Raw genomic sequence first — 115,343 nt, forward strand, 5'->3', positions numbered from 1 at the left:
CTCAAGATGAGATTTCCCATTTCTTTAAGAAAGTAAGATCCCTGAGAGATGATCAGGTAGATAGGTCAGAAGTGGAAGGCCAGTGATGGTTGGAGCGGACTGATACTAATCGATCGAGGACTTAACCAAAAAGAAAAAAGCACGTAAACTCGTAGCGTTTTGATTTCTTCGATCCAGTTTTGAGTGAGCAACACTTACTCAATTGAATAGTGTGGTGGCGATAGCAAGAAGGATACACCTGTAACCATGCCGAACACAGAAGTTAAGCTTCTTAGCGCCGATTGTAGTGAAGGGTTTCCCTTTGTGAGAGTAGGACGTCGCCACGCATTTCAATTTTTCCGGCATAGCTCAGTTGGTAGTAGCGCATGACTGTTAATCATGATGTCGTAGGTTCGAGTCCTACTGCCGGAGTTGCTTGATAGCATCTGCTATCTTTTTTTTTGCATAAAATGAGAAAATAAAGACGTTGCCTTTGGTGGGGCAGCGTCTTTTTTATTTAGATGAGATCAGAACGAAAAGGAAGAAGTGTTGCCTGTACTGCTGTTTTTTTCTATACTATGAGAAAAGGAGACGATAGCGTGAGAAAAAAAGTACTTTTTGATTTAGATGGAACGATCATTGATTCGAGTGAAGGAATCTATGGATCGATTCAATATGCGATGGAAAAGATGGGAAAAGAGCAATTAGCGCAAGACATACTACGGAGCTTTGTGGGACCGCCTTTGATTGAATCCTTCCGTGGCTTGGGCTTCGATGAAGCAGCTGCCCAGCAAGCCGTTGCCTTCTACCGGGAAAATTATCGTCAAGCGGGGATGTTTCAAGTCCAACCATATCCGTTGATCGAAGAAACATTGCAGGAGCTGGCGCAGGAGCACGATTTGTATATCGCTACGTCGAAACCAGAAGTTTTTGCAAAAGAGATCCTGACCCATCTCAAGTATGATGGTTATTTCAAAGGAATCTATGGGGCGGATCTTGAGAATAAACGTGGCGAAAAAGCGGCGGTTATCCGCTACGCTTTAACTGAGATCGAAAAGGAGCAAAAAGCGCAGCAAACCATCATGATCGGCGACCGTGAGCATGATATTTTAGGTGCAAAAGAAAACCAGTTACCGGCAATCGGCGTTTTATATGGTTTTGGGTCAAAAGAAGAATTGCTTGATGCTGGTGCGATCGCTTTAGCCGCTGAAACACAAGAACTCTTAGCGTTGATTCCAGATTCATTATAGAGAAAAAGAGCTAACAAGCACCTTACAAGGCGTTTGTCAGCTCTTTTGTTACGCATTCGTTTGTTTCAACTGTGGAGAGGCTTCCAATAAAAGATTGGTATCCAAATAGCCGCTTTCGTTTTTCAAAATCAAGGTTCCTGAAGTTGGGTGAACATCTAGAATCAGATGACCAGTCAAGAACATTTGATCATAGGTTGATGTAAAGAAAGTAAACTGATTGCTTGAGACTAACTCATTGTATGGGTCTAGCGGTTCATCGATCGGTGTGATCAAAAAACGTTCGCCGATCATACAGCATCCAGCTGCTGAAGAAAATTGGTTCGATCCGTCATTACTCGTCAGAATATATAAGTCGTGTCCCTCTGGAAAGCGAGCAGCGGCACTAGGGGTAATATGTAAGTCCATTTTGCATGATCTCCTTTTTGAAACGAGTGAGCAACAAGCTGTTTCGTTTCGATAATTGTTGATAAGCCAAGTGTATCACTCCTCTTAGGGATGTGACAGCAACTTGCTTTTCAACCAACCAAGCTTAAAGTTTTAGCAAGAAAAAGGCGATAATACCGATTATCAGCAAGAAAAGCCCTAAATACAAGAGCACAGTGACTGCAGCATGGAAAAAAGAGCGCATTTCTTTCACCTCGAATCATTGTTCTCCTTATTTTACTGCATAATTGCGGAACCAAGTAAGGACCTTCACAAATCTTAAAGGAAGTTTTAGGTCTCTTAAGAGTAGACATCGTCCTTTTTTGTAACGCTTCCATTTTTTGTGGTAAAATAAAGAAAAGGAGGCGATTTGGATGTTACGTAATTCTCAGAATGTACTTGTTGCCTTAGATGGGTCGGATCAGTCAGAAAAAGCGTTCCAAGAAGCACTCGCGATTTGTCGTAGGAACAAAGCCAAATTGTATGTCCTCTCTGTTATTAACAATGCTGAGTTATCCACAAGTGCCTATGCTTTTGCGAAAATTTTTGATCAAGAAAAATTACGTGTGGAAACGGATATGTTGAAAAAAATCTATGATGCCAATCAACATGGGGTGGAAGATGTTGAGGTGATCGTTGAAGTCGGCGATCCAAAACGTTTTATCATTCATGCAGCGACTGAATTGTATCCAATTGATTTGATCGTTATCGGTGCAACTGGCAAAGGTACATTGACCCGAGCTGTCGTAGGCTCAACCACCGATTATGTCGTCAATCATTCGAAATGTACGGTGTTGGTCGTGAAGTAAAAATTTAAATCATACGGAAAAAATATGTTATTTTTTAAGTTAGCACCAGGCATCTCCTTTCAAAAAAATTCAGTTTAGTTGAAAAATCTGCTCTCTTAGCTTTAGGAGAGCGGGTTTTTTGTTGTAAAAAAGAAGTGCCTAAAATTGAGCTGTGAGTAACGATTGAAAACCCATTTTAATCTTTTTAACAAATAATAACTATGTAAATTGAACAATATTGACCATTATAAGAGAAAGCTTGTTACACTTTTCATAAGCAAAGGCTTTAGGAAAAGTATTGAAGAGAGGGGCTGATAATTTACTGAGTTTCCACGATTCAGCTGGTTGCAAGTGTTCTATCATTGGAAAGGAGAATGAAATGAAACGTGTTGCAGAAAACTATTTGGTTGTTTTTTCGATTCTTTTGCTGATTATATGGTTAGGCTTGATTCAAGTGAAGGAATATTCGCAAGAAGTAGTCCTGTCGATCATTTACTTTATTAATCTATATACGCTCTTGTTTAAATTTAAAGATGCAGCGAGGATGGTGAAAGCCGTTGTATCTGTCCTACTATTGGGTTTTACGATCTTATTTCTTTTGTATATCGCAGGGAATTAGGGGCAATACGAATGATTAAGTTAAGAAAATATCGCTATATTTGGGGAATTAGATGCACAAAAAAAGACAACGTCCGACAAACGCTGTCCTACCAAAGCCACTTGACGGGCTTGAACCGTCGACCTCATCCTTACCATGGATGCGCTCTACCAACTGAGCTAAAGCGGCGTGTTATTTAACACAAGATATAGAATACCGTAAAGGCGCTACTTTGTCAATGAGATTTTCGGATATTTCTTGAGAAAAACACTTTGCGGGAAGGGAAGTTTCTAAAAGGGGATTTTCTTGAAAAAAAGGAACAAAAAATTGATTTTTGCTCTTGCTAAATTATCTGACTATTTGGTATAGTACAGATAGATTCTTCCGGCATAGCTCAGTTGGTAGTAGCGCATGACTGTTAATCATGATGTCGTAGGTTCGAGTCCTACTGCCGGAGTATCAAAAACGACCTTCGTTTCGGAAGGTCGTTTTTTTTGATTGTGGATAGCCTGGAGATAATGGGTTCCCTAGTTTTTTCTCCAGAACTCTCACTTCGCTGAGGAAATCTTCTGTACTAGTTCCTCATATAAGTCCGTCGTTTCGGCGGCTTTTTTATTTGTGTAAAAAACGGTTGGGCCATCTTTGGTGGTGACTTTTAAAATAGGTGTCGAGTTTATGTCCACGAACATTCTGGCTGGTTCACCGGCAACGGTAAACTTACCGATTTGGTAACTGGCGGTTCCTACACCCATGGTACGAACACGAGGCGATGGCAAAGCTTCGATCAATTCCACCGTTTCTATATCTGCCAAAGAGACCGTTGTTTTCCCGGTCATTGGTGCATCAAAGGTGACTTCTTGTCCTTGCACTTCGCCGGTGATCGCATCAGGAGCGAAATCTAAGCGGTACATTGGAATGATGGTACCGACCATTAACACAACTAAGAAGACAGCGGTGATGCCTGCGACGATTTGTCCGCTGCGTTTGCCTAGATTGATGCCGATATTCATCCCAACACGGTCAGGAACGAACAGTCGCGCATCATTAGGATTGATGTAAAAACCATATCGCCAGTAAGCATCTTCACCATAATAGCGCGGTTGTGCTGCTGGTTCTAAGAGTTGATCTTGTTTTTTACGCAGATCTAGCAACAAGAAGAAGGTAAAGACGATCAAGAAAACCACCAAAACAACAAAGAGCAGTAAGAGGATAGTACTTAACGCTCCAGTAGCGGACATGGACGCTAGCGGAACAGTCAACAAGAGCAGTGTAATGGTACAAGTGACAGCGATCAATAAGGACCAATAGCGCTTTGTTAAATCATTGATGTGCTGGTCGATAGCTGAATCACCGCTGATCCCGCGAACGGGTAAGCGGCTGATGATCACCCAGAGATAGATGAAGAGCGCAAAAATTGCTAAAGAGACACCGCCCATCAAGTATCCTGTAGAAAGATCAGGCAAGTGCCATGCTTGGTACAAACTGATCATTAACAAAATCCCCGCTGGAACGAGGCTATACCACGGCAGCATCCGCTTATTTTTGGCTTGAACGAGTTTGGTGTCGATCCGAATCGGATCGATGGGTAGTTCCCATCCATTGGCAAGGATCAATTGCCGCATTTTTCCGATGTAATGCACTTGTACCAAGTAAGCTGTCCCCAACAAAGCGGCCATATAAAGCCAGAATAGGGTAAGGATGATGGAGTCAGATAAATTGAACAAAAAAAGGAGACTTGCTACACTAAATGTACCAACGATTTGTAAGATACGCTTGCGAAATTCTGTGATCAAGCTTTGGACGCTAGGATCATCCAGATGCTCAGGGGCAAGGGTATTTTCGAGTAAAACATTTTTGTGGGGTTTACTGATCAAGCGTAAACCAAAGGCGGTCGTCCCACAGAGGACGAGGGCAATAATGAAAAAAAGATAAGTCATTTGCATTCATTCCTTTCAGGAAATCGGTCCAGCAGTTGTTGAACATCCGTTAAAAGCGCTTGCTTGCTTTTGCCGTGTAAGAGAGCGGTTGCTAGCTGTAGCTGCAAGTTTTGGCGATACTCCGCTTCTTGTCCGGAAGTAAACGGTGGTGGCGCGGCAACGGCGGTTCCTTTGCGGCGATCTGTGACTAACAAGCCTTCTTCTTTGAGGGAATTGTAGGCTTTTGAGATCGTCATGGTATTGATGCCGATCTCTTCGGCTAGTTGACGGACGGATGGCAGCAATTCGCCAGCGGCCAAATCGCCTTTTGCGATACCGACAATGATCTGCTCCCGCAACTGCTGGTAGATGGGTTGGTTGCTTTGGGTTTGAATATCAAATATCATCGAAAACAGCTCCTTTGTATTATATATATTAATACAAACTATACAAAATAGCAACTGGTAATCAAATGAACAAGAATCGTTAGAAAAAAGTAAATAGCTTGTTACAGTTCTGTTTCATGGATCAGGTATCCTTTGACAGATACAACTTAGAGGAGGAACTTTTTATGAGCCAATCGCAAAGAACGGCTTACTTTGATAATGCAAAATTTTTACTGATGATCTTGGTCGTCTTCAGTCACTTACTACAGCCTTTTATCGGCGATCAGAAGTTTTATCATGACCTATATTATTTTATCTTCACTTTCCATATGCCAGCTTTTGTTTTTCTGGCTGGGTACTTTGCCAAACCGTTGACGAAGGGACACAAGCTTCGTGAGCTGATGAAAAAGTTCTTGCTGCCTTATGTCTTTTTTCAGGTGTTTTACACCGTCTATTACTGGTTGATCGGTCTACGGGATTCGTTACAAATCCAACTGTTGAATCCGCAATGGGCACTTTGGTTTTTGCTTAGCATGTTCTTTTGGCAGCTCTCGCTGTTAGTCTTTCAAAAAATGTCTAAAAAGCAGGCGATCTTGCTGAGTATCGGCTTGAGTATCTTCGCTGGCTACGTGCCGTTTTTAAATCAAGTGTTGACCTTGCAGCGGACCTTTGTCTTTTTGCCGTTTTTCATCATCGGGTTTTATTTTCCCAAAAATGAGATGCGCTTTTTATTGAAACCAAAGATTCGAACCATCAGTTTGCTTTTCTTACCGATCATCTATACCTTTATCGCGTTTTTTCATGGGATGAACAAGTACATGGTTTTTGGTTCCAAGCCTTATGACGATTACTTGAGCTATCCGTTGTTCGGCGGTCCCTTGCGTGCGGTCTTTTTCGTGATCGGGCTGATGGGGATCATCGGCTTTATGAGCCTCGTGCCTAGAGAGCACTTGTTTTTTACGAAGTGGGGCAAAAACACTCTGCTGGTCTATCTTTTACAGGGGATCTTCATCAAGGGCTTGCGGGCATTAGCGATCACCGACTTGAATCTATCGGTATTAGGCTTTGTGACGTTGGTGTTAGCCAGTGTTTTACTGACGATCTTGCTAGCCAGTCGCCCGATCCGCTTCCTGTATGCACGATTTGAACGAGGACTATCCTTTGTTTTACTTGGCTTTTTGCTTTTGATGCTCACCCTTTAAATCCTTGATACGAGCAACCGCTCTTAGAAAGATGATCCTTTCATTTTTCTAGGAGCGGTTGTTATTTGAGAGGCAGAGGCGTAAAATGGAAGGAACGGAAAGTGAAAGGATGAAGAAATATGTCAGAAATTTCAAAAAAGACCACCGCTGCCTTTGCGCAAGCGTATCAAGACAACGATAAACAAACGGCACTGCAACGGAGTGTGGTGAAAAATGGGATCACCGCTTCTGCAGAAAACGTGTCAGCAAAAGTCAACAATGTGCCGGTTTTCTCAGTCGATGTGACAACAGGGAAAGTCTCAAACCAAAAACAATCAGGTCGCTGCTGGATGTTTGCCGCATTGAATACATTCCGTCATAAGATGCTGAATGATTTCAATTTAAAAGAATTTGAATTGTCGCAAAACCATACCTTTTTTTGGGACAAATACGAAAAAGCCAACTATTTCTATGAAAATATTTTAGCAACTGCCAACGAGCCTTTGACAAGTCGCAAAGTTGCTTTCTTGTTGCAAACCCCACAACAAGATGGTGGACAATGGGACATGATCGTTTCGATTTTCCAAAAATATGGTGTCGTGCCAAAAACAGTCATGCCAGAAAGCAGCAACTCTTCTAATTCTCGTGATCTAAACAATTACTTAAACAAAAAACTGCGTAAAGATGCGGTTGCTTTGCGTCAGCTAGTAGCCGAAGGCAAAACAGCTGAAGACATCCAAACAGCCAAAGAAGCGATGTTGGAAGACATTTATCGTTTCTTAGCGACTTCTTTAGGCACACCGCCAGAAACCTTTGATTTTGAATACCGTGATGAAGACAAAAATTATCACATTGATCGCAACTTAACACCACAAAGCTTTTATGAAAAATATGTTGGTGTTGACCTTGACGATTATGTCAGCATCATCAACGCACCAACTGCCGACAAACCTTACAATCAATCGTATACCGTAGAAATGCTAGGCAACGTGGTTGGCGGCAAAGAAGTCAAATACTTGAACGTCGATATGCCGACCTTCAAAAAATTAGCGATCGCTCAATTGGAACAAGGGGAGTCCGTGTGGTTCGGTTGTGATGTCGGTCAATCTTCTACCAGAGATACTGGGATCATGGCATTAGATGCGTATGATATCAACGACCTATTTGACATTGACTTTACGATGACCAAAGCAGAACGCTTAGATTTTGGCGAAAGCTTAATGACCCATGCGATGGTCTTGACTGGCGTTGACTTGATCGACGGCGAATCAACCAAATGGAAAGTCGAAAACAGCTGGGGTGAAAAAGTCGGAACGAATGGCTTCTTCGTTATGAGCGATGCGTGGATGGATGAATACACCTATCAAATCGTGGTTCGCAAAGAGTTCCTGACAGCAGAACAATTGGCTGCCTTTGAAGCAGAACCAACAGTCTTAGCACCTTGGGACCCAATGGGGGCTTTGGCGTAAGACAGCAATTTTTAATGATTGCCTGAATATTTTCTGAAATTTTTCAAAAAGACGAAATGAAAAAATAACGAACCAGTTGCCGCAATCTAACTGTTAGGAAAGCAGAAATCCTAGCAGCAGGGGGGTGTGGCAACGGTTCTTTTTTTATTTTCTGACAAAAAAGCGGTACCATCGCAGAAAACTGGAAACTTATTTATTGTAAGATGAAGCAAACTTCTTTAAAATGGAATAGTCACTAATGATGCCACACGTCTCATTAGAGTGAACTGTTGAAGAATGGTCACTGGGAACCTTTACTTCCTCTGACAGACTTTGTCATGTTTATTGAACAAAAGGAGGATTCAAATGACAAATCTGTTAACTATTATTGTTGTTCTATTTTTTGCTGCCCTTATTTATGGGTTCTACTTATTGCAAAAGCGTCACCTGAAGTTTTCAACGCGGGTCTTTGCGGCGTTGTTCGTCGGGATCGTTTTTGGTGGTGTGCTGCAGCTGATTTTTGGGACAGGCTCTGACGTTGTCACGCAAGCTCTTGACTGGATCACGATGGTCGGTAGTGGCTATGTGGCCCTCTTGCAAATGCTGATCATGCCCTTGATCTTCGTTTCGATCGTTGGTGCTTTCACCAAGATGAAAGAAAGCGAAAAAATCAAGAAGATCAGTTTTACGGTTCTTGCAACTTTGCTAGGGACAACGGCGATCGCTGCCCTGATCGGAATTGTGATGGTCATGGTCTTTGGTCTTGACGGTGCCAGCTTTACCGAAGGGGCAACGGAAACAGCGCGGATCGCAGAATTAGCGGAACGTTCGACACAAGTCCAAGACCTATCGATCCCACAACAAATCGTTTCCTTCATTCCAAGCAATGTCTTCGCCGACTTTGCGGGTACTCGTTCGACAAGTACGATCGGGGTCGTGATTTTCTCAGCCTTTGTTGGGATCGCCTTTCTTGGTGTCAAACGTAAATCACCGAAAGAAGCGGAAACTTTTGCGAATTTGATGGACAGCTTATATAAAATCGTGATGCGTATCGTCACGTTAGTTTTGCGCCTGACACCTTATGGCGTTTTGGCATTGATGACAAACGTATTAGCTTCAAGTGATTTTGAAGCCATCTTGAACTTAGGCAAATTTATCATCGCCTCTTATGCGGCTTTGATTTTGGTCTTACTCGTTCATTCATTATTGCTGATCGCTGTTCGGGTCAATCCAGTGACGTATTTCAAAAAGGCCTTTCCAGTCTTGAGCTTTGCCTTTACTTCTCGTTCGAGTGCGGGTGCCTTGCCATTGAACATTGAAACCCAAACCAAAGCGTTAGGTGTTGATGAAGCCACGGCTAACTTTGCAGGCAGCTTTGGTTTATCGATTGGTCAAAACGGCTGTGCGGGTGTTTATCCAGCGATGTTGGCAACGATCGTTGCACCAACGGTTGGGATCAATGTCTTTGATTGGCAGTTTATCCTGCTGCTAGTTGCAGTTGTTACAATCAGCTCATTCGGTGTTGCCGGTGTCGGCGGTGGCGCAACCTTTGCTTCATTGATTGTCTTAGGCTCAATGAACTTGCCGATCGCCATCGTAGGCTTAGTTATTTCTGTTGAACCATTGATCGATATGGCACGGACACTCGTTAATGTCAGCGACAGTATGGTTGCCGGAATGGTGACCAGCAGCCGTATCAACGAACTGGATCGTTCGATCTTAGATGATTCTGCCGCCGTGATCGAAGCCGAATAGAAACGTTTTGTAACAAGCGAAAGCAAAGAAAGACTGCGTGTGGTCTTTCTTTTTTTTTGTCCGTTAAAGCTCAGCTCATAGAAAAATCTAGGTTTCAGTGCCCTTAATAGCGAAGTTTCTGCTATACTTTTAACTAGAACATCGCGGGAGGGATAAGCAATGACACAATTGATTCAACTAGAACGAGCAGCAAACGTCAGAGAACTTGGCGGCTATCAAACGACAAACGGCACGACGATCAAACGAAAAAAATTGATCCGCAGTGCGGCGATCAATGAATTGACTGCTTCAGATCAAGCATTACTGGCAAACTATGGGGTTAATCAGGTCATTGATTTTCGCTCCATCGCTGAAGCCAATGCACAGCCTGATCGACCGATCGCCACAGCAAAGCAGCTTTTTTTACCTATTTTCAAAGAAGACGAAACGATGGTTTCCTTGTCGCCAGAAAGCTTGAAGCAGCGCTTGGAAGATGGGGAAGATGCCGAAGAGCAGATGAAAAAAGTCTACCGTCACTTTGTTGAAAGCGACTATGCCCGCCAACAATATCGGCAGTTCTTTGATCATGTGATCGCCAATGCGGAAGGCGAAGGTGCAACCTTGTTCCACTGTACCGCCGGCAAAGATCGCACAGGCTTTGGCGCCTTTTTATTGCTGCATGTGTTGGCGGTGGCACCAACGACGATCAAAGAAGATTATTTAGCGACCAATCGCTATTTAGCCCCAATGCTAAAAGAAAAATTTGCCCCAATGACCCAGCATTTACCGCAAGAGTTGTTAACGGCGATCACAGTTTTGATGAGTGCCAAAGAGAGTTTTCTTGATGAAAGCTTGGCTGCGATCGATCAGCATTTCGGTTCGGTCGATCAGTATCTCCTGCAGGGACTAGGGGTGACGAAAGAAGAGCAAGCGTATTTGAATGCCCAACTGACTGAGTAAAGAAAGGGAGATCCGTATGGAGGAAGCATTGTTCGCAGCAATCGGGATGACCGGCTCGCTGACGCCCATCAGTGGTGGGGATGTCAATCAAACGTATCGTTTCACTACAGGAGAAAATCGCTATTTTTTAAAGACCCATCCTCATGTTTCATCGATGTTCTTTCAAGCAGAAATCAACGGCTTAGCTGAATTAGCTCCTTTCGTGCGGGTGCCAAAAATCGAACGTCTCGGTCAGACCGAAGAGGGGGCGTTTTTATTGATGGAATGGATCGATGGTGGGGAAGGACAGCAGCGACGCTTAGGCCAAAGCTTGGCTCGGCTTCATCAGCAGACGCAGGAGTCTTTTGGGTTTTACGAAGACAATTACATCGGCTTTTTGCCGCAAGTCAATCCGAAAACCACCGATTGGCTTGATTTTTATACAGTCTGCCGTTTGGATGTGCAAGTCGAATTGGCGAAGCTGGGTAATCGCTGGCATGCCAAACGGGAAGCCGCTTATCTGCGTTTGAAAGAATTTTTGCATGAGAATTGGCATGATCGCAGCGTCACACCTGCTTTGTTACACGGTGATTTTTGGCGGGGGAATGTGCTGTTCGATCAGCAAGGAGAACCAGTGTTTCTTGATCCAGCAGTCGCTTATGGGGATCGAGAAATGGATATTGCGATGTCCCAGCTCTTCGGTGGTTTTCGTCAGGAATTTTTGGAAGGCTATCAAGAAGTCTATCCATTAGATGAGGATTGGCAAGAGCGACTGCCAGTGTATCAATTGTATTATTTATTGGTCCATTTGAATCAATTTGGCGAAAGCTATGGACCCAATGTCGATGAACTATTGAGTCGTTTTTAGGAGGCAATTAGAACTATGGCAGCAAAGTATCAAACCACCCATGAAGTGGCGTATTATGAATGTGATGTCAACCAAACGATGACGTTTCCAGCCATGCTAGGCATCGCCATCAAGACATCAGAAGAACAAAGTGCGGCGTTAAACCGCGGACCGGAAGTCATCGCTAGTTATGGCTTGACCTGGATCATTACCAGCTATCACATAACGGTGACTCGTTTGCCGCGCGTAGGGGAGCAGATTCAAGTGGCGACCCAGGCGAGAGAATACAATAAGTTTTTCTGTTACCGTTACTTTTGGTTATTGGCAGAAGACGGAACGGAACTGGTCAAAATCGAGGCGGTTTTTGCGTTGATGGACCCGGAGACGCGCAAAGTCAGCAGTGTACCAGATGAGATCGTGGCGCCTTTTGGCAGTGAAAAAATCAAGCGAATCAAACGCTATCCGAAGATCACCCCTATCACACAAGGACAATTTTTGCCGTATCGGGTGCGTTTCTACGATATCGATAGCAATCAGCATGTCAACAATGCCATGTATTTCAATTGGCTGATGGACGTCTTAGGCTATGAGTTTTTAACAAAACATGAAGTGACACAAGTGACGATCCGCTTTGATCGGGAAGTGGCTTACGGCCATTTGATCGAAAGCCATTTTCAAATCAATGAGAAGACAGTCGATGAAGCCGGCGAGGCTGTGCCGCTGCAAACGATCCACGAGATCAAGATTGGTGAGGATACTTACTGCGAAGCCATCTTTACTTGGCGAGAAAAATAAAACAACCCTTTTGCCTCCATTAGCGGAATGGCAAAAGGGTTTTTGTTTGGTTAATTCTCCATGAAATCAGGCAGTTCATCCATGGTCAACCCACGGTTTTTTGCTATCAGCAATTTGATGCGGGCTTTTTGGCTATTGATGCTATTGCAGAAAATCACCCCAAGAGCTTGCAATTCGATCCCGCCGCCTAAGTAGTCATAGACCGGCTCGGCAACGCCGTTGAAGCAACGAGAAACTAAGACGACTGGAATGTTTCTAGCGATCAGTTTTTTCAAAGGTTCTATGGTTTGCGGCGGCAGATTGCCAGCGCCTAAAGCTTCGATCACTAGTCCATCGATCAGCGAGTCGGCTAAAGCATCGAACAATTCCCCAGTCATCCCCGCATAGGCTTTGACGATCGGAAACAGACCGTCGACACGATCAACATCCAAATGGCGGTTATTTAACAGCTCTTGCATAAACAAGATACGGTGCTTTGTGACTAAGCCGATCGGACCTAATGTCGGGGTGCGGAACGTCGCAATATTGGTGGTGTGGGTCTTCGTAACATAACGTGCGGAATGGATCTCATCGTTCATGACGACTAAGACGCCTTTTCCTAAGGCATCAGGTGATTTCGCCACCCGAATGGCACTTTCAAAGTTATACAGCCCGTCACTGCCGATTTCATTACTTGAGCGCATGGCGCCAGTCACCACGATCGGTAACTGACCGCCGATCGTGGTATCTAAAAAGAAGGCTGTTTCTTCCAGCGTATCGGTTCCGTGAGTGATCACGACCCCATCGACACCGCTTAAATGCGCCAGCTGGATACGTTCTTTCAGCTGCAGCATTTCTTTTGGCGTCATATGAGGACTGGGAATATTAAAAATATCTTCGACGATCAATTCAACATCGTCGTCAATGTGGATCGGTGCATCCATCAGTGGATTGCTGACATCAGGGCTGACGCCGCCAGTCAGGGTGTCTTCTTTCATGGCGATGGTGCCGCCAGTGTGCAACACGAGAATTCGTTTCATTTTTTCATCACCTGCAATGATTTATTTACTCTTAACTCAAAACTATTGTATACTATTAAAATAAGAAAACAAGGAGCGATGGGAAAAAATGATTCGAATTGGTTGTACCACATTTAGTGAACATGGCAGTCTCGTGCAAAGAAAAAACTCGAAATTATTTGAGTATGCCCGTTATTTTCCGTTAGTTGAGCTGGATACCACCTATCATTTTTTGCCAAAAGAAAAAGATGTGCGCAACTGGTTGACCCAGATTCCCGAAAATTTTCGCTTTGTGTTGAAAGTCCATCAAAGTGTGACCACCCAAGGGGATTTGCCAGATCAGTTGACCATGACTGAAGCGCTGCAGCTTTACAAAGAAGCGATCGCGCCAATGATAGAAGCGGGCAAACTATTTTGCCTACTAGCCCAGTTTCCCAACAGCTTTAAATGTACGAAAGAAAATGTCGCCTATTTAGACCAAGTGCGAGATTGGTTTGCGGGCTACCCCGTGGCGATCGAGCTGAGAGACAGCAGCTGGTATCAGCCAAAACTGTATCCGGGCATGATCGATTATATGAAGCGAAAACAGTTTTCCTTAGTAGTCGTTGATCAGCCAAAAAAGCTATCGACCACGATTCCCCTTGATCCAACCGTGACCAATCCCGAGTTTGTCTTGTGCCGTTTTCACGGACGCAACGACAGCGGCTGGACAGCGACAGGACCAGACGCCAAAAATCTGCGGACCTTGTATCGCTATGACCAAGCCGAACTAACGGAGTTAAAACAAGCGGTCCAAGCCATCGAAGCCAATGCCAAAGAAGTCGCAGTGGTCTTCAATAATAATGCCGGTCGTGATGCCGCTGACAATGCCCGCGCATTGATCGATGCGCTGCAGATCGATTACGAAGCATTAAATCCTAATCAGCTGAAATTATTTTGAGGAGTCATATGATAAAAGCAATCTTTTTTGATATTGATGGCACACTGATCGCCAGCAACGGCAAGGCGCTTGCCAGTACCCGTGAAGCCATCAAACAAGCTCAAGCCAATGGCGTCCTCTGCGGCATTGCCACCGGACGTGGTCCGGTTGATTTAGAGAAGGTGATCGATTACTTGTCGTTAGACATGTTTATCACCTATAACGGCCAATATGTCTACACGAAGGAAAACTTGATTTATGCCAAACCATTTCCAAAACAAACATTGGAAGCGATCGTAGACTACGCCGATGAAAATTACCGTCAAGTCATGTTTGGCGGAGAAACCCAAGTGGCTGGTAGCTTGACGATCCGTTTAAGCCAATCACCCGTCATGCAGCGCTACTTGCGCTATGTGCCCAAAAAATTTCCCGTCGGTTTTTTAAAGAAAGTTTTGCAGCGCTTCAGTCCCAATCGCAACGCCAAACGTTATGAATCATTGGACATTTTACGAGAGCCCATCTATCAGTGCATTATGCTGAGCCCTGAATCAGAGCGCGAAAAATTACGGTCCAAGCTGCCGCAATGTGATTTTAAGCGATCCAATGCCTATTCTGTTGACATCGTGCCGAAAAACGGTTCAAAAATCAAAGGCATCAAAGAGTTTTTGGCCTATGAAGGGATCGCGATGGAAGAAGCGATGGCCTTTGGGGATCATTTTAATGATGTGGAAATGTTAGAAGGCGTGGGGATCGGGGTGGCGATGGGCAATGCCCAGCCTATCACTAAAGCCAGTGCTGACTTTGTGACGGACACCAACGATCATGACGGCATCAAGAAAGCCTTGATCCATTTTGGCATCATTGCCGAGGATGCTAAAGCCAAGGAATGAAAAAAATAAGCAAGTAGCCAATCCATGAAGCAACGTAGGAGACAGCGTAGAAACATGAAACAGAACCATTAAAAAAAGCAGAAAGAAGCGAGTAAAATGAGTCCATTTGAAATGACGGAAGAGTTTCATAAAACCTTTGATCCAACACGACCGCCATATCCACAAGCTTTTTCAGCGGAAAAAGCCCAGTTTCGTGCTGGTTTTAAAATTGAAGAATTAGTTGAGTTCCTTTATGCTGCCAGCAACAATGACGAAGAGACCTTCCAATCAGGTCTGGAGCATTTGCATCAAGCGATCGATCAAGCCCAAGCCAAGCTGGCTGCCAAAAAACAGCCTGTCAGTGATTCTCTAGTAGAACAAGTCGATGCGCTCTGTGATCTGCTGTATTTTACCTATGGCTCTTTTTCACTGTTAGGGGTCGATCCAGCGCCGATCTTGGCTATCGTTCATGAAGCCAACATGGGGAAACTTTTCCCAGATGGGCAGCCCCATTATGATCCTGAGACCCACAAAGTCATGAAGCCGAGCGATTGGGAAGAACGGTATGCTCCTGAACCGCGAATCAAGGCAGAAATCAAACGCCAATTGGCGCAAAAACAAGCGCAAGCCCAAGAATCGTCAGAATAAAACAGAAACGTGCCAGTTGCCCGTTCCGATTGCTTATCAGCAAAAGGAGTGGTGCAACTGGCACGTTTGGTTTAATCAAAGAAAGTGTAGTAAAGGGTTCTGACAGCGGCTTTTTCTTGTTCTTTGTGGATGCCGAACATGATGCTGACCTCAGAGGACCCTTGGTTGATCATCTCTAAGTTGATATTTTTCCGCGCAAGGGCAGCGGTACTGTCGGCAGTGATTCCGACTCGTTGACGCATTCCTTCACCAACAACGACGACCATGGAGAGATCGTGGGTCATTCGCAGTTCATCGGGATCGATCTCGTAGGCGATCTTGCGCAGCAGTTCTTCTTCCAATACTGGATTCAACTGGTTGGAGCGCATAATGATCGAGATATCATCGATTCCTGAAGGCATGTGTTCATAATTTAAATCAAATTCCCGGAAAATCTCTAAGACCCGTAACGTGAACCCAACTTCGCGGTTCATCAAGTATTTGCGGATATAGATCATACAAAAGCCTTCGTCACTGGCAACGCCGATCACCGGCTGATCCAAGTTGTCTCTTTGGTTGGTGATCAAGGTACCGGGATGACTTGGATTATTGGTGTTTTTGATCACCACGGGAATTTTTGCATGGTATGAAGGCATCAACGCCTCATCGTGCAACACAGTAAAGCCGGCATAAGACAGCTCCCGCATTTCTCGGTAAGTCACTTCTTTGATGGACTCTGGATGATGAACGTAGCCTGGATGAGCAGAAAAAATCCCATCGACATCGGTAAAGTTTTCGTACAATTCTACTTGCAGACCAGCCGCCACGATGGCACCAGAAATATCTGATCCCCCTCGAGAGAAGGTACAAATCTCGCCGGCTTCTGTGTAACCAAAGAAGCCAGGAATCACTAAGATTTCAGAACTATCGCGCCATTGTGCGATCTTGGCGTACGACTTGTTCAAGATACGGGCGTTTTGGGGTTCATCCGTCACTAGCAACCCAAGTTCTTGCGGATTCATGTAGCGAGCAGCTAACCCACGACTTTGTAAAATCCCTGCGATCAATTTGGCATTGTTGTCTTCGCCGCTTGCCAAGACCGTATCATAGAGATGCGGATTGTCTTGGGTAGGCAGCGTTTGAAAAGCCGCCAATGATTGCCAGATGCGATCTAAATGGACTTGTTCGATATTAAAAGGGGCGGCGATCGCGGTATAGCGGGCATAGATTTCTTCGATTAAATCAGTAATTTCTTCTTGAGCACACAGACGGGTACAGACTGCTAGTAACAGATCGGTGACTTTCTGATCGTCACTGGAACGCTTACCAGGCGCTGAAACAACGACAAACCGTCTTTTAGGATCACTTTCAATTATCGCAACAACTTTTTCGACTTGTTCGGCTGAGGCAAGGGAACTGCCTCCGAATTTCGCTACTTTCATTTGACATTACTCCTGTTCAAGCTTTTTACTAGAGTACAGTTTCAATAGGGAGAAATCAAGCGGTTTCTTGAAAAAAATCGGAAAAATCAGAAAAAAAGTCACTTGTTGATGTAAATTTCACGACTTGTTTTCATTATCGATGGAAAAGCCGTGAATGATTTTATTCAATGCGAAAAAAGTCGATCTTTTTTGCCTCAATCTAATGCTTGATTTTTTTCTTTATGCTATAATCTAGCGTAGATGCTTTTTTATAAAGGGACTGTCTGTCCTTTTTATGCTCAATGAACTTATCAATCAATCTGCTGATCAGCAGGTTTTAGACGAAACATGTATATTTGAAAATTGGAGGAACCACAAAATGGGAACTAATATCATCTTTGGAATTGTCATTGCCATCATTATCATCGCAGCGGTCTTGTATGCAATTGGCTTTTTCATGCGGAAGAAAAACCAAGAAAAGCTAAATGACTTGGAAAAACGCAAAGAAAATCTGTTTGACTTACCGGTGATCGAAGAAGTCGATGAAGTAAAAAGAATGCACTTGGTTGGTCAAAGTCAAAATACCTTCCGTGAGTGGAACCAACAATGGACAGATATCTCCACAAAATCTTTTGCTGAACTTGAGAGTCAAATCTTTGAAGTGGAAGAACTAAACGAACGCATCCGCTTTTTCAAAGCAAAAGGGGCGATCGTCCAAGCCGAAGCGACCATGGATGAGATGGAACGTCAAGTAGAAGAGATTCGCGCCGGCTTGAAAGAATTACGAGAAAGTGAAGAACGAAATTCACTAGAAGTCCAAAAAGCGTTGGACGTTTACGAAGACTTGAAGAAGAAGCTACGGGATCAAGGGGAAGAATTCGGTCCTGCTTACAATGAGCTGCAAAAACAAATCAAAAACATTGAAATTGAGTTCACCCAATTTGTTACCTTAAATACTTCAGGCGATCCTGTGGAAGCACGGGAAGTGTTAGACCAAGCGGAAAAACACACCTATGAAGTGGAAGACTTAATGAAACGGATCCCAGCGGCCTACGAAGAATTAAACCGCACCTTCCCAGATCAGTTGAAAGAAATCCAAGATGGCTACAAAAAATTATTAGAACAAAAATATGTGTTCCCAGAAGCAAACTTCCAAGAAGAAATCAACCGTGTGAAAAAACGAGTTGAAAACTCCATGAACGATCTAGCGAAAACAGAAGTCGCTTCCGTTGAAGTGGCAAGTCGTGATACTGCAAGTGATATCGATGCCTTGTATACGGTGATGGAACGTGAGATCAACGCCAAGAAATATGTCATGAAAAATCGCCAAATCATTGAAGACTATATTGACCACGCAACGAAGAACAACCGTCAATTGTTGATCGAGTTGGATCATACGGCACAAAGCTACACATTGAATCATAATGAATTAGGTCGCGTCCGTGGTTTCCAAACGGAAGTCGACGAATTGGCTCGTCGCAACAACGAGTACCTACCACAATTAGAAAAGCACGAAATTCCTTATTCAGAAGTGCAAAGCTTCTACAAAGATGCCTACAAGATTTTGGATGATGTGGAAAGCCAGCAAGTCGAAATCGATGATTCCCTTGCGGAATTACGTCGTGGCGAAAAAGTTGCGCAAGAAAAAGTGGAAAGCTTCGAATTCCGTCTACGCAACTTGAAGCGGTTTGTTGAGAAGCAACGCTTACCTGGTTTGCCAGGCGAGTATTTAGAATTCTTCTTCGTGGCAACAGATCGGGTGGAAGAATTAGGCAAAGAATTGAACAAGATTCGCATCAACATGCAAGAAATCAATAAATTGGTTTCTGTCTGTGAAGAAGATCTTGATCTTTTAGATGAACAAACGAAAGACTTAGTGGATGCTGCGGCATTGACTGAGCAAATGATGCAATATGCCAACCGCTATCGTCATTCTCATCCAGATATCAAGGCAGCGATCGACAAATCACTTTACTTGTTCAGTAAAGAATATCGCTATCAAGATGCGCTAGATGAAATCGGCACAGCGTTGGAACGAGTAGAACCAGGTGCCTTCAAACGGATCGAAAACTTCTACTTCAATAACCGCGACTTAGTATAATACGAAAGCCAGCAGTGAAAAACTGACTGGCTTTTTTCATGGAAAGAATGGCTCGTTGCATGAGTACCGCTTACGAAGGGAGGAAAAGTTTCCTTTAAATAAGGGCAAAGCCAGCGAGTCACCTTGAAACTCAGCCCAAGAGCAGTTATAATGGGAAAGAATTTTTTTAGAGAAAGGGTCCTATCATTGATCTATTTTGACAACAGTGCAACAACCGCTATTTATCCACAAGCTTTAAATACATATGTCCAAGTCAGTCAGCGAATCATCGGCAATCCCTCAAGCCTGCATGATTTAGGAAATCAAGCCAATCGCCTGCTGCAGCAATCACGTCAGCAGATCGCCGATCTGTTAAACGTTTCTTCCAAAGAGATCGCATTTACCAGTGGGGGAACTGAAGGAGACAACTGGGTCATCAAAGGGACTGCTATAGCGAAAAAAGCCTATGGAAATCACCTGATTATTTCCAGTATTGAACACCCTGCCGTCAGTGAAACAGCGGCTCAATTGGCCGAGTTAGGGTTTGAAGTCAGTGTTGTGCCTGTCGATGCCCAAGGCTTTGTCAACGTGTCAGAATTAGCAAAGTTAATTCGCAAAGAAACGATTTTGGTTTCGGTGATGGCGGTCAATAATGAGGTAGGATCGATCCAACCGATCCATGAGATTGCAACCGTGTTAGCGGACTACCCAACGATCCATTTCCATGTAGATGCCGTCCAAGCCATCACAAAGGTCCCGCAAGAGCAATGGTTCAATGAGCGAGTCGATTTTGCCGTGTTCTCTGCACATAAATTTCACGGACCTCGTGGCGCCGGCTTTATCTATTGGAAACAAGGCCGTAAGTTGGCGCCATTGATGACTGGCGGTGGGCAAGAGCAAAATCAACGCAGCGGTACCGAAAATGTACCAGCAATCGTTGCTATGGCAAAAGCCCTACGTTTAGCGACCGAGCAAAAGGCTGAAAAGCCGAACCATGTTCAATTATTAAAAGGCTATTTGCAAGAAGCACTGGCTGGGTACGAGAAAGTCACGCTTTTTTCTGGCACTGAAGGGTTTGCGCCACATATACTTTGTTTTTCATTAAAAGGGATCAGAGGAGAAGTCTTAGTCCATGCCTTTGAAGAAAAGCAGATCTATCTTTCGACGACAAGTGCTTGTTCCTCCCGTAAAAAGATGGCCAGTAGTACGCTTCATGCGATGCACGTTCCGGAACAGTTAGCGACATCGGCTGTTCGTATCAGTTTAGATGAGAGTAATACGATGGCTGAAGTCGAACAGTTTCTGATCGTCTTCCACCAGTTGTACCAAAAATTTTCGAAAATCAATTAAGCACGACAGACCACTATAAAATCAATCCAAATCAAAGGAGTTTTCTCGTGAATTATTCAGAAATCATGGTTCGTTATGGCGAACTGTCAACAAAGGGCAAAAATCGTCGTAGTTTTATTATGCAATTAGCTTCAAACGTCAAACGTACCTTAGCAGATTATCCCCATGTCAAAGTTCATGCCGAGCGAGATCGCATGCACTTGCTATTGAACGGTGAAAACAGCCAAGAGATCATTCCTAAGCTGCAAAAAGTCTTTGGGATTCAAAACTTTTCCCCCAGCATTCGGGTCGAAAAAGATATCGAAGTATTAAAGAAAGCCGTTCAAGACGTCATGGCAGAGATCTATACGGGTGTTGAGACCTTCAAAATCACAGCCAAGCGCAGTGATCATTCGTTTGTGCAAGATAGCAACCAGTTGAATTTGACCTTAGGTAATGCGGTGATCGACCGTTTTCCTGATATCAAAGTCCAAATGAAAAAACCAGACATCAATTTGCGGGTAGAAATACGGATCGATGGCGCTTATTTGTCCTATGAAACGATCCAAGGAGCCGCTGGGCTGCCAGTGGGCACCAGTGGAAAGGGAATGTTGATGCTTTCTGGCGGTATTGATTCGCCAGTCGCAGGCTACTTTGCCATGAAACGCGGCGTTGAGATCGAAGCGGTCCATTTTGCAAGTCCTCCTTATACGAGTGAACAAGCATTACAAAAAGCCAAAGATTTAACGAAGAAGCTTGCGCCTTATGTAGGAAGCATTCAATTTATCGAAGTTCCGTTTACGGAAATCCAAGAAGAAATCAAAAACCGCGTACCGCAAGGTTATTGGATGACCATCACTCGTCGGATGATGCTGCGTTTGACAGATGCGATTCGTGAGGCTCGTCACGGTTTGATCATCTTAAATGGTGAATCATTAGGACAAGTCGCTTCACAAACTTTGCATAGCATGGTCGCCATCAATGAAGTAACCAATACGCCGATCGTGCGCCCAGTGGCAACGATGGACAAATTGGAGATCATTGAAGTTGCCGAAGCCATTGATACCTTTGAATTGTCGGTTCAGCCCTTTGAGGATTGCTGCACAATCTTTGCGCCTCCTCAACCAAAGACGCGCCCAAGACTGGATAAAGTACATCAATATGAAGAGCGTCTCGATATCGAAGGGATGATGGAACGGGCGATGGCTGGGTTGAAACTGGAAGTAATCACGGCAAATCAAGAAAAAGCAGCAACTGAATTCGCTGAATTCTTATAATAATCTCTCTTTTTTAAACTACGACCACAACTGTTATGGAACATTTGTGGTCGTTTTTCATCGTGTGAGAGAGTTTGTGAATATTTTCTTGCTATTGAAAATGGAACATGCTACACTCAATATGTGAATCATTTAACAAGGGGGGTGGACAGGATGGAAGCATTAAGAGATAAAAAACTTCCGAAAGCAACGGCAAAACGTTTGCCAGCTTATTTACGACACTTAAAATTACTGGATGCCTCAGGTATTCAGCGAATCAAATCAAAAGAGTTTGCAGAAATCACGCAAGTTCCTTCAGCCACGATCCGCCGGGATTTTTCTCATCTAGGAGAATTGGGTAGAAGTGGCTATGGCTATGATGTTCCTTATTTGATTGAGGTTTTGAGCTATATTTTAGAAACCAATGAGGAGAAAAAAATCGCCTTGATTGGTTATGGAAATTTAGGAAAAGCGTTAGCTAACAACAATTTTCGCAGAAATGAAAATCTTTCCGTCATCGCGGTTTTTGACAATGATCCAGAAATGATTGGCCAGACCATTAGTGGACGTTATGTCTATGGAATGGACCAATTGGCGGAAGTCGTAGCGGAAAAAGGGATCACCGTAGCGATTTCGACTGTTCCTAGCCGCTATTCACAAATGGCGATCGATGCGATCGTGGATGCTGGGATCACAGCAATCCTGAATTTTGCCCCTGATCCCGTCATCGTGCCAAAAGATGTCAATATCCAATACATTGATTTGACGACAGAATTGCAAACCTTGATCTTTTTTGATACGACCTACTCGCAAAAATCGAAAGTCTGAGCAAATCCTTTTCGTTTTTTGACAATCTTTCTTATACTGGGAGAAAATGCTATAGGAGAGATGTTATGCAAGTTACACGCAAAGAAACGGTTTATGAGATGCCCGGCAACCAACCAAAAGTAGGGGATAAAGCAGCTGATTTTCGCTTGAAAAGTTTAGAGGACAAGGAATACACACTGACTGATTTTTTAGGAAAACCAACGATCATCAGCGTTGTTCCCGATATCGTGACACGCGTTTGTGCGTTGCAGACCAAGCGTTTCAACCAAGAGGCAAGTCAATTGGATGATATAAATTTTGTAACGATCTCTAACAATACAAAAGAAGAACAAGCACAATGGTGCGGCCAAGAAGGCGTCGACATGATCATGCTTCATGATCCGGCGAATACCTTCGGTGAGGCCTATCAAATCATGATCCCAGACTTCGGTCATTTTGCCCGAGCAATTTTCGTTTTGGACCGTGAAGGCGTGATTCAACACGTTGAGATCGTTCCTGAAATCTCCCACGAACCGGATTATCAAGCAGCCATTGATGCGGCAAAAGCAAACCTCTGATTGACTTTCAAAAAAGTTCATTGTAGAATGTAGCAAGATGAAACAAGAATCTATGATAGCAAGACAATGTTCAAGAGGAGTATCAGTGACCCTGGCGGTCAGAGAGAAGTCGGTCGGTGCAAGACTTCCCCAGACACTGAAAAGGTAGCTTGAAGGTCTTTGATCCGAACCACGGTTTGTTTCTTGCAGACAAAGCCGCACAGTAAGATCAAGCGCGTCGTGAACGTTACCTCACGTCAAAGTGGCAGAGCAATCTGCAATTTAGGTGGTACCGCGTATCAGCGCCCTAATGCTTCGGCATTAGGGCGCTTTTTGCTGTGAATCACTGCGACTGGCCCACAAGTGGGACAGAGCAGATGATGAACAGTACTAGGCGACCAAAGGGAGCGTAGTAACCATACTAGGAATCACTATGACTGGCCCACAAAGTGGGACAGAGCAGATGATGAACAGTACTAGGCGACCAAAGGGAGCGTAGTAACCGTACTAGGAATCACAACGACTGGCTTGCGGAGCAAGACAGAATAGATGATGAACAGTACTAGGCGACCGTAGGGAGCGTAGTAACCATACTAGGAATCACAATGAGTGGCCCACAAAGAGGGACAGAATAGATGATGAACAGTACTAGGCGACCAAAGGGAGCGTAGTAACCATACTAGGAATCACTGCGATTGGCTTGCGAAGCAAGACAGAATAGATGATGAACAGTACAAGAAGTCATCAAAATTGGTTCACGAAGCGAGTCAGATCGGTTGCCCAAAGCCCTAAGACACAATAGAGGATCACGGAAGTGTGCCTTGACCTCTGTAAGCAATTTTTTTACCAACAATAAACTGCTGATAATTACCACCGCACTCATCCTGAACGATTCAAACATTGTCACGCTTTACTTGGCAACTGGCACCAAAAAAACCACACCAACCATTACGCTTAAAAAACGTAACTTTAGGAGGACCAACTATGACAGAAACTGAGAATCTATCCACCAAGTACAATCCCCAAGAAGTAGAAGCGGGGCGTTACCAAGATTGGTTAGAACATGACCGTTTTAAACCAAGCGGCAACAAAGAAGCAAAACCGTATTCTATCGTGATTCCACCACCAAACGTAACAGGAAAATTGCACTTAGGTCATGCCTGGGATACCACGTTACAAGACATCATCATTCGTCAAAAACGGATGCAAGGGTATGATACCTTATGGTTACCAGGAATGGACCATGCAGGGATCGCTACCCAAGCCAAAGTAGAAGAAAAGCTGCGGGAACAAGGAATTTCTCGCTATGACCTTGGTCGGGAAAAATTTGTTGAACAAGTATGGGATTGGAAAGAAGAATATGCCGGTCACATTCGGGAACAATGGGCGAAACTAGGCTTATCTCTAGACTATAGCCGTGAACGCTTTACGTTAGATGATGGATTATCCGAAGCGGTTCGTAAAGTTTTCGTGACGCTCTATGAAAAAGGCTTGATCTATCGTGGCGAGTACATTATCAACTGGGATCCGCAAGCCCGCACGGCATTATCTGATATTGAAGTGATCCACAAAGACATCGAAGGTGCTTTTTACCACATGTCTTACGAATTAGCAGATGGCAGCGGTGTGGTGGAGATCGCAACGACTCGTCCAGAAACAATGTTGGGGGATACAGCAGTCGCGGTTCATCCAGAAGATGAACGCTATCAAGCATTGATCGGTAAAAAAGTGATTTTGCCTTTGGTCAATAAAGAGATCCCAATCATTGCTGACGAGTACGTGGACCAAGAATTTGGAACAGGGGTCGTAAAAATCACTCCTGCCCATGACCCGAATGACTTTGAGGTCGGTAACCGCCATGACCTACCAAGGGTCAATGTTATGAACGATGATGGAACAATGAATGACTTAGCAGGTACCTATGCAGGAATGGATCGTTTTGCTGCTCGCAAGCAAATCGTGAAAGACTTAGAGGCGTTAGGTCGTCTGATCAAGATCGAAAAAATGGTCCATAGCGTAGGTCACTCAGAACGGACAGGCGTAGTAGTCGAACCTCGTTTATCAACACAATGGTTCGTAAAAATGGAACCATTAGCAAAACAAGCCATCGACAACCAAGATACCGACGAAGCGGTGGACTTTTATCCGCCACGTTTCAACCAGACATTCTTACGTTGGATGGAAAATGTCCATGACTGGGTGATCTCTCGTCAGTTGTGGTGGGGCCATCAAATCCCAGCTTGGTACCACAAAGAAACGGGAGAAATGTATGTAGGTCTTGAAGCGCCAGCAGATGCCGAAAATTGGCAGCAAGATCCAGACGTATTGGATACCTGGTTTAGTTCTGCTTTATGGCCGTTTTCAACAATGGGATGGCCAGATGAAAACAATGAAGATTTCCAACGCTACTTCCCAACGAATACATTAGTAACTGGTTACGACATCATTTTCTTCTGGGTAAGTCGTATGATTTTCCAAAGCTTGGAATTTACTGGCAAACGACCATTTGAAAATGTCTTGATCCACGGATTGATCCGTGATGAACAAGGTCGCAAAATGAGTAAGTCTCTTGGAAACGGGATCGATCCGATGGAAGTCATTGAACAATACGGTGCTGATGCATTGCGTTGGTTCTTATCAAATGGCTCTGCACCGGGGCAAGACGTGCGTTTTAGCTATGAAAAAATGGATGCCGCTTGGAACTTCATCAATAAAATTTGGAATGCTTCCCGTTTTGTCTTGATGAATGTCAGTGAAATGACTGCAGAAGACATTGATTTTTCTGGTGAAAAATCAGTGGCGGATCGTTGGATCTTGACGCGCTTGAATGAAACGATTGAAAAAGTCACTGATCTTTTTGAACGCTTCGAATTTGGGGAAGCGGGTCGTCAATTATACAACTTTATCTGGGATGACTTCTGTGACTGGTACATTGAAATGTCGAAAGAAACCTTATACGGTGACAATGAAGCAGCGAAACAAGTCAATAAGAGCATCTTAGTCCATGTTCTTGATCAAATTTTACGCTTGTTGCACCCAATCATGCCATTTGTTACCGAAGAAATCTGGAGCAAACTGCCGCATACAGGGGAATCATTAGTTGTTGCTGAGTATCCACAAGTGGCACCAGAATGGACCGATGAAAAAGCGGCGCAAGGGATGGAAGTGTTGAAAGAATTGATTCGTTCGGTTCGAAATATCCGAGCAGAAGTAAATACACCACTTTCGAAACCAATTACTTTGCTGATCCAAGCAAATGAGCCTGAGATCGAAGAATTCTTGATTGCTAACAAAAACTATATCGAACGCTTCTGTAATCCAGAAGAACTAGAAATCTCTAACAGCTTGCAAGCTCCTGAATTGGCGATGTCAGCCATCCTGTCAGGTGCGACGATCTACTTGCCACTAGCTGGGTTGATCAACATTGAAGAAGAAATCGCGCGTTTGGAGAAAGAACTAGCGAAGTTCACTCAAGAAGTTCAACGGGTACAAGGCAAACTGGCGAACGAACGCTTCGTTGCCAATGCGCCTGAGGAAGTCGTGGCACAAGAACGCAGCAAAGAAGCCGATTATCTTGAAAAACAAAAAGCCGTTCAAGAACGGATCGAACAATTACGCACAATCCAATAGGATGAGCACATCACGCGCAAACAAGCATCTCTCGAAGATGCTTGTTTTTGCTTAATCAATAGAAACAGGGCGAATAACTTTCTCGTTTAAAGGAAAGAAAATGGGAAAGCCGTTCATTTTTTGTTAAAATAGGAGCGAGGTGAGCGAGATGACAAGCGAAGAAGCAACAGCGTGGATCCATTCGCGTTTGACATTTGGGCAAAGACCCGGATTGATGCGTGTCGAAGCATTATTAAAACGGATGGGGAATCCTGAAAAAAAGGTGACCATGATCCATATCGCCGGAACGAATGGCAAGGGATCGACCGTCAGTTATTTGCGCAGTCTTTTAGAAGAAGCTGGGCAGCAAGTGGGGACCTTTACTTCCCCACACATTGAAGCGTTCAATGAACGAATCGAAATCAACGGACAATTTATATCAGATGAGGACTTGGTCGCTTGGGTGGAAAAAATCCAGCCGCTGGTTGCTGAAATCGATCGTGATGAAACCTTGACTGGCATCACTCAGTTCGAGATCATTACCGCTATGGCATTAGGCTATTTTGAAGAAAAAAAGGTCGATGTTGCGATTATTGAAGTTGGCTTAGGGGGACTCTTAGATAGTACCAACGTTATTTCTCCTATTTTGACCGCGATCACGACGATCGGCATGGATCACATGGATGTCTTAGGGGATACTATTGAAGCAATCGCTGCCCATAAGGCAGGGATCATTAAGCCACAAACACCCCTTGTTACTGGCAATATCGTTGAAAGTGCGCTTTCGGTGATCGATTTGAAAGCTGCAGAAGCACAGGCACCCGCTTATCATGCAGGGCAAGAGTACCGTGTGACCTATCGTCATCCCGATGAAGAATGGGGCGAATTGTTTGATTTTGAAAATGAGCATGGCAAAATCAAAGGCTTGAAAACGCCGATGTTAGGCCGCCATCAACCAGAAAATGCCGGTGTTGCGATCCAATTGTACAGCCTGTATTGCGACCTGCGACAACTACCGTTTTCAGCCAAAGAGATTCGCAATGGCTTGCGAAAAGCCTATTGGCCCGCCCGAATGGAACGAATCAGTAGTGAGCCACTAGTGATTATCGATGGTGCCCATAACGTACACGCCATGGCTCGTTTAGTAGATACAATGAAAGAAGAGTTCAGCGACTATCGCATCCATGTGCTGTTCTCAGCCTTAGAAACTAAAAACGTCAATGAGATGCTTCAGCAATTGCTGGCGATTCCCCAAGCCGAGATTTATTTAACGACCTTTGATTTTCCCAAAGCATTGCATTTAGCAGACGGCTATCAGGAACTCGATGAAAAACGAATCTCGACGGTTTCTTTATGGCAGTTTGGTTTGGCAGAGTTATTAGAAAAAATGACCAATGAAGATTTGCTACTGGTGACAGGATCCTTGTATTTTGTTTCAGAAGTTCGTGAATTGTTGTTGGCAATAGGAGGAAAAAATGGCTAAGTTACGTGGTGTGATTTTCGATATGGACGGCTTGATTTTTGACACGGAGCTGCTCTACTACCAAGCAACTCAAATCGTGGCGGATCAAATGGGTATTCCCTATACAAAAGAGTTGTATCTAGCTTATGTGGGGGTCTCGGATGAAGAAGTTTGGGCCGCCTATCATGAACGGTTCGATGAGGCCTTTGGTCATCAGATGATTGAAGAATTTATTCAAGCGGCTTTTCAGCAAACGCTGGAAATGTTCCAACGGGGCGAGGCTGAATTGAAGCCAGGTATCCACGAGTTATTGCATTATCTTGATGAGAAAAAGATTCCCCGAGTGTTGGCGTCTAGCAACCAGCGCAAAGTGATCGATACCTTGCTGGAAGCAGCAGGCTTAACGGCGGAATTTCCTGAGATCGTCTGCTTTGATGATGTCACACGGGCAAAACCAGATCCTGAGATTTTTGAAAAAGCCCGCGCATTATTGGCGGTACCAAAAGAAGAATTGGTGATCCTCGAAGATTCGGCCAATGGTATCCATGCTGCTCATGGGGCAGGGATCTCAGTCATTATGATTCCCGATTTGATCGCGCCGACGACCATCATTGAAGAAAAAGTTTTGAAAGTCTTACCATCACTAGAGGATGTCCCAGATTTTCTAGAAACGGCTTTTTCTTTCTAATGGCGATTTTTTAAAAGCATCGGAATCAAATAGTTCCTCCTTTGCGTATTTCTTATTAGACCGACGCAAAGGAGTTTTTTTATGATCAATGAAACAGTAATTCCCCAAAGCTCGTTTCCACGAGAGCGCTTAGTGCAATATGGGGTTGATGCCCTTTCGAACCAAGAACTGTTGGCCATTTTGTTGCGAACTGGCTCACGGCCCCTAAATGTCCTGGAATTGGCGGCTAGTGTCTTGAATCGTTTTGAAGAATTGTATGAATTAAAAGAAGCGACAATCGATGAATTACAAGAAATTCGCGGCGTCGGACAAATCAAAGCCATTGAGATCAAAGCGATGGTTGAATTAGGCGTGCGGATCCAGCGGTCTGTTCAACCGAAGTACGGCAAGATCAACTCCAGTATGGCGATCGCTCATCAGCTGATCCAAGAATTAAAAGACTTTCGTCAGGAGCACTTGCTAGGAATTTATTTGAATACCAAAAATGAGATCATTCAAAAAAAGACGATCTTCATCGGATCGTTGAATCAGTCGATCGCTCACCCACGGGAGATTTTTCATTGGGCGGTACGTTATAGCGCCGCACGTGTGATCGTCGTTCACAACCACCCAAGTGGAAGTCCTCAAGCCTCGGAGGCAGATCTACTGTTTACACGCCGCTTGATCAAATGTGGGGACTTGATGGGGATCGAACTACTAGATCATTTGATTATTGGCGACAATGCCTATGTTAGTTTGCGAGAAGAAGGCCTCTGGCAACAAGAAAATTGCTGACACAACGGCTAATTTGCGAACATTATTAAAAATAAAGGTGAATTGTCTAATCGTCTGTCTTGCAAAAAAATACGGGCAAGTGTAAAATATTATTGTAATTTTGTTTGCTGAATAGATGTTGAAACGCACGTTAGGCCTCTATCGCACAAAGGCAATGTTACACATAATTAAGTGCTTATGCACGAGGAGGTTTTTTTATAATGGAACAAGGTACAGTAAAATGGTTCAATGCTGAAAAAGGGTTTGGTTTTATCTCTCGCGAAGACGGTACAGACGTATTTGTACATTTTTCAGCGATCCAAGGTGAAGGATTCAAAACTTTAGAAGAAGGTCAAGCAGTTACTTTCGACGTGGAAGATTCTGATCGTGGACCTCAAGCAGTTAACGTAAACAAAGCGTAAGCTTTCAAACAAACTGCCAGTAAGAACACTTTGAAATCAAAAACCCAAAAGACCATCGATTAGATGGTCTTTTTTTTGCTTTTTGCATGGGGAAGGAAAAAGGGGAGTTCCCAGTAACCTGAGAACTCCCCTTGCATGTGAGACTATAAATCATCCGGCGTCATGATCATTGAAAGGATCATTGGATGACGTTCGGTTTTTTCAAATAGGAATGGCTGTAAAGCCGATGACATCGCTTCTCTTAATTTGTGCTCTGTTGGGTCTGGTTGGTTCAAGACTTCCCGCAACGCACGGAAGAGAATTTGTTGGGCTTCGTTGATCATCTCGCCGGATTCTCGCATGTAAACAAACCCACGCGAAAGGATATCTGGTCCAGCAAGGACTTCTTTCTTCGCCACATCGACTGTCGCTACTGCTAAGACGAGGCCTTCTTCTGAAAGAATGCGACGATCTCGTAAGACAACATTTCCGATATCACCGATACCGCTGCCGTCGACATAAACATCATTGGCATTGAAATGACCAGCCAAGCGAGCGGTATCCGCCGTTAAGGCCAACATGTCGCCATTTTCCATAATGAAACAATTCTCTTTTGGTACACCGACATCTTGTGCCAATTGGGTGTGGATGTTCAGCATCCGAAATTCCCCGTGGACAGGCATAAAGAATTTTGGTTTCATTAGACGCAACATCAGTTTTTGTTCTTCTTGGCCACCATGACCAGAAGTATGGATGTTGTTCAATTTTCCATGGATCACGTTTGCGCCAGCTTCCAACAGCAAGTTGATCAGCTGATTGACACTCGTGGTATTTCCTGGGATCGGTGAGCTTGAAAAAATCACGGTATCATCTGGATGAATTTGGATTTGACGGTGGGTCCCATTGGCAATCCGACTCAAAGCAGCCATTGGCTCTCCTTGTGAACCCGTACAAAGGATCATGGTTTCGTTTGCAGGCAAACGATTGATCTCATGAGATTCCACAAAGGTTCCATCCGGCACCTTGATATAGCCAAGGCGCTGTCCGTTGACGATCGCATTTTCCATACTGCGTCCAAAAACGGCGATTTTACGTCCAGTCGCAACCGCCGCATCTGCAGCTTGTTGGAGACGGAAAATGTTGGAGGCAAAGCTGGCAAAAATGATCCGACCATCGATTTTTTCAAAAATCTTTTGGATCGAGCTGCCGATCGTTTTTTCTGATTTGGTAAAGGTTGGAATTTCTGCATTGGTACTATCGGAAAGGAGGCAAAGGACACCTTCTTCACCAATTTTTGCCATTTTGTGCAAGTTTGCTGGTTCGCCCACAGGCGTAAAGTCAAACTTGAAATCGCCTGTTGCGACGATATTGCCAGAAGGCGTTTTGACAACGACACCTAAAGCATCAGGGATACTGTGGGTCGTTCGGAAGAAGCTGATGGACGTTTTACGGAAACGAATCACCGTATCTTCATTGATTTCGTGTAATTCTGCGTCTCGCAATAAGCCATGCTCATCTAATTTGTTGGTGATCAAAGCAAGTGCCAATGGTCCCGCATAGATCGGGATATTGGCTTCCCGCAACAAGTAAGGGATTCCGCCAATATGGTCTTCGTGACCATGAGTGACGATCAAGCCTTTGACTTTCGGTAAATTTTGAACGATGTAGCTATAATCGGAAATGACATAGTCGATCCCAAGCAGTTCATCTTCGGGGAATTTGATTCCCGCGTCTATTAAGATGATCTCATCTTGGAACTGAACCCCATAACAGTTTTTTCCGATTTCGCCAAGTCCACCGACGCCGAATACGCCAGTCTCATTATTTTTCAGCGAAACTTTCATCTTAAAACTCCGCTAATTTGAAATCAGCGTTTTCTTTTTCGTAAGCTAAATGTTTTTCATCTAGTTCTTGAACGAACTCGATGTTGTATGGGGTATTTTGTTCAACCAGACGGCGTGCGATCACTGCATCGTCTGCTTCAATGTACAAAGAGTGGGTTTGTTCTCTCTTTGGGTTGCGGTCTTTTGTTTCTTGGTAATAAATTTTGTAAATCATATCTTTTCTCCTTTATCTGCTTTTCGCAGTAGTCTATTTGGTTGATGAATTCGCTGCATCACAAAATCGAGGTCCGAATAAAGTGACCTGAAAAGAAGGCTTCGAGAGCCGCTGCATGCTTTTTTCAGACAATCGTTGTGAGAAAAAAGAGAAAGCCTCGTCTTTGCTTTCCAAATGTCGTCATAAAAAATTCACCGGGTTTGTAAGTCGTTCCACTACAAGTATCCCTAGTTTATCACAGAAAAACGAATAAGTATAGAAACACGTCATTTTGAAAAGGCTTACTGAAAGAAAATGAAAGGACTATCGCTGAAGTTTGCTTTTTTTCGTTGAAAGTGCATTACAATAAGAATATTCCTATGCTATAGTAGAAGTAATGAAGTAAAAAAGGAGGGGATTTTTTGAAATTAATGTGGCACTACACGATGAGAAACAAGAAACTGCTGGTTTTTAATTTCATCTGTGTTTTTGGTTTTATTTTGATTGAATTAGGTTTGCCGACGTTATTGGCAAGAATGATCGACAAAGGGATCGCCGCTGGTGATCGCGACTACATATGGAAAATGGGTGCGGCGATGATCGCGATCACCATTGTGGGGATCACGATGAACATTTTGTTAGGCTATTTCACGTCACGTATCACCACTAACATTGTGGCCGATATTCGTGACGATCTTTTTGAAAAAGTCCAAGGCTATTCACATACCGAATATGAAAAAATCGGGGTTTCATCATTGATCACCCGTGTGACCAATGATGCGTATCAAATCATGCTGTTTATGCAAAGCATCTTACGGACAGGTTTGATGACACCCATGATGTTTGTGGTCAGCTTGTACATGGTCATGCGGACAAGTACACAACTAGGGTTGTATGTTTTGGGGGCATTGCCGATATTGCTGATGGCCGTCATCGCCATTGCCAAAATCTCGGAACCATTATCCACCAAACAACAAGCCAATCTAGATAAAATCAATGGCATCTTGCGGGAAAATCTCTCTGGTTTACGAGTGATCCGTGCCTTCGTCAATGAAAAATTTGAAGAAAAACGCTTTGGCAAAGTCAACCAAGCCTATGCTTCTAGTTCTCGCAGCTTATTTCGCTTGATGGCAACGGCACAACCAGGCTTTTTCTTCTTATTCAATATCGTGATGATTTTGATTATTTGGACGGGAAGTATTCAAATCGATCAAGGGCAACTGCAGGTCGGTGACTTGATTGCATTTATCGAATACATCTTCCATGCGCTGTTTTCTTTCATGCTGTTTGCGACTGTCTTTACGATGTATCCACGAGCGGCGGTTTCTGCTCGTCGAATCCAAGAAGCGTTAGATGCGACTTCTGAAATCAAAGAGCCAGAACAGCCAGTGACAGAAACTAAGACGAAAGGCTTCTTGGAATTCAAAAATGTTACCTTTGCTTATCCAGGACATGCTCAAAGTCCAGTGATCCGTAATGTTAGCTTTACCGCTTCACCAGGGGAAACCGTGGCGTTTATCGGTAGTACCGGGAGCGGGAAATCAACCTTGATCCAATTGATCCCACGTTTTTACGACGTCAGTGAAGGCCAAGTCTTGGTGGATGGTGTTGACGTTCGGGATTACAGCTTAACGACGTTGCGCAACAAGATCGGGTTTATCCCTCAAAAAGCGTTGCTATTTACAGGGACGATCGCAGAAAACCTACGCTATGGGAAAGAAGATGCCACGCAAGCAGAGCTGGAACGAGCAGCCGAGATTGCGCAAGCGGCAGATTTCATTTCTCGCACACCAGATGGCTTTGATGCTCACTTGGCAGAAGGCGGAACCAACTTCTCTGGCGGACAAAAACAACGCCTAGCGATTGCCCGTGCGGTGATCCGCCAACCAGAGATCTATATTTTTGATGATAGTTTTTCTGCATTGGATTACCAAACGGATGCAAAATTGCGGGCACGCTTGAAAAAAGAAACCACAGAATCGACCGTTTTGATCGTTGCTCAACGAGTAGGAACGATCATGAATGCCGATAAGATCGTCGTCTTGAACGAAGGCGATGTGGTTGGCATCGGCACCCACAAAGAACTGCTGCAAACTTGTCCAGTATACTACGACATTGCGGCGTCACAATTATCAGAGGAGGAGTTGGCACAATGAAAGCAATCTCTTCTTTAAAACGGTTAGGTGCTTACATCAAACCGTACAAAGTACAATTTATCCTAGTCTTGCTGTTTACTGTTGCCACCGTCGGCTTCAATGCGGCAATGCCATATGTTTCTGGATTGCCGACGACAGAGATCAGCCGCAACATCGCCGCTGGCGAAGGCGTTAATTTTGATTACGTGATCCTTTGCTTGATCTGGATCGCAGTCGTTGGTGTCGGTTACTGTTTCTCACAATTGATGTCAGGGCTGCTGATCACCAACGTTGTCCAATCTGCGATGCGAGATTTGCGGCAAGATATTGAAGAAAAAATCAATCGTTTGCCCGTTTCTTACTTCGACCGCAACCAACAAGGGAATATCTTGTCACGGGTGACCAATGACGTGGATGCCGTCAGCGGTGCGATGCAGCAAGCCTTGATCGGGATCGTCAATGCCTTCTTAGGAATCGTTATGGCGGTTTCCATGATGTTTTACATCAATACCTACATGGCGTTGGTTTCATTGATCATGATCCCAGCCTCCTTATTGATTTCTCGCACGATCGTCAAAAAGTCGCAAAAAGACTTCCAAGGCATGCAAAATGCGTTAGGGGATCTGAACGGCTATGTACAAGAAAACATGACTGGATTCAGTGTGTTGAAAGTGTATGGACGGGAAAAGCAAACACTTGAAGGGTTTAAAAACGTTAACCACCAGTTGCGCTATTACGGCTTTCGTTCTGCCTTTGTGTCAGGCTTGATGATGCCGCTGGTGCAAATGACCGCTTACTTTACCTATATCGCAATGGCAGTCATGGGGAGCTTTTACGTGATCAGCGGCGTGATCGTTGTTGGTCAGCTGCAAGCGTTCATTCAATACATTTGGCAAGTCAGTCAGCCAATGGGGAATATTACCCAGCTGTCTTCCGTCTTGCAAAGTGCCTCAGCAGCAGCAAAACGGGTCTTTGAAATCTTAGATGAGGAAGAAGAGCCAGTCAATCAAACGGATATCCAATTGCCAGAACAAATCAGAGGCGACGTGACCTTTGAACATGTCGGCTTTGCCTATGATCCGAAAAAACCGTTGATCAAAGACTTGAACTTTGAAGTCAAAGCTGGACAAACCGTGGCGATCGTGGGACCAACAGGTGCTGGGAAAACCACCTTGATCAATTTGTTGATGCGTTTTTATGATGTCAATGAAGGGGCCATCAAGATCGACGGCATCGACACGAAGAAGATGGAACGTCACGAGGTTCGGTCACTGTTTGGGATGGTTTTACAAGATGCATGGTTGTATGAAGGCACGATTGGCGACAACATTCGTTTTGGGAAATTAGATGCCACCGATTATGAAGTCGTTGATGCAGCGAAAACCGCCAATGTTGATCACTTCATTCGCACGATGCCAGACGGCTACGAAATGATCATCAATTCTGAAGGGGACAATGTCTCCTTGGGGCAAAAACAATTGTTGACCATCGCTCGGGCAGTCATCTCTGATCCGAAGATTTTGATTCTCGATGAAGCCACCAGTTCGGTGGATACCCGCTTAGAAGCGCTGATTCAAAAAGCAATGGATAAAGTGATGGAAGGTCGTACCAGCTTTGTGATCGCCCATCGTTTGTCAACGATTCGTGAAGCAGATCTGATCTTAGTGATGGATCAAGGGTCGATCATTGAAAAAGGCAATCACGAGACCTTGTTGGCAGCTGGCGGCTTTTATAGCCAACTGTACCAAAGTCAATTTTCAGAAGAAGCCGAGTAAACCCAAAAGAGCGTCCAGTCTGACTGGCGCTCTTTTTGCATTGTCGCAAGGGTGGTGCTATAGTGAAAAAAGAAAGCGCAGATCCGTTTATGGATTGGAAGGAGAAGTTGATGGACAAAGAACAATCAGGGAATGAAACCCACAAAACAGTTTCGCCAGCCTCGTTGCAAGGAACACCTTGTTTTGTGGCAAAAAATGCGACGATCGTAGGAAACGTGACTCTAGGAAAAGAGAGTACGGTCTGGTTTCAAGCAGTGATTCGAGGCGATGCCAATCGCATCGAAATCGGCGCGCGTACCAATATTCAAGATGGAACGATCATTCACGTTGATCACGATGCCCCGACGATCGTGGAAGACGATGTGACTGTTGGGCATCAGTGTATGCTTCATGGCTGCACCATCAAAAAAGGGGCGCTGATCGGCATGAGCTCGATTGTTTTGAATCATGCAGTGATCGGTGAAAATAGTTTGTTAGGTGCTGGTTCGTTAGTAACGGAAGGAACCGTCATTCCGCCCAATGTGTTGGCGTTTGGTCGTCCTGCACGAGTGATCCGCCCGTTGACAGAAGAAGAAATCGCCAAAAATCAGGCAAACATCACGCATTACGTGGAAAATGGGTATGCTTACCAACAAGGCCAATATGGCGAAGTTTGACGCCGAATCCAAAGACGCAAAAAGGTGTACGAATTGCTTCGTACACCTTTTTTTATGCAAGCTTATTTCAATTTGTTTGATTCCATGATCTCGTCGATCAAGCCGTAATCTTTGGCTTCTTGTGCGGTCATGAAGTTGTCGCGATCGGTGTCGCGTTCAATCACTTCGATTGGTTGACCAGTACGTTCTGACAAGATTTTGTTCAGACGTTCGCGGGTTGCCAAAATGTGGCGGGCAGCAATTTCGATTTCAGTTGCTTGACCTTGTGCGCCACCTAATGGTTGGTGAATCATGATTTCGGCATTTGGTAACGCAAAGCGTTTGCCTTTTTCACCAGCGGTCAATAAGAATGAACCCATAGAAGCAGCCATCCCCATAACGATGGTTTGAACATCGGCTTTGATAAAGTTCATGGTATCAAAGATCGCTAGACCAGCAGTAACGCTTCCGCCAGGCGAGTTGATGTACAAGTAGATGTCTTTTTCAGAATCTTGCGCGTCCAAGAATAAAAGCTGAGCAATGATCGAGTTTGCTAAGTCATCGGTTACTTGACCACTCAACATAATGATCCGGTCTTTTAATAGACGAGAATAGATGTCATACGCTCTTTCACCGCGAGATGATTGTTCAATGACTGTAGGAATTAAATTCATAGTGATAGTCCTCCTAAAAATCGTTATAGATATAGTTTAGCATAAAGTTTTCGCAATATCTAAGAGATAGTATACCGATTAGGTCAAGAAAGGTCAAATAAAAAGTTCGTTATCTTTTTTGCGAAACTTTCAAATATGATACAATATGAAAAAAGGAATGAGGAAGGATCGAAGAATGGCAGTAGCAATAGCAGGTTTGATCGGCGTCTTAGTGGGCGCATTGTTAGTAACCATCATTTTTAATTTACGCATTCGGTATGAGGAGCAAAAAGAAAAACAACGCCGTTTGTTGGAGCATAAAGTCAAAGAAATCGAAACGTTGGTTTTATTGAATCAAAAAATCAGTGAGATTCTACAAAAAAGGGTCATGCTGATGGATGAGTATGTCAGCTTTGATGCCTTTGACGACTGTTATATCACCATCGATGATTTTGCCTATTTACAATCTTTTGCGGCGCAAAACAGTTTTTATCTACCGAATTTTTTCTTGGAAGAATTTTTCAAAAAAATCGGGACACGTCGGGTGATTTTATCCCCAGAGGAAACTGTTAAAATCGGTGGGTATACCTATAAAGGCGGTCGGATCATTATGGAAAATTTCCTTGATCAATTAGTCGAAATGGTCAATGAGCGTAAAACCCAAATGAAAAACATGACGAGCGAACCGTTGACCTATTTTTCAAAAACGATTTGATCCTACTGGTCAGCCGTTTTCCTTGGTTAAGGCAACCAAACCAGAGTATCGACGGTTGCGCTTTTTTAACTGATCACACACACTCTTACTGCGATCATAGTAAGGGTGTTTTTCTTTGACCGAAACAAAGCGTTATTATTCATTAAGAGGATCGAAACAAACAGAGGCTTTTTGGTTCTAGGAGATTCCATGGTAAAATAAAGAGTGAGAATGGAGTGAAAGAATGATGGTACAAATCGTTGCCCACCGCGGGAGTAGCGGCAACCGACCTGAAAACACGCTACCAGCATTTGCGGAAGCGGTGCGGGCCAAAGCTGATATCATTGAGTTAGATGTACATCTATCAAAAGATGGCGGCTTGATCGTCATGCATGATGAAACGGTTGATCGAACGACCAACGGCAAAGGTCGGATCTGTGACCTGACGGTTGCTGAACTAAAAGAACTCAATGCTGGCAGCTGGTTTTCTGAGGAATTCCAAGCCGCCAAAGTCCCCACGCTAAAAGAAGTGTTGGATTTGCTTGCAGCGAAGAATTATCGTGGCATTTTGACGATCGAATTAAAAACCGATCATTATGAATATGAAGGAATCGAAGCCAAAGTATCCGACTTATTGAATAGCCAAGAATGGCCCTTTACTCATTGGTATTGTTCCTTCAATATCGAGACCTTGGATCGGATCCATGCGATCGAACCGGATGCGACCCTTGATTTTATTATGGGACGCGGGGAAGACAAACCACCGTTGGCGCTCAGCCGACCGTATATCGAAGGAATTCATCCTGCCTATCGCTGGGTCCAAGAGACAGCAACGGTCTTAACTGATTTTCCGATCGCGATCCGTCCGTGGACTGTCAACGAAGAAGCGGCGATTCGCACCTGCTTGGCTCTGGGGTTGACGGGGATCATCACCGATTTTCCAGAAAAAGCTCGGGCAATTGTGCAACAGGTCCGTGAGGAAACAAAAGGATGAAAAAAGTCTTAGTAATCGTGGGACCGACCGCAGTCGGCAAAACCGCCTTGAGTATCCAGTTAGCCCAAAAATACCATGGGGAGATCATCAGCGGGGATTCCATGCAAATTTACCGTCAGTTAGATATCGGTACCGCCAAAGTGACGAAGGAAGAAATGGCAGGGGTTCCTCATCATTTGATCGATATTCGTGCAATGACGGAAGCATACTCTGCCGCTGATTTCCAGCAAATGGGGCGTGAAGCCATCGAGACGATCCAGCAGCAAGGAAAGCTGCCGATCGTTGTAGGGGGAACAGGGTTATACATCCAAGCGCTTTTGTATGACTTTCGTTTAGGGGCAGAAGAAGGCGATCCAACGATTCGTCAGCGTTACGAACAAGAAGCAGCAGCCATCGGCAAAGAAGCTTTATGGCAAAAGCTGCAGGCGGTCGATCCCTTGGCAGCAGCGAAGATCCACTACAACAATGAGCGGAAAGTGATTCGTGCGTTGGAGGTTTTTGAAACGACTGGCGAAAGTATCGCTGCACCAAAAGAGACACCACAAGCTTTGTACGATTTCTTCATGATCGGGTTAACCACTGAGCGAGAAGTGTTATACCAGCGAATCAATCAGCGAGTGGACTTGATGATGGATCAAGGCTTGATCGAAGAAGCAAAAGCTGTTTTGCAGTATCCAGAAACGCAAGCCGCCAAAGGAATCGGCTACAAGGAATTTTTGCCCTATTTTCAAGGGCAGGCCACATTGGAGGAGACCGTTGAGCAAATCAAGCAAAACTCACGCCGCTACGCCAAGCGGCAGCTGACGTGGTTCAATAACCGAGCACAGCCCCGATGGATTGATTTAGTGAGGCAACCTGAAGAACAACGTACCCTTGAAACAGAAATCGACCAATGGTTGGAGGAGAAAAGATGAGCCAAGAACGTGTGATTCTTGTCGGAGTAGAAACGGAGAAAAACTATCTTCATTTTGATTCGTCAATGAAAGAATTGAAAAGCTTAACAAAAACCGCCAATGGTGAAGTTGTTTTTTCACTGGTGCAAAAACGGCAGCAAGTCGATCGACAAACCGTGATCGGCAAGGGGAAAGTTGCGGAATTGCAGCAGTTGGCAGAAGCACATGAAGCAGATCTAGTGATTTTCAATCATGAACTGACACCAAGGCAAAGCCAGTTGATCGGTGATGCGCTAGAAGTGCCAGTGATTGATCGCGTCCAGCTGATCCTCGATATTTTTGCGATGCGTGCCCGTTCCAAAGAAGGAAAGCTGCAAGTAGAATTGGCGCAGCTGGATTATTTGCTTCCACGCTTGATAGGGCAAGGAAAGAACATGTCTCGGCTAGGGGGCGGAATCGGAACGAGAGGGCCAGGGGAAACCAAGCTGGAGACCGATCGTCGCCACATCCGCAACCGCATCACCATCATCAAACGGGAATTGAAGGAAGTGGCAGCCCATCGAGACCGAACACGCCAAAAGCGCAAAGACAGCCAAGTCTTTCAAATGGGCTTGATTGGTTATACCAATGCTGGAAAATCAACTATTTTAAACATTTTGACCAGTGCGGATACGTATGAGCAAGACCAGTTGTTTGCGACACTCGACCCTTTGACGAAACGCTGGCGGATGCCAGAAGGATTCGAAGTCACCATTACCGATACGGTTGGTTTTATCCAAGAATTGCCGACCCAATTGATCGATGCGTTTCATTCCACACTGGAGGAAAGTCAAAACATGGACTTCTTGCTGCATGTCGTCGATGCCAGTTCCGAAGAACGGGTCCAGCAAGAGGAGACGGTCTTAAAATTAATGGAGGAACTTTCTTTGACCCAATTACCGATGTTGACGGTCTACAATAAGGCGGATCGCATCGACGCTGATCAGTTTGTCCCAACGCTCTTTCCCAATGTCTTGATCTCAGCAAAAAGTACCAAAGGCAAAGAACGCTTGACTCAGGCGATCAAAATGGAATTGATGCAGATCATGCAGCCTTATCATCTGGTGCTGCAAGCCGATGAAGGCAATGCGCTGAATCGTTTAAAACGGGAGTCGCTAGTGTTGAGCAATACCTTCGATGAAGCAACACAGACCTATCATATCAAAGGATTTGCGCTGGAGGATACCTATCCACTACGCAGAATGGTGCAAGAACAGGAATAAACAGAAAACGGTGCAGCTGATGCACCGTTTTTTTTGTGGTGACAAAATTATGGAAGTATAAGTGGTTTGACTTCCTTCAAGTGCAAAACCCGAACATTTTTGGCTAAGGCACCATTTCTTCCAGAAAAAGGACTGCTTGAACATGCGATCAAATCAAGGGTCCAATGAAAAAATCAAAAAAATTTGCATTCATGTCACTTTTTCTAACATGAGGGGTTGACACGCAAAAAAAGAATTGGTATAGTTTCCATAAAGTTACGCAGCATCATTGAAACGGAGGGGAGCCAAGTTATGCGGGAAAAAGAATTGCGGCGCTCAATGTCAGTCTTTCCTATCGGAACAGTCATGAAATTGACCGATCTCACCGCCCGTCAAATTCGTTATTACGAAGAACAAGAATTGATCCACCCGGAACGCAGCGATGGCAATCGACGCATGTATTCGCTGAATGATATTGATACCTTGCTAGAGATCAAAGACTATCTTTCCGATGGACTGAACATGGCTGGGATCAAACGAGTTTATGAAATGAAAGTTGCCAAAGAAAAAGAAGCGAAGAACAAACCGCCGCTGACCGATGAAGATGTTCGTCGAATTTTTTATGATGAACTCTTGGCTCAAGGTGGATTGAATCAACAACAGCCATACCAGCAAAAAGGTCCACGAATGTAGAACATTAGTAGATCGTTGCTGTGATATAAAAAGAATTGGGAAAAAGGAAGGGATACTATGCCAAAATTTGAAAGAACTGCCGAAGACATCAAACAAATCGTAAAAGATGAGAACGTGCGCTTTTTACGCTTGATGTTTACTGATATTTTAGGAACGAACAAGAACGTTGAAGTACCTGTAAGTCAATTAGATAAAGTACTGGAAAACAAAATGATGTTTGACGGTTCTTCTATTGAAGGATTTGTCCGTATTGAAGAAAGTGACATGTATCTATATCCTGATTTGTCGACCTGGATGATCTTCCCTTGGGAAAGTGAACATGGCAAAGTGGCTCGTTTGATCTGTGATATCTACAATCCAGATGGCACCCCATTTGCAGGCGACCCTCGCGGCAACTTAAAACGGGCATTAGCGGACATGCAATCCCTTGGCTTTACTTCTTTCAATCTTGGACCAGAACCAGAATTTTTCCTATTCAAATTAGATGAAGCAGGCGAAATTACAACTGAATTAAACGACAAAGGCGGCTACTTCGATTTTGCCCCAACCGATCTAGGGGAAAACTGCCGTCGCGATATCGTATTAGAATTAGAAAGCCTTGGCTTTGAAGTTGAAGCGTCTCACCATGAGGTGGCACCAGGGCAACACGAGATCGACTTTAAATATGCGGACGCAGTGGAAGCATGTGACAACATCCAAACCTTCAAACTTGTCGTGAAAACTATTGCTCGTAAACACGGCTTGCATGCAACCTTCATGCCAAAACCATTATTCGGCATCAACGGTTCAGGCATGCACTGCAACATGTCCTTGTTCAAAGGCGATGAAAATGTCTTCTTTGATGAAGAAGGACCAATGCAATTAAGCCAAACAGCGTATCACTTCTTAGGCGGTTTGATTGAACACGCCCGTGCTTACACAGCTGTCTGCAATCCAACTGTCAACTCTTACAAACGCTTAGTGCCAGGTTACGAAGCGCCTGTATACGTGGCGTGGTCAGGACGCAACCGTTCACCACTGATCCGGGTACCAGAATCAAGAGGCTTGTCAACGCGTTTGGAATTGCGTTCGGTTGACCCATCAGCCAACCCATACTTAGCCATGGCTGTTTTACTGCAAGCTGGACTTGATGGCGTTAGACGTGAGTTGACACCACCACCAGCTGTCGACCGTAACATCTACATCATGAACGAAACAGAACGTGCAGAAGCACAAATCGAAGATCTGCCATCAACGATCCACAATGCCATCAAAGCATTGCGTAAAGACCAAGTGATGATCGATGCTTTAGGCAAACACATCTATGCCAACTTTGTCGAAGCAAAACGATTAGAATGGGCAGCCTTCCGCCAAACAGTCTCCGAGTGGGAAAGAGAACAATACTTGGAACTCTATTAAAATCGAAGAAAGCCGCTAGAGATAAACAATCTAGCGGTTTTTTTATGATGAACTCAGCTTTTATCGTAATGATTCTCGGTTTATTTATTTCCGATAGTCAATAGCTACTTGATCAAAGCTTGAGCAGAAAAAAACTTGCGAAGCTGGAGCGGTTCTGTCTATAAGAAGCGTAAATCTTGCCTGACCATTGAGAAAAAATAAAAAATACCAGTCGGGCGAGGACTGGTAAGAGGAAGAAAAATAGTTTTGGTATAACGTTAGCATAGCCGGTCAAAATAAAATGAACCTTAAAAAGTAGAAAGTTTCTTGTAAGAAGTCTTTATTCGTCAAAGGTTTCCAGCTCAGACAGTATTTTTGCTGGAACTTCTGATTGAGGGACTTCATTGGGACCCGAGATGACACGGGTTTTACTGATCTCTGCTTTGACTAAGGTATTTGGCGCGAATGGCTTCACATTTTCACCAGAAAGATCATAGGTCATGAGTTCTTTCTCGCCGTTTTTCTTAACAAACTCAAACGTGTACTTATACGTAAAGGAGCCATCGATTTTTTCACCGGAATCGCTGTACGTTTGGGTCTTTTCTGGGACTTTGTTGGGCGTGATGGCATAAGCCGTTATCCCTTGATAAGTTGTTGTATAGTACGTATAGCCAAAGTAGCCACCTACTGCTAAAATCAAAACGCCAAGCGTCAAAAGTAGTTTTTTCATGTGCATCGATCCTTTCAATTACTGGGTTTACTATAGCATGATGGAGCCAAAATCATTCATCGAAATGGATAACAATATTGTAAGTTTACTGATTATCAACAAAAAGCTTGTAACTTTCTGTTTAACAATTGTGATAATGAAAAATATTTCTGAAACCTTCCTGCAATATTGTAATGTTATTCTCTTACTTGTGCCCGATAGCGGGACAAATAATCAAAAGAGAGGTTTTTTCATTTGAAAAAATTTGCATTTACAGTTGTTGCAGGATTTGGTTTATTCGTTGGAGGAACAGTTGTTTCAGCAGCAGAACAAACCCATGTTGTCGAACCAGGAGACACCCTATCTGGGATCGCTGCTACTTATCAAACAACGGTCGAAGATCTTTTAGCTTTGAATGATTCGATCGAAAATCCAAATATGATTTTTGATGGCGAAACATTGTTGGTTTCTAACGATGGCCAATCAGTAGAAAACAAAGAAACAAGTACGAAAGAAAGCACAGAAAAAAGTGAATCTACAGCGACTGCTAACGTGAGTCAAACCCGTTCAAGCATTCCTGGTGCTGGTTCTGGTGTCTTGAATCCAGTGGACGGTATCAACTACTTCAATGGTGTGAGAGAATCGTACTACTCACAAAAAGTCTTGCCAGGAGGCGGATTGAACATCCCTGGTCGCCATGTAGCATCAGACGGAACCATCCGTGATGCCGATGGATACATCGTTGTTGCCAGCGACAATCAACCGAAAGGTTCGACTGGTCAATCATCCTTAGGTGCCTACAAAGTCTATGACACAGGTGTTGGTCATAGCGGTATTGATGTTTATACGAATTGGTAAGCAAGTAAAACTTGATCGAAAAAACTACTATACTATAACTGAAGCGAGCATTTAGTTTTGAACAGCTCGTCGCAGACGCTAAAAAAGCTGCGCCCATCAACTTTTAGGGCACAGCTTTTTTTATTTACTCCTTTGTTGTATCAGTTACTGTAGAAAAGAAAGCGCGGATATGGCTCGCAAGCAAAGCTGGACATTCAGCAGCTGCGAAATGCCCACCAGTGTTAAGCTCTTCCCAGCGAAGGATCTTCGGGAAAAGTCTTTCTACGTACTCTTTTGGCGGACGTTCATGAGCTTGGGAAGTTAGTAAAACACCTAAAGGTACAAATGAACGGTCGAATTGGTTAGGCCACTGTGTATATTGGCCTTCATAGTAGAAGCGATTTGAAGAATTGATCGTTTCGGTGAACCAGTAAATAGACACATTGGTTAAGAGTGTGTCCAAGTCAAAGTGATAGTGGGTGTCTTCCTCATTCTGCATTGACCATAAATGCCATTTTTCAATAATGAAGGCAGCTAAACCTACAGGTGAATCATTGAGTCCATAAGCATACGTTTGTGGTTTTGTACCTAAACTATGAGCATAGCCACCTTCTTTTGCATACCAACGTTTACAAAGTGCCAAATATTCTGTTTCTGCTGTGCTCATAGGCGTTTCATCTGTTATAAGAGGACTAGGGTTTCCCGGTGAGGTGGTATGGTAGCCAATCACATTGTCTGGGTGATCCAAACATAGGAGACCGGCGATACTTGCTCCTAAATCATAACCATGAATTCCGAATTGATCATAGCCCAACCTCTTCATAAGTTTTAACAAAATCTGCCCAGCCTTGCGATCTTCAAAATGTCCCTCTTTTGGGATGTCAGAAAATCCATGTCCAGGAATCGAAGGAATGATGACATCAAAAGAAGCTTCTGGTGAACCACCAAAGGATTCTGGATCAGTTAGGAAGGGAATCAAATCCAAAAGCTCATAAATAGAACTCGGCCAACCATGGGGGATCAACAATGGTGTTGGATTGGGACCATGCCCACGTTCATGAATAAAATGAATCGTCATTCCATCAATCGTAGTTGTGAAATTGGCAAAAGCATTTATTCTCTTTTCTGCATTACGCCAATCAGATTCGTCTTGCCAATAAGAAATAATCGTTTTCATATCATCTAAAGGAATACCATAATTCCAGCCAGCATTGGCGGGTTCATCGGGATACCTTGTTAGCGCCAGGCGTTTTTTTAAGTCACTCAATGCTTTTTCTGAAATCTGTACTTCAAAAGGGCTAATTTCCATGGGACCTCCTAATAAAAATGTACTTGTTAAGAATTAGGATACATGAACGTATGTTCTTTTTACAGTTTTTCGCTTGTTGAGTCAAAATTGAACCTGATTTTTAGGATGAAGAAGACAGATTCGGCTATCAAAATAGTAAAAATCGTCATCTGGTCTAGACTAATTATTGTAATCAAACACAACCTGTGGTATTATTGGACTATACCAAATAGAAACGGAGCGCTGATCATGGAAATTATTCGCGTTAAAGATGCTGCTCAAGGCGGAAAGAAAGCTTTTGAATTGATACAAGAAGGTATGGCAAATGGCGCCAAGGTGCTAGGTTTAGCAACAGGAAGCACGCCAGAGACCCTTTATGCAGAAATGACTGCCAGTGAAGTTGATTTTTCAGAAATGACTTCAGTCAACTTAGATGAATACGTAGGACTAGGCGGCGAAGACGAACAAAGCTATCGCTACTTCATGAATGCTCATTTATTCAATAAAAAACCATTCAAAGAAACCTTCGTACCAAACGGCAAAGCGGAAGACTTAGAAGCAGAATGCCAACGCTACGATAGCGTGATTGCGGATCACCCAGTTGATATCCAAATCTTGGGTATCGGTCAAAACGGACATATCGGCTTCAACGAACCTGGTGCATCCTTTGAAGGAACGACCTCAGTCGTTGACTTGACTGAATCAACCATCAATGCCAACAAACGCTACTTTGATAAAGTCGAAGACGTCCCAACGACGGCGATTTCCATGGGGATCGGTTCAATTATGCAAAGCAAAAAAATCATTTTGATGGCATTTGGCGAAGTCAAAGCGGATGCAATCCAAAAAATGATCGAAGGACCCGTAACCAACGAATTACCAGCTTCTGTTTTACAAAAGCATGATGACGTGATCGTGATCATCGATGAGGCTGCTGCCAGCAACCTGTAAAACAAAATCAGCCCTTTTCAGAAATAAGTCAGAAGGAAAACGCGCCATCCTTGCAGCTTCCCCCTGCGCTTGTGCAGTAATGCCAGCGCAGCTGCGAGCGATGGTTCGGACCTATCTTGCTTATTTCTGAGGAGGCTTTTTTTATTTGGCCGCTCTAGCGATGTTTTTTCCTTTTTTCCATCAGAGATGCTATAGTTAAAAGAGAGAATACGAAGAAAAGAGGGATGCAAATGGTTGATATGCATTTATCCATTCCTGAAGTAGCACTGAGGTTGCTGTTGGCGATGGTCATGGGTGGCGCGATTGGGTACGAGCGGCAGTACAAAAGCAGACCAGCTGGTCTTAGAACCCATATCTTGGTTTGCATGGGGGCTTGTGTCATTGCTTTGATCCAAGTGGAGATCGCCACAGGTGCCATGCGAGATGCGCTGGATCATCCAGATTTAGCAGGCGTGATTCGTTCGGACGAAGCACGATTGATTGCGCAAGTCGTCAGCGGGGTCGGTTTTCTAGGCGCCGGAACGATCATTGTGACGAAGCGCTCGGTGACGGGGTTGACGACGGCTGCTTCCTTATGGGCGATCGCCGGTTTAGGAATTGCCATCGGGATGGGCTTTTACACCATCGCATTAAGTAGTTTTATCGGGATCTTCTTTGCATTGACGATCGTTAAGCGGATCGTCCGCGTACCAACAGCAAAGAAATTAGAAATCCAATACATCCACCGCACCGAGACCAAAGAGTTTTTGACGGAGTACTTCCAAGAGAAAAATATCGTGATCGAAGATGTCAATTTTGATGTCAAATTCATGGAAGACTATCGCATTTATACCAACATTTATACGATTGATCTCCCGCGAGGACTAGGCTTTTCTGAAGTGATCGAAGAATTGTCTGTCTACAAAAATGTCACGAAGATCCGCTTGGTGGATATTGCTTAAAAGCAACAAAAAAGCGAGATTGAAACGTAACGCAAACAGTATCGTTTGCTTCGTTTCAATCTCGTTTTTTGTTGTGTTTTAGAAACGTGGATCGATCCAGTTTTTTGCCATAGCTCGACTAGCATCCCAGGAATCCCAGCCATACCAAGCAGGCTCATTGATCGTATCGATGGATAACTTATAGGTCCAGTACATATGTCCGGCTCCTTGGTTCCAAGCTGTGATTGAAGCACGCCACAAAGTTTGATAAACTTCTTCTAATTCGCTTTTTGTCAAACTACGGTTGCTACTGAATTCCTCTTGTGTGGGATTGATACCGCCTTTGGTATCTGTACCAACAGCATAGGAGTTGAACAAGGACCATTCTCCAACAAAAACCTCGACATATTGTGCAACCGTGGCGATCTCTTGGGCTAAGCCATCAATGAAAGACACGTATGCTTCCAAGGATTGCTCTGTGCCGGCCATTTCTGCCATCATAACGTATTGGTGCGTATCTAGCATGACATTGTGAAAATCGTTTTGGGTGAAAAACTCTTTCCAAGCATGCAATTGGAAGCCATCATGAAAGACGATCACTTTGTCATCGCTTAAATAGTTACGCATTCTTCGATAGGCATCTTGATAAAAAGTTCTCAAAAAGTCTAAAGAGATCGGTGCACTACCTTTTGCTAACGCAAGATCACGAGGTGGGAAACGATCCATGGGATTCATGCTGTGCCACACTTCACCATCTGTGATCGGTTCGTTTAATACTTCAATGCCCCACAATGCTTCGTGATCCGCATATCTTTGCGCCAAACGTTCCAAGACGGTCAATTCGAACGCCACTTCTTCGGGCATTTGTGCCCATCTGACCACACCCGAGAGACCACCATTGTCAAAACCATTTTGGCTGAAGGGTGCGGTATGCAGATCGATCAAGATTTTTAGGTCATAAGCCTTTGCCCAAGCGAAGGCTTTATCCAAATAGTCGATACAGCCAATAAAGGGGGTACGATCACCAAAAATAAAATAAGGGACAGGTATTCGAACGGTATTGAAGCCAGCTGCTGAAATGCGCAAGAAGTCAGCTTCAGTGATGAATGTTTCACGATGAATCAACAGCCGTGCTTGGTATTCAGCTTCAGGTAGATCATAGGCTAAATAATACTCGTCATCGGCAGGTGTTCCTTGAAAGAGACTAGGTGCCATCCATTTTTCTAATACAAGCCAACCGCCTAGGTTGACGCCTCTAAGTTTTTGTTCCATCTTATAGTTCCTCCTTACTAATAGGTGTGGTTGTTTTATTGAAAGCGAGAAATAGAAAAATCAGAGCAATGATTGCCATGATTCCGGCAGCGATTCTGACTTGCATGACCGCCGTTGTCATGCCAAACAGTTGACTGATAAAGTTTATGACATAGGGGGAGGAAAAAGCACCAAGATTACAAGCGACCATTGCCAAAGAAACAACTAAGTTATTGGCTTCTGGATCTACATCGCTAAGAATGACACTGTATACATAAGGAACTACAAGATTGGCAAGATAAACCACTAATAGACCAATGAAAAAGACGGTCATCGTAGGTGCTAAAGTTATCGTGAAAAAACCAACCATTGCGAAACTGATGACGACAACTGGTGTAAAGCGCTTTAATAATTTGGTGATTTGACCAAAAGCTAATGCGACCAAGCTGCTAAAAATACCGGCGATTGCTAGTGCGGTGGAAAGAAATCCTTGATTCGTCAGCGCCAATTCTTGAATCAGTAGTGCGGAAGAAGTAATGACGACCATCAAACTAATGAAGAATAAAAAGAGAGTCAAAATACCTAAAGTTACGCTTAATGGCAGCTTTCTTCTTTTTGTATCGATGGTTGATGACTGCGTTGTTTCAACTGGATTTTCATTGACGTTACGATAACCGAAAAGAAAAAGAAACAGAATCGGTAAGATGACTAAGTACACTAAGAATGAAGCTTGCCACGAGATCGTTAACAGTAAGCCCGCAGCAAACGTTGCTAGGCTATTTCCTAAAGTCATCACGGCTGATTGAATACCTAATAAGTTTTTTTGCTCGGCACCTGTAAAGTTGTCGCCGATCAAGGAGACGGTCATTGAGTTAAAGAGTCCCAGACCTGCGCCAAACAAAATACGGGCAAATAAAATCAAGCCAAAATTCATTGTAAATGCCGGTAAGATGCCACCGACTAAAGCGATCATCAAGCCTAAACAGACCGTTCGCTTTTTGCCAAGTGCTTTGATAAACCATGAACTTAGCAGAATGAAAATCAAGATTGCCATTGATGGCAGTGTCAAAATAGATTGGACTTGTGCGGTGGTTCGGTCAGAAAAATCGTTCATAATAAAAGGTACGGCTGCTGCTACTGCACCAGCAGCTTGTACGACCAATGAAAGACTCAAAATTCCGATTTTTAACGGCAACCGACTTTTGATTGACATTGAATTTTCTGAAATCATACATATTCCCCTTAATGTAGTGCAAAGCAAGTGTGCTGAGAATACCCACTCATCTTGCTATTTTGCAACTAACTGTTTTTATTCCTGCAAACGATTTCTTGGTATTAATCATAAAGAATGCAGACAGGACTTGAAATATCAAAAAAAAGGGGAAATTTACCATTTTTCATTTATTATGCGAAAAAAAAGCTTTTTTTCGCATCCTCAGAGGAAGAAGTAGGAGTCGCTTTTCTCGAATCATTATTTGTCGATTACTTATTTTGCTGTTTCTAACTGGAGCTTACGGTATTTATTCGGCGATATATTTGCCCATTTTTTGAATTGTCTCGTAAAGTGGGCGGCATTTTGATAGCCAATGATCTCTGCGATTTCGGCGATGGTCAATTTGGGTTGATGGAGATAGAATTTTGCCTGGTTGAAACGTAATTGATCTAAGTACTGTTTTGGACTACTAGCATAAACTTTTTTGAAAACCGTCAGCATCGTACTATTACTAATGTTCAATGAATTGGCTGTATAACTCATGGAAAGCAAGGCTTTGTTTTCTTCCGTTGGGCTTTGTGTGTACGTACGAAAATTTTGTTGAATCGCTTCAGCGATCGCTTTTGCTAAAACAAGGGAAGTGTTATCTGTATGCGCTAACTGATTTTTTTCATCTTCGACATAGTCTAGTAAGGCACGCATCAGTTCTAACAGTAAGATCTCAATGGCGATTTTTTCTTTCATTCCAAAGTATCCGCTTGCCAAAAACGCAATGTATTGCTGAAGGATCGCAACGATCGCTTGGTAGGCGGGATTCGTCTTTTTTAGTAGTAAAGGACAATACATCAACAACTGTTGCTGAATCTCAGGATCATCCAGATCGAAATGCATACAAAAATACTCTAAACCTTCTGCTACGAGACAAGTATTTTCATGAGCGGTACCAGGCGGTATCAGGATCACATCATTTGCCACAAAATCAAACTGCCTGCCTTCAAAAATTGTTCGCTGCTCTCCATCAATGATCATCATGATCTCAAAAGCAAAGTGGGTCTCTTGTGGTGCACACCATCCTTGGGAAACACGTTGCTTGTGTCCACCAAAGGTTTTTAAATTGATGTCGATATCGGGTAATTTGACCAGCTGTTCTAGCCATTTAGGTGTTGGGTTCATTCGGTACGACCTCCTTAAAAATGAAAAATGGTAAGTATTGGCTTTTTTTTGATATTCATTCTACCCTAAAAGTTTCGTAAGATAAATGTAGCAATCGAATAAAACGGTTTCAATTTATCGCATTCGCCTGCAAACGATGATAAAAAAACTGTTGTTTGGTTGCAAAACGAATAAAAAGTTAAGAATAGGAAGGAAGCTTATGACAATCATCAAAAATCCAGTTATTCCTGGAATGGCGCCTGATCCCTCTATCATTTGTGTGGATGAGCGTTATTATATCGCAACTTCAACCTTCCATTGGACACCTGCGATTCAACTTTTCGAATCAAAGGATCTTGCGAATTGGCAACTTGTTGGTTATGCCTTGAACAATGAAGAAGTGAATTTACGTGGAACCAATACACCAGCTGGTATCTGGGCACCACATTTATCTTATGATCCACAAACAAAACGATTTTGGCTGGCGTATTCACATATGGTCAACATGGCAGGACGTGAATTTAATGCTGATTCCTATGCCATTTGGGCGACTGACATCCGAGGACCATGGTCAGAACCGATTTATTTTACCTCAATTGGCTTTGATCCAGCGCTATTTCATGACGAGGATGGGCGGCATTATTTAACGATTTTGGAATGGGAAACAAGAGAAGGCTATCAAGCGCCGGGACATATTGTTCTTGCGGAGATCGACTTGCCTTCAGGTAAATTACTGTCCCCTTGGCATCGCGTAACACAAGGGTTCACCACCAGAGGGTGTGCGGAAGCACCCCAAATATACAAGCATGAAGGGGCATACTTTTTATTGCTGGCATCTGGAGGCACGGGCTATGCTCATGGTGTGGAAGTCGGTCGCGCAGAGACTATTTTTGGTCCTTATGAAGCGCATCCTTCTGGCGAACCAATCCTTACTTCTTCTCCAAGGCATCTGTTTTCTTTGGGCGACCCTGATGCTGGGCATTTTGAAATGGTCAATCCTCATTCAGTGATGCAAAAAGCAGGACATGGTTCGCTCGTCCATACCCATACTGATGAATGGTTCATGGCTCATTTAATGGCAAGACCCTTAGAGGGGGAGCTGTTGAATCCTCTTGGAAGAGAAGCTTCTATTCAAAGGATGCACTGGACCGAAGACAATTGGTTGGAAATGGAAGATGGAAGCAATTTGGCAAAAATGACTTTTAAAGGATTAGCTGGTGTTCCAATTGACAATGAACCAAACACTGATTTATTTGATTCATTTCAAGAGGCGCAGTATCTGTTAGAATTTATGACACCGTATCGCCAACAGCATCAGTCATGGGTCAGTACGCAAAAGCGGCAGGGGTACTTACGGATCTATGGGGGCAATTCCTTGTTTTCACAGATGAATCCTGCCATCATGGCAACACGAGCAACCTCTTTCACCTATGAGGTGGAGACCTTGTTGGAGTTTCAACCGAACCATTATTCACAAACAGCAGGACTTGGGCTTTATTATGATTCAAACAATTGGTTATATGCTCATGTTACCTATTCAGAAGAAAAGCGATGTCCTTATTTGACTCTCTTACAGGCAAAATTAGGACAAAGGATCGAATATGTAAATACTCGCGTCGTCGTTCCCGAAGGAAATATTCACCTGAAAATTAGATACGAGCATGGGATCGCAAACGTCTACTATCGATTAGAGGAACAAGAGACTTGGCAAGTTTTGCTCCAAGATCTGTCAGTGGCGTACTTATCTGATGAAGGAGTCAATGGAATGCCAGGAGAAATAGGCGGCTTCACAGGATTATTTAATTTCATTGGTGCCGTGGATGCACACCAACATCAATCCTATGCTGATTTTGCTTATTATAAAGTGACGAATCATTCGTCTGCATCTTAATCAGGCTCCTTATGGAGTGAGCACCCGTATCATACTTTCACTAAACAAATAAAAACCTTCAAGAGAAACACAAACGTGTAACTCTCGAAGGTTTTTTGTATGAAGGAATTGTCATCGCAGTGGATTGCCTGATTACTTGAAAAAAGAGCCAGTTAGCAAGACTGATACAAAAACGATCACTATTGAAGTCAGCAAATTGACCCCTTCATTCGTTACGAAGGAAAGACCGCCGACTTGCTTGGTCGCAACGTCGTGGTGGACTTTTTTTTCGGTGTATTGGTGACAGACAGGGCATTGATAGCGCACCTGAATCGCTGCGCCCAGTAAGCTGTCCAAAAGACTACCGCAAAAGCCTAAAGCAGTCAAAGTCAACCAGAGATCAAGGGAGAACGGCTTGCCGTTCAACCATAAGGCTGCTACGAATAAACCAGTGATGGCGAGACTCCCTGCTAGGGAAGCGGCAGTTCCCAACCAACTGACACCGCCGGAAAGTCCCGGTGGTAATTTTTTTCCCGTTAGTAAGTGACGCGGTGGACTTGGACTCAGCACGCCGATTTCTGAGCCCCAAGTGTCAGCCGTACAGCTAGCGATTCCCGCCACAAATCCCCAAAGGAATAGCGGTTCTTTCGTCCAAAAGGCAAGCAGTAGAGCAAAGATGCTTGGTGCGATGTTCGCAAAGACTTGTTTTGCATCACGGCGAGCACCTTTGGCAAGCACAGCTAACTCTGGCTGACGGCGCATTTTCTTTAAAAGACCAATGATGCCAGAGCTGGCAAAGAAAAAGCCAATCAAAAAGATGCTGTACCACGGACCAAAGCCAATGACCAGTGTGCCGCAAAGAATCGCAGCCAGTGCGCCAGAAATAGTCAGCCACTGAAAGACGAATGCTGCCGCTGCAACGAATATGCTGGCAAACAAGCCCAGCATGAATTGATAGAAGAAAACCATTTGAACACTCCTTTGCGTATAGTGTAGCATAGGTCTCATTTATTTTATCGCAGTTAACAAAAAAATAGTCAGCTTGATAGCTTTTTACTCGTCAAATGAGAGCGTTTCATTTAAGCTAAAGGAGAGAGGTGATCCAATGAAAATCATAATTATAGGTGGGTCTTTTGGTGGTGTCAGCTGCGCCCGTGAAGCACGTCGATTATACCCTGACGCAGAGATTCTACTGATAGAAAAAAAAGCCCATCTTGGGTTTGTTCCAAGCGGCTTGTTATTGCTGATCGAAGGCAGGATCGCTTCGCTGGAAGAAGCATTCTTTTGTACGAAGGAGCAGCTGGAGGCAGAAACAATCGACGTAGCCTTAGAAGAAACCCTTCTAGAAGTCTTTCCTTCGGATCATCGGATTCGAACGGATAAGCGGGAACTAAGTTATGATCGACTCGTCTTGGCAGCAGGCTCTAGTCAGGATTCCACTGTTTTGCCACAACCAGAAGAAGCACTGCTGACCTACAAAGAATATGAAGCAGCGAAGCATTTCTTGCAGCAATTGCCCCAAGCAGAGTCGATTACCATCGTCGGTGCTGGTCAAGCGGGGATGGAAGCGGCGAATACCTTGACGGCGATCGGAAAAAAAGTCAGTGTGATCGAATCAATGTCATATCCTTTGTTCAAGTACTTTGATCGCGATTTTTTGCAGCCCTTTTTAACGGAGATCGAAAAAATCCCCAACTTGCAACTGCATTGGTCGGAGCCAACTTTGGCAGTCGTCAAAACGGAAACAGGCTTTCGGATCGAAACCGCCAATCAAGGCTATGAAAGTGACCTTGTATTGACGACAGTTAACGTTCATCCTCGCTTGCCAGAGGCATTTGCGGTCTTTGAATTACACAGTGATCAAACCATCTGGACAGATGCCTACTTGGAAACTTCTGCCACGGATATTTTTGCGGTCGGCGATTTGATCCAAATTCCGAATGCTATTACGAAAGACACGGTCTATATGCCCTTAGTCAATAATGCTGTTCGCTCAGGGATCGCGGCAGCTCGCAATCTAGCAAGCAAAACAACTCCGTTTCGTGGTGGATTGCGGACAGTCGGTACACAATTGTTTGAGTGGTATTTAGCCAGTACTGGTTTGACCGAGTCGGATCAGTTTTTCTATGAATCCCCGATCGTCTGTCACACTTTTACGGCTGCCGCTTCCCTTTTTGATTCGACGCAGGTTCATGGAAAAGTGATGATCGATCAAGCCAGCGGCCGAATCGTTGGTGCGCAGCTATTATCAAAAGCCAATATTTTGGAAAAAATCAATTTACTAGCATTTGCGATCGAGCAGCAGGCAACGATGGAGGAGCTGACCCAAAAAGACTTTTTCTTCCATCCACGGTTCACGAATGTGTTGGATCAAACCTTCATATGGTCGGGAAGTGATGCCGATGAGACTTGATCAGTTATTAGAAAAAAAAGAAGCAAAGCAATTGCAGCTGCTCAAAAAACTTTTACTAGTTGGCGGTCAAATGGAGCTACATGAATTAGCGCTCTATCTTGGCATCAGTAAGCCTTCCTTGGAAAAATATGTGGAGGAGTTGCAAGATGAGCTGGCTCACTACCAAGAGCAGTGTCGATTGTATTACCGAAATGGTTCACTGGTTTTTGAAATGAGTCCCACTTTTTCCCTCAATCAAATCGAATGGGCGTTTTATCGGTCAGCATTGAAATTTCAAATTCTTGAGCATCTTTTACAACATCAAGAAGTGACGACTGTCCAGCTGGCACAAAAATTAGCGGTCAGCGAGTCATCCTTGTTTCGCAAAATCAAAGAGCTAAATGGCTTGCTAGCAGAATTCGAATTAGAGATCTGGCAAGGAAAGCTGATTGGGGAAGAAACGCAAATTCGTTATTTCTATTTTGAACTCTTTTGGTATGTCCATTCTTTCGACAGTCAGCCGCTGCCGATCGATGAAAAATACGTCGGTCTGATCACACGAGGTCTGAACATGACCTTCACGAAAGAAGCCCAGCAGCGCTTGTCCCTATGGCTGAGGATCATGAAGGCGCGACTGAAAATTGCTACTCAATCCTTTCAAGTCTTACGGGAGAAAATGGCACCTTACATGAAAGATCCTTTGTTTCAGCAATTACGGGAGTTGGTATTTCGTGGGTTTGGCCATTATGCATTAGAAGTCAGAGAAGAGGAGGCGATGCTGCACTTTGTCTTTTTACTGTCGTTCTCGGTGTTATCCGAACACGATCTGCAAGTGTATATGCTGCAGCGTTCTCGGTTTACGCCAACTGCCTTGACGGATACCTTGATTTTGGAACATATTTTGCATCTCTACCGCCCATCGTTTGTTCCCCGTGAAATCGAAGCCACTTGTTATGGTCACCTGCTGCAGATCCACAGCCGCGTCTATTTTTTCAAAGGGGATGTGGAGGTTTTTGATCGAGAAAATATTTGGCAGTTAGAAGCGCAGCTATCCAGTCGTAACATCCAGCAAATCAGTCACGAACTATTGGATAAGGCTTTAGCAGAGCTTGATATCAAGCCATCTGATAAAAATAGTTTGTTGATGATGACGATGGTCAAATACTTGAGCGTGATCACGATCATCGATTATCAAATCAATCGGGAGTTTCGCGTCGGGATCGCTTTGAAAATGGATGAACTGTTTAAAGAAGCCCTCTACTACATGTGGCTGCTGTATCTCAAAAATTTGAATGGCGTAGTCGTGGAACGCTATCGTCCAGAACAAGAATATGATTTGATCTTGGCGAATTACGCCATCGAGACCAAAACACCGACTTATCGAATCAGTGAACTAGGTACCGCTTATGATCGGGAAACGATCAAAAAAATGATCCGCGAACGCTTTCAATAGTGGATTTCGTCAATTTCTTAGAAATTTGAAAAAAAATTGACGAACCACATAGCGAAAGTTCGGCTAAAATAAAAGCAAGTCAGAAAGCGCTAACAAGAAGAGCGTATAAAAAACTAAAGGGAGCGAATCAAATGGCAGAAAAAAATTATGTAATGGCGATCGACCAAGGAACCACTAGTTCAAGAGCAATTATTTTTGATCGTAACGGGAAAAAAATCGGCAGTTCACAAAAAGAGTTTCCGCAATACTTTCCAAAATCGGGTTGGGTAGAACACAACGCCAACGAAATTTGGAACTCTGTCCAATCAGTCATCGCAGGGGCATTTATTGAATCAGGTATCCGACCAGAAGCAATCGCTGGCATCGGGATCACTAATCAGCGTGAAACGACAGTGGTTTGGGACAAAACGACAGGGCAGCCAATCGCGAATGCAATCGTTTGGCAATCCCGCCAATCTTCACCGATCGCTGACCAATTAAAAGCAGATGGCCATACAGAGATGATCCATGAAAAAACTGGGTTAGTCATTGATGCGTATTTCTCAGCGACCAAGGTGCGTTGGCTTTTAGACAATATCGAAGGGGCACAAGAAAAGGCGGATAATGGTGAGCTACTCTTCGGAACGATCGATTCATGGCTTGTGTGGAAGCTGACAGATGGACAAGTCCATGTTACCGATTACTCCAATGCTAGTCGGACGATGCTTTACAACATTCATAAATTAGAATGGGATCAAGAAATTTTGGATCTTTTGAACATTCCAAGCTCGATGCTACCAGAAGTCAAAAGCAACTCAGAAGTCTATGGTCACACCCGCAGCTACCATTTTTACGGCAGTGAAGTACCAATCGCCGGAATGGCTGGAGACCAACAAGCCGCCCTCTTTGGACAAATGGCCTTTGAAAAAGGTATGATCAAAAATACTTACGGCACTGGGGCATTTATTGTCATGAATACGGGTGAAGAACCACAATTGTCTGACAATGACCTACTGACGACCATCGGGTATGGTATCAACGGCAAAGTCTATTATGCTTTAGAAGGAAGTATCTTCGTTGCTGGATCAGCGATCCAATGGCTGCGGGATGGTCTACGCATGATCGAGACTTCGCCACAATCAGAAGAAATAGCTGCCAAAGCAAAAGGTGATAATGAAGTGTATGTGGTGCCTGCCTTTACTGGATTGGGTGCACCTTATTGGGATTCAGATGCAAGAGGAGCCGTCTTTGGCTTGACTCGTGGGACGACGAAGGAAGATTTTGTTCGGGCAACACTGCAAGCTGTTGCGTACCAATCAAAAGACGTCATCGATACGATGAAAAAAGATTCCGGTATCGATATCCCATTGCTGAAAGTCGATGGCGGGGCAGCCAAAAACGATTTATTGATGCAGTTCCAAGCGGACATTTTAGACATTGACGTGCAACGAGCTGCGAATCTGGAAACAACCGCATTAGGTGCAGCTTACTTGGCAGGGCTAGCGGTTGGCTTCTGGAAAGACTTGGATGAATTGAAATCAATGGCAGAAGAAGGGCAAATGTTTACGCCAGAAATGCCAGCAGAAGAAAGAGACAATTTGTACGAAGGTTGGAAACAAGCGGTGGCGGCTACTCAGACCTTCAAATTCAAAGCGAAGAAAGAAGGCGAGTAAGCCATGACCTTTTCTCAGAAAGATCGGAAGGAAACCATTCAAGAAACGGCAAAGACCACCTATGATGTGTTGATCATCGGTGGTGGGATTACCGGCGCAGGGGTTGCCGTTCAAACAGCAGCGGCTGGGATGAAGACGGTTCTTTTGGAAATGCAAGACTTTGCCGAAGGGACGTCTTCGCGGTCCACCAAACTCGTTCATGGCGGTATTCGCTATTTGAAAACCTTTGACGTGGAAGTGGTCGCTGACACCGTGCGGGAACGGGCGATCGTTCAACAAATTGCTCCGCATATCCCGAAACCCGATCCGATGCTTTTACCGATTTACGATGAACCGGGGGCAACCTTCTCCTTGTTTTCTGTTAAAGTGGCGATGGATCTTTATGATCGCTTAGCAAATGTGACAGGCAGTAAATACGAAAATTATCTGTTGACGAAAGAAGAGGTCTTAGAACGCGAACCACAGCTGCAGGCGGAAAACTTAGTTGGTGGCGGAGTCTATCTTGATTTTCGCAACAACGATGCCCGCTTGGTGATCGAAAACATCAAACGAGCACAAGCCGATGGGGCAGCAATGATCAGTAAAGCCAAAGTCGTCGGCATCTTACATGATGAGCAAGGCATCATCAATGGGGTAGAAGTGGAGGACCAACTGACAAACGAGCGCTTTGAGGTTCACGCCAAAGTCGTGATCAACACGACAGGCCCTTGGTCAGACATCGTTCGTCAATTAGACAAGAATGATGAGCTGCCGCCACAAATGCGTCCGACGAAAGGTGTCCATTTAGTGGTCGATCGGGAAAAACTAAAAGTGCCGCAACCAACCTATTTTGATACTGGGAAAAATGATGGTCGGATGGTTTTCGTGGTTCCAAGAGAAAACAAGACCTATTTTGGCACAACCGATACGGACTATACAGGCGATTTTGCCCATCCGACGGTCACACAAGAAGATGTCGATTATCTACTGACCATCGTGAATGAACGCTTTCCACATGCACAAATCACCCTTGATGATATCGAAGCGAGCTGGGCTGGTCTACGTCCATTGATTACGAATAATGGCGGGTCTGATTACAATGGCGGCGGTAAAGGCAAACTATCGGATGAAAGCTTTGAGCAGATCGTTGAAAGCGTCAAAGAATATCTTGCAGATGAGCGGCAGCGACCAGTTGTAGAAAAAGCTGTAAAACAAGCGCAAGAACGAGTAGAATCCAGCAAAGTGGATCCATCGCAAGTTTCTCGCGGCAGCAGTTTGGAACGCTCAAAAGACGGACTATTGACGTTGGCAGGCGGAAAAATCACCGACTATCGTTTGATGGCGGAAGGAGCAGTCAAACGGATCAATGAATTGCTTCAAGAAAGCGGTGCTTCCTTCGAGTTAGTGGATTCAACCACGTACCCAGTTTCTGGTGGGGAGCTTGATGCAGCCAATGTAGAGGAAGAATTAGCGAAGCTGGCTGACCAAGCGCAAGCCGCTGGGTTCAATGAAGGAGATGCGACGTATTTGGCTCATCTTTATGGGTCGAATCTTCCCCAAGTGTTGAACTACAAGACGAAGTTTGAGGGCTTAGATGAAAAAGAAAGCACTGCCTTGAACTATTCCTTGCATGAAGAAATGGTTCTGACGCCTGTCGATTATCTATTGCGTCGGACCAACCATATCCTATTTATGCGAGATACCTTAGATGAAGTCAAAGCCGGCGTCGTTGCAGCTATGACCGACTTCTTTGGCTGGGACGAGGAAGAAAAAGCAGCCCATGTAGCAGAATTGAACCAAGTGATCGCAGAATCAGATTTAACAGCCTTAAAAGGAGGAAAAAAAGATGAATGAGACAACCCAGATCTTTAGTGAATTTCTAGGAACGGCTATTTTGGTTTTGTTAGGGGATGGCGTGTGTGCGGCTGTCAATCTGAAAAAGAGTAAAGCAGAAGCCTCTGGCTGGATCGTGATCGCGATGGGCTGGGCAACGGCGGTAACGATTGCCGTTTACGTTTCAGGGTACATGGGACCTGCTCACTTGAATCCAGCCGTTACATTAGGCATGGCGATGACAGGGAATTTTTCTTGGAGCTTAGCTGTACCGTTTATGCTGGCGCAGATTGCTGGTGCGATCGTAGGGGCAATCCTCGTTTGGCTCAACTACTTGCCATTATGGGATGAAACAAAAGACCAAGGCGCGATTTTAGGTACCTTTGCAACAGGGCCTGCAGTTCGTAATTTAGTATCGAATACCATCACTGAAGTAATTGGTACCTTTGTCTTAGTCTTTGGCTTATTGGCTTTTGGTGCCAATACCTTTACGGATGGATTAAATCCCATCGTCGTTGGGATCTTGATCTTAGCGATCGGGCTGTCGCTTGGTGGACCAACAGGCTATGCCATCAACCCGGCACGGGACTTAGGACCACGGATCGCTCACCAAATCTTGCCAATCAAAAACAAAGGGACTTCCGATTGGGGCTATGCGTTAGTACCAATCATCGGTCCAATGATCGGGGCAGCGATCGCAGCTGGTTTGTTTATGATGTTGCCATTATAAACGATGTTATTTTAAGGATGATGCCTATTGGTATCATCCTTTTTTAATCTTTAGCGATTGTCATTGAATTTGCTAAAAAAACATGGTTAAATGAAAAAGCTGAAACAGAACGAAGGAAGGAGCTTTTGCGTGAAAAAAATTCTGCGCTTTTTCATGTGGGTGGCGATGGTCCTGATCGGACTCTTAGCTGCCGTTTTTCTGGCTTTTCAACTCTCCCCACGACCGGGGGCTTTTTTGATCGGTCATCTGTTTAACCAAGAAGTGACCATCAAGGATGAGGCAGCTTATCAAAAAAGTTTGCCGAATGTGACGGTCAAACAGGACTTGACGTATCAATCGGATTATCAACGTAGTACCTTTGATCTATATTATCCCAAAGAGGCACAAGGCCCTGTTCCAGTCATTTTTTGGGTCCATGGGGGCGGCTATGTCGGCGGAGACAAAGAAGGGGTCAAAGAGTTTGCGACCTATGTCGTCGATGAAACCAAAGCCGCTGTGATTTCGATTAATTATGAATGGGCACCAAGTCTGCATTATCCTGGACAGGTCAAACAATTAGCCCAAGCGGTAGACTCGATCAAAGCAGATGCCCAAGCATACCCCATGCTGGATTTCGATCAACTCTTCTTCGGCGGGGATTCTGCAGGAGCCCAAATTGCTGGGCAATATGTGGCGCTGCAAACCAATTCAGCGTATGCGAAGGAAATGTCCTTTGATCAAGACATTCCTGCATCGGCCCTGAAAGGGTTTATTTCCTATTGCGGCCCCCTTGATTTGAAGCAGATCGCCGGGACTTCTTCGGATGATCGCTTTATGAAATTCTTTGTCAAAACGGTGGCTTGGTCGTTATTAGGAAAAAAAGAATGGCAAGACAGTCCCCAACTGCAGGAGATCTCACTGGTGGATAAATTGACGGCGGATTTTCCGCCAACGTATATCACGGATGGCAATGCCTATTCCTTTGAAGACCAAGGCATTGCCTTTGCCAACCAGCTGCAAGCTCTTGATATTCCCGTGACAAGTCGTTTTTACAAAGGGAATTCGGAAACAGTGACCCACGAATACCAATTTGATTATAGCTTGCCGCAAGCACAGGCATGTTTGACAGAAACGTTGACCTTTATCAAAGACCAGCTGGCTAACTAAAAAACACCTTGTTTCTCACCCTCTATTGGCGAGAAACAAGGTGTTTATTTGTAAGAAAATCAATCAAGTCCGATGAAGTAGTCATCGTCTTTCATCGCTTCTACGGAACCGAGCAGATACCCGTTCCCAACTTGTGAGAAGAAGTCGTGATTGCTGGTACCAGTTGAAATACCGTTCATGACGATTGGATTGACATCGTTGGCGGTGTCTGGGAAAAGCGGGTCTTGTCCTAGATTCATCAAAGCCTTATTGGCATTGTAACGCAAGAAGGTTTTGACTTCCTCGGTCCAGCCGATCTCATCGTATAATTCTTCGGTATAACGCTCTTCGTTTTCATACAACTCATACAACAAGTCGTACATCCAGTCTTTCAGCTTTTGCTGTTCGTCTTCTGGTAATTCGTTGAAACCTAATTGGAATTTGTAGCCAATATACGTGCCATGAACGGATTCGTCACGAATGATCAATTTGATGATCTCCGCTACGTTCGCTAGTTTGTTATTGCCTAAGTAGTAAAGGGGTGTATAGAAACCTGAGTAGAATAAGAAGGTCTCTAGAAACACACTGGCGATTTTTTTCTCTAGCGGTGTCCCATTTTTGTAGATCTCATTGATTCGTTCGGCTTTCTTTTGCAAATATGGATTGGTGTTGGTCCATTCAAAAATATCAGCGATCTCCGCTTTTGTATTCAAGGTGCTGAAAATCGATGAATAACTTTTTGCATGGACAGATTCCATAAATTGGATGTTGTTCAAGACCGCTTCTTCATGTGGGGTGCGGACATCTTTACGCAGTTGATCCATACCGCTTTCTGATTGAACGGTATCTAATAAGGTCAAACCGCCAAAGACGTAGCCTACCGTCGTTTTTTCTAATGGTGATAGCGTCCGCCAATCATCAAGGTCATTTGATAAAGGGATCCGCGTATCTAACCAGAATTGCTCTGTTAATTTTTCCCAAGTGGATTTATCGATGATATCTTCGATCTCATTCCAGTTGATTGCTTCATAGTAAGTCTTACCCATAGTCGGTTCCTCCAATAATCGTATCAAGACAACAGCCGACCCGCTGTCAAGAAAGAGCAGGGGCAGGCGGTTAGTTCGTTTTCAGGCAAAAGTTGGATTAGATGACACAGCTTTCACATTGGTTGCTGCCGATCTCTTCTGCATCATCTGTAAAGGTCCGTACATAGTAGATCGATTTGATGCCTTTGTGGAAAGCGTAGTGACGCAAGATGTTCAAATCACGGGTGGTTTGTTTTGTCGTTTCTTTCCATTCGTAAAGACCTTCTGGAATATCTGAACGCATAAACAAGGTCATACTCATCCCTTGATCGACGTGTTTTTGAGCAGTTGCGTAAACATCGATCACTTTGCGCATATCCATATCGTAGGCTGATTTGTAGTAGCCGATCGTCTCATTGCTCAAGTAAGGTGCTGGATAGTAAATCTTGCCGATTTTCTTTTCTTGGCGTTCTTCGATCATCCGAGTGATTGGGTGGATGCTGGCACTCGTATCATTGATATAAGAGATCGAACCATTTGGTGCAACGGCTAGGCGGTTTTGGTGATACAAGCCGGTTTCTTTGACGGTTTGTGCCAAGGCTGCCCAATCTTCACCAGTTGGTAAAAAGACGCCTTCAAACAATGCTTTGACTTTTTCCGATTTTGGTTGGTAGTCACCTTGGATATAATCGGTGAAGTAGCTGCCATCTGCATAAGCTGATTTTTCAAAGTTATGGAAAACTTCGCCTTTTTCTTTGGCGATGGCATTGCTTTCAACCAATGTCCAATAGTTCAACAACATGAAATAAAGATCAGTAAATTCAAGAGATTCTGGTGAACCATATTCCATTTGATTTTTTGCAAAATAGGTATGCAAGCCCATTGCGCCTAAACCGATCGTGTGGTTCAAGGCATTCCCATTTTGGATCGATGGTACCACGTCAATGTCAGACGCATCAGTAACGAAGGTCAAGGCACGAGTCATTGCTCGAACAGATTTCCCAAAGTCAGGGCTGTCCATCAAGTTCACGATATTGGTGGAACCTAAGTTACAGCTGATATCTGTTCCTAAAACCTCGTATTCTTGTTTGCCGTTGATTTCAGATGGTGCTTGGACTTGAAGGATCTCGGAACAAAGATTACTCATGATGATCTTGCCATCGATTGGGTTGCTGCGGTTTGCGGTATCGATATTGATGATATAAGGATAACCAGATTCTTGCTGCAATTTAGAAATTTCGTTTTCTAAATCACGGGCTCTGATTTTGGTTTTGCGAATCCGTGGATTCATAACTAAGTTGTCGTATTCCTTGGTGATATCGACATAAGAGAAGGGTACGCCATATTCTTTTTCGACACTGTAGGGACTAAAGAGATACATCTCTTCATTTTTACGCGTCAATTCGTAAAATTTGTCAGGTACGATCACACCTAATGATAAGGTTTTGACACGAATTTTTTCATCTGCATTTTCTTTTTTCGCTGATAAAAAGCTGATGATGTCTGGGTGGAAGACGTTCAAGTAGACCACGCCAGCCCCTTGCCGTTGACCCAATTGGTTTGAGTAGCTGAAGCTATCTTCAAACAATTTCATTACAGGCATCACACCACTTGCTGCACCTTCGTAGCCTTTGATAGGCGCGCCGGCTTCCCGCAAGTTTGATAATGTGATCCCGACACCGCCGCCGATCCGTGAAAGTTGCAGCGCGGAGTTGATCCCACGACCGATCGCGTTCATGTCATCAGTGATTTGGATCAAGAAACAAGAAACCAATTCACCGCGACGTTTGCGTCCTGCATTCAAGAAAGAAGGAGTTGCTGGTTGGTAACGTTGGTAGATCATTTCATCTGCCAAGCTCATGGCTAACTCTTCATTGCCATCCGCAAAGTAAAGGGCGTTGAAAGCGACCCGATCTTCGTAACGTTCTAGATACGCGGTACCATCATTGGTTTTTAGTGCGTATTGTGAATAAAACTTGTAAGCAGCCATAAATGATTTGAAAGTAAAGTGTTGCTCGTCTAAGAATTGATACAAGTCCTCAATAAAAGCAGGACGGTACTTTTTGATAAATTCTTCTTCTAAATAATCATTTTCAATCAAATAATTGATTTTGTCCATTGCAGTCGCAAAGGTTAAGGTGTTTGGTTCAACGTTTTCTTTAAAGAATGCCGCTAGGGCTTCTTTGTCTTTATTTAATGGAATTTGACCATCTACTGGACGGTTGATCTCATTATTCAATTTGAAATAACTGACATCTTTGATTTCTTTCAAGCTCATAAATGGCTAACCTCTTTTCTTGTTTTGTTCGTATAAAAAAGGACTTGCGGTCTGGACGACTGACAAATCCCTCAAAAGCATCACATTGAGAAAAATCTTAGCTCGCTAATTGACGTAGTTGATCTGGACGGAAACCGATGATCGTTTGCGCATCAGAGGTAATGACTGGCACACTTTGGAATCCTTGTTCTTTCAAAAATTCTAATGCTTCAGGCTCATTATCGATATTGATTTCTTCAAAGGCAATCTGATTTTCACTTAAAAAGCGTTTCGCCATTTTACATTGCATGCAGTTGTTTTTAGAAAATAGTTTGATATTCATAATTGTTTCCTCCGAGTTGTAATAGTTATAAACCTAGTATAAATAAGTCTCGGAGAAAGTCAACGAAAAAACACTATATCTTGTGCTTGTGAATTCGACATACACAATTTATAGTGTTTCTGTGTTTTTTATGCAAATGAAAAAAGCGGAAAATACGTAGAATTACAAGGTTTTTGCGTAATTATTAGAGGGGATATGCAATCAAAATGAGTAAAAAAAATCTCCATTGTGAAGGAAGATTCAAAGTTAAGTCGAAAACAGATTGACTTCCTGTGGAAATAGCTCTATTATAATGATAATCATTCTCAATTAAAGTAGGTTAATTAAAACAACACTTCACAAAAGGAGTAAGAACCAATGAAAATGGCGCAAACTCGGGCTTCTGGGACATACAAAATCGACTCGTTCGCAACAACCAAAGAAATCACGGTTCATTTAAACGATCTTGGCATTCGCACGGGCGTTGAAATCGTTGTGGTACAAAAAGATCGCAAAGGCGGCATCATTTTGCACCAGGGAACGCGGATTGCTTTAGATGCAAGGGTCATGGAACAAATCGATGTCACAGAGATCCAGCAGCAAACCGTCATTACCTCTTTGGATCAGCTACAAGTCGGTGAAAGCGGGAAGGTCAATCAGATTGGTGCAAAAGGTGCTTTGCGCCGTCGTTTGATGGATATGGGGCTTACGAAAAACGTTCATTTGGAAGTAGTGAAACTGGCTCCATTGGGTGATCCAATGGAGATTCGGCTCCGCGGCTATGAATTGTCTTTGAGAAAGCAAGAAGCAGCGTTGGTTTTTGTCGAAAAAGGAGTCGAAACGGTATGACCTATCACTTTGCATTAGCAGGAAATCCCAATAGCGGGAAAACAAGTACTTTCAATCAATTGACTGGTGCCAAACAAACAGTGGGCAATTGGCCGGGTGTCACCGTAGAACGTAAAGCGGGGCGACTGCGAAAAGACCGGCACGTGTTGATCCAAGATCTGCCCGGGATCTATTCCTTGTCGCCTTATACGCCGGAAGAACTGATTTCCCGCAATTATTTGATGGAGGCATCGCTGGATGCGGTAATCAATATTATTGACGGAACTAATCTTGAGCGAAATCTGTATTTAACCTTGCAATTATTAGAAATGAATGTTCCCACCGTGGCAGTCATCAACATGATCGATCTATTAAAGAAAAAAGGCTTGCAGATCAACTTCGAAAAATTGGCTTACGGATTAGGGATTCCGGTAGTGGGGATCAGTGCTTTGAAACAACGTGGTTTAGCCAAAATGATCGAGACAGCGAAGCACGCAGTCAACACACAACAGCTCCCTCCCCGCTACGATGATCGTTTAGAAGCTGGCTTGACCGAGATCATGGCGATTTTGCCAGAGACGATCCCTCAGCAGCAAAAACGTTGGTTTGCCATAAAACTCTTTGAAAAAGATGAAGCGATTCAAGCAATGTGTAAACTGACTGATTCCCAGCAAGCAGTCATTCAGGAGACGATTTCGATTTTAGAGATGATCTTTAAAGACAGCAGTGACGCCATTCTCGTTAATGAGCGCTATGGCTTCATTGAAGAATTGTTGGCGCTGGCAGTCATCAAGGAAACAGATCAGCACTTAGCCTTCAGCGACAAAATCGACCGCGTGTTGACCCATCGCGTATTGGCGCTACCAATTTTTGCCTTCATTATGTGGGGAATCTACTATTTATCGATTCAGACGATTGGCACGATCGGCACCGATTGGGTCAATGATGTATTATTTGGCAGCTGGATACCCGAAACAGCAGCGCACTGGCTAGAACAGCTGCGGGTCGCCCAGTGGCTGCAAGAATTGATTTTGGATGGCATCGTGGCAGGGGTCGGTGCGGTCTTAGGCTTTTTGCCGCAGATTTTCGTGTTGTTTTTTTGCTTGGCTATCTTGGAGGATTGTGGATACATGGCACGGGTGGCATTTGTCATGGACCGGTTGTTTCGCAAATTTGGTCTATCCGGCAAGTCGTTTATCCCTATGTTGATTGCCACAGGATGCGGCGTGCCGGGGGTGATGGCAAGCCGAACGATTGAAAACGAAAAGGATCGTCGGTTGACGGTGATGGTCACGACCTTCATGCCTTGTTCTGCCAAATTGCCGATCATCGCATTGATCTCCGGAGCCTTTTTCCCTCATTATAGTTGGGTCGCACCATCGGCCTATTTTGTCGGCATGGGTGCTGTGATTTTTTCAGGGATCGTCTTGAAAAAAACGCCGCTTTTTGCAGGTGATCTGGCACCATTCATTATGGAACTGCCAGCGTATCATTTGCCGCAGCTCACAACGATTTTGAAAAGTGCCTGTGATCGAGCCGTTGCTTTTGTAAAAAAAGCCGGTACGATAATTTTTGTAGCTTGTATCTTTGTCTGGTTTACCTCCAGCTACAGCTTTACCTTGCAGCGGGTCAGTGAAGACCAAAGCATTTTGGCCTTTTTCGGTCGACTTTTGGCGCCGCTTTTTGCTCCCCTAGGCTGGGGAACTTGGCGAGGCGCCGTGGCGACGATCACTGGCTTGGTGGCCAAAGAAAATGTGATCGGCACATTCGGGATTCTCTACGGACAAACCGGTGAGTTGTCAGAAAGTGGGACGGAGATTTGGCAAGTGTTGCGCGGCGATTACACTGCTGTGGCGGCATACTCTTTCCTGGTCTTTAATCTACTATGTGCCCCCTGTTTTGCTGCTATCGGTGCGATCCACCGTGAAATGGGGGACAGCAAGTGGACATGGTTAGCCATTGGCTATCAATGTGGCTTGGCATACTGCGCCAGTTTGTTGGTCTACCAATTCGGACACGTCATCTTTGAAGGCGGACACCTCACGCTAGGTGTTTTCGCGGCAATAGTCGTTACTGGTCTATTGGTATTTGCTCTGGTGAAGAAACCATTCCGAGGGAGTGCACCCTTGATCCAAGTCGTAGGAGGCGAAAAATGATTGCTACAGTAATTCTAAGCGGACTGATCCTTGGCTATGGCGGCCGTGTGGTTTACCGCATGGTGAAAAAGGATCATTGTTCTGATTGCCACAGCAGTTGTCCCGTGAAGCATGAGGAAGCAAAGTAGAAAATAGCAGTTGCAAGTAAAAATTCGTGTGAAAATACCTACGGCTAGAAATACAATTAAAACGGTAGATCTATAGCCATGAATAGAGTGTTTGCCTTAAGAAGTTCTTAGTTTATTTAAGAGCTTCTTTTTTTGTGGATGCAAGCAAAAGATCTGTCCATTTTTGGTTCACTTTTTCCTTGATGGAATAAGTTTTGTGAACTGCTCAAGAAGGTTATCGAGAAAAAATGGAGGCTAATAAAAAAAATAGCCAGTATACCTGGTCTTTTTGAGAAGAGCAGTTCACTTAATCTGGAAGCGTGTACAAACATGTGGTCTAAAATCGTCTATTCAGGCCGAAACTTTTCACTTATAGTGTGTGTATAGGAATTATCTCGAGAAATTCTTTACTAAAACCTAAAGAAATTTTTTTAGAAAGGAAATCGTCGTTTGCAAACTACATTATTAACAAAAGAAAACATTTTACTTCAGCAAGAGAGTACCAGTTGGCAAGAAGCAATCAAAAAAGCTGCCCAGCCGTTATTGAGGAATGGCAACGTTACAAAACAGTATGTCGAAGCGATGATTCAATCCGTCTTAGATGCCGGGCCGTATATCGTGCTTATGCCTGGGTTTGCTTTGGCCCATGCCCGATCAGAAGATGGGGTTTGTCGCTTAGGACTAAGTGCGATGACATTAAATCCCCCCATCTCATTTGGTTCGCCCAATGATCCAGTGAAAGTCATTTTTTGTTTGGCAGCGATAGACCCGACCAGTCATTTGGAACTGATGGGTGAGTTAGCAGAGGTTTTAGCAAGGGACAATATCATTGATCGTTTAGCAAATGTGGAGACACCAGAAGCATTTATACAACTATTAGAAGAGACGAGGAGTTAAGATGGGATTCTTTCAAAAAAAGAAAAATGATGCATCGATCCAAGCAGATGCACAGCCTAAGGCGAGTATTGGCAAGAAATATTTGATAGCGGTTGCATGTCGTGCGGGGATGGGAAGTTCAACGCTGCTTCACATAAAAGTAAAATCAGTGATTGAAGAAAACGGCTATCCCATTGAAACGATTCATGGAAATCTAGATGTTCTCATTGGTTTTACCGGCGATGCCTTTATGAGTATGGCAGATATCGCAGCGGAACCTGATTTTCAAAACAAACCTTATGAAGTCATAGGCATTCAAAATATTATGAGTAAAGAAGAGATCCAAGGAAAACTAGAAACATTTCTTGAAACGATGCAAACAAAATAAATTGATGGAGCGAGGAATAAATTGAATGGCAATTTTAGTAATGAACCAATTCAGAAATACTGCTGTGTTGCTAATGATTTTGGCTTTGATCGGGTTACTTGCACAAAGAAAGCCTGCGAAGGAGACCCTGAGCGGTGTCCTCAAAGTGGGCATTGGGTTTATGATTTTTAATATTGGTGGTGGTCATGTAGGAACGATTGCTGCAAATTTCGCCACGTTGTTTCAGACCGCATTTGGTGTTCAAGGGACGGTTCTAGCAGTAGAGCCTGCTACAGCGTTAGCTATGGATGTATATGGTTTTGAAATATCAATGATTATGGGGCTAGGGTTCATATTCGGATTAGTTATTGCGAAATTGACGCCTTTAAAATCAATTTTCTTAACCGGTCAGCATTATCTTTTCTTTGCTGCTGTCATTGGGTTGATTTTTATTTCGAATGGTATGCCCACTTGGGTAACAGTTATCTTTGGTTCTTTGGTGCTAGGTTTTGCAGGAGCAGGGTTGCCCAAATTGGCTCAGAAATATACAGATGAGCTGACAGGTAATGCAGGGGTTGCACTAGGTCACTTTAACTTGATTTTTTACTGGTTCTCAGGTGTCATCGGAAGTGTCATTGGCGGGAAAAATTGGCAAGCAAAGAAAGAGAAAGCAGCCAATCGCGAGCTTCCTGATTTCTTCTCCGTATTCCGAGATTTTGTCTTCTCTGTTGCATTTTTCATGATTATTCTTTTCTACATTGCAACGATCGCAGCAGTTTTAAGTGGTCATATGGATGTCGTTCAAGAAATGGCTGGCAACGACTTATGGTTCTTGTATCCGTTGATTCAAGGGTTGCAATTTGCGGCGGGGATGTCTGTACTGATTTATGGTGTGCGTCAATTTATTGCTGAACTAACAGCTGCTTTCGTAGCAATCTCAGAAAAATATATCCCAGGATCAATGCCGGCAGTAGATGTTCCTGTGTTTTTCCAATATGCGCCAACCATGGTTCCTGTCGGTTTTATTACCTCGTTTATAGGTGGGTTAACAGCGACGTTCGCCATGGCTGCTATGGGTTCTCCCGTTGTGCTTTTGCCAGCAGCTGGGATCGCTTTTTTCTCGGGTGGAACCATGGGTGTCTTTGGTTCAATAAGAGGCGGGTTGAAAGGGGCGATCATCGCATCCTTCTTAGGCGGTATTTTGCTGACTGCATTGCCTTTGGTGCTTTTCCCAGCTTTTTCTGAATTAGGCATCACAGACGCTGGATTTCCTCAAATCGACTACAATATTATCGGAATTTTACTAGACAAAATCTTAAAACTATTTAGTTAAACAGTATGATTAGCAAGGAGAAGGATGAATACCATTTCTCCTTGCTATAAGAAAGGAAAATCTGTATTGAATGAAAAAAACGTTTTGTTTGCATATAGTACGAATTTAAAAGCCCAAAGCGATGCTCAATTTTATCGGCTTGAAGACGAAGAAGTCTATCAACAGATGGTGAAGGCCAAAGAACTTATTCTCCATGCAGAAAAAAAACATAAGCGCGTTCATGTAACCGGCGTGGGAAAATGTTCCTATGTAGCAGGCTATGCAGCTTCACTTTTCTCATCTGTCGGTACACCCGCCTATTTTTTAGACACAACCGAAACCGTGCACGGATCGGCAGGACAAGTCGTGGCTGGCGATGTAGTGATTGCGATAAGTAATAGTGGGAATACCAAAGAATTAGAATATGCGCTTGCTACCTTAAAAGCTAATGGCGCTGTAATTTTAGCGGTAACAGGAAATGAAGATTCTTCCCTAGCTTCCTGTGCTGAAGTCACATTGTCTTCTTATGTTTTCCAAGAAGGGGACTCATTGAATAAACCACCACGTTCCTCTGTGATTGCCCAAATGATCCAGCTGCAGATTCTGTCGGTGTTGCTGCAAGAAGCAAAAGAAATCAATTTAGAAGATTACCTTAAATGGCATCCAGGGGGAAGCTTAGGAGCAACGACAAAAAAGGAGCTTACACAATGAAAATCAGAGGAATTATACCAGCAATGGTCACACCATTAAATGAGAACGGCATCAATGAAGAGGGCACCAGAAAGCTTGTAAGGCATTTGATTGCTGGTGGTGTCCACGGGTTGTTTATTTTAGGAACCAATGGCGAATTTCATACCTTAAGCAAAGAAGAGAAAATCCAGTTTGCCAAAATCGTTGTCGATGAAGTATCGGGCAGAGTACCAGTATTTGCAGGTGCCGGAGACATCGCAACGAATAAAGTGATTGAATTAGTAAATGAGTTTACAAAAATCGGCGTTGATGCTGCTTCCATCATAACGCCATATCTTTTGAAGTATACCGATGAGGAGCTGATTCATCATTACCGTGTGATTGCTGAGCAAACGACATTACCAATCATTTTGTACAATATTCCGCCAAATACTAGAAATTTCATCAATCGTCATGCTTTCTCGGAATTACTCAAAATTGACTCGATTATTGGGATAAAAGATTCAAGCGGTGATCTAGAAAACTTCAAGGGCTATCTTGAATTAAATCATCGAGAGGATTTCTCTTTGCTGATGGGAAGCGACTCTAAGATTTTAGAAGCGCTACAGTTAGGAGCAGATGGCTCTGTGGCTTCAACCGCAAATGTTGTGACGAAAACAGATGTGGCGATCTATGAACAATTTGTAGCTGGAAACATAGAACAAGCGCGGCAAGCACAAGCAAGTATTGATGATTTTAGAGAGGCCTGCAAACTCTCGACAATCCCGGCCGGTTTAAAGTATTGTCTGAGGACAATTGGGCAAGACGTGGGCTTACCGAAATTGCCTGTGCTAGATCTTACTAAAGAAGAAAAGCAGCAGGTAGATCAAGTGCTTCAAAAATATGTACAAGCGGAAGGATTTACATTGAAAGTAGAACAGTAGGCTGCAGAAATGGGGGAACATTGATGGTAAAAATTGACTATAGGACGAGAAAGATGATGATGGCTCTGATTGAAAAACCGACCATCAGTTACGATTATCTTCAGCGGAATTATTCTATGAACCGCACTCAAATAGAGTATACCATTGATAAAATTAACCAGTTTCTATCTGCCCAAAAACTACCACTTAGCGTGAATAAGGAAAGTGTGATTCGACTTCCTGAAAAAAGCAAGGAATATTTGTTGGAGTCATTTTTACGTGAGCGTATGTTTAAATATTATGAGATGAGTTCAAAAGAACGAGGAAAATATATCTTTTTGACGCTCTTTTACTACGAGAAAGACTATCTGTCGGTCAACCATTTTTTAGATGCGTTAAAAATCGGCAAAACAACCTTTATGAGTGATCTGCGTAAATTACAAGCGGAATTGCAGGGGTATGATATTTCAATCAGTTACTCGAGAAAAGAGGGGTATCACTTAACAGGTGATGAACTGATGATTCGTTACGCTTTATTTCGAATGATTTTGGAAGATGTGACTAGCAAGGACGATGATTTTATTTACCGTTACTTTATTCATAATGAACGAATACAATTGGCGGATGATCAGGACACCTATCTTTCTCTTCTTTTAGAAAAACATGCGATAGAGTTAGTTGAAAATAGGTTGATTGAATTGAACTATATCCTTATTTTTTTATACCCAAGAATGGGCTTGAATGAATTTGATCTAAAGACCTTTTCTAATGATCATGAGTTAGTAAAAATGAAGGAGTACCGTTTTGCTGAAGAAGTTTTAGAAAACGCAGGGGTGATGAATAGTATAGAAAAGAACTATCTCTGTGGGTGGGTACTGGGAATGGCATTAGGGAATGAAAAGGAATGGCTTCAAGGAAATTTGGTCATCATTGACTTGGTAGAAAGAATTGTCGAGCGATTTGAATTGCTTTCAGGTATTCGTTTCAAGGATAAACACTCTGTCATCAAGCAATTATATAGTCATTTTCGACCGACCTATTTCCGAATGCTGTTTCGATTACCGATCATCAATCCTATGCAGGAGAAAATTTTTGAAAAATATAATGACCTTTATCAGATCGTAAAAGAAACCTTGAGACCAATCAGTGATAGTTTTGATTCAAAGCTTCCAGATGAAGAAGTAGCCTTTTTAACCATGCACTTTGCGCTTTTGATCAGGAATTCTGAAGAATATATGGTGCAACAAAAAGTGGGGGTCGTTGTTTGCCCAAATGGTATTGGAAGCTCAGCAATCATTTACAATGAATTAAAGGAAATCTTTCCCTCTTTTATCTTATTGGGACCGATTGAAACAAGCGAACTACATTCATTTGATCAGTCGTACGATATCATTTTTACGACAAAACCCAACTTTCAACTTTATCCGTTAAAAAAACCGATTTTTGTAGTAAACCCGATCATGTCTTACGAGGAACGAACCCAGTTATTTTTAGATGTCAAATTTGAAACCAGTACAAGTATAAAACCCAATACTGTTACGATCGACGGCTTGATGCAAATTATTCAACAATATTCAACAGTTACTAGCGAGTCAGCTCTGCGGCATCATTTAGAGAAATTTGTACAAGAGACCTGCTCGCCAACGGCATCTATCATGTCTCAAAAAGAGAAAAAGTCAAAAGAACCTGCAATGTTGTTGGATATGATGCGTCCAGAATTGATACAATTAAACAAAAAAGCCAGAACGTGGGAAGAGGCCTTTTATCTTGCAGCCAATCCATTGATTGAAAGAAAGATCATCACTAGAAATTACATCGATTCGATCATTCAACAAACCAGATCAGAAGGTGCTTATATGGTGATATTCGATCAAGTTGCCTTACCGCATACGGTTCCTGAAGCAGGAGCAAAAAAACTTGGCATGGGATTGACAACGTTAGAATCTGAAGTATATGTCTTGGGAACGATTCCTGTAAAGTACATCTTTACCCTTTCTGCGTTAGACAGCAAGCAGCATCTAAATGCGATGACTCAGTTTATTACCCTTATTGAATCCAAAGATTTTTTTCAAGAATTAGAAAAACATGAATGTCCGGAAACAGTTTATCAATGGTTTGTAGAGCTTTTACGTACAGGGGATACGGAGTCCATATATGATCGGAAGTCTATCATTCATGATGAATGAGAAGAATCCTTAGCTAAAAATCGTAGCCTAAGATACTAAATGATACAAGACCTTAGACAACACAGACCTGCAGGAATAATTTTAGAGGAATCCACTGCTAAGAGATGTGTGAAACAGTTCGATTACGATCGGGCTGTTTTTTTATGCTTTGTAAAATGACCTATTAAAGGGCTGATAAGTATAGTATAATTATTTAATAAAAAGATATTATTTAGTGGGACTCGCAGAGAAGGAAGCAGGGAATCTAGGTAGAACGTAAACGAAGATAGGTTTTTGATAAAGCAGAGTGAAAGGGTGAGGGTATGAGACAACAACGAAGACGGGAGCGTCAGAAAAGGCAGCGGATCATTGCGGGGTTAAGTGTAGCGCTGCTGGCAATCACACTTGGAGTGATTTATCTAGTGATTCAAGCGATAGGTATCCCCGAACAGCGTCTTACAGCAGAGTCGACAAAACCGACAAAAACAATGCAAGAAACAAGTAGTTCTACCGAAACAAAGCCAGCAATAAAAACTATCACAGTGACAGCTAGTGGTGATATGCTTTATCATACACCTGTTTATTTAAGCGCTTACGACGGAAAGCGTTATGATTTTGACAACGATTTTGAGCAGGTCAACCCGTTGATTGCATCGGCGGACCTTGCTTTAGGTGATTTTGAAGGAACCATCAATCCTAATAAACCGCTCGGCGGTTTTCCCTTATTCAACGCCCCTATCGATGCTGTTGCCAGCATCAAAGACGCGGGCTTTGATGTGATCGATCTTGCCCATAACCATATTTTAGATACGGGGATCGAAGGAATCAAAACGACGGCGGCTGCTTTTCACGACCAAGGCTTGGCAACGATTGGTGTCACGGTCGACAACAGTGGAATCCTGGTCAAAGAAGTCAACGGGATCAAAGTTGCTCTCTTGGCTTATGCCTACGGCTTCAATGGCCTTGAAGAAAGCTTAACTCAAGCAGAGTATGATACCTACTTGAAAGACTTGTCGTTAGATAAAGTGGAGGCAGAGATCAAAGAAGCGGAAAGCTTGGCGGATATCACCATCGTGATGCCTCAGTCTGGTGTCGAGTATTCTTTAGAGCCAACGGAAGAACAACAAACTGTTTATCGGAAGATGATCGATTTTGGTGCTGATATTATCTTCGGCGGCCATCCGCATGTAGCAGAACCAACCGAAATCATCGAAAAGGACGGCGAAAAGAAATTTATCATTTACTCAATGGGGAACTTACTGTCGAATCAACGTTATGAAACCGTCAATAACAACTATTGGACCGAACGAGGCGTCATTCCAGAAGTTGAAATCTCCAAAGAAGGGCAGCGGACCTATTTAAGCCAGATTGCCTTGCATCCAACTTGGGTCTCCAAAGAACCGATCCCTGATCGTACCTATTATGATCCAGAATACGGCGTCTTGCAGGCCTTTGATTTTCAAGTCTGCCTTGCTGAAGATTATCTGCCAGATGGGCGATATGCCAAAAATGTCCCTGAAGAAAAGCGCCAGCGAATCGAAACCGCCTACCATGAAATGCTGGAGCTGTTGGATTTGAAGTGGGAGCAGTGATGAGAAACTCAAAATGGCAAATACGGAAATCTGACAACGGTTGCTTTTTATAGGTTATCGAAAAAACGAATTATGAAATGAACGTTGGGCCTTCCCACAAAACATGACACCATATCAGTATTTATGAACAAAAAATGACACCTCAAGCGGACAAAAATAAGTAATAATGTCAACATAAAGCATTCAGAAATGAGTCCGAATGGATTCAGTAAATGATTTCTGAATAAATGGGGAATGAAAGCAGGATGTGTCATGAGAATTATTATACTGACAAAAAACATATCATATGAGATTGATTTGCAGCGGGAGCTACAGATGTTGAGTCATGAAGTATTCGTAGGGAGAACTACGGAAGAGGAAGAATGGTTGATAGAAAGCGCCAAGTTATTTGACTGTTTATTTGTCAGTGAAACAATTGCTGATCCAGAATTTTTATTGATCAATCAGACATTGGCTCCTTATTATCAACAGCGGATCGTCCGCATTTTGGCAGGGGATCGTGAACAAGAAGGTATGATTGAAAAAGCTGAGAATGCCACGTACCTGAATCGCTCTTTTGTCGAGCTGAGAGAATTTTTAGCAGCATTACCACCAAATAGTCGTAAATTAGAAAAAGCATCCGTCACAAAAGAATCCTTTCCTAAGTTTCTTAGTCTACAAGAACAGATTTTTTTTAACAATTTAGGAGAAGAACAATTCATCAACCGGGAAGATTTGTGTTGGAAAATTTGGGGGAATGGTGGAACGAACTCAAGAAAATCCCAGTTGTCGATATTAGCGAAACGCATCAATGAAAAACTAGATGAATACGACTATACTGAAAAGCGGGTGCGAACCGCTTGGGGCAAAGGCTATATTTTACAATAAAAAGAACCAATGTGTGATAAGAAGTGTATTGAAGCTTTTACTATCAAGAGTAAACCTCTTTAAATCAGTCTATTTTGTAGAAGCGACTCTGTTTTCAAATTGAGTCGTTTTTTTATATAAAAACATTAGTATTAAATGAGTGATGGTATTGAAAATTATGATAATGCTTTTTTTTAGTGTTAAAATAGAGATAATCAGTAATGAAAAGGAATACTGCAGGATTTAAAAAGTGCTTGGTAGAAAAGTGTTGTAGTATCTTTCAGAGGAGGAAATGGCGTGAAGAAGATTGAGTGTGTGATATTTGATTTGGACGGAACTTTATTGGATTCAAAAGAGTGCAGTGTTAAGGCAACAAAAGCGGCTTTTACAGAGATGGGACTCAAAGTACCCAGTGAAGTAGTCATTGAACATTATATGGGGATACCGATCGAAGAATCATTTTTTAAAATGTCAGAACAGCCATTAGATCAAGAAATCGCAGCGGAATTGATTCAGATTTTTCGTGCCTATTACCAAACATATGAAGAAAGTACCTTGAAAGTATTTCCTGAAATTCCCCATATCTTAGAGATTTTAAATAAACGAAAGGTTCCTTGTTTCGTCGTTTCAAGTAAGAAGACAGCAGTCGTCAAACGAAACTTGGCTGCTCAGGATCTTGTGGATTTCTTTGAGGAAATCATCGGCTCAGATGCGGTGTCCCACTACAAGCCTCATCCAGAAGGAATCAATCAATTAGTAACGCAGTATCAGTTTGATCCGACCAAGACGATCATGGTAGGAGATGCTATTTTTGATATTCAGATGGGCAAAGCAGCTGGTGTCAAAACCATCGCCGTAACGTGGGGCAGCCACAATGCAAAAAAACTTTCTGCCGAAAAACCAGATGCTGTGGCAGAGACACCGCAGGAGATTTTAGATTATATTTATGCTTGATCCATTTTTACTGACACTGTCCCAAAGTCCATACTATTTTTGACCTGTAGAGTGATAAAATAGTATGGACTGAACGTCTTCTTCCAACAAAATATTTAAGGTTTCGACCAATGATCGATAGATTCGATTATTGGTTTTTTTGGTATGGATAGGGGGTGTCTTTGTTCCTTGAAGCAACAACTTTAGCTATCTGTTGATTTTTATCGATATTGTAGTCATTTTCTTTTTACTAGAACCGATCTAGTTTCGTTCGAGCACTACTTTTTAGTAGAAGGAGACGAGTTGTCCGCCACTTTTTCACTCTTATTTCTCTTATTTAATAAAAAGTAATTATAAGAGGACACGAAAGGGAAACTATAATAGGAGTAACTGATTTTCTTAACGTGTCTGCACTGGTAAGAGCTAAGGACCCAATCACTTTTAGTCGTTTTTGGACAGCTAAGCTTCAATTTGTCTGAGCGAATAAAAACACCTAGCGGAAGAAAATCAAAGCGAGCAGAAGTGATAGCGCTACTTTCACCGAAAAAAACATAGATGTAAAGGAGTAAGGATATGATATCAGAAAATATCAAGGAACCGAAAGACTATTTGTGTTATTCAAAAGAAGTGTTGCTAAGTGTAGGGGTAGTGACTGATTATCCAAAAATCTTCCATTATTATCAAGAACTCTGTGATGAATTTGAGCACATTTACTATGATCAATCAAAGAGTTTATTTGTTCAGCTCAAAGCACTTCTAGCAATAGATGCGCAGATTCAAATTTTACTGGAACTTTTTGAAAATAGTAGAACAAACTTATGCCAAGAGTTTTGTATGGATGAGCATGAAATAATTTGTATGATCAAAAATGATAAAAAATCTTATTATCGCGAGCTTACAGGCCAAAAAAACAATCAACTACCAAAATGGAGCTTAATTTATTTAAGTGAGGAGTAAGCACAATTTAGGAAAATTCAACCATCTCAAGAAAAAACACATGGAGTAATAGCGTGATGAACACGGAGTAAAGGAATAGAAAGAGCGACCACAATAACAGAATCCCATCTTATGATCAATTAAAATAGTCTAGCGCACTTTCCTTGTGATTTGTTATACTAAATCTAAGTAGCTGATCTTGACATCTTGTATTCGGCAAGTACGTTCATGTGAGCGCTTTATTGATTGAGTGAGAAAAGAGGGAAAGAAATGACGAAAAAAATTGTCTTTTTAGATGTAGATGGAACATTATGTGATGACGCGGGGAACGTACCAGAAAGTGCACGCCAAGCGATCACAGCGGCACATAAGAAGGGACATGAGTTTTTCTTATGTACCGGTCGTTCAAAAGCCGAAATCACAGAAGATGTACTGACCCTGCCCTTAAGCGGAATGATTGGTGCCGGCGGCGGTTATTGTGAGGTGCACGATGAGGTGATTTTGCACAAAGTTTTTGAAAAGGAAGCCTTATTAACGTTGATCGATTTCTTAAAAGCAAACAAAATCGAGTATTACTTAGAATCGAATCAAGGATTATTTGCAAGTACCAATCTACGAAATCGCTTGCTGGAGATCGTCTTGGCAGGTGAGCCTGTTGAAAGTGAAGCAGGAAAACAACGCGTTCAAACTATTCAGTGGTTCCTTGACTTACTGATTGAGGACGAAGCGAAAATTGATTATGATGACGTGAATAAAGTTTCCTTTATCAATCATTCGATTCCTTATGAACGGGTCCATGACCAATACCACGATCAATTCCAAATGATTCGCAGTACGGTACCTGTTTTTGGCAAAGACAGTGGCGAGATCGGCATCAAGAATATCCACAAGAAAACAGCTATCGATTTTCTCTTGAACCATCTAGGGATCGATAACAAAGATACATTGGCGTTTGGTGACGGCTCGACCAGAAGACGGCGGGATTGCGCAAGCGTTACAAAAGCACGGTCTGGTGTAGCCACCAAAAAGCATGTCCAGCACATGCTTTTTTATGCTAGTCAGGTTTCATAAAGACGATGGGAAACACCTTTTTTTGTTATTTTTAATAAGTATGAAAAAAGACTTGTTCTATAATGAAGAGGAAAGCACGTGTCTAGTAAAGGTATTTCGCAAGACTGTATAAGAATGAATGGGTGAATGCCCAAGCTACTGTTTATAGAAAATAGTAAAGGACCAAAACAAAACGAAGAATCGGTTCGTTTTGTTTTGGTCCTTTTTGCAGAGACAGCTCTTTATTAAGAATAATTGCTAGATTTACTTTGAAAAAATCCAGAATATTTCGAAAAATACCATTGCTTATTTATGGCAAAACCATTAGTATTATTAGAAAAACTGATGGTGAACCGATGAAAAAGTTTAGTTTTAACAACGGAAAAGCCGGATCAGTGGCATGAAATAGGAGTGATAAGTGTGGAAGAGTTATGGAATGTATTGAAACCGGCCGAACAAGTCGAACTGAAATTAAGAAAATTGTATACGCAGCATCATTTTTCCCCTTATCACTCGAACAACTTTGAAGAGTATCGCAACTATCAGCAAAATGATCAGTTCTTACGTGGTTCTTCCATCATCACGTTTACGGGTACGGATGGTAGGACGATGGCGCTAAAACCCGATGTCACCTTGTCGATTGCCAAAAATACACCGTCTGGAGAAGCCCGCAGAGTGTATTATGTGGAAGATGTCTATCGACAGGATCGTCAAGCAGGGGAATACCAAAAGATCGATCAAATCGGTTTGGAGCTCATTGATCAAATCACGTGGGAAGATCAACTGGAGGTTGTAAAACTGGCTTGGGAAAGTTTGGCTCAGGTGGGAAAAGGGACCTTAGATCTGTCCCATATGGGGATTTTGGATGGCATCTGCCAACGCTTCCCCGAAGCGGATCGACAAAAAGTACTGCACTGCCTGCGGGACAAGAGTTCTCATGGCATGGATGCACTGACTGAAAAAGCTGGCTTGTCAGCAACAGAAGCTGAAAAATTAGCGAAACTGGTACGTTTGTCAGGTGATTTTGAAACCAAGTATCAAAAAGCCAAAGAGCTGCTGGCAGAATATCCCCAAGCACAAGCTGGTTTAGCAGAACTGAACCAACTGTATCAAGCATTGCAAAAAGAACAACTGTCAGCCTCCATTCGGATAAGGCTGGATTTTTCGATTTTAAATGATGCCGATTATTACAGTGGTTTGCTGTTTCAAGGATTCATCGAAGAAGCAAGAGAGACGATTTTATATGGGGGCCGTTATGATCGCTTGATGAGTCGCCAAGGCAAAGAGCAAGGGGCGATCGGGTTTGGTATGAAACTCAACCATGTAGGGCAAAAGGTGCCGACTGACAACGAAAGTTCAGGCTATTTGAACATTGCGCTACCTAAAGGCCGCATGGGGGATGCCGTATACGACTTATTCACCAAAGCCGGTGTGGCTGCGCAAGGCGTCTTCAAAGACAATCGCCAACTAATTTTTTGTGATGAAGAAAACAAGCTGCGCTTTTTCTTAGTCAAGCCTAGCGATGTAGCGATCTATGTGGAGCACGGAGTGGCGGATATCGGTGTCGTAGGCAAAGATATTTTAATGGAAAGCAAGGCAGAAGTCATCGAATTTCTTGATTTGCATATGGGGGTCTGCCGTTTGGCAGTAGCGGCGCGTATGGATTTCGAGGAAGATTTCTCCCGCCCGCTGCGGGTCTCCACAAAATATCCGCAGATCACCCGCCAGTTTTATCAAGGGTTAGGTCGATCGGTGGAATTGATCCAACTGCATGGATCGATTGAATTGGCTCCTTTGTTAGGTCTCTCCGATGTGATCGTTGACATCGTCGAAACGGGGACGACACTAAAAGAAAATGATTTGGAAGTGATCCAAGACATCGCGCCGTCTTCAGCGCGCTTAGTGATCAACCACGCCACGTGGCGTTTCAAGCAAGAACGTATTCAAACAGTGATTGAGAAGGTGAGGGAGCAATTATGAGAATTTTTTCGACCCAAAAAGATACAATCGAAACGATTGTGGCAAGGAAACAGTCGGAAACAAAGGATGTTTCAACCGTTGTCGCCCAAATCATTGCCCGTGTTCAGCAGCAAGGAGATCAGGCGTTGTTTCAATTAATTGAGGAAATCGATCAAGTGACCTTGTCTTCCTTAACCGTCAGTCCAGGGGAGATAGACGCGGCTGTCCAAGCCGTCTCCCCTGAGCTACTTGAGGTGATGGAACAGGCGAAAGAAAACATTTTTGCATTTCATCAAAAGCAAGTCCAGCAAGGCTTTGTCTTAACGAAGGAAAATGGCGTTGTGATGGGGCAGCGGGTCTTGCCACTAGCAAAAGTCGGGGTCTACGTTCCTGGCGGAACAGCAGCTTATCCCAGTACGGTTTTGATGGATGTTCTGCCGGCAAAAATCGCCGGGGTCAAAAAAATCGTTATGATCACACCGACGGACAGCCAGGGAAAAGTTCCGTCTGCTATCTTAGCGGCAGCTTCCGTTGCCGGAGTGGATGAAATCTACAAAGTCGGTGGGGCCCATGGCGTAGCGGCATTAGCTTATGGAACAGAAACGATTCCCAAAGTCGACAAAATCGTCGGACCAGGAAATATCTATGTTGCCACAGCGAAAAAAATGGTGTACGGCGAAGTTGATATCGATATGATCGCAGGGCCTAGCGATGTGCTGATCATCGCTGATGCCAGTGCAAATCCTCGCTGGCTGGCAGCGGATCTTTTGGCACAAGCCGAGCATGATCCCTTAGCGCAAGCCATCTTAGTCACAACAGAAGCAGCCTTGATTGAACAAGTCCAAGTAGAGCTTGACTTGCAGCTGAAGCAACTGCCCCGTAAAAACATTGCTGCTGCGGCGCTTGAATCTAGCGGAAAGCTGATCCTGGTCAAAGATTTGACCGAAGCACTTACCATTGCCAATCAAATCGCCCCAGAACACTTTGAATTAGCAGTGGCAGATCCTTTTGCTTTGTTGGGACAAGTAGAAAATGCGGGCAGTGTCTTTTTAGGACATCATACACCAGAAGTGCTGGGAGATTATTTTGCTGGACCAAATCATACCCTACCAACAGAAGGGACCGCCCGTTTTTACTCACCGTTATCAGTGGATGATTTTATTAAGAAAAGCAGCTACTTGTATTACCCAGAAGCAGCCATGAAGGCGGCTGGTCCAGCCGTAGCGTTGTTCGCAGAAACCGAAGACTTGATCGGCCATGCCCGTTCGATCAATGTACGAAGAGAGGGAGATAAATGACCTTTTTACATCAAAAGTATCACAAGCTGACTCCTTATACACCAGGGGAACAAGTAGACGAGCAAGCCGTTATTAAACTGAACACCAATGAAAGTCCTTATCCGCCAGCGCCAAGTGTTCAAGCAGCGGTTGCCGATGCCGCCCACAAGCTAAATCGTTACTCGGATATTGCTGCTGAAGTGGTGACAACCCCTCTGGCTGCTTATCTTGGCGTTACACCAGCCCAGCTGTTTCTCGGTAATGGCAGTGATGAAGTCTTGTCCTATCTCTTTCAAGGCTTCACGGAAAACGGCATCGCCTTTCCCGATGTGACCTATGGGTTTTATCAAGTGTATAGTGCCTTGTACCAAGTCGCTGCCACCGTTGTTCCGCTGCAAGAAGATTTCTCGATCGCGTTAACGGACTACGATCCGCTCAAAGGGACTGTCATTTTTGCCAATCCCAATGCGCCGACTGGGGTTTATCAAGAACAAAGCGAAATTTGTGCCTTTCTAAAACGGCATCCCGATCGCTTAGTGATTGTCGATGAGGCCTATATCGATTTTGGCGGCTCTTCAATGGTTTCTTTGATCGATCAATACCCAAATCTCTTGGTTGTGGGGACGTTTTCGAAATCTCGGCAGCTGGCAGGGGCACGCTTAGGCTTTGCGGTTGCCAATGAAGGACTGATCCAAGACTTGAATCGGTTGAAATTTAGCTTGAATCCGTACAATGTCAATAGTTTGACCCAAGCCGCAGGTGCAGCCGTTTTGCAGGAACAAGCGTATGTCGATGAGAAGATCCAAGCAACGATCCAGGTGCGTGAGTGGAGCAAGCAAGCCCTAGCGAAACTCGGCTTTGAGCAGACCGACAGCCAAGGGAATTTTTTGTTTGCAAGGCACCCTGCGATTGCTGGGGAAGAGTTGTATCAGGCACTGAAAGAGCAGAGAATCTTCGTCCGCTGGTTTAATCAGCCCCGCATCAAAGAGTATTTGCGAATTACGGTAGGAACGAGGGCCCAGATGGAACGATTGATGACGGTGCTAACAACGATCATAGAAGAGGTGAAGGAATGAGAAAAGCAGAAGTTACCCGCAATACGACTGAAACCAAGATCCACTTGCAGTTGACAATCGATGGTACTGGTCAGCAATCAATCAAGACTGGTGTGGGGTTTTTAGACCACATGCTGGAATTATTTGTCCGCCACGGTCGCTTTGATTTGACGTTGGTTTGTGATGGCGATACGGAAGTAGATGCCCATCACACAACAGAAGACGTTGCCATCGCCATTGGCCGAGCGTTTTCAGAAAGTCTTGGGGAGCGACGAGGCATCAAACGTTATGGTAGTATGCTGCTGCCGATGGACGAAGCCTTAGTCATGACAGCGATCGATATCAGCGGTCGTGGCATGGCAGTCGTAGAGTTGGCGATACCGAGCGAAAAAATCGGGCAGCAGTTTGATACGGAATTGGTTGAAGAATTTTTCATTGCTTTTGCCCGTGAATTAGGTGCTACGATCCATCTCCATCAAATCGCTGGCAAAAACAGCCACCACATTGTGGAAGCTTGTTTTAAAGGCTTTGGGCGTGCCTTAGGTGAAGCAGTAGCGATCAATCAAGCAGCCCCAGATGAGATCCCTTCAACCAAAGGGACGATCCAGTGATTCATGAGGGAAAAATGATTACGTATCTTCCACACAGATGGATGAGATAAGGAAAGGGGCGTATTATGTTAGCAATCATCGACTATGGGGTCGGCAATTTGTTCAGCTTGTCTCGTTCGCTGGATTATTTGGGGGTTGACTGCCGAATCACGCGTTCACTAGCAGAATTAAAAGCTGCCGACCGCATTCTTTTACCTGGCGTAGGCGCTTTTGGCGATGCCCGCCAAAAGTTGGCAGAGTTGTCGCTGATCGAACCGATCCAAGAATTGGCAGCAGCTGGCAAACCCTTTTTAGGCATTTGTTTAGGGATGCAGCTGTTGTTCGACAGCAGCGAGGAGTTTGGCACACATGTGGGGCTCGGTTTGATTCCAGGACGGATCGTTTCCATGCAAAGCGCCTTTGAAGAAGCCAAACTGAATCTGAAAGTGCCGCAGATTGGTTGGAATCGGCTGATTGTCAGAAAGGAAAGTCCTCTAGTCAGCGGGCTAGGGGAACAAGACTTTGTCTACTATGTCCACAGTTATTTTGCTACTGATTGCCAAGAGTATGTCATAGCAGACAGTGACTATGGTCTAGCAATTCCCGGTATCGTGCAAAAAGACAATGTCTTCGGTACTCAGTTCCACCCAGAAAAAAGTGGGGCTGTCGGGTTGAAGATTTTAAAAGCATTTACGGAGGTGCCGCTATGAAAATTTTTCCAGCAATTGATCTGTTAGATCAAAAAGTGGTCCGTTTGTACCAAGGAGACTATGAGCAAAAAGAAGTGTTTGGGGATGATCCAGTGGCATTTGCTCGTTCATTTGAAGAAGCGGGTGCCAACTATCTACACCTCGTCGACTTAGATGGTGCCAAAGCGGGCAAACTCCATTACTTTGATATCGCAAAAAATATTGTCCAGCAGACCAATCTGTTTGTCGAAGTTGGCGGCGGGATCCGTGAGGAAGAAACGATCCAGCATTGTTTGGCAGCAGGCGTTCATCGGGTGATCCTCGGCACGATTGCCCAGAAAGACCCAGCATTCACAAAAGCGATGCTCAAGAAATACGGCGATAAGATCGCCATTGGGGTCGATGCCAAGGATGAAAAAGTGGCAGTGGAAGGTTGGCTCGAGAAAACGGCAACAGACGCGTTTACTTTTTGCCAACAATTGGTGGCATGGGGAGCGCAAACGATCATCTTTACCGAAATCTCCCGTGACGGTACAGGAGAAGGCATCAATCTGCCCTTATACGAAAAACTCAATCAATTGGATTGCGACATCGTGGCATCTGGCGGCGTGGCTTCATTGGCAGATATCAAAGGATTAAAACAGTTGGGCATCTCTGGCGTGATCGTCGGGAAATCCTTATATAACGGCAGTCTCCAATTGGCCGATGTCTTAGCAGCAGGGGAGGCAGAAGCATGATCGCCAAACGAATCATTCCTTGCCTTGATGTGCGAGATGGGCGAGTCGTGAAAGGGGTCAACTTTGCTGGCTTAAAAGATGTCAATGATCCGGTGACTTTGGCGCGCTTTTACAATGAACAAGGCGCCGATGAGCTGGTTTTTTATGACATTACTGCTTCTGCAGAAGAACGCGGCTTATTCACGGACATTTTGCAGCGCGTAGCGTCAGAAGTGTTTATTCCCTTGACGGTGGGCGGTGGCATCAATCAAGTAGCAGATTTTGAGCGAGTCTTAAACTGTGGCGCCGACAAAGTCAGCGTCAATTCGGGAGCGCTTCGCCGACCAGAGCTGATCGCAGAAGGCGCGAAACGCTATGGCAGCCAGTGCGTTGTTTTATCCGTTGATGTTCGCCGCGTCGGGGAGAACTGGCATGTGTTTGCCAAAGGCGGACGGGAAGATACAGGCTTAGAAGCATTGGCGTGGATTCACCAAGCTGAGCAGTTAGGTGCTGGTGAACTAGTCATCAACAGCATGGATACCGATGGCGTGAAGCAGGGGTTTGATCTCGACTTGCTGAAAGCTGTCAGCGAAATCACCAAATTACCGATCGTCGCATCCGGTGGTGCTGGCAAAAGTTCTGATTTTATCGAGCTGTTTCAGTTGCCAAATATTGAAGCAGGTCTGGCAGCCTCGATTTTTCACTATGGCGAGGTAAAAATCCCAGAGCTGAAAAAACAATTACAGGCCGTTGATATTCCCGTACGAATCGTATAGCGTTGGCATTTTGATAGGCAATAGAAGGAGTGGATAACATGGTGCAAGTACGATTTGATGAACAAGGATTGGTTCCAGTGATCGTGCAGGATGTGGAAACGAATGAAGTTTTGACCTTGGCTTATATGAACCAAGAAAGTTTGACTTTGACCTTGAAGGACCGATTGATGACCTTTTATTCCCGCAGTCGTCAAGAATTGTGGCGCAAAGGAGAAACCAGCGGCAATTACCAGCATTTAGTATCTTTGACAGCAGATTGCGATCAAGATGCCTTAGTCGCCAAAGTAAAAAAAGACGGACCTGCTTGCCATACAGGCACAGAAAGCTGCTTTACAGAAGTGCTTTATGGTACAGAATCCTCTCCGACCATTGATGCGTTGTATGAGCTGATAAAAGGTCGTAAAGATACGCCACAAGAAGGCAGCTATACCAGCTACTTGTTTGAAAAAGGCAGTGAAAAAATCTTAAAAAAAATCGGCGAGGAAGCAACCGAGGTCGTGATTGGGGCGATGAAGGAAGACCGTCAAGAAACCGTTTATGAGATTGCTGATTTGGCGTACCACACATTGGTTTTAATGGCAGAAATGGGGATTGAGTTAGCGGCTATTCGCCAAGAGCTTGCCAAGCGTCATGTTGTGGATAAGAAAGTCAAACAAGAACGGATGCAATAACGGTCAGGGTTTTTCAGTAGAAAGAAAGCAACTGACGATAAAAAAAGAAGCCCTTCAGCCATTGCTTGAAGGGCTTCGTAACCGTGGCGATAAAGTTGATCTGCTGGTACTTTGAGTGAGCACACAAACTGGCTATTTGTTTTCCAACTCTTCGATCAATTCTTTCATTTCTTTGATTTCTTTTTCCTGTGCGTCAATGATTTTTTCTGCAAGTTCTTTTACTCTTGGATCAGACAAATCGGCATTTTTACTGGTTAGAATCGCAATCGAATGATGGGGAATCATGGCTTTCATCCAGGCCGTATCTCCCACGGCGGTTTGGCTTCTGACCATAAACAGTGAACCAAAAAAGAGTACAACACTGACAACTAGAATGCCGATATTCATTTTCTTGTTGTTATACATCTTCCACATAAATAACAGCATGATGATCGCCATCATCGCGCCCATCATCAGTGCCATAAATAGGCGGGTTTGGCTGAAAAAGATATGATCAAGGGCATAGACATTGAAATACATCATACAAAACATAATCACCGTCGATACCCCGATCATCACCAAAAATTTCCCGTATTTCTTCATTTCTTTCCTCTCCTTTTTGTATACAAAATAAAAACAATAAAGCAATCCAAAACATCATCGTAACTGATGCTTTTTTTCGTTTATTGTTCTGTTAGAAGAATTTTACTCCCTAAATCAAGTATAGCGGAGGAAGTGGAAGGAGAGAAGCGATATACATCTGAACGAAAACAATGGATTCTCAAAGTAAAAAAGCGAAAACAGGATTACTCGTCTAGGTTTATTTGTTATAATCAACCTAAGAAATGGATGGTGTATAGAATGAATCACAATGATCGCTTAACGCGTTTACGCTATGCTTTGGATATCAAGGATACCGACATGGTGAAAATTTTTGAACTTGGCGGCGCTTCTTTCACAAAAGAAGAAGTAAGACAATTATTGAAGAAAAAAGATCCTGAGACCTACGAGATTGAGTGTACCAATGAAGCCTTTGAGCGTTTCTTAAATGGTTTGATTCGCTCGCAACGAGGAACAAAGCCAGATGCTGCAGAACCTGTCTTAGAGCTAAACAATGGCAATGTGAATAATTTGATGTTGAAGAAAATAAAAATTGCCCTTTCCCTAACCACGGATGAAATGCTGGACATTTTCCAGCAGGCTGGAGTTACAGTTTCAAAAGGTGAACTAGGCGCCATTTTACGCAAAGAAGGCCATCGCAATTACAAACCATGCTTAGACAAATATGCCCGTAACTTTTTAAAAGGATTGACGATCGAGTATCGCGACAACAAGTAAAAATTTAAAAATAGGATGAGCTTACAAAATAGCCGTTAAAGAGATGCATTTTATGTGTCTTTTTTTTTGAAATCTCATAGTATCAGCTCTTGTTGAACAATTATAAAACTGATAGGGTTCATACAAGGAGTAAAAATGAGTAACTCAACTGACAGATTATTCTTTTCAATTCTTTTTGTTGGAACTTGACGTACTCATTCACCACTGATACGAGAATTAATACCTACTAAATGAAAATACATGTTTAAAAGAGTATAATTACCTTAAAAAAAAAGTTAAGAGGTAGTGCTATGTATAAGTTTCTTTTAACTAAATTAGACCAAGATGTCTATGAACTATTTGCGTATTTTTTTGAACAGGCGATTGATCGTGAACGATTGAGTGACCTTGCTGACAAAGTAAATCTGTCAAAAAGAAGAATAGCGCTAGTTTTTGAGCGGGCCAGAGACTTACAAAACTCCTATCCTTTTTTTGAGATCGAAATACATGAGGGGAGGGAGTTGACGCTTTATTTTGCTCCCAATTTTTTATTATCCAAGCTCTATTCGGTCATGCTCTCAGAGAGTATGCCATTTCAAATTATAGACAGACTCTTTAGTGATAAATATGTGTCCTTAGAAGAAACCGCCCAACAACACTATGTCAGTAATCGCACCGTTCAAAGAAAACTCAAGGAAATTGAGAGTATCTTAGAAAATTACCAAATCAAACTTAACTTAAAAAGGAAACCACTATTCGTGGGAAAAGAATACCGCATTCGTCATTTTTTCCATATTATGTATTGGCAGATCTATGATGCAACAAATGTCCGTCATTTCGGATTGCCGAAACAGAGCATTCGTTCCTTTAAGGACAAGTTAACGAGTTACCCCAGCTGCTATCGCGGTATTGATCAGGAAAAATTTGTTCAGCTGCTTGCGATAAGTCTTTATCGTTTAAAAAGAGGGTTTCCTGTGAATGAGATTCCTCAGGAGATGAAGGAAATGGTCCATCTCACGATTTCCTTTGAACAATTCAAAGAAGAGCTTATTAAACCATTGTTAAGAGATAACTTGATTCTAAATGACGTTCCAGAAGCAGAATTTTTTTTCTTATATTACATGTTCTCTGTAATGACGACGTATTTACCTGAAGAGATTCCTAGCCATCCATCAATTGACGATCATTTCTCAGAACAAGCACTAGCAACAGCAAGATTATTTGCGGAAACTGCTCAGAAAATTTTTCTTGTACCAGAAGGTGAGACTGACTATCTTCTTGTTAATGCTTTGTACATTCATTCTGTTTCTGTTGTTTTTCCATCGAAAAACAAAATCGATGCTTTTGGAAAAACGACAACGGATAAGGACTATCGCAGAGTCTTTCCAAAGATTTTTCCACTTGTTCAGGAGCTGTATCAAACCCTTACCCAACAAACACCACTCTTTGCTAGTATGTACGCTGGCAATAATCGCTTGTTATTTCAATACAGCATGCTTCTTTCAATTGTAGCAAAGATCGATCGATCGACCGTGCGGATTTTTCATGAATCAAAATTCGGAAAAATCCAAGAAATCAGGCAAAAAGAACGGTTGAAACGCTGGTTTGGCTATACCCTATCTTTCGTTTCTGAGAAACCAGATTTTGTTGTGACCGATTATCCAGTCGATCGACAAGCCTTTCTTGATCAAAATCCGAACGTCCAATTTTTTAAATGGAATAGCTTTCCAACTGGCGATCGTTGGCTAGAACTAATTGAGGCGGTGGAAACATTTCAGAATATGTCCAATCAAAAATAAAAAAGTGATTGATTTATCCAAGTTTCAGCAAACAGTCAGTATTCTCAAATCTGAGAGTATTGACTGTTTTTTCTTTATACCCAGAGGATATAAATTCGTTGAACAGGAGTGTTTCAGGTTCTCTTGAATGCCAACGAAGTTTGGAGGTAAATCAATTAGCTGTATATAACAGGACGTATTTTGTATTTAATCAGTCACATATTGACGCGTTTCCAGCTAAAAACCGTGTGATAATACAGACATACAAAGCTAGAACAATTCCTTTTACATAAGAATCAACAGCTAAAATAAAGGAGGTGCTTACGATGGAGGAACCATTTAAGATCCACACATTGCAAGAATATTTGAACTTTTATATTGAGGAATCTGAACGAATTTTCAGTAAGTATGGGTATTTAAAACTCAAAGAAAAGATTCAAAAAAATTGTTTAGAAGTTCGCAGAGCAATTCAAGAAGTCAATCAAGAAAATTTTTTCGAACAGTTTGCAAGAATCAATACGCTTGAATCAGAAATTTTGATTATTTTGGAGTGTATTGAGCTGCGGGGAAGTGATAATGTTGTGCCTTTTACTGAAGCGGAAATCTTGCAAGTGGCAAACGAAGACAGCAAGACTTACTTTAAAGAAAGATGTGGGCTGACTTTGACCGCCCCAACCCCGCACTCTTTGCATTTTTCGGTGGATTAGGAATTCATCAGTTGGTATGCCATGGTTGACGATTGAAGTCATACAAGGTCAAGAATAGAACAAGGCAAGTATTAGACAGCGTCTATTACAAAAAGAAATATAAAGGAGAAGCGAATGAAACGATATGATATCAATGAGGATTGGGCACTTTCAGGCGTGATCGAAGCAGGGAATTTTGTTTTTGTTGGCTACTGTGTGGGAAATATCGGACAGTCTATCGAACAACAGATTGTAGGAGCACTGGATCAATTGGAAGAACGCTTGAAATTAGTGGATTTGTCATTAACAGATGTAGTCAAAATGGATGTACTTTTTAAAGATGTTTTTGATATCCCGATTATGGAAAAGATTCTGAAAGAAAAATTCCATAGAAAATTTCCGGTGAGAAAATCGATTCAGACAGCATTTGCTCATTCGGGTGAGGTAGGGATCCTTTTTCAAATCGACGCCATTGCTTTCAAAGGATAACATGTCTGGGAAGCATGGAGGATTCAAAATTCGGTTTAGTTTTTCACCCTTAATCGCAGGAGAACTTGAAAGAACAGGGATTTTTGGCTGTTCCTATAAAAAGGAGTAATAAAAAGGAGGCTGAATATCCAGTCTCCTTTTTTAACCCTCTGTAACCATCTTTTCCTTAGAAATAATTGGAGTGTTCGATTGTTTCAAAGTTTTTTCATTAGGTACCCAAATAGTTTATAAAAATGGTGCACATCAATTTTAGGTAACAAATTATGTAATATTTTTTTATTTTGTTAACACTTTCAGAAACAGATGTATTTATATTCTTTTATTTTCGCTTTATAAAATAGGACTTATTTTGTCTTTTTCGTGACGATTGTTGTCGTGTCCGCAATTGAAAACCATGCAATAATGCAATCATAAGGAATGAGACTACGAACGCATTACATAGCTGTAAGACGGAGTTGTCAAAGGGCAGCTTTTTTTTAATTGGAAAGAGTGTCGTTGATTTCATTTACTTAAACTGAAAGAAGGAAAAAATGATGATACCCGTGAAGAGAGAGCTTTTATCACGTATTTTGGTCAGCTCTTCTGTTTTTATATTAGGCAGTCCCTTGATTACCCAAGTATTTGTCAGTATTCCGGCAGCAGCGGAAACGATCAATACATCACCGACAGAAGAAACGACACTAAGTACTAACGAATTAGTACCTGAACAACAATCAGTCACAGCCGAGCAAGCAGTAGTCGAAGAAACCGTTGATTCAGAAACACAAATAGAAAAAAGCGCAGAAGAACAAGCGTTAGCGGAATCATCACCAGCAAATGATTCTCAATCAGAATCATCCGCAGAGCAAATAGTAGAACAATCCACTGAGGCAGAAGTAACTGAGAGTGGTACAACATCTGATGAGGAGTTGAAAATAAAAGCAGCGGAATCAGACAATTTCCTTTGGTCAGGCAATTGGGGGACGGCGCCAGCTGAAATGGAATAGAGTACTGACGAAGTAGGAGACTACTGATTATTTCCAATACTAATTTTGGAAAATTATCAGTAGTCTTTTTGTTACGATTTGAATCTTGCCCGAGTACTGACAAACACCAAAAATTTTGACTGCTTTAATACAAAAACTCCTTCGTTTTCTGTAGAAAACTATGATATGATTTTGTGACAGAGACACGCTATGAAAGATAGGGATGGAATGATGAAGATAAAACAAGTGAGTGAAAATTATGATATTACACCGCATACTCTTAGATACTATGAACAGATTGGTTTATTGTCACCCAACTATACTGAGAATGGCTATCGAGATTACTCATACGAGGATATTGAGCGATTAAATACCATTAGAGATCTGCGTTTTTTCGATGTGTCACTTGAGGAAATTAAGAACTACTTGGATACAAAGAATAAAGCGTTGACTAAAGAAATCCTGCATTTCGAGATGGAGCAATTAGAAGACAGAATCCATGCGTTAAAAGAGAAACAAGATTTGTTAAAAGAGCGAATTGACTTGCTTGTCTATGCTGAAAAAAAGCAAAACCATGAAATTGAACGTACTTTTTATGAAGAACGCTACCTTGTTTTAAGCCAAGAAAAAGATACGTTGGGGAAAGACCTATACTTTGAACTTAAGCGCCTGCACAAACAATTTGAAAAAGAACTCCATGCCAACAATCAAAATGTTTTCGGAACGATTTTACTGCCGCACGAAGACGCATTTAGGCATCAAGTTTTCTATTGTCTGACAAACGATTTAGCAGATGAGAAGGCATTTACCATGCCGGCAGGAGAGTATCTCGCTATTTATTATACAGGCACGTATAAGCAGCGCTTAGCTGCTTTAGCAGAACTAAACAGTTACCTAAAGAAAAATAGACTGGTCGCGAAAGGGAATTTTTATGAGTTCTACTTGATTGATTTTCATGAGACGAATTTACCGGAAGAATACGTGAGTAAAATAGAAATTCTCCTTGATCAACCCGATTAAAACGGGATCGATCAAGGAGAAACGTATCTATTGGTACTTAGTGATTCAGCAAGTTTATCGATAAGATAACTTATGAAATGGAGCTGTTCTTATTTCTCTACTTTGGTATCCATTGAGTAGGCGGGAACATTTTCCTTTAGAATGACTCGTGTTACGTGCTTTTCGGATTCTACTAACAAGAAAAGTAGAGTTGCTGGGAGAACACTGATAAGCAATTCGGATAAAGTTAAAGAGGTGGTCTGTAGGATACTTTGCAATGGTGAAAAGTAGACCATTCCTAATTGGAGAATTGCCATAACAAGTAATGAGTAAATCAAGGCTTTATTCTGCTTGATTTTGTTACTGAAGGCTGAATCCGTGATCTCACGACAGTTGATCATGTAAAAAGCTTGACCGAAAACGATCGCATTGATCAAAACGGTTTGTCTGACAGCTTCGTCGCTGAATGCATTCATCGTTAGAAAGCCGAAGAAGGTCAAGAGTAGGCCAACATAAACGATTCGAAAGAGTGTATATTTGGAAATGATTTTTTCTTTCATATCTCGAGGTGCACGATTCATGATCATTTTGTGAGCTGGTTCAAAACCTAACGCATAGGAGAGTGTAATTGACGCAACTAGATTTAACCAAAGAATCTGCACTGTACTTAGTGGTAAAGGGAGATTTCCCAACATAGAGACGATCAGCAAAAGCCCTTGGGCTAGACAGGTTGGCAAATAGAAGAGGATCGTCTTTTTTAAGTTATCAAAAATTCGACGGCCTTCTTTGATTGCTTTTGCAATCGTTTCAAAATTATCGTCAATGAGGATCATGTCGGCAGCTTGTTTACTAACATCGCTTCCTTTAATTCCCATGGCGATCCCTACATCTGCTTTTCTAAGTGCGGGTGCGTCATTGACCCCATCACCAGTCATTCCAACGATTTCGCCTTGTTCTTGTAAATAAGTAACGATCATAAGCTTATGCTCAGGTGTCGTTCGGGCAAAAATATTCGTATTTTTTACCACTCTTTGCCACTCATCTGTGGATAAACAATCCAGTTCAGTTCCAGTGATTGCCCGTTCAGAATGGTCGATTCCTAATTTTTTGGCAATCGCTTTTGCGGTCGTTGGGTGATCTCCGGTGATCATTACGACTCTGACGCCGGCTTTTTTACAATCTGCTACCGCTTCGATCGCTGATTCTTTTGCTGGGTCAATAATGCCAGCTAATCCGATGATTACGAGTTCGTCCATCTCCTCATGAGTCAATTCTGTCGTTGTATCTACATCCTTATAAGCAAACGCGATCACTCGTTGTCCCTCTGAAGCAAAAGCCAAGTTGATCTTTTCCCACTGTGCATGATCAAACTCCGCTATCTGCCCATCAATATGTGCTGCAGTCGCTTTATTTAAAACGATATCTGGAGCACCCTTTACAAAAATCCGCTTTTTCCCATTGATCAGGTGGCTTGTTGCCATATACTTATATTTTGAGTCAAAAGGTAATGTTTCTAGACTCTTGATCCGCGGTGTACCAATACGATTGGTCCAACGTAATAACGCTAATTCTGTTGCATTTCCGGTCACTGGACAGTGGCGATCATCGAAACTTTGTGTTTCTTGACAGTTTTGCATGATTTTGGCTAGCAGTTCATTGTTCGAAGGATCTGCTTGGTCTTCATGACCAAGCACTGTTACCTGATTATTAGAAAATACATTGGTAAGTGTCATATCGTTTTTGGTCAAAGTACCTGTTTTATCAGAACAGATGACTGTCATTGAGCCAAGTGTTTCGACAGTAGGCAGTCCCTTTACGATTGCATTTTGATCCGACATATTTTTCACGCCGGAAGACAAAATAATCGTCAAAATAGAAGGCAATCCCTCAGGAATAGAAGAAACGATCAAAGCAATGATTGCTGACACGATATACATCGGACTCATGCCATAAATGAAGTAGCTGATCAATCCTAATAAGAAGATAAAGACGCCGATCCCTTTAAAAATAGCATGATTCATTTCGTTCACTTTTTTCAATAAAGGGGTTTCTTTCACTTCAATGGTTGCTAAAGAAGCATTGATTTTACCAATCTCAGTGTCCGAACCAATTTCAACAACGATCCCTTTTCCAGTTCCTGACTGAACTTGGGTACCCGAATACGCCATATTGGTTCGTTCAGCAAGTGCTATTTGCCCCTCTAAACGAGCAGTTGTCTTTACGACTGCGTCAGGCTCTCCAGTTAGAATCGATTCATCGATTTTTAGTTCATTCACGGTTTCCATACGCAAATCAGCAGGAATAATATCACCCGGTGCTAAATAAACGAGGTCCCCTGGAATCAAATCTTCTGCATCGATTGAAAGACGTCCGTTTTCAGATTCGACTGTCGCCTTTGAACTAAGTAATTTTGAAATGCTAGATAGTGAATCATCTGCTTTTCTCTCTTGGTAATAACCAATCATTGCGTTTAAAACGACCACTAGTAAAACGATCGCTCCTTCAATTAGACTTCCCGTCATAAATTTTAAAACAGCTGCACCGATCAAGACATACATTAACGCATCGTGGAAGTAAGATAGAAACTTCTTCCATTCGGGTGTCTTTTCTGATGCTTGTAATTTATTTTTCCCGTGTTTTTCTTGATACGCTTTACGTACCTCATTTGTGACAAGCGTCTCACTTGTCGCTGACTGCACCTTGTCAATATCCAAATTATGCCATTGTTTCATTATTTTCCCTCCGTTTTCTTTACATGAATAGCATAAAGGTTAGAGTGACTATAAGGTCAAATGTTTTTTGAAAATATTTTGTACCTATAGGCTAATTGCAAAAAAATCTTTAGATGGGCTGAAAAAGGCGATTTGGATCCGGGTTTCGTTCTAGGAGTCAAGGCGCTTGATTGATGAAGGTACCTACAAAAAGGCTAGCAAAACTATTATCAAAGGGCTAAATCAGTGGCCACTGGTAAACTTGATGCCCAAAATACCAACTATTAATAAGATGACGAAAACCCAAGTCAGGAGAGACAGCTGGTCTTTAAAGAACACGACCCCCACAATAATCGATCCCACCGCGCCGATCCCTGTCCAAACAGGATAAGCGATACTTAATGGTAGATTTTTGACCGCTAAAGCCAAGAAGCCAAAACTGAAAATCATTCCGATGACCGTTGAAAAACTGTACCAAAAGTGGCTAAACCCGTTGCTCAGTTTCATGGTAGATGCCCATACCACCTCAAAAAATCCTCCTAAAAATAAATACATCCATGTCATAATTTGTTCTCCTCCTCAAAAAAAATAAGCATTCAGTAAACTCTTCAAGGACCTAATGAGTTTACCAAACACTTCTATCACCCGGTGGTGGATTGGATATTCAATTAATGTAACATTAATAAAATCTTAGCTGAAAAGGGAGGGATTGTCAAATAAGTGGAAATTGTTGGTAACTATCGCTCTTTATGATTTTTAGTTGATAGTTGCCATTTTTTTTTATTGAAAGCAATTACTTTGAATAAAATGATACAATATCTATAAGCAAAAAAAAGTTTTGTCAGAGTCTAGTTAAATATACATTCACATCTTATTTAGATGGTATAGAATCTCACAATTATTCTGAAAATTAGTTAAAAATAATCTTTAGGGAAGGAGAAGAACAATGTATCAGAATAAGAGTCTAGCTATTCAAGAAACAGTATTGATTGATATTTTGAAAAAAGATACTACTCTTTACAAGATCATTAAAGATGCATCGGCTTTAGGTATTCCAAATCTTTATGTCGGTGGTGGAAGTATCACGCAGTCTGTATGGAATCATCATTTTTCTAAGCCCATCGGTTACGGAATAAGTGATGTTGATATCGTTTATTTTGACACAGATTTGAGTCAAGAGAAAGAACGAAAGGTCCTAGAACAAATAGTGAAAACTACTAAACAAAATCAATATGCGCTGGATGTAAAGAATGAGGCAAGGGTGCACCTATGGTATGAAGAAGAATTCGGGTTTTCTATTCCCGCATATACCTCTACTGAAGAAGCGATCAGTACTTGGCCCAGTACTGCAACTTCGATCGGTGTTTTTTTCGATCAGGAAAGCAAGCTCCAGATTTTTGCCCCTTATGGCATGTATGACCTCTTTTCTGGGATAGTAAGACCAAACAAAGCGATGATTTCCCGGGAAGTTTATGAAAAAAAAGCTGAGAAGTGGGGGGCGAAATGGCCAGGACTTACGGTGATTGGCTGGCGGTAATGAATGCTTAGAAAAAATTTTTTTCGATTGTTTCTACTATAGCATCATCCGTCCCTATGCTCACTAAGCAATAACATATTGAATACTATTAGCTAATTTACACCTGATCCCTCCCTTACAAGATGTGTAATAGTCTCTCCGTTGTTTCAGTAAAAAAGGGTGAAACTAAGAAGACTGTTTGCCGTTTTTCATTTATTTCTTGTTTGAATCTCAGTTCGTGTACTTTTATCGTGTTTCACACTAGCAATGCAGAACGAGCGTTTCTTGACAAATAAGCATTCAAAAAATATAGTTGAGTCAAAAACTGTAAGACGGGAGAATATCATGAAAATTAGAGCCGCAGCATTGTCTGATCGTAAAGAACTAGCTCATTTATCGAAAGTACTAGGCTATCCGATTGAAGAAGAAGTATTGATCGAAGGCCTAAAGAGAATTTTAGCTGAGGAGGATCATCTCTTGCTTGTTGCCGAAATAAAGGGAAAAGCAGTTGGGATGATTGAAGCACAGCCGTATTCAACAGTTTATTCTGCTGGGCAATTTTTTAATGTCCTAGGTTTGGTAGTGGATGATCAAGTGCAAAAGCAAGGCGTTGGCGGGAAACTACTGTCGGCAATTGAAGAAGAAGCCCGACAGCGAGGAATGCAAGGCATTCGATTAAATTCGAATGTCAAACGCCATGCTGCCCACAGGTTTTATGAAAACCATGGCTACCACAGCAGTCATGAACAGAAACGGTTTATCAAGGAATTATAAAAATGAAAAGACGCTGGAGGAGTGACAAACGACACTCCAGCGTCTTTTTTTGTATTCACTTTAATTGGTTCAAAAGACTAATATTTATGGAATCAATGCCAACAACAGTCGTTTAATCTCCTCATAAACCTCTCCGGTTTCCGGCGTCACACGCTGACGATTCTGAATGATAAAAAGATCACGATAGCGGTACTCTGGATCAAGTTCCTGCCACGGCAACTCTTCTGGTAATGAAAGTTTCGAGATGATCGATTTGCCGATGTTTTGTTTTAGTAGGGACAAAATCACTTCGCTGTTATTGGCTTTGATGATTTGCGGATGCAGGTGCTGTGCGTACAGATAGGTTTCGTTAATGTAATACATCCCCGAGTCGTTTTCTCGCAAGACCCAAAAATCAGAAGCGAGGTTGCCTGCTAACACCAATTCATCACGATAAACGAATTCTTTTTGGATCAACGGCGAAACGATTGATTTTTCAATCAGGCCGATATGGGCTTTGTTTGATTCGACGGCATCGATCACTTCTTGGGAATTCATGATTTTGATTTCAAAGGCAAACGTTGGAAATTCTGCAATCAGCTGCGCCATGATGCTAGGCAGTAAGTAAACAGCGGTGGTATTCGAACAAGCGAGCACACACTCTGTTTTAAAATTTTTGGCGTCTTTGGCTTGCGAAAAAATAGTGGACAATGAGCGGAGAGACTCGACCACACGAGGATACAAAAACTCCGCTTGGCTGGTGGGTAAAATCAATTGTTTTCCTTTACGTTCAAAAAGCTTGAATCCAAGTTCCGCCTCTAATCGTTGGATTTGTAAGGAGATCGTTGGCTGAGTTTTATAGAGCTGTTTGGCGGCAAGACTAAAGTTTCTCGTTTCATAAACAACAATGAAGGTTTTGAGCAATTCAATCATTTTGCGGACTCCTTTATTATTAATAAAATTTATAATTAGTATTTAAAAGTACAATTTTACAAATAGTTAGCAGGTGATTATAGTATAAGTGTAGAGAAAAAAGAAAGCAAATTTAATTGAAATTTTCATACATTAAGAAAGGATGAGTTGATGAAAACATCGATCCAGCATTTTTTACATTCGTTGCCAATCCCGATTTGTGGCTTGATTTTAGGCACTGTGTCTTTGGGGAATTTATTGTATTCAGAAGGAATGGAGACGGTTGGAAATGGGTTTTGCACCCTTGGTATTTTCATCATGGGGCTCTTCCTTCTGAAAGTATGCTTTACATTTAAGCACACGATGTCAGAGTTACAAAACCCAATCGTTGCTTCGGTGGCGCCGACCTTTACGATGGCGCTGATGGTGATTTCCACTGTTTTTGAACGGGTCATTCCCAATGCAGTGGTGAATGATCTGCTCTGGTGGGGGGCTATCGGCTTACATTTTGCTTTAATGATCTATTTTGTTGTCGTGCATATTTTGCCTGTCGACCTTTCGCTGGAATACATTTATCCAAGCTGGTTTATTACCTTCGTCGGGATTGGCGTCATTCCCAATACTTCTGCTGTCTTTTTTAAAGAGCTAGGAGAAGTGATCGTCTGGATCGCATTGGTATTGTATTTTGCGCTTTTGCCGATTATTTTAAAGCGAATCGTCCATCAAATGCTGACGGAACGTGCGGCAGTTCCATTGATCACGATTTTAACAGCACCAGGTTCTCTTTGCTTAGCAGGTTACCTTTCCGTATTTGAACAAGGCTCTGCTTGGTTTGTCGCCTTTATGCTGTTATTGTCACAAACGATCTATTTCTGTGTCGTCGCTTATATGAAAAACATGTTGGCAGTCGGGTTTTACCCAAGCTATGCGGCATTTACGTTTCCTCTTGTGATCTCGGCGACAGCAATGTTCAAATCAGCACTGTTTTTTGCAAATCACCCACTGATATTTGGGTTTCTACAAGCCTTAACGATTATTGAAACAAGCTTTGCCGTGATTGTCGTCTGTTATGTGTTAGGAAAATACGCTGTTCATTTGTATCAGCAAACCAAAGCACTGATTGCCGGTCATAGTTACTAAGGAAACACAAAAAATCATCCATTTTTTAAGAAAATGCGTACTCTACGTAAAACAATAGCACAAGTATTTGAAAAGAAAAGGAAGGGATCGCACATGAAAAGTACAAGCAGAAAAGTTGTCGTTGTCGGAACAGGTTTCGTTGGAACGAGCATTGCGTATTCCATGATCAATCAAGGACTGATCAATGAATTGGTCTTGATCGATGTCAATAGAGACAAAGCAGAAGGAGAAGCCCTCGATTTGTTAGACGGTATGTCATGGGGGCAAGAAAACATCAAAGTTTGGGCGGGAGAGTACTCGGAATGTAAAGATGCTGATATCGTCGTTATTACCGCAGGGGTCAACCAAAAGCCAGGACAAACACGGCTTGAATTGATCGATGTGAACGCCGAAATTATGACAAGCGTCACAGAACAAGTGATGGCTTCAGGCTTTGATGGCGTGCTTGTCATCGCTTCAAACCCAGTCGATGTCTTAACTTATCAAGCATGGCGGGTGTCCGGGCTGCCAGCCAATCGTGTCGTTGGTACGGGAACGACCCTCGATACCACAAGACTTCGAAAAGAAGTGGCGGCAAAATTAGCCATCGATCCACGGAATATTCATGGGTATATTATTGGGGAACACGGTGATTCGGAAGTCGCTGTCTGGTCCCATACAACGATCGGTGGGCAACCGATCATAGAATTGATCAAGCAACAAAATCGTTTGACCGTTGCCGATCTAGCGGTTCTTTCTGAACGAGTAAAAAATGCCGCCTATGAAATCATCGATCGAAAACAAGCAACTTTTTACGGAATAGGGATGAGTGTCGCAAGAATCGTTCGAGCGATCTTAAATGATGAGCAAGCGATTCTGCCGGTGTCTTCCTACCTTGATGGGGAATATGGCATCAACGATTTATTCACAGGTGTTCCTGCAGTCGTGGACCAAAACGGCGTCCGCGAAATTATTGAATTGACGCTTACCCCTGAGGAAAAACGGCAGTTTGATACTTCGTGTCATCAGTTACGAGCAGTAATTTCCACAATTGGACAAAGCAAAGTCAGCTGATCTCAAGAATACCAGTAATGAAAACCTCGTGTTCGTTTTTGCCAAAGCATGGCTCGACTATTTACGGTCGGCCATGCTTTTTTACATCTAGCCAAGAATGTTAAAAGGAAATGGCGTATTTTACGCGAAACGGCCACTATTCAACTCTCTTTTTTCTCACTCCTTTAAAAAAAACATCCTCAGTGAATGACAAAAAAAGAATGAACGATCAACCTTACAAACTTTCCGAGTTGTAAAAAGTGACAAAGTGTCACCTTGTATGGTATTCTTCAAAAAGTGACACTTTGTCAACATTTGGAAAACAGGAGGAAAGAGCAATGTTTCTGGCTATAAAAGAAATGCGTTATTCAAAATTAAGATATGGGCTGATCGTAGGAATCATGTTTTTGATCGCCTATGTTGTTTTTATATTGTCTGGCTTAGCTACCGGACTTAACTGGGATTTTAAAAAGGCCATCGTCGATTGGGATTCATCCGCGATCGTTTTATCAGAAGATGCGAATGACACATTTGCGGCTTCGCAATTGACGAGAGGGGATCTAGACCGTGTAGCAGGGACTCAAAAAGCCCCGATTGGTTTATACAGCAGTGTCATCACGGTCAACGATGAACAAGTCAATGTGACTGTTTTTGGTACACAAAACGATGCGTTCTTGTTACCAGAAGTCTTAGAAGGCAAGCTGTTTTCAAAAGAAAATGAGATCACGATTTCAGAAAACTTAGCAGAAGAAGGTATCAAGGTCGGAGACCAAGTGAAAATCGGGCGTTCAGATGAAACCTTCAAAGTCGTTGGGATCACCCCAGAAACGTCTTATACGGTGTCACCAGTGATTTATACTTCCCTCGATACTTGGACGAAAATGAAGTTTGCTAATCAACCATTTGCATCTGACAAGGAGCAGCCCATCAATATCATTGTGACCAAATCAAGTGATCCGAAAGTCGATAACCAAGAAGGAACCCAGCTCAAAGTCTTGGCAACGGAAGACTTCATTGAAAAGCTTCCCGGATTTTCTGCCCAAAACTTGACCTTAAATGCCATGATCTACTTCTTATTTGTTGTTGCAACGGCAATTGTGGGGATTTTCATGTATGTGATCACCCTGCAAAAAACGGCGATTTTTGGTGTGATGAAAGCCCAAGGCATTCGGACCAGCTTTATTGCCAAATCAATTATTGCGCAAGCATTTATGGTAGGAGTGATCGGGGTAGCCCTAGCCTTTGCAGCGGCATACGGCACCAGCTTGTTTTTACCAGATGCCATGCCATTTTTCTTTGAATTAAAGCAATGGCTGCTTTATAGCGGCATCTTGATTCTCGTGGCAGTTCTAGGCGGCTTATTCTCCATTCGGACGGTCACAAAAGTCGATCCAATCACGGCAATAGGAGGATAACAAAGATGAAAGACATTTTAGTAATGAAGGATATTATAAAAAAATTTGGCAAGCAACATACCGAAGTAACGGCATTAAAAGGACTCAATTTTCATGTTCAAGAAGGGGAGTTTGTCAGTATCATCGGCCCTTCCGGTTCAGGGAAAAGTACCTTTTTGACCATCGCTGGCGGCTTACAAAGTCCAACATCGGGAGAGATCATCATCAACCAGGTGAACTTTTCCAAATTAAATGAAAAGCAACGAGGGAAGTTGCGTTTTAAAGAGATTGGGTTTATCTTGCAAAGCTCGAATTTGATCCCTTTTCTAACGGTAAAGGAACAATTTTATTTGGTCGACAAAGTTACAGGAAAAGCCAAGGAAAAGGAACGGATTGATGAATTGCTTGCTTCATTAGATATTCTCGACCTTCAAGACAAGTTTCCCCGCGATTTATCTGGTGGGGAACGTCAACGAGTGGCGATCGGCAGGGCGTTGTTTAATGACCCAAGTTTGATTTTAGCGGATGAACCAACTGCCAGCTTAGACACCGATCATGCGTATGAAGTCGTGAAGTTATTGGTGAAAGAAGCACATGAGAAAAAGAAAGCGACAGTCATGGTCACCCACGACGAGCGAATGATCCAATGGAGTGATCGCATTTTCCGAATGGAAGATGGCAATCTCATCGAACAAAACGCCCCATCAAGAGAAACTGCACAAGTCTGAGTGGAAAAGTAGAGGGATTTGTTTATAATAGAGGGAGTAGATTGCGAATGATGGAGGAGAATCCCTTGCCAAGTACAACATTTTTTCATTTAAAACAAGAGAAAAAAGAAAAAATCGATGCCGTGCTTTTAGAAGAATTTTTCAGCAAGCACATCAGTCAAGTCAAGGTCTCTGCCATCGTCGAAAAATCGCACATTTCTAGAGGGGCGTTTTACAAGTACTTTCAAAACTTAGAAGATGCCTATGACTATGCGATCACCAACTATTCCAACCAAATCCATTCTGCGATTTTTACGTTTATCAATCGCAACAAAAATGATTTTTTCAAAGGGATCGAAGAATACTTGGCTTGGTGCAGTCAATGGTCACCTGAAGATGATCATTGGAAAATGATCCACTTATGTACTCAAAGCAATGCCTGGACGAAGCGCGATGCGATCCCTGACGATTCGCCCATGATTCGTCAGTGGTTGGAGCTGTTGGAAGAAAATCGCTTCACGATCCATGATACGCAAGAAGCCGTCAGTTTCCTTTACTTTATTATGGCGGTCGTGATGGATAGTCTGACAGATTTTATTTCGAATGAATGGACCGCAAAAGAGCTGATCAAAGATTTTCGCTATAAGGTGCAATGGATCAAGTATGGAATCAAAGAGGACAATGACGAAGAATAAACGCTTCGGCAAGAGGATGGACCAAATACCGCGAGCGGCGAAGAAGTTCATTTACAAAGAAAGAGGTGCCCGACAACCGAAATAGTTGTCGGACACCTCTTTTTTGAGGGAATGATTATTTTTTATTTACACGTTTCGCAATGATTGGCAAGATCAAGCCAATCAAAAGAAAGGCGATCGGTGTAATGATATTTAAGGCCAATTGGAAGAACCAAGCTTGCGGATCTGCCGCATAATCAAGCTTAGGAACCATCCCTAAAATGCAGGCAAAGGCCGTGAACAAGAAGCACCATAAGCCGATCCCAAAGCCAACCTTGGTGTTTTTCACGAATTTATAATCGGAAGTAAAGCGATTGGCGTGTTTGTTGACTAGCATAAAGGCTAAGAAGACCCATAAGTAACGCAATGGCATGACAACTGAATTCAAGTTCAACAACCAACGATACAGTTCGGTCATATTGCCGATTCCTAGTGCTGGAATAATGATCAAAATGCTGACTAGGATACCAGTCATAATATACCCATTCACTGGTGTTCCTTTTTTGTTTAGTTTTGCTAAGCCATTTGGTACAAATTCTGAATCAGCATCAGACAATAATATTTTCAATGGGGCATCAATTGAAAATGCCAACGCAGAAATTTGCGCCAACGCATTGGCGATGGAATAAAGAATGACAAAAAAGTTGCCAATTCCGTAGAAGTTTCCTAGTCGTTGAAAGGCTTCATAAGCGCCGTTGACCATCAAATCTTCTGGAATATGGTTGGCATCAAAAAGCATCCCCATTGCAATCGAGCCGAGCAAGGCACATAACGCCACCATACCGGCTAAAAAGATCATGCCTTTTGGAAATTCTTTGGCAGGATTTTTTGTGTTATTTACGTAAGGCGAGATTTTTTCACAGCCACCTACTGCAAATACCAGCATCGAGATCGTGGTTAAATAGGTAAAGTCAAATTTAGGGATATAGGTTGAAACAGATGACATGTTTGGTGTAGCAATTTCAGCACCAGTCATTGCTGGAGCAGTCACTGCTAAAAGGATAAAAAGAATCGACATCACGAACATGGCTGTTCCGGCGATGTTCCCAATCATTTTTAAGGTCGTCAATCCTTTAGAGGCAATCCATAAAAAGAATAGAAAAATAGCTAAACAAATCAACGATACTTCCATGGAACCCATCGTCGATACAAATGTACCATTTCCTTTAAATAACCAACTCAATGATACTAAGATTCCTTGGGGTTTTTGTGCCAAGTAGGGCACGTGAACGACCCAATAAGTCCAAGCAGCAAAGAAAGCCAACCGCTTTGTTGAGGTTTCTTTGATCCATGAGGAGACCCCACCACTTGACTCTTTGAAGGTCGATCCTAACTGACCAACACTTAATGCATAGGGTACAAAATAAAGAGCCATAATTAATAGCCACGAAACAACAACAGTCAACCCTTGTTGAGCGTAGTTGTTTACAACATTTCCCAGTCCCCAAACAGAGACGAACGCCATCAGCGCAATATTATACCAGCGTAATTGTTTCTCATTCATCGCTTTCTCCTTCTTAAAATGATTTTTCTGACTGGTTAAAATAGAGCGTTTTTTGAAATTTAGTGAGAAAAAAATTTCTTTCCATAAGCGCTTGATCACTATCAAGTTTCTTATGCATTTTTTCACAAATGTCAAAGGTCAAATTGAATAAAAAATTTCACTTGCTTCTTTTTTATCCAGTCGTCGATTTTCCATAGTTAGGATAAACCTCTGAATTCTTTTGGTCAAGAAAAATTAAATTGTTATTTTAAAAAAATAATAAATTTCTGATGATTGAAAAAGCAAACATCATCATTCATTAATAATCTGAAAGAAATGCTACTACATTCGGTCAAGGGGATGGATAGGAGAGGGACCATTTCATTTAAAAGAAGCGATGGCTCTTTCTAAAAAGAAAGAAGAGGTCGGTATTTCTTAAGCTGATATGGAGAAATTGTTAGATGAAGTATAGAGTATTATACATGCCTCAGCTACAAAAACAACTAAAGAAAATGGGTCGAAATCAAGCAAGAATAATTGTCGCTTGGATCAGAAAAAATTTAGAAGGAACAAGCAACCTTCGCCAATATGGGAAAGGATTAAATGAAAACAGTAGTGGCAAATGACGTTATCGCATTGGCAATTATCGTATTTTAGCAAATAGAAATGAATCAGAAATAGTGATTGAATGATTTGCTATTGGTCATAGAAGTATTATATAGATAAAATAAAAAGCGGCAGCTGACATTAAGGATGCTGCTTTTTTTGTGTTTAGAAAGGACAATCACTCTACGAAAAGTTCTATAGCATCTCCAAGCTTTTTAAGTTATGATAATCAGAGAAAGCGGACAAGGAGAACGACAATGAAAGAACAATTACTCGCGTACTTGCAAAATCAAACAGCTTTTTTCTCTATCGAAAATGTAAGCGATGTCTTTACTGCAAAAGATATTGCCGAGAAGTTTTCCGTCAAGAGAAATACCATCAGTCACTACTTGAATCAGTTAACGGAAGAAGGTCGCCTTGTGAAAATTGCGACCCGACCCGTTTATTTTTTTCATAAGCAGGCATTTGAAATCCAAAATTATCCTTTAACAAAAAACGTGTATGATAGTCTGGCTGCTGTGGGGGAAGAAAAGCCTTTTTTTGATCAAAAAGAAGATTTCTTTTCCAGTGTGATCGGCAGCAAAGGTAGTCTGGCAGAAGTCATTGAACAGATCAAGATGGCAGCCTTCTATCCAAATGGCGGGCTTCCCTTCTTATTGACGGGAGAAAGTGGAACTGGGAAGAGTTTTCTCGTAAAAATGTTTCATCATTATTGTGTGGCAAATGAATTACTAGAAAGTGATGCTCCGCTGATTACGATCAATTGCGCACAGTATGCCAATAACCATGAGCTATTGACGAGCAATTTATTTGGACATGTAAAAGGTGCCTTCACTGGCGCAGAAGAAGATCGCGGAGGTGCATTTGAAGCAGCAGACGGCGGAGTCCTCTTTCTTGACGAAGTTCATCGACTGAATGCTGAAGGACAGGAAAAATTATTCACTTTTCTGGATCAGGGAGTTATCTATCGAATGGGGGATACGGGCCGGCCAATCTCAGTTGATTGTCGGTTGGTGTTTGCGACCACCGAAGATTTGAAACAAACATTTCTAACAACCTTTATTCGGCGAATTCCGATCCAAGCGACACTGCCCGCTTTGGAAGAACGGACAGTTTCCGAAAGGAAGCAGTTGATTTTGCAAGCATTTATTGAAGAACAAAAACGTATCGTTTTGCCGTTAGAGCTCTCACCTCAAGTAATCGAAATTTTAACGACCAGTCATTTTTCTGGGAATGTCGGTGAATTAAAAAGTACAATCAAAATTATTACGGCCAAAAGCTATACAGCCAGTTTAAAACGAGAAGTAAAAAAAATAGCAGTCACTGTATATCATTTGCCAGAACACTTACTGCAACTGACAGAAGAACCTAATGAAATGGGGACAATGCTACCGGTTCTTATTGATAGCCAAACTCAAATCCAGCAGCTAACTGCGGAAAGTGAACCTGAACAACAAAAGATCATTCAAACGTATGAACAGATCTTACTTAATTATGTCCAAGCAGGGCAGGACTTTGCGGCGGCAGCCGAGCCTATTTCAAAAGTGATCGAAAGGCTTTTCGAAAATTTATTGTTTGATCATAAACAGGAACAAAAGCAGCGGACAATGATTTTTGTGACAGAGCATGTTCAGCGAATGATGGAGCAGATCGAGCATTCTTTTCAAATCAGTTTTAATGGCAGCATGGTTTATACAATCAGTTATTATTTATGGTTGCGGAGAAATGTGGAGTGGCTGCCGGATGATCAAGACAAACTTTTATTGACAGAAAATCTATTGAAAAGTGTGAAAAAGCATTATTCTACAAGTGACCGTTACACAGAGAATTTGTTAGGCCTAGTGCAAAAAGCATTGGATATCGAGTTAACAAGTATGGACCGAATCATTTTTACACTTTATATCAATGATATGGGGTATTCCAAAGATTCATCGCTCCCCCGCAGCATCATAGTAGCCCATGGTTACGCAACCGCCAGTAGTATCGCGAATGTTGCGAACCGCTTATTGAATGAATCGGTTTTTCAGTCTTTCGATATGCCATTAGAGGTCACGCCCAAACAAATTGCGGAAAGGGTTACCACCTATATTCAGAAAAACGATGTATCTAATGGACTCGTTGTCTTGTTCGACATGGGATCTTTGAAAGAAGTCTATCAATATATTCCAGAATTGGCGGTTCCAATTGTTATGATGAACAATGTAACGACAAGTGTAGCCCTCGCTGTGGGGGAGTGTATCCAACAGAATATTTCCTTGAGAGAAATTCCAGAGCGAGTAAATACCTTTCACCAAAACGAATGGGAAATCATTCTTCCAAAAGTGAAAAAAGAGAAAGTTGTCATTACAACTTGTTCAACTGGAATTGGAACTGCTGTTCAAATCTCTACCTTATTAGAAAAGAGTATTCCTGATCATTTACAGATTCGGATCCTTCCTTATGAATTCAACCAGCTGGAAAACAGTTAACATATAAGACAGACATTGGCAGCGTATGACATTGTTGGTGTTGTGGGAACCACTAAACCTCGCCAAGAGCTGGCTCCTTTTATTTCTTTAGAAGAACTAATTTCGGGTGCTGGGACAGAGGTGCTATTAAGTTGGCTAAAAGAAGAATTGGATGAAGAGATGATTGCCTATGTGAACAATCAATTAGTAAGAAACTTTTCATTGGATCGAGTGATTCAATCGGTAACGATTCTAGATACAGAAAAAGTGATTTCTCAAATGGAATTTTTCGTGGGAAATCTGGAGCGCATGTGGCAGCAACGGATCGCCAATGATCGCAAACTCGCGTTGTTTGTCCATACGAGTTGCTTAATTGAGCGTCTTATTAGAAATGAAGCCATTGATACTTATCATGCCAGCGACACATTACTCCAGTGTCATGAAAAGCAGCTGAATGAGATCAAAAAAGCATTTAGTGTCATTGAAAAGGTTTACAGTGTCGCGATACCGGAATCTGAAGTTTGCTACATCTATGATGTTTTGTTTGGAAACACTGATTCTTCAATGGTTGAAGCGGATTTTTAATCGATAAGAAAAGCGTGCCACTTTTTTTGGCACGCTTTTTGCGTTTAGTAAGATGTAACTTGGAGCAAAGTGAGGTGAAAGCAGTGGAACGACTCGTTATTTTAGCATCCCACGGACGATTTGCATCAGGAATCTTGCATTCGTTAGAACTTATCTGCGGTAAAAAACAATCAGTCCTTGCGATTGACTGTTATGTGGACGAAGCATTTGATCTAACGACAACGGTAGATACCCTGATGGAAACATATAAAGAACATGAAGTGATCGTTATCACAGATATTTTTGGCGGCAGCGTGAACAATGAATTTTTGCGTTATATCCAACAACCCAATTTTTATTTAATCGCAGGTTTGAATTTGCCATTGTTGATTGAATTGACGACACAACTTCAAGGAGGAGGTGCAATTTTAGAAACGATCCATCAAGCGCTGGCAAATTCGAAAGATATGATCCAGTTTTGCAATGATAGTGTAGCAAAAGAAATCGAAGAAGAAGAATTTTAGGAGGGACGACATGATTATTTTAACACGAGTCGATCATCGGCTATTACACGGCCAAGTCGCATTTTCTTGGACTCAAAATTTAGGCGCAGATTGTATTTTGATTGCCAATGATGATGTACCGACAAATGATATCCGTAAGACAACGATCAAATTAGCAAAACCGCAAGGCGTAAAACTGGTGATCAAATCAATTGAGGATTCAATTCATGCCCTGCAAAGCGGTGTGACGGATAAATACAAATTATTCATCGTAGTTGATTCCATCAAAGATGCGTATAAGTTAGCAGAAAACTGTCCAGAGATCGACAAGATCAATCTCGGTGGGATCAAAGCCAAAGAAGGCTCTAAAAATATTGGCAAAGCAGTCAATGTTTTACCAGCAGAAGAAGAACTCTTGAGAAAAATGGTTGCAAAAGGAATCACTGTCGATATCCGTCAAGTACCTTCGGATAAAAAAGTCGCTGTCGAAGATGTTTTATAAAGAAAGGAGCAAAAGAGATGCTGCAAGCAATATTACTTGGAATTGTTGCATTTATTGCGCAGTCTGAATACGCATTAGGAACGTCATTACTGTCGCGTCCGATTGTCACTGGATTGTTTACAGGAATCGTATTGGGGGACATAAACACTGGAATTATTATGGGTGCAACACTAGAGTTAGCGTTTATCGGCTCATTTTCTGTCGGTGCTTCTATTCCGCCAGATGTCGTAACTGGAGGGATTCTGGGTACAGCTTTCGCAATTACGGCAGGAGCGGGAACCGAGACGGCTTTACTGTTGGGACTTCCAATCGCCACATTGACCCTTATCTTGAAAAATGTTTACTTGGGGTTGCTTATCCCAATGATGAACCAAAAAGCCGATTTATACGCGGCAGATGGAAACTACAAAGGTGTAGAACGAATGCACTTATTAGCAGGTTTTGGCCTATCTCTGATGTTAGCCCTTGTAGTGACGATCTCCTTTATGGTAGGCAGCAATACGATTAGTAAGTTATTGGCTATGATTCCAGCCTTTGTACAGAACGGCCTATCAGTTGCAACTGGTTTGATTCCAGCCCTTGGGTTTGCCATGTTGGCTAGGTTACTGATTAACAAACAAGTTGCACCGTACTTCTTTTTAGGTTTTGCATTAGCAGCTTATTTAGAGATTCCTGTTACAGGGATTGCAATCTTCGGAGCAATAACGGCTGTTGTAGTCGTGAATTTAAGAAACATTCGTGGACAAGGGCAATCTATTCAAATGACTTCAGGGGAGGTACTAGATGATGATGAAGACTTCTAATGAGAAATCCGAAATTACCAAAAAAGAGTTGAATCGTGTCTTCTGGCGTTCGTTTCAAATGGAGTTCTCATGGAACTATGAGCGACAGATGAACCTAGCTTATGTCTATGCGATGATTCCGATTTTAAAGAAACTCTACAAAACAAAAGAATCGATGGCCGATGCGTTGAAACGGCACCTGGAATTTTTCAACACGACCCCGCATATCGTCACGCTTATTTTAGGAATCAATGCGGCGATGGAAGAAGAAAATGTCAATGATCCAAATTTTGATTCTTCAGCGATTGATAACATCAAGACCTCTTTGATGGGCCCTTTAGCGGGAATCGGTGATTCCTTCTTTTGGGGAACGTTGCGACTAATTGCTACTGGGGTAGGAACTTCATTGGCATTACAAGGAAATATCTTAGGTCCGATTCTGTTTCTAGTGATTTTCAATGTTCCTCATCTACTATTTCGTTATTTTGCGACTGGTTGGGGATATAAACTTGGGACAGGATTTTTAAAGAAAATTCAGGAAAACGGTTTGATGGAAAGTTTAACCTATGGCGCTGCAATCATTGGTTTGATGGTCGTAGGAGGAATGACCGCTACGATGATCGATATCAACATTCCTTTGCAGATTGGTTCAGGAGAAAATGCAGTTACGGTTCAAAGCATCTTTGATGATATCGTTCCGAAAATATTGTCATTGGGTGCATTTGGTGCTGTCTTTTATCTTTTGAAAAAAGAAGTCAAACCGCTGATTATTCTGCTGGGACTAGCAGTCGTAGGTATTTTAGGATCCTTGATTGGACTTTTTTAAGGAGGAATTGTTGTGGCAACGATGATGGATTATATACAAGAAGAGCAAGCAACGTTAGTTGAGATCTTGCAGGGGTTTGTTCCTAAAAAAGAAGAAAAAAGAGCTGCAATCGAGAATTTATTGATTTTGGCAACGGGCTCTTCTGCCAATGCCTGTTTAGCAGCAAAGTATGCAATGGAGAAATTAGCGCAGATCACTGTCACGATTGAAGAGCCATACCACTTTAATCATTACGGCCATCTTTCTAAAGAAATCGAGACAGTTTTGGCGGTTTCGCAAAGCGGAAAAAGTGCTTCTACGATAGATGCAGTGGCGCAGTTGTCCAAGCAAGATATTTATACGATCGGTTTAAGCAGTGATCCCGAAAGTCGCCTTGCTCAAAAAGTTAACGAAAGCATTGATCTAGGAACTGGGATCGAGACCGTTGGATTCGTGACCAAAGGATATGTAGCAACAGTATTGCAACTCTATTTAATGGGGGTATCTATTGGCTATAGCAAAGGTATATTATCCGACGACCAAGTGTCGATGATCAAAAATCAGTTAGAGGAGATGATTGAGGCCATTCCTCAGGTCATTGCTAAGACAATTGATTTTTTTGAGAAAAACGCAAGTATTTTTAAACTAGCGAATCGGTTTGTGGCAGTCGGTTATGGACCAAACTGGGGAACCGCTAAAGAATTTGAAACGAAGTTTACCGAAACCCTACGAGTCCCTTCTCAAGGATTTGAATTGGAAGCATATATGCACGGGCCGTATCTTGAAGCCAACCATGAACATGTACTTTTCTTTATTGAAGCTCCTAGCCTAAATCAATCAAGGTCCCAACTATTGCATGATTATATCGCTTCTTATGTGGGAAAAGCTTATACGATCACCACAGCAGCGGCAAAGAATCCCGATACACTTGGGTTGGACGTTGCATGTGAAGAAACGTTTTCTTCTTTGCTCTTAGTTATTCCGTTTCAAATTTTCTCCTATCTCGGGGCTGCTGCTAAAGGGATTGATTTGCGTAAACGTATTTTTGATGACTTTGATCAAGTGCTAAAAAGTAAAATTTAGAGGTGGAAAAGATGCTGAAATTTAATGAACAACAACAAATTGACGATATTCAAGGAATGTTAGATCTACGTCCAGAAATTGAAAAATTAGTCGATGCCCTTGACGAAAAAGGCTTTGATGCCATCTATTATCTAGGAATTGGCGGTACCTATGCTTCTGCGATGCAAGCTGTCACTTACATTAATGGAAAAAGTGACTTACCGGTTTACGTCCAACATGCGGCAGAATACTATACAACCGGCAACCGTCGATTGACGAAAGACTCATTAGTCATCTTGTCCTCTGTTACTGGAACGACACAAGAAGTGGTTAAAGCAGTTGAAGAAATCAAAAAAGTAGGAGCGACATTACTAGGATTTATTGATTCAAAAGGCAGTATCTTAGCAGAACAATGTGACCATGTCATCACGTATCCTGCACCGGGAACCGAACAAATCAAATTCTTTATGGTTGCCGATCGATTGATGAAAAACCATGGGGATTTTCCTGATTACGACGCCTACTATCGAGAATTGGATCAATATTTAGCAAAAGGATTAGTAGAAGCTGAAAAGCAGGCGGACGAATTTGGGCGAGCATTTGCGGAGAAACATCGTCACGATGCGATGCATTATTTTATCGGTGCGGGAAATCAATGGGGTGCTGTCTATTCTTATGCTATGTGCTATTGGGAGGAGCAAAGCTGGTTGCGTTCAAAATCGATCCATGCTGCTGAGTTTCTTCACGGAACGTTGGAAATCGTTGACGAAACCACACCTGTCACAGTGTTTTTAGGAGAAGACGAGCAACGTCTATTATCAGAAAGAGTAGCTAAATT

At 42.7% G+C, this 115,343-nt stretch carries 104 protein-coding genes, 3 tRNA genes, 2 rRNA genes, 2 pseudogenes and 1 other annotated feature (2 of these 112 cut by a window edge); of the genes and pseudogenes, 88 read left to right on the forward strand and 23 right to left on the reverse strand.

Annotated elements, in window-relative coordinates; genetic code table 11:
* From IGI78_RS03350 to IGI78_RS03365, 4 genes are all read left to right on the forward strand, one after another.
* Positions 1 to 129: ribosomal RNA gene (locus IGI78_RS03350) — 23S ribosomal RNA — on the forward strand (it extends 2,786 nt beyond the left edge of the window).
* An 81-nt stretch (positions 130 to 210) separates the two neighbouring features.
* Positions 211 to 326, forward strand: a 5S ribosomal RNA gene (rrf, locus tag IGI78_RS03355).
* Positions 327 to 337: 11 nt separating this feature from the next.
* Positions 338 to 411: transfer RNA gene (locus tag IGI78_RS03360), tRNA-Asn, on the forward strand.
* A gap of 167 nt (positions 412 to 578) precedes the next feature.
* Entirely contained in the window at positions 579 to 1,229 is a 651-nt protein-coding gene (locus tag IGI78_RS03365; RefSeq protein WP_142962922.1) for an HAD hydrolase-like protein, read from the forward strand.
* A 48-nt stretch (positions 1,230 to 1,277) separates the two neighbouring features.
* Here IGI78_RS03365 and IGI78_RS03370 read toward each other — a convergent pair whose 3' ends face one another.
* Positions 1,278 to 1,634, reverse strand: a complete 357-nt coding sequence (locus IGI78_RS03370; RefSeq protein WP_142962924.1) for an iron-sulfur cluster biosynthesis family protein — start codon at positions 1,632 to 1,634, stop codon at positions 1,278 to 1,280.
* A 392-nt stretch (positions 1,635 to 2,026) separates the two neighbouring features.
* On the opposite strand from IGI78_RS03370, the gene IGI78_RS03375 reads away from it, so the two are divergent.
* Entirely contained in the window at positions 2,027 to 2,461 is a 435-nt protein-coding gene (locus tag IGI78_RS03375; RefSeq protein ID WP_005237544.1) for a universal stress protein, read from the forward strand.
* Between the two features lie 358 nt (positions 2,462 to 2,819).
* Positions 2,820 to 3,059, forward strand: coding sequence for a hypothetical protein (locus IGI78_RS03380; RefSeq protein ID WP_096742256.1), 240 nt, complete (start codon positions 2,820 to 2,822; stop codon positions 3,057 to 3,059).
* Between the two features lie 95 nt (positions 3,060 to 3,154).
* Here the strand turns inward: IGI78_RS03380 and IGI78_RS03385 are convergent.
* Positions 3,155 to 3,227 (reverse strand) — tRNA-Thr (locus IGI78_RS03385).
* 194 nt (positions 3,228 to 3,421) lie between these two features.
* On the opposite strand from IGI78_RS03385, the gene IGI78_RS03390 reads away from it, so the two are divergent.
* Positions 3,422 to 3,495, forward strand: a tRNA-Asn gene (locus IGI78_RS03390).
* A 91-nt stretch (positions 3,496 to 3,586) separates the two neighbouring features.
* On the opposite strand, the gene IGI78_RS03395 is transcribed toward IGI78_RS03390, so the two are convergent.
* Together IGI78_RS03395 and IGI78_RS03400 are read right to left on the reverse strand one after the other, a co-directional pair.
* Positions 3,587 to 4,975, reverse strand: a complete 1,389-nt coding sequence (locus tag IGI78_RS03395; protein ID WP_325907774.1) for a hypothetical protein — start codon at positions 4,973 to 4,975, stop codon at positions 3,587 to 3,589.
* Complete coding sequence (locus tag IGI78_RS03400; protein WP_430618442.1) at positions 4,972 to 5,361, reverse strand: GntR family transcriptional regulator; 390 nt, start codon at positions 5,359 to 5,361, stop codon at positions 4,972 to 4,974. The genes IGI78_RS03395 and IGI78_RS03400 overlap by 4 nt, the downstream gene beginning before the upstream one ends.
* A gap of 164 nt (positions 5,362 to 5,525) precedes the next feature.
* On the opposite strand from IGI78_RS03400, the gene IGI78_RS03405 reads away from it, so the two are divergent.
* The 6 genes from IGI78_RS03405 to IGI78_RS03430 all read left to right on the forward strand — a co-directional run bounded on the left by IGI78_RS03405 (position 5,526) and on the right by IGI78_RS03430 (position 12,284).
* Entirely contained in the window at positions 5,526 to 6,542 is a 1,017-nt protein-coding gene (locus tag IGI78_RS03405; RefSeq protein ID WP_077454045.1) for an acyltransferase family protein, read from the forward strand.
* A 119-nt stretch (positions 6,543 to 6,661) separates the two neighbouring features.
* Positions 6,662 to 7,990, forward strand: coding sequence for an aminopeptidase C (locus IGI78_RS03410; protein ID WP_077454044.1), 1,329 nt, complete (start codon positions 6,662 to 6,664; stop codon positions 7,988 to 7,990).
* 345 nt (positions 7,991 to 8,335) lie between these two features.
* Entirely contained in the window at positions 8,336 to 9,724 is a 1,389-nt protein-coding gene (locus IGI78_RS03415) for an L-cystine transporter (RefSeq protein ID WP_430618444.1), read from the forward strand.
* Between the two features lie 159 nt (positions 9,725 to 9,883).
* Complete coding sequence (locus IGI78_RS03420; RefSeq protein ID WP_430618445.1) at positions 9,884 to 10,663, forward strand: tyrosine-protein phosphatase; 780 nt, start codon at positions 9,884 to 9,886, stop codon at positions 10,661 to 10,663.
* Between the two features lie 16 nt (positions 10,664 to 10,679).
* Positions 10,680 to 11,510, forward strand: a complete 831-nt coding sequence (locus IGI78_RS03425; protein WP_430618447.1) for a fructosamine kinase family protein — start codon at positions 10,680 to 10,682, stop codon at positions 11,508 to 11,510.
* 15 nt (positions 11,511 to 11,525) lie between these two features.
* Complete coding sequence (locus IGI78_RS03430) at positions 11,526 to 12,284, forward strand: acyl-ACP thioesterase domain-containing protein (RefSeq protein ID WP_015509041.1); 759 nt, start codon at positions 11,526 to 11,528, stop codon at positions 12,282 to 12,284.
* Between the two features lie 50 nt (positions 12,285 to 12,334).
* On the opposite strand, the gene IGI78_RS03435 is transcribed toward IGI78_RS03430, so the two are convergent.
* Positions 12,335 to 13,303 (reverse strand): asparaginase, encoded by a 969-nt coding sequence (locus IGI78_RS03435; protein WP_005225140.1) that lies wholly within the window; start codon positions 13,301 to 13,303, stop codon positions 12,335 to 12,337.
* A gap of 88 nt (positions 13,304 to 13,391) precedes the next feature.
* Here IGI78_RS03435 and IGI78_RS03440 point away from each other — a divergent pair, with 88 nt between their 5' ends.
* The 3 genes from IGI78_RS03440 (at position 13,392) to IGI78_RS03450 (ending at position 15,718) form a co-directional block, all read left to right on the forward strand.
* The gene (locus tag IGI78_RS03440; protein ID WP_081119106.1) at positions 13,392 to 14,222 is read left to right on the forward strand and encodes a DUF72 domain-containing protein; all 831 of its coding nucleotides are present in this window, start codon (positions 13,392 to 13,394) and stop codon (positions 14,220 to 14,222) included.
* Positions 14,223 to 14,230: 8 nt separating this feature from the next.
* Entirely contained in the window at positions 14,231 to 15,091 is an 861-nt protein-coding gene (locus IGI78_RS03445; RefSeq protein ID WP_411416003.1) for a Cof-type HAD-IIB family hydrolase, read from the forward strand.
* Positions 15,092 to 15,187: 96 nt separating this feature from the next.
* On the forward strand, positions 15,188 to 15,718 hold the full coding sequence (locus IGI78_RS03450) for an HAD family hydrolase (RefSeq protein WP_430618449.1): 531 nt from the start codon (positions 15,188 to 15,190) through the stop codon (positions 15,716 to 15,718).
* A gap of 71 nt (positions 15,719 to 15,789) precedes the next feature.
* On the opposite strand, the gene IGI78_RS03455 is transcribed toward IGI78_RS03450, so the two are convergent.
* Complete coding sequence (locus tag IGI78_RS03455) at positions 15,790 to 17,139, reverse strand: aspartate kinase (RefSeq protein ID WP_081119103.1); 1,350 nt, start codon at positions 17,137 to 17,139, stop codon at positions 15,790 to 15,792.
* A 358-nt stretch (positions 17,140 to 17,497) separates the two neighbouring features.
* Here IGI78_RS03455 and ezrA point away from each other — a divergent pair, with 358 nt between their 5' ends.
* The 10 genes from ezrA (at position 17,498) to IGI78_RS03505 (ending at position 30,081) form a co-directional block, all read left to right on the forward strand.
* Positions 17,498 to 19,219, forward strand: coding sequence for a septation ring formation regulator EzrA (gene ezrA / locus IGI78_RS03460; RefSeq protein ID WP_016611694.1), 1,722 nt, complete (start codon positions 17,498 to 17,500; stop codon positions 19,217 to 19,219).
* 186 nt (positions 19,220 to 19,405) lie between these two features.
* Positions 19,406 to 20,548 carry a cysteine desulfurase family protein gene (locus IGI78_RS03465; protein ID WP_081119120.1) on the forward strand — a complete coding sequence of 381 codons (1,143 nt, stop codon included), beginning with the start codon at positions 19,406 to 19,408 and terminating at the stop codon, positions 20,546 to 20,548.
* Positions 20,549 to 20,595: 47 nt separating this feature from the next.
* A complete protein-coding gene (thiI, locus tag IGI78_RS03470; RefSeq protein ID WP_042890128.1) occupies positions 20,596 to 21,804 on the forward strand; it encodes a tRNA uracil 4-sulfurtransferase ThiI in 1,209 nt (402 codons plus the stop codon).
* Positions 21,805 to 21,957: 153 nt separating this feature from the next.
* Positions 21,958 to 22,611: a redox-sensing transcriptional repressor Rex gene (locus IGI78_RS03475; RefSeq protein WP_005237525.1), complete on the forward strand. Its 654-nt coding sequence runs from the start codon at positions 21,958 to 21,960 to the stop codon at positions 22,609 to 22,611.
* A gap of 65 nt (positions 22,612 to 22,676) precedes the next feature.
* Positions 22,677 to 23,168, forward strand: coding sequence for a thiol peroxidase (gene tpx / locus IGI78_RS03480; RefSeq protein WP_008377033.1), 492 nt, complete (start codon positions 22,677 to 22,679; stop codon positions 23,166 to 23,168).
* 57 nt (positions 23,169 to 23,225) lie between these two features.
* Positions 23,226 to 23,460 (forward strand) — a binding site (T-box leader).
* 671 nt (positions 23,461 to 24,131) lie between these two features.
* A complete protein-coding gene (locus tag IGI78_RS03485) occupies positions 24,132 to 26,777 on the forward strand; it encodes a valine--tRNA ligase (RefSeq protein ID WP_077454036.1) in 2,646 nt (881 codons plus the stop codon).
* Between the two features lie 148 nt (positions 26,778 to 26,925).
* Positions 26,926 to 28,239: a bifunctional folylpolyglutamate synthase/dihydrofolate synthase gene (locus IGI78_RS03490; protein ID WP_195266099.1), complete on the forward strand. Its 1,314-nt coding sequence runs from the start codon at positions 26,926 to 26,928 to the stop codon at positions 28,237 to 28,239.
* On the forward strand, positions 28,232 to 28,906 hold the full coding sequence (locus IGI78_RS03495) for an HAD family hydrolase (RefSeq protein ID WP_081119098.1): 675 nt from the start codon (positions 28,232 to 28,234) through the stop codon (positions 28,904 to 28,906). Before IGI78_RS03490 ends, IGI78_RS03495 begins: the two co-directional genes overlap by 8 nt.
* A gap of 81 nt (positions 28,907 to 28,987) precedes the next feature.
* A complete protein-coding gene (gene radC / locus IGI78_RS03500) occupies positions 28,988 to 29,680 on the forward strand; it encodes a RadC family protein (RefSeq protein ID WP_081119097.1) in 693 nt (230 codons plus the stop codon).
* A gap of 200 nt (positions 29,681 to 29,880) precedes the next feature.
* A complete protein-coding gene (locus tag IGI78_RS03505) occupies positions 29,881 to 30,081 on the forward strand; it encodes a cold-shock protein (RefSeq protein WP_005225155.1) in 201 nt (66 codons plus the stop codon).
* 143 nt (positions 30,082 to 30,224) lie between these two features.
* Here the strand turns inward: IGI78_RS03505 and rnjA are convergent, their stop codons facing one another.
* Together rnjA and IGI78_RS03515 are read right to left on the reverse strand one after the other, a co-directional pair.
* Positions 30,225 to 31,904: a ribonuclease J1 gene (gene rnjA / locus IGI78_RS03510; protein ID WP_005225156.1), complete on the reverse strand. Its 1,680-nt coding sequence runs from the start codon at positions 31,902 to 31,904 to the stop codon at positions 30,225 to 30,227.
* A 1-nt stretch (position 31,905) separates the two neighbouring features.
* Positions 31,906 to 32,118, reverse strand: a complete 213-nt coding sequence (locus tag IGI78_RS03515; protein WP_005225157.1) for a DNA-directed RNA polymerase subunit epsilon — start codon at positions 32,116 to 32,118, stop codon at positions 31,906 to 31,908.
* Between the two features lie 401 nt (positions 32,119 to 32,519).
* On the opposite strand from IGI78_RS03515, the gene IGI78_RS03520 reads away from it, so the two are divergent.
* The 3 genes from IGI78_RS03520 to IGI78_RS03530 all read left to right on the forward strand — a co-directional run bounded on the left by IGI78_RS03520 (position 32,520) and on the right by IGI78_RS03530 (position 36,663).
* Positions 32,520 to 34,253, forward strand: coding sequence for an ABC transporter ATP-binding protein (locus IGI78_RS03520; protein ID WP_010747462.1), 1,734 nt, complete (start codon positions 32,520 to 32,522; stop codon positions 34,251 to 34,253).
* Positions 34,250 to 36,007 (forward strand): ABC transporter ATP-binding protein, encoded by a 1,758-nt coding sequence (locus IGI78_RS03525; protein WP_195266098.1) that lies wholly within the window; start codon positions 34,250 to 34,252, stop codon positions 36,005 to 36,007. The genes IGI78_RS03520 and IGI78_RS03525 overlap by 4 nt, the downstream gene beginning before the upstream one ends.
* 62 nt (positions 36,008 to 36,069) lie before the next feature.
* Entirely contained in the window at positions 36,070 to 36,663 is a 594-nt protein-coding gene (locus IGI78_RS03530; protein ID WP_223273080.1) for a gamma carbonic anhydrase family protein, read from the forward strand.
* A gap of 62 nt (positions 36,664 to 36,725) precedes the next feature.
* Here IGI78_RS03530 and clpP read toward each other — a convergent pair whose 3' ends face one another.
* Positions 36,726 to 37,316 (reverse strand): ATP-dependent Clp endopeptidase proteolytic subunit ClpP, encoded by a 591-nt coding sequence (gene clpP / locus IGI78_RS03535; protein WP_005225161.1) that lies wholly within the window; start codon positions 37,314 to 37,316, stop codon positions 36,726 to 36,728.
* A 175-nt stretch (positions 37,317 to 37,491) separates the two neighbouring features.
* On the opposite strand from clpP, the gene IGI78_RS03540 reads away from it, so the two are divergent.
* The 6 genes from IGI78_RS03540 (at position 37,492) to glnA (ending at position 43,208) form a co-directional block, all read left to right on the forward strand.
* Positions 37,492 to 38,010 (forward strand): hypothetical protein, encoded by a 519-nt coding sequence (locus IGI78_RS03540; protein ID WP_005231097.1) that lies wholly within the window; start codon positions 37,492 to 37,494, stop codon positions 38,008 to 38,010.
* A 223-nt stretch (positions 38,011 to 38,233) separates the two neighbouring features.
* Entirely contained in the window at positions 38,234 to 38,983 is a 750-nt protein-coding gene (locus IGI78_RS03545) for a glycerophosphodiester phosphodiesterase (RefSeq protein ID WP_195266096.1), read from the forward strand.
* Positions 38,980 to 39,897, forward strand: coding sequence for a tRNA (adenosine(37)-N6)-dimethylallyltransferase MiaA (gene miaA, locus IGI78_RS03550; RefSeq protein WP_195266094.1), 918 nt, complete (start codon positions 38,980 to 38,982; stop codon positions 39,895 to 39,897). The genes IGI78_RS03545 and miaA overlap by 4 nt, the downstream gene beginning before the upstream one ends.
* A complete protein-coding gene (gene hflX, locus IGI78_RS03555; protein ID WP_195266092.1) occupies positions 39,894 to 41,138 on the forward strand; it encodes a GTPase HflX in 1,245 nt (414 codons plus the stop codon). The genes miaA and hflX overlap by 4 nt, the downstream gene beginning before the upstream one ends.
* Positions 41,139 to 41,429: 291 nt before the next feature.
* Positions 41,430 to 41,810, forward strand: coding sequence for a MerR family transcriptional regulator (locus IGI78_RS03560; RefSeq protein WP_005225166.1), 381 nt, complete (start codon positions 41,430 to 41,432; stop codon positions 41,808 to 41,810).
* 57 nt (positions 41,811 to 41,867) lie between these two features.
* Positions 41,868 to 43,208 carry a type I glutamate--ammonia ligase gene (glnA, locus tag IGI78_RS03565; RefSeq protein WP_005225167.1) on the forward strand — a complete coding sequence of 447 codons (1,341 nt, stop codon included), beginning with the start codon at positions 41,868 to 41,870 and terminating at the stop codon, positions 43,206 to 43,208.
* Positions 43,209 to 43,527: 319 nt separating this feature from the next.
* On the opposite strand, the gene IGI78_RS03570 is transcribed toward glnA, so the two are convergent.
* Entirely contained in the window at positions 43,528 to 43,917 is a 390-nt protein-coding gene (locus IGI78_RS03570; RefSeq protein ID WP_005237494.1) for a DUF1093 domain-containing protein, read from the reverse strand.
* 234 nt (positions 43,918 to 44,151) lie between these two features.
* Between IGI78_RS03570 and IGI78_RS03575 the strand changes: the two genes are divergently transcribed.
* Positions 44,152 to 44,754, forward strand: a complete 603-nt coding sequence (locus tag IGI78_RS03575) for a LysM peptidoglycan-binding domain-containing protein (RefSeq protein ID WP_016611944.1) — start codon at positions 44,152 to 44,154, stop codon at positions 44,752 to 44,754.
* A 124-nt stretch (positions 44,755 to 44,878) separates the two neighbouring features.
* Here IGI78_RS03575 and IGI78_RS03580 read toward each other — a convergent pair whose 3' ends face one another.
* Complete coding sequence (locus tag IGI78_RS03580) at positions 44,879 to 46,042, reverse strand: epoxide hydrolase family protein (protein WP_430618452.1); 1,164 nt, start codon at positions 46,040 to 46,042, stop codon at positions 44,879 to 44,881.
* Positions 46,043 to 46,270: 228 nt separating this feature from the next.
* Between IGI78_RS03580 and nagB the strand changes: the two genes are divergently transcribed.
* Both nagB and IGI78_RS03590 read left to right on the forward strand, forming a co-directional pair.
* On the forward strand, positions 46,271 to 46,972 hold the full coding sequence (gene nagB / locus IGI78_RS03585) for a glucosamine-6-phosphate deaminase (protein WP_005225171.1): 702 nt from the start codon (positions 46,271 to 46,273) through the stop codon (positions 46,970 to 46,972).
* A gap of 230 nt (positions 46,973 to 47,202) precedes the next feature.
* The gene (locus IGI78_RS03590; RefSeq protein WP_008377072.1) at positions 47,203 to 47,913 is read left to right on the forward strand and encodes an MgtC/SapB family protein; all 711 of its coding nucleotides are present in this window, start codon (positions 47,203 to 47,205) and stop codon (positions 47,911 to 47,913) included.
* A gap of 78 nt (positions 47,914 to 47,991) precedes the next feature.
* On the opposite strand, the gene IGI78_RS03595 is transcribed toward IGI78_RS03590, so the two are convergent.
* The 3 genes from IGI78_RS03595 to IGI78_RS03605 form a co-directional block, all read right to left on the reverse strand.
* The gene (locus IGI78_RS03595) at positions 47,992 to 49,164 is read right to left on the reverse strand and encodes a glycoside hydrolase family 5 protein (RefSeq protein WP_430618453.1); all 1,173 of its coding nucleotides are present in this window, start codon (positions 49,162 to 49,164) and stop codon (positions 47,992 to 47,994) included.
* 1 nt (position 49,165) lies between these two features.
* Positions 49,166 to 50,374 (reverse strand): MFS transporter, encoded by a 1,209-nt coding sequence (locus IGI78_RS03600; RefSeq protein WP_430618454.1) that lies wholly within the window; start codon positions 50,372 to 50,374, stop codon positions 49,166 to 49,168.
* Positions 50,375 to 50,629: 255 nt separating this feature from the next.
* Entirely contained in the window at positions 50,630 to 51,529 is a 900-nt protein-coding gene (locus IGI78_RS03605) for a helix-turn-helix domain-containing protein (RefSeq protein ID WP_430618456.1), read from the reverse strand.
* A gap of 199 nt (positions 51,530 to 51,728) precedes the next feature.
* On the opposite strand from IGI78_RS03605, the gene IGI78_RS03610 reads away from it, so the two are divergent.
* Positions 51,729 to 53,399, forward strand: coding sequence for a family 43 glycosylhydrolase (locus tag IGI78_RS03610; RefSeq protein WP_034872855.1), 1,671 nt, complete (start codon positions 51,729 to 51,731; stop codon positions 53,397 to 53,399).
* A 132-nt stretch (positions 53,400 to 53,531) separates the two neighbouring features.
* Here the strand turns inward: IGI78_RS03610 and IGI78_RS03615 are convergent, their stop codons facing one another.
* Positions 53,532 to 54,347: a DUF92 domain-containing protein gene (locus IGI78_RS03615; RefSeq protein WP_430618458.1), complete on the reverse strand. Its 816-nt coding sequence runs from the start codon at positions 54,345 to 54,347 to the stop codon at positions 53,532 to 53,534.
* 136 nt (positions 54,348 to 54,483) lie between these two features.
* Between IGI78_RS03615 and IGI78_RS03620 the strand changes: the two genes are divergently transcribed.
* The 6 genes from IGI78_RS03620 (at position 54,484) to IGI78_RS03645 (ending at position 62,563) form a co-directional block, all read left to right on the forward strand.
* Positions 54,484 to 55,791 (forward strand): NAD(P)/FAD-dependent oxidoreductase, encoded by a 1,308-nt coding sequence (locus IGI78_RS03620; RefSeq protein ID WP_081119085.1) that lies wholly within the window; start codon positions 54,484 to 54,486, stop codon positions 55,789 to 55,791.
* On the forward strand, positions 55,781 to 57,223 hold the full coding sequence (locus IGI78_RS03625) for a helix-turn-helix domain-containing protein (RefSeq protein WP_081119084.1): 1,443 nt from the start codon (positions 55,781 to 55,783) through the stop codon (positions 57,221 to 57,223). Before IGI78_RS03620 ends, IGI78_RS03625 begins: the two co-directional genes overlap by 11 nt.
* Before the next feature lie 131 nt (positions 57,224 to 57,354).
* Positions 57,355 to 58,875: a glycerol kinase GlpK gene (gene glpK / locus IGI78_RS03630; RefSeq protein WP_086293308.1), complete on the forward strand. Its 1,521-nt coding sequence runs from the start codon at positions 57,355 to 57,357 to the stop codon at positions 58,873 to 58,875.
* 3 nt (positions 58,876 to 58,878) lie between these two features.
* A complete protein-coding gene (gene glpO, locus IGI78_RS03635) occupies positions 58,879 to 60,708 on the forward strand; it encodes a type 1 glycerol-3-phosphate oxidase (RefSeq protein WP_430618460.1) in 1,830 nt (609 codons plus the stop codon).
* Complete coding sequence (locus IGI78_RS03640) at positions 60,701 to 61,417, forward strand: MIP/aquaporin family protein (RefSeq protein WP_005225178.1); 717 nt, start codon at positions 60,701 to 60,703, stop codon at positions 61,415 to 61,417. Before glpO ends, IGI78_RS03640 begins: the two co-directional genes overlap by 8 nt.
* Positions 61,418 to 61,507: 90 nt before the next feature.
* The gene (locus IGI78_RS03645) at positions 61,508 to 62,563 is read left to right on the forward strand and encodes an alpha/beta hydrolase fold domain-containing protein (protein ID WP_430618462.1); all 1,056 of its coding nucleotides are present in this window, start codon (positions 61,508 to 61,510) and stop codon (positions 62,561 to 62,563) included.
* 59 nt (positions 62,564 to 62,622) lie between these two features.
* Here the strand turns inward: IGI78_RS03645 and nrdF are convergent, their stop codons facing one another.
* The 3 genes from nrdF to nrdH form a co-directional block, all read right to left on the reverse strand.
* Positions 62,623 to 63,588 (reverse strand): class 1b ribonucleoside-diphosphate reductase subunit beta, encoded by a 966-nt coding sequence (gene nrdF, locus IGI78_RS03650; RefSeq protein ID WP_005225180.1) that lies wholly within the window; start codon positions 63,586 to 63,588, stop codon positions 62,623 to 62,625.
* Between the two features lie 97 nt (positions 63,589 to 63,685).
* Positions 63,686 to 65,845: a class 1b ribonucleoside-diphosphate reductase subunit alpha gene (gene nrdE / locus IGI78_RS03655; protein ID WP_008377092.1), complete on the reverse strand. Its 2,160-nt coding sequence runs from the start codon at positions 65,843 to 65,845 to the stop codon at positions 63,686 to 63,688.
* Positions 65,846 to 65,942: 97 nt separating this feature from the next.
* Positions 65,943 to 66,167: a glutaredoxin-like protein NrdH gene (gene nrdH / locus IGI78_RS03660; protein ID WP_005225182.1), complete on the reverse strand. Its 225-nt coding sequence runs from the start codon at positions 66,165 to 66,167 to the stop codon at positions 65,943 to 65,945.
* Positions 66,168 to 66,524: 357 nt separating this feature from the next.
* On the opposite strand from nrdH, the gene IGI78_RS03665 reads away from it, so the two are divergent.
* The 22 genes from IGI78_RS03665 (at position 66,525) to hisIE (ending at position 88,639) form a co-directional block, all read left to right on the forward strand.
* Complete coding sequence (locus IGI78_RS03665; RefSeq protein WP_195266074.1) at positions 66,525 to 66,995, forward strand: FeoA family protein; 471 nt, start codon at positions 66,525 to 66,527, stop codon at positions 66,993 to 66,995.
* Positions 66,992 to 69,130 (forward strand): ferrous iron transport protein B, encoded by a 2,139-nt coding sequence (gene feoB / locus IGI78_RS03670; protein ID WP_195266072.1) that lies wholly within the window; start codon positions 66,992 to 66,994, stop codon positions 69,128 to 69,130. Before IGI78_RS03665 ends, feoB begins: the two co-directional genes overlap by 4 nt.
* Entirely contained in the window at positions 69,127 to 69,258 is a 132-nt protein-coding gene (locus IGI78_RS03675; RefSeq protein WP_195266070.1) for a FeoB-associated Cys-rich membrane protein, read from the forward strand. Before feoB ends, IGI78_RS03675 begins: the two co-directional genes overlap by 4 nt.
* Positions 69,259 to 69,687: 429 nt before the next feature.
* Complete coding sequence (locus IGI78_RS03680) at positions 69,688 to 70,134, forward strand: PTS sugar transporter subunit IIA (protein ID WP_195266068.1); 447 nt, start codon at positions 69,688 to 69,690, stop codon at positions 70,132 to 70,134.
* A gap of 1 nt (position 70,135) precedes the next feature.
* Positions 70,136 to 70,501, forward strand: a complete 366-nt coding sequence (locus IGI78_RS03685) for a PTS sugar transporter subunit IIB (RefSeq protein ID WP_195266066.1) — start codon at positions 70,136 to 70,138, stop codon at positions 70,499 to 70,501.
* A 25-nt stretch (positions 70,502 to 70,526) separates the two neighbouring features.
* Positions 70,527 to 71,813 carry a PTS ascorbate transporter subunit IIC gene (locus tag IGI78_RS03690; RefSeq protein WP_016610457.1) on the forward strand — a complete coding sequence of 429 codons (1,287 nt, stop codon included), beginning with the start codon at positions 70,527 to 70,529 and terminating at the stop codon, positions 71,811 to 71,813.
* A 24-nt stretch (positions 71,814 to 71,837) separates the two neighbouring features.
* Complete coding sequence (locus IGI78_RS03695; protein WP_195266064.1) at positions 71,838 to 72,503, forward strand: SIS domain-containing protein; 666 nt, start codon at positions 71,838 to 71,840, stop codon at positions 72,501 to 72,503.
* On the forward strand, positions 72,500 to 73,405 hold the full coding sequence (dapA, locus tag IGI78_RS03700; RefSeq protein ID WP_195266062.1) for a 4-hydroxy-tetrahydrodipicolinate synthase: 906 nt from the start codon (positions 72,500 to 72,502) through the stop codon (positions 73,403 to 73,405). The genes IGI78_RS03695 and dapA overlap by 4 nt, the downstream gene beginning before the upstream one ends.
* 23 nt (positions 73,406 to 73,428) lie before the next feature.
* Positions 73,429 to 75,570: a BglG family transcription antiterminator gene (locus tag IGI78_RS03705; RefSeq protein ID WP_195266060.1), complete on the forward strand. Its 2,142-nt coding sequence runs from the start codon at positions 73,429 to 73,431 to the stop codon at positions 75,568 to 75,570.
* Positions 75,571 to 75,872: 302 nt separating this feature from the next.
* On the forward strand, positions 75,873 to 77,141 hold the full coding sequence (locus tag IGI78_RS03710) for a CapA family protein (protein ID WP_195266058.1): 1,269 nt from the start codon (positions 75,873 to 75,875) through the stop codon (positions 77,139 to 77,141).
* 252 nt (positions 77,142 to 77,393) lie between these two features.
* The gene (locus tag IGI78_RS03715; RefSeq protein WP_077454014.1) at positions 77,394 to 78,008 is read left to right on the forward strand and encodes a transcriptional regulator; all 615 of its coding nucleotides are present in this window, start codon (positions 77,394 to 77,396) and stop codon (positions 78,006 to 78,008) included.
* Between the two features lie 276 nt (positions 78,009 to 78,284).
* A complete protein-coding gene (locus tag IGI78_RS03720) occupies positions 78,285 to 78,941 on the forward strand; it encodes an HAD family hydrolase (protein WP_200126020.1) in 657 nt (218 codons plus the stop codon).
* A 552-nt stretch (positions 78,942 to 79,493) separates the two neighbouring features.
* Positions 79,494 to 79,877 carry a DUF7006 family protein gene (locus tag IGI78_RS03725; protein ID WP_195266056.1) on the forward strand — a complete coding sequence of 128 codons (384 nt, stop codon included), beginning with the start codon at positions 79,494 to 79,496 and terminating at the stop codon, positions 79,875 to 79,877.
* A 249-nt stretch (positions 79,878 to 80,126) separates the two neighbouring features.
* Positions 80,127 to 80,927: an HAD-IIB family hydrolase gene (locus tag IGI78_RS03730; protein WP_430618468.1), complete on the forward strand. Its 801-nt coding sequence runs from the start codon at positions 80,127 to 80,129 to the stop codon at positions 80,925 to 80,927.
* Between the two features lie 399 nt (positions 80,928 to 81,326).
* On the forward strand, positions 81,327 to 82,886 hold the full coding sequence (gene hisG, locus IGI78_RS03735; RefSeq protein WP_430618470.1) for an ATP phosphoribosyltransferase: 1,560 nt from the start codon (positions 81,327 to 81,329) through the stop codon (positions 82,884 to 82,886).
* Positions 82,883 to 84,163 carry a histidinol dehydrogenase gene (hisD, locus tag IGI78_RS03740; RefSeq protein WP_430618471.1) on the forward strand — a complete coding sequence of 427 codons (1,281 nt, stop codon included), beginning with the start codon at positions 82,883 to 82,885 and terminating at the stop codon, positions 84,161 to 84,163. Before hisG ends, hisD begins: the two co-directional genes overlap by 4 nt.
* Positions 84,160 to 85,218 (forward strand): histidinol-phosphate transaminase, encoded by a 1,059-nt coding sequence (hisC, locus tag IGI78_RS03745; protein ID WP_430618472.1) that lies wholly within the window; start codon positions 84,160 to 84,162, stop codon positions 85,216 to 85,218. Before hisD ends, hisC begins: the two co-directional genes overlap by 4 nt.
* Positions 85,215 to 85,808 (forward strand): imidazoleglycerol-phosphate dehydratase HisB, encoded by a 594-nt coding sequence (gene hisB / locus IGI78_RS03750; protein ID WP_005225202.1) that lies wholly within the window; start codon positions 85,215 to 85,217, stop codon positions 85,806 to 85,808. The genes hisC and hisB overlap by 4 nt, the downstream gene beginning before the upstream one ends.
* A gap of 65 nt (positions 85,809 to 85,873) precedes the next feature.
* On the forward strand, positions 85,874 to 86,497 hold the full coding sequence (gene hisH / locus IGI78_RS03755) for an imidazole glycerol phosphate synthase subunit HisH (protein WP_430618473.1): 624 nt from the start codon (positions 85,874 to 85,876) through the stop codon (positions 86,495 to 86,497).
* Positions 86,494 to 87,213, forward strand: a complete 720-nt coding sequence (hisA, locus tag IGI78_RS03760; RefSeq protein WP_077454003.1) for a 1-(5-phosphoribosyl)-5-[(5-phosphoribosylamino)methylideneamino]imidazole-4-carboxamide isomerase — start codon at positions 86,494 to 86,496, stop codon at positions 87,211 to 87,213. The genes hisH and hisA overlap by 4 nt, the downstream gene beginning before the upstream one ends.
* Positions 87,210 to 87,968, forward strand: a complete 759-nt coding sequence (hisF, locus tag IGI78_RS03765) for an imidazole glycerol phosphate synthase subunit HisF (protein WP_081119067.1) — start codon at positions 87,210 to 87,212, stop codon at positions 87,966 to 87,968. The genes hisA and hisF overlap by 4 nt, the downstream gene beginning before the upstream one ends.
* 38 nt (positions 87,969 to 88,006) lie before the next feature.
* Positions 88,007 to 88,639, forward strand: a complete 633-nt coding sequence (gene hisIE, locus IGI78_RS03770; protein WP_081119066.1) for a bifunctional phosphoribosyl-AMP cyclohydrolase/phosphoribosyl-ATP diphosphatase HisIE — start codon at positions 88,007 to 88,009, stop codon at positions 88,637 to 88,639.
* Between the two features lie 132 nt (positions 88,640 to 88,771).
* Here the strand turns inward: hisIE and IGI78_RS03775 are convergent, their stop codons facing one another.
* The gene (locus tag IGI78_RS03775) at positions 88,772 to 89,221 is read right to left on the reverse strand and encodes a DUF305 domain-containing protein (RefSeq protein WP_081119065.1); all 450 of its coding nucleotides are present in this window, start codon (positions 89,219 to 89,221) and stop codon (positions 88,772 to 88,774) included.
* Between the two features lie 258 nt (positions 89,222 to 89,479).
* Here IGI78_RS03775 and IGI78_RS03780 point away from each other — a divergent pair, with 258 nt between their 5' ends.
* From IGI78_RS03780 to IGI78_RS03805, 6 genes are all read left to right on the forward strand, one after another.
* The gene (locus IGI78_RS03780) at positions 89,480 to 89,956 is read left to right on the forward strand and encodes a DUF1456 family protein (RefSeq protein ID WP_081119064.1); all 477 of its coding nucleotides are present in this window, start codon (positions 89,480 to 89,482) and stop codon (positions 89,954 to 89,956) included.
* Between the two features lie 290 nt (positions 89,957 to 90,246).
* Complete coding sequence (locus IGI78_RS03785) at positions 90,247 to 91,734, forward strand: helix-turn-helix domain-containing protein (protein ID WP_081119063.1); 1,488 nt, start codon at positions 90,247 to 90,249, stop codon at positions 91,732 to 91,734.
* 305 nt (positions 91,735 to 92,039) lie between these two features.
* Positions 92,040 to 92,420, forward strand: coding sequence for a DUF7006 family protein (locus tag IGI78_RS03790; protein WP_195266052.1), 381 nt, complete (start codon positions 92,040 to 92,042; stop codon positions 92,418 to 92,420).
* A 114-nt stretch (positions 92,421 to 92,534) separates the two neighbouring features.
* The gene (locus IGI78_RS03795; protein WP_077453995.1) at positions 92,535 to 92,888 is read left to right on the forward strand and encodes a RidA family protein; all 354 of its coding nucleotides are present in this window, start codon (positions 92,535 to 92,537) and stop codon (positions 92,886 to 92,888) included.
* 530 nt (positions 92,889 to 93,418) lie between these two features.
* Entirely contained in the window at positions 93,419 to 93,874 is a 456-nt protein-coding gene (locus IGI78_RS03800) for a hypothetical protein (protein WP_081119062.1), read from the forward strand.
* Between the two features lie 189 nt (positions 93,875 to 94,063).
* A complete protein-coding gene (locus IGI78_RS03805) occupies positions 94,064 to 94,873 on the forward strand; it encodes a MerR family transcriptional regulator (RefSeq protein ID WP_081119061.1) in 810 nt (269 codons plus the stop codon).
* An 89-nt stretch (positions 94,874 to 94,962) separates the two neighbouring features.
* Here the strand turns inward: IGI78_RS03805 and IGI78_RS03810 are convergent, their stop codons facing one another.
* Together IGI78_RS03810 and IGI78_RS03815 are read right to left on the reverse strand one after the other, a co-directional pair.
* Positions 94,963 to 97,584 (reverse strand): HAD-IC family P-type ATPase, encoded by a 2,622-nt coding sequence (locus IGI78_RS03810; protein WP_081119060.1) that lies wholly within the window; start codon positions 97,582 to 97,584, stop codon positions 94,963 to 94,965.
* 222 nt (positions 97,585 to 97,806) lie between these two features.
* Positions 97,807 to 98,127, reverse strand: coding sequence for a DMT family transporter (locus IGI78_RS03815; protein WP_195266051.1), 321 nt, complete (start codon positions 98,125 to 98,127; stop codon positions 97,807 to 97,809).
* Positions 98,128 to 98,509: 382 nt separating this feature from the next.
* On the opposite strand from IGI78_RS03815, the gene IGI78_RS03820 reads away from it, so the two are divergent.
* Together IGI78_RS03820 and IGI78_RS03825 are read left to right on the forward strand one after the other, a co-directional pair.
* Positions 98,510 to 99,100, forward strand: a complete 591-nt coding sequence (locus IGI78_RS03820) for a nucleotidyltransferase family protein (RefSeq protein WP_195266050.1) — start codon at positions 98,510 to 98,512, stop codon at positions 99,098 to 99,100.
* A 324-nt stretch (positions 99,101 to 99,424) separates the two neighbouring features.
* Positions 99,425 to 99,853 (forward strand): GNAT family N-acetyltransferase, encoded by a 429-nt coding sequence (locus tag IGI78_RS03825; RefSeq protein ID WP_167827207.1) that lies wholly within the window; start codon positions 99,425 to 99,427, stop codon positions 99,851 to 99,853.
* An 84-nt stretch (positions 99,854 to 99,937) separates the two neighbouring features.
* Here the strand turns inward: IGI78_RS03825 and IGI78_RS03830 are convergent, their stop codons facing one another.
* Positions 99,938 to 100,765, reverse strand: a complete 828-nt coding sequence (locus IGI78_RS03830; RefSeq protein ID WP_087627016.1) for a LysR family transcriptional regulator — start codon at positions 100,763 to 100,765, stop codon at positions 99,938 to 99,940.
* A gap of 150 nt (positions 100,766 to 100,915) precedes the next feature.
* Here IGI78_RS03830 and IGI78_RS03835 point away from each other — a divergent pair, with 150 nt between their 5' ends.
* From IGI78_RS03835 to IGI78_RS03855, 5 genes are all read left to right on the forward strand, one after another.
* Positions 100,916 to 101,884 carry a TDT family transporter gene (locus IGI78_RS03835; protein ID WP_195266049.1) on the forward strand — a complete coding sequence of 323 codons (969 nt, stop codon included), beginning with the start codon at positions 100,916 to 100,918 and terminating at the stop codon, positions 101,882 to 101,884.
* A 93-nt stretch (positions 101,885 to 101,977) separates the two neighbouring features.
* The gene (locus IGI78_RS03840) at positions 101,978 to 102,937 is read left to right on the forward strand and encodes an L-lactate dehydrogenase (protein ID WP_195266048.1); all 960 of its coding nucleotides are present in this window, start codon (positions 101,978 to 101,980) and stop codon (positions 102,935 to 102,937) included.
* Positions 102,938 to 103,254: 317 nt separating this feature from the next.
* Positions 103,255 to 104,331, forward strand: a complete 1,077-nt coding sequence (locus IGI78_RS03845; RefSeq protein WP_195266047.1) for an ABC transporter permease — start codon at positions 103,255 to 103,257, stop codon at positions 104,329 to 104,331.
* Between the two features lie 5 nt (positions 104,332 to 104,336).
* Complete coding sequence (locus IGI78_RS03850) at positions 104,337 to 105,038, forward strand: ABC transporter ATP-binding protein (RefSeq protein WP_195266046.1); 702 nt, start codon at positions 104,337 to 104,339, stop codon at positions 105,036 to 105,038.
* A 47-nt stretch (positions 105,039 to 105,085) separates the two neighbouring features.
* Positions 105,086 to 105,712 (forward strand): TetR family transcriptional regulator, encoded by a 627-nt coding sequence (locus IGI78_RS03855; RefSeq protein ID WP_195266045.1) that lies wholly within the window; start codon positions 105,086 to 105,088, stop codon positions 105,710 to 105,712.
* A gap of 115 nt (positions 105,713 to 105,827) precedes the next feature.
* Here IGI78_RS03855 and IGI78_RS03860 read toward each other — a convergent pair whose 3' ends face one another.
* Positions 105,828 to 107,255 carry an APC family permease gene (locus IGI78_RS03860; RefSeq protein WP_005225272.1) on the reverse strand — a complete coding sequence of 476 codons (1,428 nt, stop codon included), beginning with the start codon at positions 107,253 to 107,255 and terminating at the stop codon, positions 105,828 to 105,830.
* 440 nt (positions 107,256 to 107,695) lie between these two features.
* Between IGI78_RS03860 and IGI78_RS03865 the strand changes: the two are divergent.
* From IGI78_RS03865 to IGI78_RS03900, 8 genes and pseudogenes are all read left to right on the forward strand, one after another.
* A pseudogene (locus IGI78_RS03865) lies at positions 107,696 to 107,926 on the forward strand (type II toxin-antitoxin system RelE family toxin).
* Positions 107,927 to 108,097: 171 nt separating this feature from the next.
* Positions 108,098 to 110,872: pseudogene (locus IGI78_RS03870) on the forward strand (sigma 54-interacting transcriptional regulator).
* 83 nt (positions 110,873 to 110,955) lie between these two features.
* Positions 110,956 to 111,375 carry a PTS sugar transporter subunit IIA gene (locus tag IGI78_RS03875; protein WP_074536866.1) on the forward strand — a complete coding sequence of 140 codons (420 nt, stop codon included), beginning with the start codon at positions 110,956 to 110,958 and terminating at the stop codon, positions 111,373 to 111,375.
* A gap of 10 nt (positions 111,376 to 111,385) precedes the next feature.
* Positions 111,386 to 111,856 carry a PTS sugar transporter subunit IIB gene (locus IGI78_RS03880; RefSeq protein ID WP_081118360.1) on the forward strand — a complete coding sequence of 157 codons (471 nt, stop codon included), beginning with the start codon at positions 111,386 to 111,388 and terminating at the stop codon, positions 111,854 to 111,856.
* 17 nt (positions 111,857 to 111,873) lie between these two features.
* A complete protein-coding gene (locus tag IGI78_RS03885) occupies positions 111,874 to 112,659 on the forward strand; it encodes a PTS mannose/fructose/sorbose/N-acetylgalactosamine transporter subunit IIC (RefSeq protein ID WP_074536862.1) in 786 nt (261 codons plus the stop codon).
* Complete coding sequence (locus IGI78_RS03890; protein WP_170920130.1) at positions 112,646 to 113,464, forward strand: PTS system mannose/fructose/sorbose family transporter subunit IID; 819 nt, start codon at positions 112,646 to 112,648, stop codon at positions 113,462 to 113,464. Before IGI78_RS03885 ends, IGI78_RS03890 begins: the two co-directional genes overlap by 14 nt.
* A 12-nt stretch (positions 113,465 to 113,476) precedes the next feature.
* Positions 113,477 to 114,526, forward strand: a complete 1,050-nt coding sequence (locus IGI78_RS03895) for an SIS domain-containing protein (RefSeq protein WP_195266039.1) — start codon at positions 113,477 to 113,479, stop codon at positions 114,524 to 114,526.
* A gap of 11 nt (positions 114,527 to 114,537) precedes the next feature.
* Positions 114,538 to 115,343, forward strand: partial view of an SIS domain-containing protein gene (locus IGI78_RS03900; RefSeq protein WP_430618478.1) — the 5' portion only. 199 nt of this gene lie beyond the right edge of the window; the window shows 806 of its 1,005 coding nt (coding positions 1–806); the start codon lies at positions 114,538 to 114,540; its stop codon lies off the right edge, out of view.

The sequence above is a fragment of the Enterococcus sp. DIV1767 genome, from assembly GCF_050542585.1.
GTDB lineage: Bacteria > Bacillota > Bacilli > Lactobacillales > Enterococcaceae > Enterococcus_D > Enterococcus_D innesii.

Coding starts and splice junctions, on each gene's coding strand:
- IGI78_RS03780 (WP_081119064.1), top strand. CDS start 89,480: ATGAATCACAATGATCGCTTAACGCGTTTACGCTATGCTTTGGATATC.
- hisH (WP_430618473.1), top strand. CDS start 85,874: ATGTTAGCAATCATCGACTATGGGGTCGGCAATTTGTTCAGCTTGTCT.
- IGI78_RS03825 (WP_167827207.1), top strand. CDS start 99,425: ATGAAAATTAGAGCCGCAGCATTGTCTGATCGTAAAGAACTAGCTCAT.
- IGI78_RS03485 (WP_077454036.1), top strand. CDS start 24,132: ATGACAGAAACTGAGAATCTATCCACCAAGTACAATCCCCAAGAAGTA.
- IGI78_RS03730 (WP_430618468.1), top strand. CDS start 80,127: ATGACGAAAAAAATTGTCTTTTTAGATGTAGATGGAACATTATGTGAT.
- IGI78_RS03490 (WP_195266099.1), top strand. CDS start 26,926: ATGACAAGCGAAGAAGCAACAGCGTGGATCCATTCGCGTTTGACATTT.
- miaA (WP_195266094.1), top strand. CDS start 38,980: ATGAAAAAAGTCTTAGTAATCGTGGGACCGACCGCAGTCGGCAAAACC.
- IGI78_RS03425 (WP_430618447.1), top strand. CDS start 10,680: ATGGAGGAAGCATTGTTCGCAGCAATCGGGATGACCGGCTCGCTGACG.
- IGI78_RS03540 (WP_005231097.1), top strand. CDS start 37,492: ATGGCAGTAGCAATAGCAGGTTTGATCGGCGTCTTAGTGGGCGCATTG.
- nrdF (WP_005225180.1), bottom strand. CDS start 63,588: ATGGGTAAGACTTACTATGAAGCAATCAACTGGAATGAGATCGAAGAT.
- IGI78_RS03505 (WP_005225155.1), top strand. CDS start 29,881: ATGGAACAAGGTACAGTAAAATGGTTCAATGCTGAAAAAGGGTTTGGT.
- IGI78_RS03580 (WP_430618452.1), bottom strand. CDS start 46,042: ATGGAAATTAGCCCTTTTGAAGTACAGATTTCAGAAAAAGCATTGAGT.
- IGI78_RS03515 (WP_005225157.1), bottom strand. CDS start 32,118: ATGATTTACAAAATTTATTACCAAGAAACAAAAGACCGCAACCCAAAG.
- glpK (WP_086293308.1), top strand. CDS start 57,355: ATGGCAGAAAAAAATTATGTAATGGCGATCGACCAAGGAACCACTAGT.
- IGI78_RS03775 (WP_081119065.1), bottom strand. CDS start 89,221: ATGAAGAAATACGGGAAATTTTTGGTGATGATCGGGGTATCGACGGTG.
- IGI78_RS03715 (WP_077454014.1), top strand. CDS start 77,394: ATGAGAATTATTATACTGACAAAAAACATATCATATGAGATTGATTTG.
- ezrA (WP_016611694.1), top strand. CDS start 17,498: ATGGGAACTAATATCATCTTTGGAATTGTCATTGCCATCATTATCATC.
- IGI78_RS03860 (WP_005225272.1), bottom strand. CDS start 107,255: ATGAATGAGAAACAATTACGCTGGTATAATATTGCGCTGATGGCGTTC.
- IGI78_RS03455 (WP_081119103.1), bottom strand. CDS start 17,139: ATGAAAGTAGCGAAATTCGGAGGCAGTTCCCTTGCCTCAGCCGAACAA.
- IGI78_RS03525 (WP_195266098.1), top strand. CDS start 34,250: ATGAAAGCAATCTCTTCTTTAAAACGGTTAGGTGCTTACATCAAACCG.
- IGI78_RS03830 (WP_087627016.1), bottom strand. CDS start 100,765: ATGATTGAATTGCTCAAAACCTTCATTGTTGTTTATGAAACGAGAAAC.
- IGI78_RS03435 (WP_005225140.1), bottom strand. CDS start 13,303: ATGAAACGAATTCTCGTGTTGCACACTGGCGGCACCATCGCCATGAAA.
- IGI78_RS03475 (WP_005237525.1), top strand. CDS start 21,958: ATGGAAGCATTAAGAGATAAAAAACTTCCGAAAGCAACGGCAAAACGT.
- IGI78_RS03790 (WP_195266052.1), top strand. CDS start 92,040: ATGGAGGAACCATTTAAGATCCACACATTGCAAGAATATTTGAACTTT.
- nrdH (WP_005225182.1), bottom strand. CDS start 66,167: ATGAATATCAAACTATTTTCTAAAAACAACTGCATGCAATGTAAAATG.
- IGI78_RS03695 (WP_195266064.1), top strand. CDS start 71,838: ATGAATACCATTTCTCCTTGCTATAAGAAAGGAAAATCTGTATTGAAT.
- IGI78_RS03560 (WP_005225166.1), top strand. CDS start 41,430: ATGCGGGAAAAAGAATTGCGGCGCTCAATGTCAGTCTTTCCTATCGGA.
- IGI78_RS03820 (WP_195266050.1), top strand. CDS start 98,510: ATGTATCAGAATAAGAGTCTAGCTATTCAAGAAACAGTATTGATTGAT.
- IGI78_RS03620 (WP_081119085.1), top strand. CDS start 54,484: ATGAAAATCATAATTATAGGTGGGTCTTTTGGTGGTGTCAGCTGCGCC.
- IGI78_RS03610 (WP_034872855.1), top strand. CDS start 51,729: ATGACAATCATCAAAAATCCAGTTATTCCTGGAATGGCGCCTGATCCC.
- hisC (WP_430618472.1), top strand. CDS start 84,160: ATGACCTTTTTACATCAAAAGTATCACAAGCTGACTCCTTATACACCA.
- IGI78_RS03710 (WP_195266058.1), top strand. CDS start 75,873: ATGAGACAACAACGAAGACGGGAGCGTCAGAAAAGGCAGCGGATCATT.
- IGI78_RS03795 (WP_077453995.1), top strand. CDS start 92,535: ATGAAACGATATGATATCAATGAGGATTGGGCACTTTCAGGCGTGATC.
- IGI78_RS03685 (WP_195266066.1), top strand. CDS start 70,136: ATGGGATTCTTTCAAAAAAAGAAAAATGATGCATCGATCCAAGCAGAT.
- IGI78_RS03420 (WP_430618445.1), top strand. CDS start 9,884: ATGACACAATTGATTCAACTAGAACGAGCAGCAAACGTCAGAGAACTT.
- IGI78_RS03800 (WP_081119062.1), top strand. CDS start 93,419: ATGATGATACCCGTGAAGAGAGAGCTTTTATCACGTATTTTGGTCAGC.
- glpO (WP_430618460.1), top strand. CDS start 58,879: ATGACCTTTTCTCAGAAAGATCGGAAGGAAACCATTCAAGAAACGGCA.
- IGI78_RS03400 (WP_430618442.1), bottom strand. CDS start 5,361: ATGATATTTGATATTCAAACCCAAAGCAACCAACCCATCTACCAGCAG.
- IGI78_RS03835 (WP_195266049.1), top strand. CDS start 100,916: ATGAAAACATCGATCCAGCATTTTTTACATTCGTTGCCAATCCCGATT.
- IGI78_RS03690 (WP_016610457.1), top strand. CDS start 70,527: ATGGCAATTTTAGTAATGAACCAATTCAGAAATACTGCTGTGTTGCTA.
- IGI78_RS03595 (WP_430618453.1), bottom strand. CDS start 49,164: ATGGAACAAAAACTTAGAGGCGTCAACCTAGGCGGTTGGCTTGTATTA.
- clpP (WP_005225161.1), bottom strand. CDS start 37,316: ATGAATTTAATTCCTACAGTCATTGAACAATCATCTCGCGGTGAAAGA.
- nrdE (WP_008377092.1), bottom strand. CDS start 65,845: ATGAGCTTGAAAGAAATCAAAGATGTCAGTTATTTCAAATTGAATAAT.
- glnA (WP_005225167.1), top strand. CDS start 41,868: ATGCCAAAATTTGAAAGAACTGCCGAAGACATCAAACAAATCGTAAAA.
- IGI78_RS03810 (WP_081119060.1), bottom strand. CDS start 97,584: ATGAAACAATGGCATAATTTGGATATTGACAAGGTGCAGTCAGCGACA.
- hisB (WP_005225202.1), top strand. CDS start 85,215: ATGAGAAAAGCAGAAGTTACCCGCAATACGACTGAAACCAAGATCCAC.
- IGI78_RS03845 (WP_195266047.1), top strand. CDS start 103,255: ATGTTTCTGGCTATAAAAGAAATGCGTTATTCAAAATTAAGATATGGG.
- tpx (WP_008377033.1), top strand. CDS start 22,677: ATGCAAGTTACACGCAAAGAAACGGTTTATGAGATGCCCGGCAACCAA.
- IGI78_RS03625 (WP_081119084.1), top strand. CDS start 55,781: ATGAGACTTGATCAGTTATTAGAAAAAAAAGAAGCAAAGCAATTGCAG.
- IGI78_RS03415 (WP_430618444.1), top strand. CDS start 8,336: ATGACAAATCTGTTAACTATTATTGTTGTTCTATTTTTTGCTGCCCTT.
- IGI78_RS03380 (WP_096742256.1), top strand. CDS start 2,820: ATGAAACGTGTTGCAGAAAACTATTTGGTTGTTTTTTCGATTCTTTTG.
- IGI78_RS03855 (WP_195266045.1), top strand. CDS start 105,086: ATGATGGAGGAGAATCCCTTGCCAAGTACAACATTTTTTCATTTAAAA.
- IGI78_RS03395 (WP_325907774.1), bottom strand. CDS start 4,975: ATGACTTATCTTTTTTTCATTATTGCCCTCGTCCTCTGTGGGACGACC.
- hflX (WP_195266092.1), top strand. CDS start 39,894: ATGAGCCAAGAACGTGTGATTCTTGTCGGAGTAGAAACGGAGAAAAAC.
- IGI78_RS03615 (WP_430618458.1), bottom strand. CDS start 54,347: ATGGTTTTCTTCTATCAATTCATGCTGGGCTTGTTTGCCAGCATATTC.
- IGI78_RS03890 (WP_170920130.1), top strand. CDS start 112,646: ATGAAGACTTCTAATGAGAAATCCGAAATTACCAAAAAAGAGTTGAAT.
- IGI78_RS03495 (WP_081119098.1), top strand. CDS start 28,232: ATGGCTAAGTTACGTGGTGTGATTTTCGATATGGACGGCTTGATTTTT.
- dapA (WP_195266062.1), top strand. CDS start 72,500: ATGAAAATCAGAGGAATTATACCAGCAATGGTCACACCATTAAATGAG.
- IGI78_RS03850 (WP_195266046.1), top strand. CDS start 104,337: ATGAAAGACATTTTAGTAATGAAGGATATTATAAAAAAATTTGGCAAG.
- IGI78_RS03600 (WP_430618454.1), bottom strand. CDS start 50,374: ATGATTTCAGAAAATTCAATGTCAATCAAAAGTCGGTTGCCGTTAAAA.
- IGI78_RS03665 (WP_195266074.1), top strand. CDS start 66,525: ATGAAAATGGCGCAAACTCGGGCTTCTGGGACATACAAAATCGACTCG.
- IGI78_RS03645 (WP_430618462.1), top strand. CDS start 61,508: ATGAAAAAGCTGAAACAGAACGAAGGAAGGAGCTTTTGCGTGAAAAAA.
- IGI78_RS03885 (WP_074536862.1), top strand. CDS start 111,874: ATGCTGCAAGCAATATTACTTGGAATTGTTGCATTTATTGCGCAGTCT.
- IGI78_RS03675 (WP_195266070.1), top strand. CDS start 69,127: ATGATTGCTACAGTAATTCTAAGCGGACTGATCCTTGGCTATGGCGGC.
- IGI78_RS03370 (WP_142962924.1), bottom strand. CDS start 1,634: ATGGACTTACATATTACCCCTAGTGCCGCTGCTCGCTTTCCAGAGGGA.
- feoB (WP_195266072.1), top strand. CDS start 66,992: ATGACCTATCACTTTGCATTAGCAGGAAATCCCAATAGCGGGAAAACA.
- IGI78_RS03445 (WP_411416003.1), top strand. CDS start 14,231: ATGATAAAAGCAATCTTTTTTGATATTGATGGCACACTGATCGCCAGC.
- hisA (WP_077454003.1), top strand. CDS start 86,494: ATGAAAATTTTTCCAGCAATTGATCTGTTAGATCAAAAAGTGGTCCGT.
- IGI78_RS03815 (WP_195266051.1), bottom strand. CDS start 98,127: ATGACATGGATGTATTTATTTTTAGGAGGATTTTTTGAGGTGGTATGG.
- IGI78_RS03430 (WP_015509041.1), top strand. CDS start 11,526: ATGGCAGCAAAGTATCAAACCACCCATGAAGTGGCGTATTATGAATGT.
- IGI78_RS03450 (WP_430618449.1), top strand. CDS start 15,188: ATGAGTCCATTTGAAATGACGGAAGAGTTTCATAAAACCTTTGATCCA.
- IGI78_RS03410 (WP_077454044.1), top strand. CDS start 6,662: ATGTCAGAAATTTCAAAAAAGACCACCGCTGCCTTTGCGCAAGCGTAT.
- IGI78_RS03640 (WP_005225178.1), top strand. CDS start 60,701: ATGAATGAGACAACCCAGATCTTTAGTGAATTTCTAGGAACGGCTATT.
- IGI78_RS03705 (WP_195266060.1), top strand. CDS start 73,429: ATGGTAAAAATTGACTATAGGACGAGAAAGATGATGATGGCTCTGATT.
- nagB (WP_005225171.1), top strand. CDS start 46,271: ATGGAAATTATTCGCGTTAAAGATGCTGCTCAAGGCGGAAAGAAAGCT.
- IGI78_RS03725 (WP_195266056.1), top strand. CDS start 79,494: ATGATATCAGAAAATATCAAGGAACCGAAAGACTATTTGTGTTATTCA.
- IGI78_RS03570 (WP_005237494.1), bottom strand. CDS start 43,917: ATGAAAAAACTACTTTTGACGCTTGGCGTTTTGATTTTAGCAGTAGGT.
- IGI78_RS03405 (WP_077454045.1), top strand. CDS start 5,526: ATGAGCCAATCGCAAAGAACGGCTTACTTTGATAATGCAAAATTTTTA.
- IGI78_RS03375 (WP_005237544.1), top strand. CDS start 2,027: ATGTTACGTAATTCTCAGAATGTACTTGTTGCCTTAGATGGGTCGGAT.
- IGI78_RS03840 (WP_195266048.1), top strand. CDS start 101,978: ATGAAAAGTACAAGCAGAAAAGTTGTCGTTGTCGGAACAGGTTTCGTT.
- IGI78_RS03590 (WP_008377072.1), top strand. CDS start 47,203: ATGGTTGATATGCATTTATCCATTCCTGAAGTAGCACTGAGGTTGCTG.
- hisD (WP_430618471.1), top strand. CDS start 82,883: ATGAGAATTTTTTCGACCCAAAAAGATACAATCGAAACGATTGTGGCA.
- IGI78_RS03785 (WP_081119063.1), top strand. CDS start 90,247: ATGTATAAGTTTCTTTTAACTAAATTAGACCAAGATGTCTATGAACTA.
- hisIE (WP_081119066.1), top strand. CDS start 88,007: ATGGTGCAAGTACGATTTGATGAACAAGGATTGGTTCCAGTGATCGTG.
- radC (WP_081119097.1), top strand. CDS start 28,988: ATGATCAATGAAACAGTAATTCCCCAAAGCTCGTTTCCACGAGAGCGC.
- rnjA (WP_005225156.1), bottom strand. CDS start 31,904: ATGAAAGTTTCGCTGAAAAATAATGAGACTGGCGTATTCGGCGTCGGT.
- IGI78_RS03880 (WP_081118360.1), top strand. CDS start 111,386: ATGATTATTTTAACACGAGTCGATCATCGGCTATTACACGGCCAAGTC.
- IGI78_RS03605 (WP_430618456.1), bottom strand. CDS start 51,529: ATGAACCCAACACCTAAATGGCTAGAACAGCTGGTCAAATTACCCGAT.
- IGI78_RS03545 (WP_195266096.1), top strand. CDS start 38,234: ATGATGGTACAAATCGTTGCCCACCGCGGGAGTAGCGGCAACCGACCT.
- hisF (WP_081119067.1), top strand. CDS start 87,210: ATGATCGCCAAACGAATCATTCCTTGCCTTGATGTGCGAGATGGGCGA.
- IGI78_RS03805 (WP_081119061.1), top strand. CDS start 94,064: ATGAAAGATAGGGATGGAATGATGAAGATAAAACAAGTGAGTGAAAAT.
- IGI78_RS03440 (WP_081119106.1), top strand. CDS start 13,392: ATGATTCGAATTGGTTGTACCACATTTAGTGAACATGGCAGTCTCGTG.